This is a genomic window from Pseudomonas sp. Pseusp9 (assembly GCF_059491265.1).
The window spans coordinates 289655-404997 of the sequence record NZ_CP168500.1 but is presented as its reverse complement, the minus strand read 5'-3'; the positions used below and the strand labels follow the sequence as shown (position 1 = coordinate 404997).

Here is a 115343-nt window from a genome sequence, read left to right as displayed (position 1 = left end):
TGTTCGGCGTATCCAATGGATGCACCAGCAACTCCACCCGCAGCAACTTCGGCGCCCCGGTGCCAGCCAGGTCCTGATAGAAACGCCGCAGCGCGCGCTGATCCTTCACCGGGTACCAAATCGCCGCCACGGTCTGACGCATCCGGCCAATCGCTTCCTTCAACGACGCGGCACAACGCTGCATCTCGTCGAGCTTCTCGAACGGCGGATCGATCAACATCACCGCACGCTTCTCCGGCACCGGCAGCAAGGCCCGCGACACATGCCAGCCCTCGCCCAGGTGAACCTTGACCCGGCGATCACCGGCCATGTTGTCCTTGAGCAACACGCCGTCTTCCGGGTGCTTCTCATTGAGCAACACACGGTCTTGCGGGCGAGTCAGACGTCGTGCCAGCTCCGGCGACCCCGGGTAATAGCGCAACTGGCCATCCGGATTCATCTCGTGCAGCACCTGCATGTAATCGGCAGTCAGGAGCGGCAGATCCGGTTGATCCCACAAACGCGCGATGCCTTCCAGGTACTCACCGGTACGACTCGCCTGATCGCCCTGCAGGTCATACAGACCAATACCGGCGTGGGTGTCGAGATAGGCAAACGGCTGCTCCTTGCGCGACATCAGGGCGATGAGGCGGGTCAAGGTCAGGTGTTTGAACACATCGGCGTGATTGCCGGCGTGGAAGGCGTGACGATAATTCATGGCTGCTCCTGCGAAGGCCGGGAAGTTTACCTTTTACCGGCCGGCAAGTCAGGGGTTGGTGGCTGAGTGGATGTCCCGGAGGGAATACTGCAGTGAATATGCAAAAAAATGGCCCGCGTCCAAAAGGAAGCGGGCCATTTTTTCAAGTCATCGGGTCAGCGCATGCGCTAATCCCGGTTACTTGTTCAAGCGATAATCGGCCTCAGCAGCCGCAAAACGCTGGAACATACCGACTGTCGGCGTGCCCATTTTGCTGACGAGGTAGATCGCCAGGCTGGCGAAGATGAAACCAGGAATGATTTCGTACAGGCCCAGCAGTTCGAAGTGCTTCCACACGATCACGGTGATCGCGCCGACCAGGATGCCGGCCAGTGCGCCGTTGCGGGTCATGTCTTTCCAGATCACGGAGATCAGCACCACAGGACCGAATGCGGCACCGAAACCGGCCCAAGCGTAGCTGACCAGACCCAGTACGCGGTTTTCCGGGTTGGCGGCCATCGCGATGGCGATCAGGGCAACCAGCAGCACCATGGCGCGACCGATCCAGACCAGTTCCAGCTGGGAAGCCGATTTACGCAGGAAGGTTTTGTAGAAGTCTTCGGTCAGTGCGCTCGAGCACACCAGCAGCTGGCAGCTCAGGGTGCTCATGACGGCAGCCAGAATGGCCGACAGCAGGACACCGGCAATCCATGGGTTGAACAGGATCTTCGCCAGTTCGATGAACACACGCTCGTGGTTCTCGCTCACCGGCATGGCCACGGCCGGGTTGGCCGAGAAGTAGGCGATGCCGAAGAAACCTACAGCCACGGTGCCGCCCAGGCACAGGATCATCCAGGTCATGGAGATGCGACGGGCCTTGGCAATCGACTTGACCGAATCCGCCGCCATGAAACGCGCCAGGATGTGCGGTTGACCGAAGTAGCCCAGGCCCCAGCCCATCAGCGAGATGATGCCGACGAAGGTGGTGCCTTTGAGCATGTCGAAGTTGGCCGGATCTTGCGCTTCGATTGCCAGGAACGTGGTGTCGACGCCGCCGGTGGCCAGCAGCACGATGATCGGCGTAAGAATCAGGGCGAAGATCATCAGGGTGGCTTGTACGGTGTCAGTCCAGCTCACGGCCAGGAAACCGCCGACGAAGGTGTAGGCAATCGTCGCCGCAGCGCCGGCCCACAGCGCTGTCTCGTAGGACATGCCGAAGGTGCTTTCGAACAGACGGGCACCGGCCACGATGCCGGAGGCGCAGTAGATGGTGAAGAACACCAGGATCACGACGGCAGAGATGATCCGCAGCAGGCCGCTTTTGTCTTCGAAACGGCTGGAGAAGTAATCCGGTAGCGTCAGGGCATCACCGTTGTGCTCGGTCTGCACGCGCAGACGGCCGGCGACGAACAGCCAGTTCAGGTAGGCACCGACGATCAGGCCGATGGCGATCCAGCTTTCGGAAAGACCGGACATGTAGATGGCACCCGGCAGGCCCATCAACAACCAGCCGCTCATGTCGGACGCACCGGCAGACAGCGCGGTAACGACGCTGCCCAGGCTGCGACCGCCCAGAATGTAGTCGGAAAGGTTGTTGGTGGAGCGATAGGCCATGAAGCCGATCAGCACCATTGCCGCGATGTAGATCACAAATGTGATCAGGGTTGGATTCGTTACGCTCATTAAGTGACGCCCTGGCTTTGTTTTTATGTAGCAGCGGCTGTTGAACCGTTCGCAAACGCTGGCGTTTGACAGACGATTCGGGACGCCGCGCATTTATGACTGATGTTTCCCCAGGAAAGCCATCAGCCGGCCCAACCGCGTTCCAGACGGGTTGCACCTTGGGGTGCGGATGCTATTCAACAAAGCAAACAAGGTGCAACCCATTTTTTGAGAATCAGTTGCACCTGGCAGACATTGACGCAGAAGCCATTGTTCTTGCGCCCTTTTTTGCGCAGTAACAAAAGTTTTCTAGAAGTAAAAGCACCAAGCAGGTGCAGCACATTCGTACCAGAATTCATTTCCCGACGAGGCGCCGACTTTTCCTGCAAAAAAAGGGTTGCACCCGGTTGCACCTCGGCAGTTGCACGGCTAATCTTGCCGCCAGCTGATGCCGCGCAGTCGTGGCAAACATGAGGATAAAAACATGGCTACCACCACCCTTGGGGTCAAACTCGACGACCCGACCCGCGAACGCCTCAAGGCCGCCGCGACCTCGATTGATCGCACGCCGCACTGGCTGATCAAGCAGGCAATCTTCAATTACCTGGAAAAACTCGAGGGTGGTGCAACCCTGACCGAGCTGAGCGGTTTGACCAAAGATTCCGACGACGCCGTCGACGCGCCTCTGGATCACGCCCACCAGTGCTTCCTCGAATTCGCCGAAAGCATCCTGCCGCAATCGGTGCTGCGCGCCTCGATCACCGCCGCCTACCGTCGCCCGGAACCGGAAGTGGTGCCGATGCTGATCGAGCAGGCGCGCCTGCCGGCTCCAATGGCTGAAGCCACCAACAAGCTCGCCGCTTCGATTGCCGAAAAACTGCGCAACCAGAAGAGCGCTGGCGGCCGTGCCGGCATCGTTCAGGGCCTGTTGCAGGAGTTCTCCCTGTCGTCCCAGGAAGGCGTGGCACTGATGTGCCTGGCCGAAGCGCTGCTGCGCATCCCGGACAAAGGCACCCGCGACGCGCTGATCCGCGACAAGATCAGCACCGGCAACTGGCAGCCGCACCTGGGCAACAGCCCGTCGCTGTTCGTCAACGCTGCCACTTGGGGGCTGTTGCTTACCGGCAAGCTTGTGTCTACGCACAATGAAGCCGGCCTGACCTCGTCCCTGAGCCGCATCATCGGCAAGAGTGGCGAACCGATGATCCGCAAGGGCGTCGACATGGCCATGCGCCTGATGGGCGAGCAGTTCGTCACCGGCGAAACCATCGCCGAAGCCCTGGCCAACGCCAGCAAGTTCGAAGCCAAAGGCTTCCGCTATTCCTACGACATGCTCGGTGAAGCCGCACTCACCGAGCACGATGCGCAGAAGTACCTGGCCTCGTACGAACAAGCCATCCACTCGATCGGCAAAGCGTCCCACGGCCGCGGGATTTATGAAGGCCCGGGCATTTCGATCAAGCTGTCTGCCCTGCACCCGCGCTACAGCCGCGCCCAGTACGAGCGCGTGATGGATGAGCTGTACCCGCGCCTGCTGTCGCTGACCCTGCTGGCCAAGCAATACGACATCGGCCTGAACATCGACGCCGAAGAAGCCGACCGCCTCGAGCTGTCGCTGGATCTGCTGGAGCGCCTGTGCTTCGAGCCGCAACTGACCGGCTGGAATGGTATCGGTTTCGTCATCCAGGCTTACCAGAAGCGTTGCCCGTACGTGATCGACTACGTGATCGACCTGGCTCGCCGCAGCCGTCATCGCCTGATGATCCGCCTGGTGAAAGGTGCGTACTGGGACAGCGAAATCAAGCGCGCCCAGGTCGAAGGCCTGGAAGGCTACCCGGTCTACACCCGCAAGGTGTACACCGACGTGTCCTACATCGCTTGCGCGCGCAAACTGCTGTCGGTACCGGAAGTCATCTACCCGCAGTTCGCCACGCACAACGCCCACACCCTGTCGGCCATTTACCACATCGCCGGCCAGAACTATTACCCGGGCCAGTACGAGTTCCAGTGCCTGCACGGAATGGGTGAACCGCTGTACGAACAAGTTGTAGGCAAGGTTTCCGAAGGCAAGCTGAACCGTCCGTGCCGTGTGTACGCTCCAGTCGGCACCCACGAAACCCTACTGGCCTACCTGGTGCGTCGCCTGCTGGAAAACGGCGCGAACACTTCGTTCGTCAACCGTATCGCCGACCAGTCGATTTCGATTCAGGAACTGGTGGCCGACCCGGTGGCGAGCATCGAGCAGATGGCGACCGTGGAAGGTGGTTTCGGCCTGCCGCACCCGCGCATTCCGCTGCCGCGCGACCTGTATGGCGCCGAGCGCGCCAACTCCAGCGGCATCGACATGGCCAACGAACATCGTCTGGCGTCCCTGTCCTGCGCGCTTCTCGCTACCGCACACAACCACTGGAAAGCGGCGCCGATACTCGGCTGCGCATCCAGCAACGAAGCCCCGGCTCCAGTTTTGAACCCGTCCGACCTGCGTGACGTGGTCGGCCATGTACAGGAAGCGACCGTCGAAGACGTCGACAACGCGATCCAGTGCGCCCTGAACGCCGCGCCGATCTGGCAGGCCACGCCGCCGGCCGAACGCGCCGCGATCCTGGAGCGTGCCGCCGACCTGATGGAAGCCGAGATCCAGCCGCTGATGGGCCTGCTGGCTCGCGAAGCCGGCAAGACCTTCGCCAACGCCATCGCTGAAGTGCGCGAGGCCGTGGACTTCCTGCGTTACTACGCAGTGCAGGCACGCAACGATTTCACCAATGACGCCCACCGCCCGCTGGGCCCGGTGGTGTGCATCAGCCCATGGAACTTCCCGCTGGCGATCTTCAGTGGCCAGGTGGCTGCCGCACTGGCTGCCGGTAACCCGGTATTGGCCAAGCCTGCGGAACAAACCCCGCTGGTGGCCGCTCAAGCCGTACGCCTGCTGCTCGAAGCCGGGATTCCGCAAGGCGTGCTGCAACTGCTGCCGGGTCGTGGCGAAACCGTCGGTGCCGGTCTGGTCGGCGACGAACGCGTCAAAGGCGTGATGTTCACCGGTTCCACCGAAGTTGCGCGCCTGTTGCAACGTAACATCGCCGGTTGCCTCGACAACCAGGGCCGTCCGATCCCGCTGATCGCTGAAACCGGTGGCCAGAACGCGATGATCGTCGACTCTTCGGCTCTGACCGAACAGGTGGTGATCGACGTGGTGTCCTCGGCGTTCGACAGCGCCGGCCAGCGTTGCTCGGCCCTGCGCGTCTTGTGCCTGCAGGAAGATTCCGCCGACCGCGTCATCGAAATGCTCAAGGGCGCCATGGCCGAAAGCCGCCTCGGCAACCCGGAGCGCCTGTCCGTGGACATCGGTCCGGTGATCGACGCTGAAGCGAAGGCCGGCATCGAGAAACACATCCAGGCCATGCGTGACAAAGGTCGCAGCGTGTACCAGGTGGCCATCGCCGATGCCGAAGAAGTCAAACGCGGCACCTTCGTGATGCCGACGCTGATCGAACTGGAAAGCTTCGACGAGTTGCAGCGGGAGATCTTCGGCCCGGTGCTGCACGTGGTTCGCTACAAGCGCAAAGACATCGACCAGCTGATCGGCCAGATCAACGCTTCCGGCTACGGCCTGACCCTGGGCGTTCACACCCGCATCGACGAAACCATCGCCAAGGTGATCGACACCGTCAACGCCGGTAACGTCTACGTCAACCGCAACATCGTCGGTGCCGTGGTCGGCGTGCAGCCATTCGGCGGCGAAGGCCTGTCGGGGACCGGCCCGAAAGCCGGTGGCCCGCTGTACCTGTACCGCCTGCTGTCGACGCGCCCTGCGGATGCGATCGAACAATCCTTCGCTCGCGGCGATGCTGGCGCAGCTCCGGACGTGCGTCTGCGCGACGCCATGAGCAAGCCGTTGACCGCGCTGAAAGCCTGGGCCGACACCAACAAATTCGCCGATCTGAGCACCCTGTGCGCGCAGTTCGCCGCACAATCGCAAAGCGGCATCACCCGCGTTCTGGCTGGCCCGACCGGCGAGCGCAACAGCTACGCGATCCTGCCGCGGGAACACGTGCTGTGCCTGGCGGAAGTCGAAGGCGATCTGCTGACGCAACTGGCGGCAGTACTGGCTGTCGGTGGTTCGGCGGTCTGGCCGGAAACTGACCTGAGCAAGGCTTTGTTCGCACGCCTGCCGAAGGACATTCAGGCGCGCATCAAGCTGGTTTCCGACTGGAACAAGGACGAAGTGGTATTTGATGCGGTTGTGCATCACGGCCATTCCGACCAGTTGCGTGCGGTGTGCCAGCAGGTTGCCAAGCGTGCCGGTGCGATCGTTGGCGTGCAGGGCCTGTCGCAAGGCGAAACCGGCATTGCGCTGGAACGCCTGGTGATCGAGCGCGCGTTGAGCGTCAACACCGCTGCGGCGGGTGGTAATGCCAGCTTGATGACCATCGGTTAAGCCGCAACAAGACCGGGCAACCGCAACGGCTGCCCGGTTTGCAATACCTCCTGTGGGAGCGAGCCTGCTCGCGAAAGCGGTGTGTCATCCAACATTAACATTGGATGTGCCGGCCTCTTCGCGAGCAGGCTCGCTCCCACAATTGATTAGCGTTGCCCCCGCTCCTCCATCACTACCATCAATCATCCTGTTCAGCCTTTATTCCCCCGCCTAGACTCGGCCCATCCCAATAAAAGGTAGGCCGCCATGTCCGAGACGTTGCTCAGTTCCCGTAATCTGGCTTTCGAGCTGTATGAAGTCCTTGATGCCGAGGGCCTGACCCAGCGTGAGCGTTTCGCCGAGCACAACCGTGAAACCTTCGATGCGGCCATCGGTACCGCCCGCAGCATCGCCGAGAAGTTCTTCGCCCCGCACAACCGCAAGGGTGACGAGAACGAGCCGCGCTATGAAAACGGTCAGGCGATTCTGATTCCGGAAGTGAAACCGGCGGTAGATGCTTTCCTCGAAGCCGGCTTCCTCAATGCCGCGCGCAGTTTCGAGGCGGATGGCATGCAACTTCCTACACTGCTGTCCCAGGCCTGCTTTGCCCACTTTCAATCGGCCAACGCCGCATCGACGTCCTATCCGTTCCTGACCATGGGCGCGGCGAACCTGATCGAAAGCTTCGGCACCGATGAACAGAAACGCCGCTTCCTGCAACCGATGATCGACGGCCGTTTCTTCGGCACCATGGCCCTGACCGAACCCCACGCGGGCTCGTCGCTGTCGGATATTCGTACCCGCGCAGAGCCGGCGTCTGACGGCACTTATCGCCTCAAGGGCAACAAGATTTTCATTTCCGGCGGCGATCATCCGCTATCGGAAAACATCGTGCACATGGTGCTCGCCAAGCTGCCGGACGCACCGGCCGGGGTGAAGGGCATTTCGCTGTTCATCGTGCCCAAGTTCCTGGTCAACGACGACGGCAGCCTGGGCAAGCGCAATGACGTGCTGCTGGCCGGGCTGTTCCACAAGATGGGCTGGCGTGGCACCACGTCCACCGCGCTGAATTTCGGCGATAACGGTGAGTGCGTCGGCTATCTGGTGGGCAAGCCACACCACGGCTTGAGCTACATGTTCCAGATGATGAACGAGGCGCGCATTGGCGTCGGCATGGGCGCGGTGATGCTCGGTTACGCCGGCTACCTGTACTCGCTGGAATATGCCCGAGAGCGCCCGCAGGGTCGCGTGCCGGACAGCAAGGACCCGAACACCGCACCGGTGGCGATCATTCAGCACGCCGACGTCAAACGCATGCTGCTGACGCAAAAAGCCTACGTCGAAGGCTCGTTCGACCTCGGCCTGTACGCAGCGCGACTGTTCGATGACACCACGACGCTTGCGACCGAAGCCGAACGCAAACAGGCCCATGAACTGCTGGACCTGCTGACGCCGATCGTCAAATCCTGGCCGTCGGAGTTCTGCCTGAAGGCCAACGAACTGGCGATCCAGATCCTCGGCGGCCACGGCTACACTCGCGAGTACCCGGTGGAGCAGTACTACCGCGACAACCGCCTGAACCCGATCCACGAAGGCACCCACGGCATTCAGTCGCTGGACCTGCTGGGTCGCAAACTGGCGCAGAACGGTGGCGCGGGGCTCAAGCAACTGATCCGCCTGATCGCCGACACTGCCGAACGCGCCCAGGCATTCGAGTCGCTGACGCCACTGCGCGAACCGCTGGAGAAACTGGTGGCGCGCCTGCAAAGCGTAACCATCGGCCTGCTGACCGATCTGGCTCAGGGCAAGGTCAACGGCAGCCTGGCGAATTCGGCGCTGTACCTGAAGGTATTCGGGCACACCGTCATTGGCTGGCGCTGGTTGGAACAGGCGATTCGGGCCGAGGAAGGATTGGCCAAGGGCAATGCGGCGGATGTGAGCTTCTATAAAGGCAAGTTGCAGGCGGCGCGCTACTTCCTGACGTGGGAAGTGCCGGGTTGCCACCATGAGCTGGCGATTCTTGAAGCGCGGGATGATGTGTGCCTCGGCATGCAGGATGAGTGGTTCTAACCAAACTCTTGTGGCATAGCTGAAATCCAATCGCGAGCAGGCTCGCTCCCACAGTTGAACGCGAACCACTGTGGGAGCGAGCCTGCTCGCGAAGAGGCCCGCACAGACAACACATCAGCTCAGCTTGAACCCACCCATCTGCCGCGCCAGATCGTCCGCCAAACTCTGCAACGTGTGGCAATCATCCCGACAAGCCCTGACCTCCCCCGCCGTCGCCCGCGCGAGATCGGAAATGCCCTGCACGTTGCGGTTGATCTCCTCGGTCACCGCCGATTGCTCTTCGGTCGCCGTCGCCACCTGATGGTTCATGTCGCTGATGCGTTCCACCTGACCGGTAATCGCCGTCAACGACGCGCCAGTCCTCTGGCTCGACTCCACACCGGTACCTGTGGCCGCTTGCCCGGTATGCATCGACGAAACGGCGTTCTCCGCTCCCTGCTTGAGGCTGCCGATCATCTGCTGGATTTCATCGGTTGATGATTGCGTACGCCGCGCCAGGGTGCGCACTTCATCGGCCACTACGGCAAACCCGCGGCCCATGTCGCCGGCTCGCGCCGCTTCAATAGCGGCGTTGAGCGCCAGCAGGTTGGTCTGCTCGGAAATCCCGCGAATCACCGCCAGCACCTGATCGATGGACGCCACTTGATGGGCCAGCTCACCCACCGCCGTGGCCGCCACACCGATTTCCCGAGACATGCTCTCAATATGTCGGATCGAACCGCCCACCACTTCCCGCGCCTGCAGCGCTTCGTCACGGGCGGTTTGTGAAGCGAATGCCGCATTGCCGGCGTTCTGCGCGATGTCCTGCACGGTCAGGCCCATTTCGTGAACAGCAGTGGCGACCATGTCGGTCATTTCCTGCTGGCGTCCGGAACGTTCGGCGGTGTTATCCACCACACGCGCCACCTGCCCGACAGCAGTGCGCAGATGTTCGCTGGTGGTCAGCACTTCACCGATCATGTCGCGCTGGCTGTCGAGGAACCGATTGAAGCCACGCGCCAGATCGCCCAGCTCATCGGCGCGACTGGAATCTAACCGGTGAGTCAAATCTCCACCACCGCTACCAATGGCAACCAGTGCCGCTGTTACCTGACGAATCGGCCGTACCAGCCCACGGGCCAGCAGCACCACCAGCAACAGGCACACAATCGCCACCGCCAGACCGATACCACTACTCATCCACATGGCGCGGCGGGCTTCGGCGTAGATCTGCGATTGCGGCACTTCGGCCACCAGGGTCCAGCCGAGATCGCGCAAGGGCAGGCTCAATGCGAGGAAGTCTTCGCCATCGCGCTGGAAGCTGCTGTTGGTGGCAGTTTTTTGACCCATGACCGCTTGCGCGGCTGACTCGCCAATCTGCTCGGCCAAGGTGCGCTTGCCGCTGAATGGCGCCTCGGGATGGACCTGGATCAAACCGTCGGAACGCACGAGATAGACCTTGCCGCGCTCACCGAAGCTGAAGTTGTGGATCAACTCCGACAGCTCTTTCATGCTCAGGCCCAGCCCGGCAACGCCCACGACTTTACCGGCCTGCTCGACTTTGAGGTCGATGAACAGCGCCAATTCTCCGGTGGCCGTGTCGTTGTCGATATTGAGGGTGCGCGGCTGGTTGCTGTCGAGGAACGCATAGAACCAGGCATCCTTCGGGTTGGAACGGCTGAGGGTCCGGTCCAGGCCTTTTTCGGTGAAGTAATGGTTGGACGCGGTGCCGACAATCAGCGCGGTAAAGGCTTTGTGCTCGGCGCGGATGCCTTCGAGGTAGGTGGTGAACGTGCCGGTTCGGGCACTGTTTTCACCCTCGGCCAGCCAGTCGCGCACCATGCTATTGCTGGCGATGTCCTTGGCGGCCGTGAGCGGTTGAACAAGGATGCGCTCGATGTCGTTGCGCATCGCTTCGATGCTCGACGGCAAGGCTTGCTCGACCAGATAGTTCTGGGCCAGTCGATTGACCACCAGGGTATAGATGCCAACCACGATCAGAATACTGACCAGCAAGGCGCTGCCCATACTCAGGATCAACTGCCATTGAATACTGCGTCGCCAGAACTGCATGGAGCACCCCCAAAGAATAAGAGGCTGAAACACTGCAACAGCCGTGCCGATTGTATACAGCCAAACCGACAATCTATTCTTTGGTTGTGCGCAAGCCCGATCAGGCCTGATTGATCGTCTTGGAAATCACTTCAACCGTGGCGCTGACTTGCTCTTGGTAACGGTCGAGTTCGAGCTTGTGCTGCTTCTGCATTTCGATCTGCTGAGAACACAGGTTCATCGCGGCCAGCACCAGCAGTCGGTCACCGATCAGTGTCGGATACTTTCTTTTGGTGTCGGCCAGGGCAGCCTTCAACATCATTGCAGCGTCCAGCAGGGTTTGCTCTTCCCCGGCCGGAGCCTTGATTGAGTAGTCCTCCCCCAGGATCGAGACGACTTTTACCCCTGCGCCGTAACTCATGCGCTGACAGGGCCTGCGCTGACACGCTCAACCAGGGCCTGAATGCGAGCCGCCGTGGCGCCTTGCTTCTCTTCCTGCTCCATCAGGCTCAGTTGCAGGCTCTCGTTTTCATCCTTGGCCTGGGCCAGTTCTGCAGTCAGGGTCTGGTTGGTACCGAGCAACGTCTGGTTCTGTTGCACCAGGTCACTGACCAGTTGTTCCAATTGGCTTAGGGATGCTTCCAACATTTTGATTTTCCGGGCTTTTTCAAAGGGCGCGTACGATAAAGAAAAGTCACCGTGGATGCCAGGGTTATGCAGGCGCAAAGCCTTGATTCTGCTGACGAGTGACCTTCCTCGCGAGTTTTAAAGACTACGATTGGCCAATCTGGTTCCTGCACTTCGTCGCCCGCCTATTCCGCCTATGCAGGAGCGAGCTTGCTCGCGAAGGCATCAAGGACAACGCGTTGATCCGGACAGTACGCGTTATCGTTGACGTCCATCGCGAGCAAGCTCGCTCCTACAGGGGGGCGTGCGATACCCCAAAAGCTTTTTGACAGCATCACATTTCAACAGGTTAGAATCGCTGGCACGCGGACTGCATGGTCAGTTTGTGCCCGCCTTTCAGCTTTCTGGAGTACTGCCTTTGAATGCGACGACCATCAACAGCCTGTTCTTGATCGGCGCGTTGCTGGTAGGTGCAAGCATTCTGGTGAGCTCACTGTCATCGCGCCTCGGCATCCCGATTCTGGTGATTATCCTGGCCGTCGGCATGGCGGCCGGCGTCGATGGCGGCGGCATCATTTTCGACAACTACCCCACGGCTTATCTGGTCGGCAACCTCGCGCTGGCAGTCATCCTGCTCGACGGCGGCTTGCGCACCCGGGTGTCGAGTTTCCGCGTGGCGTTATGGCCGGCATTGTCTCTCGCCACCGTCGGGGTGCTGATTACCACCGGACTGACCGGCATGGCGGCCGCATGGCTATTCAACCTGAACCTGATCCAGGGCCTGCTGATCGGCGCCATCGTCGGTTCCACCGACGCCGCGGCGGTGTTCTCGCTGTTGGGCGGCAAAGGCCTGAACGAACGGGTGACCGCCAGCCTTGAAATCGAATCCGGCAGCAACGACCCGATGGCGGTGTTCCTGACCGTCACCCTGATCGACATGCTCGCCAGCGGCCAGACCGGCCTGCACTGGAGCCTGCTGACCCACCTGATCCGCGAGTTCGGCATCGGTAGTGTCATCGGCCTGGGCGGCGGCTGGCTGATGCTGCAACTGGTCAACCGCATCAACCTGGCCACCGGCCTGTATCCGATTCTGGTCATCGCCGGTGGCCTGGTGGTGTTTGCCCTGACCAACGCCCTGCACGGCAGCGGCTTCCTCGCCGTGTACCTCTGCGGCCTGGTGATCGGCAATCGTCCGGTGCGCAGCCGTCACGGCATTCTGCACATGCTCGACGGCATGGCCTGGCTGGCCCAGATCGGCATGTTCCTGGTGTTGGGGCTGCTGGTGACGCCTCATGACCTGCTGCCTATTGCCTTGCCGGCACTGGCACTGGCGCTGTGGATGATTCTGTTCGCCCGGCCGCTGTCGGTACTGGTTGGCCTGCTGCCGTTCAAAGCGTTCCATGGTCGCGAGAAAGCGTTCATTTCCTGGGTCGGCCTGCGCGGCGCGGTCCCGATCATTCTGGCGGTGTTCCCGCTGATGGCTGGCCTGCCCAACGCCCAGCTCTACTTCAACCTCGCATTCTTTATCGTGCTGGTGTCGCTGCTGGTTCAGGGCACGAGCCTGCCGTGGGTCGCCAAGCTGTTGAAGGTGACGGTGCCACCGGAGCCTGCTCCCATCTCCCGCTCGGCCCTGGAAGTGCACGTCACCAGCGAATGGGAGCTGTTCGTTTATCGCCTCGGCGCGGAAAAATGGTGCATCGGCTCGCACCTTCGTGAGCTGAAAATGCCCGAAGGCACCCGTATCGCGGCCCTGTTTCGTGGCGAGCAACTGCTCCATCCGTCGGGTAGTACAGTGCTGGAAGTCGATGATTTGCTGTGTGTCATCGGCCATGAACACAACCTGCCAGCCCTTGGAAAACTCTTCAGCCAGGCGCCGCAACGAGGCCTCGATCTGCGCTTCTTCGGCGACTTCGTACTGGAAGGAGACGCCCAGCTGGCGGCGGTTGCGGCACTGTATGGCCTGAAGGTCGAAGGCATCGATCCGGACATGTCCCTGGCCCGCTTCATTGCCCAGAAAGTCGGCGGCGCACCGGTGGTGGGTGACCAGGTGGAATGGAACAACACCATCTGGACCGTGGCGGTCATGGACGGGAACAAGATCGGCAAAGTGGGCGTCAGATTCCCCGAAGGAAGTCGCCCGGGTCCCGGCCTCTTCCTCTAAACTGCTTCCACTATCACTTGCTTGACCGGTCTCTATGCCTAACCTGCGCTCCATTTTCGCCATTGCCCTGCTGGGCTTGAGTCTCTCTGTCGGCCCCCTTGGTTTACCGCAAGCGGCGCAAGCGGCCGAACCGCCCTCCAGCGAAGCCGTGCAGGCGAACCTGGACAAGATCGCCGACCGTAAATTACCCGAAGCCGATCAGAAGGCCCTGCAAACGGTCCTGCAAAACACGCTGACCCAGCTCAACAACAAGCGTGACTACGAGCAGAAGCTGGCCGATCTCAAGCAAACGTTGAGTGCTGCCCCCAAGCAGACGCTCGAGAACCAGCGTGAGCTGACCCGCCTCAAGGCCAGCACCGTAGTACCGGTGGCGCAGCGTTTCGCCAAGGAACCGATCCAGCAGCTGGAGCAAATGCTGACCGAGCGCTCCACCCAGCAAAGCGATCTGCAAAAAGCCCTGGCCGATGCCAACAGCCTGATCATCACCGCCCAGACCCGCCCCGAGCGCGCCCAGGCGGAGATATCCAGCAGCCAGACGCGCATCCAGCAGATCAACAACATCCTCAAGACCGGCAAGGACGCCGGCAAGGCCTTGAGCGCCGAACAGCGCGACCAACTCAATGCCGAACTGGCAGCGCTGAACGCCCTGATCCCGCTGCGCCGCCAGGAACTGGCCGGCAATACCCAATTGCAAGACCTCGGCAACAGCCAGCATGACCTGCTTTCGGAGCGATCCGACCGCCTGGATCGGGAAATCCAGGAACTGCAAACCCTGATCAACCAGAAGCGTCTGGCGCTGTCCCAGGAAACGGTCACCCAACAATCCATCGAAGCGCAGAAGGCTGGCGGCAGCAGCCTGCTGGCCACCGAAAGCGCGGCCAACCTGAAGCTCTCGGACTACCTGCTCAAAAGTACCGACCGCCTCAATGAAGTCACCCAGCAAAACCTGCAGACCAAGCAACAGCTGGACAGCCTGACCCAGAGCGACTCGGCCCTGGACGAGCAAATCAACGTGCTCAAAGGCAGCCTGCTGCTCTCGAAGATTCTCTACAAGCAGAAGCAAGCGTTGCCGCGCCTGCGACTCGACCGCAACCTGGCCGACCAGATCGCCGACATTCGCCTGTATCAGTTCGAAGTCAGCCAGCAACGGGAGTTGCTGAGCAATCCGACCACCTACGTCGACAACCTGCTGTCGACCCAGCCGCCCGAACAAGTCACGCCGCAGTTGCGCAAAAGCCTGATGGAACTGGCCACCACCCGCGCCGACCTGCTGGAGCGGCTCAATCGCGAACTGAGCGCGGTGCTCAATGAATCCATCACCCTGCAACTGAACCAGAAGCAACTGCTCAGTACGGCGCAAAGCCTGCGGGCGACGCTCGATGAGCAAATGTTCTGGATTCCCAGCAACAAGCCGCTGGACCCGGAGTGGTTTCGCGGCATGCCGGATCGCCTTCAGCGTCAGCTCGACTCACTGCCGGTACTTTCAAGCCTGAGCGAACTGGCTGATGGCCTGACCCAGCGCCCGCTGCTGTTCCTGCCGCTGGCACTGCTGATCGGTGCGTTGCTGTGGCGCCGCAAAAGCCTGTACGCGCGCCTGAACAAGGTTCACCAGGACATCGGCCATTTCAAGCGTGATAGCCAGTGGCACACGCCGCAGGCGATTTTGATCAATATACTTTTGGCGATGCCGGTTTCCCTGGGCCTGGCACTGTGCGGGCTGGCCCTGCAGATCGACGCCCGTGGGCAGAACGCCAATATGGGCGCGGCGTTACTGCAGATGGCCGGGGCCTGGCTGGTGTTCTACACCGCCTACCGGATCCTCGCGCCGGGTGGTGTGGCGGAACTGCATTTCCGTTGGGAAAAGCCCCAGGTGGAATTCCTGCGCAGGTGGATCCGTCGCCTGGGCATGGTGGTCATGGCGCTGGTGACCGTGGTGGCGGTTGCCGAACTGCAACCGGCGGCGCTGGCCGATGACGTGATCGGCATGCCGGTGGTACTCACCTGCTACGCCTTGATGACCCTGCTGCTCAGCCGCTTGCTCATCAGCAGCCCGACCCACGAAAATGCCCCGCTGTTCCGCAAGGTCGTGGGGATCCTGTTTACCGCCCTGCCCGTCGCGCTGTTCGTGGCCGTGTGTTTCGGCTACTACTACACCGCGCTGAAACTCAGCGACCGCTTGATCAACACGCTGTACCTGCTGATGTTCTGGCTGGTGATCGAAGCCACGTTCGTGCGCGGCCTCAGCGTGGCGGCCCGCCGCCTGGCTTACCAGCGCGCCCTGAGCAAGCGGTTGGCCGCCAAGGAGGCCGGTGACGGCGAAGCGGTGATCGAAGAGCCGACCATGGACATCGAGAAGGTCAACGAACAGTCCCTGCGCCTGATCCGCCTGGCACTGCTCGGCGGCTTCATGGCAGCGCTGTATTGGGTCTGGGCCGACCTGATCACGGTGTTCTCGTACCTGGACAACATCACCCTCTACGAATACACCAGCGGCACCGGCGCCAACATGAGCATGGTGCCGATCAGCATCGGCGACATGCTCGGCGCGCTGATCATCATCGGCATCACCTTCGCCCTGGCGCGCAACTTGCCCGGCCTGCTAGAAGTGTTCGTGCTGTCGAAACTCAACCTGGCCCAGGGCAGCGCCTACGCGACCACCACGCTGCTCTCGTATGTGATTGCCGGCGTCGGTTTCGTCTCGACGCTGTCGACCCTCGGCGTCAGCTGGGACAAGTTGCAGTGGCTGGTGGCGGCACTGTCGGTCGGCCTCGGTTTCGGCATGCAGGAGATTTTCGCGAACTTCATCTCCGGCATCATGATCCTGTTCGAACGTCCGGTGCGGATCGGTGACACCATCACCATCGGCAACCTGTCGGGCACCGTGAGCAAGATTCGCATCCGCGCCACGACCATCACCGACTTCGACCGCAAGGACATCATCGTCCCGAACAAGACGTTCATTACCGGGCAGCTGATCAACTGGTCGCTGACCGACACCATCACCCGGGTGACCCTCAAGCTCGGCGTCGATTACGGCTCCGACCTGGACCTGGTGAAAGAGTTGTTGCTCAAGGCGGCCCGCGATAACCCGCGCGTCCTTAAAGACCCGGAGCCACATGTGTACTTCCTGAATTTCGGCGAAAGCACCCTGGACCACGAGTTGCGCATGCACGTGCGCGACCTCGGCGACCGCAACCCGGTACTCGATGAGGTCAACCGCTTCATCAACCGCGAGTTCAAGAAGCAGCACATCAATATCTCGTTCCGGCAGATGGAGGTTTACCTCAAGAACCTGCACGGCCAGGAATACAAGATGGTGCCAATCGAACCGGAAACGAAAACCATCGTGCCACTGGCGGACGGCAAGCAACCGCCGCAAATGCCGCCTGCCGCCAAACTCGACTAACCGGCCTTTCCCCAGCAGAATGCTCGGACATTCTGCTGGAGCCGGCCCTTGAAAGCCCTCGACGAACTGACCTTCGATAATCGCTACGATCGCCTGGGCGACGCGTTTTCCGCCCATGTGCTGCCCGAGCCCATCGACAACCCGCGCCTGGTCGTAGCCAGCCCCGCCGCCATGGCGCTGCTGGACCTCGACCCGGCCGTGGCCGAAACCCCGGAGTTCGCCGAACTGTTCAGCGGCCACAAGCTCTGGGCCGACGCGATCCCGAGGGCGATGGTCTATTCCGGGCATCAGTTCGGTTCCTACAACCCGCAACTGGGCGACGGTCGCGGCCTGCTGCTGGGCGAGGTGTACAACGAGGCCGGCGAGCACTGGGACCTGCACCTCAAGGGCGCCGGCCAGACGCCGTTTTCACGCATGGGCGATGGCCGGGCGGTACTGCGTTCATCGATCCGCGAATTCCTCGCTTCCGAAGCCCTGAACGCCCTGAACATCCCCACCACCCGCGCCCTGTGCGTGATCGGCTCGGACACTCCGGTGTGGCGCGAAAAACAGGAGCGCGCCGCCATGATCCTGCGTCTCTCTCCGAGCCATGTGCGCTTCGGCCACTTCGAATATTTCTACTACACCAAGCGCCCCGAGCAGCAGAAAGTACTGGGTGATCACGTACTGGCCATGCACTTCCCGGAGTGTCTGGAGCAGCCGGAACCGTACCTGGCGATGTTCCGCGAAGTGGTCGAGCGCAATGCCGAACTGATCGCCAAGTGGCAGGCCTATGGCTTCTGCCACGGGGTGATGAACACCGACAACATGTCGATCCTGGGCATCACCTTTGACTTCGGCCCGTTCGCTTTCCTCGACGACTTCGACGCCAACTTCATCTGCAATCACTCCGACGACCAGGGCCGTTACTCCTTCAGCAACCAGGTGCCGATTGGTCAGTGGAACCTCAGCGCATTGGCGCAGGCCCTGACGCCGTTCATCAGCGTCGAAGCCCTGCGCGAAACCCTCGGCCTGTACCTGCCATTGTTCCAGGCTCATTACCTGGACCTGATGCGCCGCCGCCTCGGCTTGACCACTGCCGAAGACGACGACCAGAAACTGCTGGAGAACCTGCTGCAACTGATGCAAAACAGCGGTGTCGACTACAGCCTGTTTTTCCGTCGCCTGGGCGATGAAGCACCGGAACAGGCCATCGCCCGCTTGCGTGATGACTTCGTCGACCTCAAGGGCTTTGACGCCTGGGGCGAGCGGTATGTCGCCCGGGTAGCCCGTGAAGGCGCGCTTGATCAAGAGCAGCGCCGCCAACGAATGCACGCCGTCAATCCACTGTACATCCTGCGCAACTACCTGGCACAAAAGGCCATCACTGCGGCGGAAAGCGGCGACTACTCGGAAGTCCGCCGACTGCACGCGGTGCTGAGCAATCCGTTCGAGGAACAACCTGGGATGGAAAGCTACGCAGAGAGGCCGCCGGAATGGGGCAAGCATCTGGAGATCAGTTGTTCGTCGTGAGGCGGGTCAGATGAAGACCTCTGCCGACACCGCAAAGCGCTCGGCCAGCCAGCGGATCTGACGCAGGTTGAGCTGGCGCTTGCCGCTCAGGATCTCGGAAACAACAGATTGAGGGCCGACGCCAGGCAGGTCACTCTGAGTCAGGCCGTGCTCACGCATCAAGTAGCCAAGAACCTCGACCCCGCTTGGCTTCGGCATCGGGTGATACTTATGATCCCACTCCTCAATCCAGTCACCGATGATATCCACCAGACTCATCAGCGGGTGGGACTCATCATCGCCGGTCATCTCGAGCAACTCGTCCAGCGCCTGCGCCAGCAAGTCATAGTCATCTTCGCTTTTCGGTTTTCGAAGCAGCGGTGAGACAAATTCCCAGTGCTCGGCAGCTCTTTTGATCAGGATACTCATGCTCCTCCCTCCTTCCATTTGCCGCGATCGTATTCGCGGTGGTCCAGCACATACTTGATATAAAGCTTTTGCGATCGATATCTGACAAAAGCGATCAGCCGCAATTTGTTGCCACCGATATCGAAAACATGAAACTCACCCACCTTGTCGACTGCAGGAAATGTGGTTCTCATCGCCGCAAAATCCGACGGTTTGCTTCCTTTGGCTAATTGATACCAATGATCCAGCGCGTTGGCTGCCATTGGCCATTTGGCCTTGGCTTCACGTACTCTTTTTTCGGTGAGAACATGCATGCAACATCCTTATCGCATTTTGCTATGGGAAGTTAATCTCAGATCAGAAATATCGCAAGTTGCGATAACTTTCAGCAGACAAGCGGTCTGGCTCGGCAAGACACAGCCTAGATTCACCACCCGCTGCTGCACGATTGAAAATATGAGCAAACGTCTCCAACTAGGTGTTATCAGCTTCCAATTGGATATCGCTCATGACCGACCCACTCCACATCCCCTGCCCCCACTGCAACGGCCTCAACCGCATTCCCGCCGAGCGCCTCAGCGATCACCCCAAATGCGGACGCTGCAAGGCCGAAGTCCTGCTGAACAAACCGTTTGAGTTGAAGCAAGGCGACTACGCCAGCCAGATCAAGGGTGATCTGCCATTGCTGGTGGACGTATGGGCGGACTGGTGCGGGCCGTGCAAGTCGTTTGCACCGGTGTTCGAGCAGGCGGCCGGGCAACTGGCGGGCAAGTGCCGGCTGGCCAAACTGGACAGCGAGGCGAACCAACAGCTGTCGGCACAGCTGGGGATTCGCTCGATTCCGAGCCTGATCCTGTTCAAGAACGGCCGGGAAGTTGCCCGGCAGAGCGGGGCGTTCCCGTTACCGCAACTGATGAGCTGGTTGCGTAGCCAGGGGATCTAAGGACATTCCGAATCCTCATGTGGGAGCGAGCCTGCTCGCGAAAGCGGTTTTTCAGACACTGTTGTGCTGAATCTGAAATCGTCTTCGCGAGCAGGCTCGCTCCCACAGGTCTTGCGTGCTTCCTGATAATCAGGCGTTTTCCAGCAGGTTGTGCAACTCGACAAACTGCTGGGTCAGCTTGTGCCGCGGGTCGAGGTGGATCAGCGGCGTATTGGCCTGATGGGATTCGCGCATGCGCACCGAACTGGCCAGGTACACCGGCAACACCGGCAGGCCTTCGGCGATCAGCTCGTCGAGAATTTGCTGGGGCAGGCTGGCGCGGGCCTGGAACTGGTTGACGACGATGCCTTCGACTTCCAGGCCTTCGTTGTGGTCTTCCTTCAACTCTTCGATTTCCGCCATCAGGCCGTACAGTGCCTGGCGTGAAAAACTGTCGCAGTCGAAGGGAATCAGCACACGATCAGCGGCGATCAATGCAGATACCGCATAGAAATTCAGCGCTGGCGGGGTATCGAGGTAAATCCGGTCGTAGTCTTCGCTCAACTCTTCAAGCAACTTACGCAGCTTGTTGATCTTGTGCTTGGCTTCAAGCTTTGGCTGCAAGTCCGCCAGCTCGGCGGTGGCGGTAATGACGTGGAGGTTATCGAACGGGGTTTCGTAGATGTCGACCTGATTCTTCTTGGAGAAGGGCCCGGAAGACAGCGTCTGCTTGAAGAAATCGGCGATGCCCATCGGGATGTCGTTACCGGTGAGCCCCGTCAGGTACTGAGTGGAGTTGGCCTGGGCATCGAGATCCACCAGCAAGGTGCGAAAACCCTCGCTGGCACTGACCGCCGCCAGATTGCAGGCAATGCTGGACTTGCCAACGCCACCTTTCTGATTGAACACCACGCGCCGCATGTCAAAACCTCCGTGTATCAAAGAATGACCGAGTGTAGTGGTCCGCCGCGTTGCTTCGCTACCTTCTCGGTAAAGGGACTACACAGTCAGTTGCCTTCTCCTGCATGAAAAGCGCTGAACGGCCCAATAGCTCGGCGCAGGAACCGACAGACGGAGCGATAACTTTGCGAATAATTACCAATTTTTCAATTTTTTCGAGCCCGCCGCTTCATCTTGCTGAGCAAAATGTAACCAGCATTTGCTACACGTTCCCGGCACCGGGATAATGCGCGCCACTCGGCGCCAAACGCCACGCAGGGCAAGTCTCGGCTCTTGGCCACTCCCCGCGTCAAGTAAGCCCGTGAGGGTGGGATGAATGTCTGTGATCAACTTCAACATCGCCCAATGGCGCGCCTGGGCCCCCGGGCTTGATAGCGTGGACGACTGGCAGGCCTGGTGCCGACAACCGGTCGTGTTGCCGCACAGCGATGCCGTTCCCGACGTTTCCTTTCTGCCGGCCATGCAGCGTCGTCGCCTCAGCCGCCTGGCGCGGATGGCCTTCAGTGTCGGCTGGCCATTGGCCGAAGGCCGGCAGGATCTGCCATTGGTCTTTGTTTCCCGTCACGGCGAAACGCCCCGCACCGTTGACATTCTCAGTGATCTGGCTGCCGACGAGCCGCTGTCTCCGACCCAGTTCAGCTTGTCCGTGCATAACGCGATTATTGGTTTGTGGTCGATCATGCGGGGTGAAACCAGCGAAATGACGGCCCTCGCTGCCGCAGGCGATGGTCTGGAACACGGCATGCTGGAAGCCGCTGCGCTATTGGCAGAAGGCGCTGGCGCGGTACTGCTGGTGGTCACCGAAGAACAGCCACCCGAGGCTTACTCGACCTGGATCGACGACGTGCCGTTCCCTTATGCCGTCGGCCTGCTGGTCACACCGGGTACCGACTGGCAGTTGTCCTTGAACAGCCCCCCGGATGTGTTGTCCAACCCCCGCTGGCCACACGCACTGAATCTGTTGCGTATGCTGCTCGACCAGCAAACCACCTGCCAACATGCCTGGAAAAATCGTGTATGGACCTGGCAACGCAATCCGTGACCGAGAAAAATCGCGACGCCTATTACTGGCGCCTGCTGGCCACCGCCGCAAGCTTTGCCCTGTTCGGGTTGGGCGGGCTGTGCCTGCGCCTGGTGATTTTCCCGTTGCTGAACTGCCTGCCGGGTGACGCCCGGACCCACCGGCTGCGAGCCCGGCAAACGGTCAGCCGCTGCTTCTGGATTTTTGTGCGTTTCATGGCCCGTACCGGGGTGCTGACCTATAACATTGAAGGCGCGGAAAAGCTCGGTCGTCCCGGGCAAATGATCGTTGCCAATCACCCATCGCTGATCGACGTGGTGTTTCTGATCGGCCTGGTGCGTCACGCCAACTGCGTGGTCAAGCAAAGCCTCTGGGAAAACCCTTTCACCCGCGGACCGCTGCGCTGCACCGAATACATCAGCAACGACGGCAGCATGGACATGCTCGACGCGGCTGCCGACGCGCTGAGAGACGGCCAGACCCTGATAATCTTCCCCGAAGGGACGCGCACCCGCCCCGGCCAGGCACCGGCCTTTCATCGGGGCGGTGCGGCAATCGCCGTGCGTGGTGCGAAAATCCTTACCCCGGTCATTATCAAGGTCAGCCCGACCACGTTGACCAAGGCCGAACCCTGGTATCGCATCCCCAAGCGGCGCGTGCACTTCAGTTTCCGGGTCGGGGCCGATATAGACCCACAGACTTTCGCCAAGCAGGGGCCGCCTCCGCAAGCCTCGCGCAAGCTCAACGAATATCTACATTCTTACTTTATTAAGGAGCTCGCCGAAGATGAGCGATCTGCACCGTGATATCAAAATGCTTATCATCGACGCCCTTGGCCTGGAAGACATCAGCGCCGAAGACATCGGCAACGAACAGACACTGTTCGGCGAAGGCCTGGGCCTGGATTCGGTGGACGCCCTGGAACTGGGCCTGGCCATCCAGAAAAAGTACGGCATCAAAATCGACGCCGATGCCAAAGACACGCGTAATCACTTCAGTAACGTGGCGAGCCTTGCGGCGTTCGTCACCGCAAAACAGGCAGCTTGAGACCGGACCATGCAAACTCGTGACGACATTTTCAACACCCTGCGCGATGCCCTGGTCGAGCTGTTCGAACTGGACCCCGAGCGTGTGAGCCTGGAATCCAACCTGTATCAGGACCTGGAAATCGACAGCATCGACGCGGTCGACCTGATTGATCACATCAAACGTCAGACCGGCAAGAAAATCGCCGCCGAAGAATTCAAATCGGTGCGTACCGTCAGTGACGTGGTCGAGGCGGTTTACCGTCTGGTTCAACCGGCCGCATGAGTCGACTGATCGGCCTCGGCCTGCTGCTGGCAGGCCTCTTGTATCCCTTTGCGGTGTATTTCGGCATGGAGCATTTCGCCCCCTGGCAGTTCGGCCTGCTGCTGGGCGGACTGTGGCTGGCCCGGGCGCTGACCGGCAAACGCCAGCCTGGCAGCCTGTGGATGGCGACGGTGGCCATTGTGTTCTGCCTGTTGCTTGCACTGTTCGACAGCCCGGCGCTGTTGCGCTGGTATCCGGTGTTGATCAGCGTATTCATGTTGGTGCTGTTCGGCTCGAGCCTGACATTCGGCCCGCCGATCGTTGAACGCCTGGCCCGGGTACGCGAGCCACAATTGCCGGCCGAGGGCATTCGCTATACCCGTCAGGTGACCATCGCCTGGAGCGTTTTTTTTCTATGCAACGGTTTGTGTGCCGCCGCCCTGACCCTCTGGGCGCCGCTGAGCTGGTGGACGTTGTACACCGGCCTGATTTCCTACGGATTGATAGGCCTGATGTTTGCCGTTGAATGGCTCATACGAATAAGGGTACGAGGCCACCCATGAATTGGATAAAACTTGAGCACCTGCTGCTCAAGGCCCAACCGGACCGTGCCGTAACAACCAGTCCGGCACTGGATCACGCCAGCCTGTGCGAACAGGCGCTGCGTCTGGCTGCCGGCCTGCAAGCCCGGGGCGTGCGGCAGATAGCCGTGCACCTTGAGGATGCGGCCGACCTGGCGATCGCGTTGCTTGGCGCCTGGCGTGCCGGGGTCAGTGTGCTGCTGCCGTCCGACCTGCAACCGCAGACCCGTCAACGCTGGTCAGGGGACGTTGATCTGTGGCTGAGCGATCAGCCCGACGATGCACACCTGAGCGACTTTCGTCATCCGCCGCTGAATGCGTCGGCGCTGGACCTCGATCTGTGCCAGATCAGCCTGTGCACATCGGGCTCCAGTGGCGAACCCAAGCGCATCGAAAAACACCTGCGCCAACTGACCAACGAAGTCGAAGCCCTGGAACAGCTGTGGGGCCCGGGCCTGGGCCCGGCGTGCATCATTGGCAGCGTCGCCACCCAGCACATCTACGGTCTGCTGTTCAGGGTGCTGTGGCCGCTGTGCGCCGGGCGCCCGTTCGTACGCCGGCAATTGGCCTTTCCGGAAGACCTGCAACGCGCCAGCCGCGAGTACCCGGCCTTCGCCTGGGTGGCCAGCCCGGCGCTGCTCAAGCGCATGGGCGACAACCTCGACTGGCCGGCCCTGAGCGCCGTGCGCCGGGTGTTTTCCTCCGGCGGAGCCTTGCCGGTCGAGGCCGCCAAGAGCCTGCATGAGCGCCTGGGACAATGGCCAACGGAAATTTTCGGCAGTTCGGAAACCGGTGGCATCGCCTGGCGTCAGGGCGATGAGCTCTGGCGGCCGTTTGCCGATGTCACGCTGACTCAGGACAGTGATGGTGCGCTGCTGATCGCTTCGCCCTACTTGCCTGGCGGCCATGTCGAACAGACTGCCGATTCAGCGCGCATCGCCGTCGATGGTCGCTTCGAGTTGCTCGGGCGACTGGACCGGATCGTCAAACTGGAAGAAAAACGCATTTCGCTACCGATGCTGGAACAGGCGCTGATGGCCCATGAATGGGTCGTCGAAGCGCGGCTCGGCGTGGTCCAGGAAAACCGCGCGTCCCTGGGGGCGTTATTGGTGCTGAGCGAGGCCGGTTTGCATGTTCTGCGCAATCAGGGCCGACGCAGCCTCACCGAGCCATTGCGCCAACACCTGAGCCAACACTGCGAAGCCCTGGCCCTGCCAAGACGCTGGCGCCTGCTGCGACAACTGCCGCTGAACGCCCAGGGCAAACTGCCCCAGGCCGACGTCGACGCCCTGCTGTTGGCGCCGCGCCCCAAAGCCCCGGAGGTGCTGGAGCAAGTCGAAAGCAATGGCGAGTGGAGCCTGCAACTGGCCGTGCCACCGGACCTGGCCTATTTCAGCGGTCACTTTCCCAGGGCGCCGGTATTGCCGGGCGTGGTGCAGGTGGAGTGGGCGATGAGCCTGGGCCAGCAACTGATGAACCTGCCGAAAAAGTTCGCCGGCATGGAAGTCTTGAAGTTCCAGCAACTGGTGCGCCCGGGAGATGAAATCCAGCTGCACCTGCGCTTCGACCCGACGCGCGGCAAATTGTACTTTGCCTACCGCAACGAAATCGCCACGTGCTCCAGCGGGCGGATCTTGCTGGAGGCAGCGCATGCATAAGCTGAGTGAGTGCTGCGCACTCAATCGCGAGCAGGCTCGCTCCCACATGAGGTCTGCGGTGCTCGCTAATCCAGTGTGGGAGCGAGCCTGCTCGCGAAGCAGACGCCTCGGTCTTTCAGGTGCACACCAACATGCATAGCCCCTGCGCCATCGTCCCGGTGTACAACCACGAAAGCGCCATCACCACGGTGGTCGACGCCCTGATCGCCAGTAACCTGCCGTGCATTCTGGTGGACGATGCCAGCAGTCCGCGCTGCGCCCGGGTGCTGGATCGCCTGGCCCAGCGGGAAATGGTTTACCTGATCCGGCTCGCCGAAAACCAGGGCAAGGGTGGTGCAGTCATGACCGGCATGCGCGAAGCGTCGCGCCTGGGTTTCAGCCATGTCTTGCAGGTGGATGCCGATGGCCAGCATGACTTGCAGGACATCACACGCTTCATCGAACAATCACGCCGCCACCCACGAGCGGTGATTTGCGGTTATCCGCTATATGACGCCAGCGTGCCGAAAGGCCGTTTGTATGCGCGCTACCTGACTCACGTCATGGTCTGGATCAACACCCTGTCGTTGCAGATTCGCGACTCCATGTGCGGTTTCCGGGTTTACCCGTTGCCACCGGTTCTGGCGTTGATCGAGTCAGCGAAAATCGGCAAGCGCATGGACTTCGACTCGGACATCCTGGTGCGCCTGGCCTGGCGCAATCAGCCAATGCAATGGCTGCAAACCAGAGTCCATTACCCGTTGGACGGCGTTTCACATTTTCGTATGCTCCACGACAACGTACTGATTTCCAGCATGCACACGCGGCTGTTCTTCGGCATGTTGCTGCGAGCGCCAGTGATCCTCTGGCGACGGTGGCGGGCATGAGCACCGACAAGCAACACTGGGCCGACCGCGAAGAGCGCGGCAGTTTCTGGCTGATGAAGCTCACCGCATTCGGCGCCAAAGTGCTGGGCCGGCGCCTGCTGAGCCCGCTGTTGTATGGCATCGTCCTGTACTTTTTCCTGTTCGGCCGCAGCGCTCGCAAAAGTGCCTGGCAATACCAGCAACGCCTCGCCGACTGGAGCGGTCGCAGCGAGCTGCGCCCGAACCACTGGCGCGTGTTCGGCCAGTTCATGGCCTTCGCCGATTCCATGCTCGACAAACTCGATGTCTGGAACGGCAGGCTGAGCATCGAACAGATCGAAATCGTCGACCCGGCGCTGCTGCGCGACCAGTTGCGCGGTGCCCGCGGGCAGATGCTGGTGGGCGCGCACCTGGGCAATCTGGAAGTCTGCCGTGCACTGGCGGAGCTCGGTGAGAAAGTCACGATGAACGTGCTGGTGCATACCAAGCACGCCGAACAGTTCAACCGTTTGCTGGGTGAAGCCGGGGCAACCAATTTACGCCTGATTCAGGTCAGCGAACTGGACCCCGGGATCATGCTACAACTGAGTGAACGCCTGGAGCGTGGCGAGTGGCTGGCGATTGCCGGCGACCGCGTACCGCTGCACGGCGGGCGCAGCGTGACCGTGGATTTCCTCGGTCATCCGGCCAGGTTCCCCCAGGGTCCCTGGCTGCTGGCCGGCCTGCTGAAATGCCCGATCAACCTGCTGTTGTGCCTGAAAAAGCCCGACGGCGACTATCGACTGACCATTGAACCGTTCGCTGACGCCATCACCTGGAAGCGCAGCGATCGCGAGCAGGTCATTCATCAGTGGGCCACCCGCTATGCGGAGCGCCTGAGTCACTATTGCCTCGAAGCGCCCCGACAATGGTTCAACTTTTACCCTTTCTGGAAGACCGATGACGACGCCAACGCTTGAGCCGGTAACCTTCGGCGAACTCCCTTTGCGCATCGAAGACGTGCTGGCCCTGGCCAACCGCCAGGCGCCGACGCAGTTGCAGAGCGACCCTGAGTACCGTGAACGCATCGCCAAGGGCGCGCGCTTTCTGGACTCTCTGCTGGACAAGGAAGGCGTGATCTACGGCGTGACCACCGGTTATGGCGACTCCTGCGTGGTCGCGGTACCGCTGCACCACGTCGAGGCGCTGCCCCGTCATCTGTTTACCTTCCACGGCTGCGGGCTGGGCAAACTGCTCGACGCCCAGGCCACCCGTGCGGTATTGGCCGCGCGTTTGCAGTCGTTGTGCCACGGTGTTTCCGGGGTGCGCGTGGAACTGCTGGAGCGCCTGCAGGCGTTCCTTGAACACGACATCCTGCCGCTGATCCCGGAGGAAGGTTCGGTGGGCGCCAGCGGTGACCTGACGCCGCTTTCGTACGTTGCCGCCACACTGTCCGGCGAACGCGAAGTGATGTTCCGCGGCGAACGCTGGCAGGCTGCCGACGTGCACCGCGAACTCGGTTGGCAGCCACTCGTGCTGCGCCCGAAAGAAGCCCTGGCATTGATGAACGGCACCGCCGTGATGACCGGTCTGGCGTGCCTGGCTTACGCCCGCGCCGATTACCTGCTGCAACTGGCCACGCGCATCACCGCGCTCAATGTCGTCGCCCTGCAAGGCAACCCGGAGCACTTCGACGAACGCCTGTTCGCCGCCAAGCCACATCCGGGGCAGATGCAGGTCGCCGCGTGGTTGCGCAAGGATCTGGCCATCGATGCGCCGACCGCGCCGTTGCATCGCCTGCAAGACCGTTATTCCCTGCGCTGCGCACCCCATGTGCTGGGCGTACTGGCCGACAGCCTGAACTGGCTGCGCTCGTTCATCGAGATCGAGCTCAACAGCGCCAACGATAACCCGATCATCGACGCCGAAGCCGAGCGCGTGCTGCACGGCGGGCACTTCTACGGCGGGCACATCGCGTTCGCCATGGACAGCCTGAAAAACCTCGTGGCCAACGTCGCCGACCTGCTGGATCGGCAACTCGCGCTGCTGGTGGATGAGCGCTACAACCATGGCTTGCCGAGCAACCTGTCCGGCGCCACGGCAGACCGCGCCATGCTCAACCATGGTTTCAAGGCCGTGCAGATCGGTACCAGCGCCTGGACCGCCGAAGCGCTGAAGAACACCATGCCGGCCAGCGTCTTTTCGCGTTCCACCGAATGCCACAACCAGGACAAAGTGAGCATGGGCACCATCGCCGCCCGGGATGCGATCCGCGTGCTGGAGCTCACCGAGCAGGTGGCGGCCGCCACGCTGCTGGCGGCCAATCAGGGCGTCTGGCTGCGCAGCCAGGCCGAAGATGCACGCCCACTGCCACCCGCTTTGGCCGCCATGCACGAAGCGCTGGCCAGGGATTTCCCGCCGGTCATCGAAGACCGCGCGCTGGAAGGCGAATTGCGCCTGTGCCTGCAACGCATCGCCGAACAACACTGGAGGTTGCATGCGTAGCAAGGGATTCCTGCACACCGACACGGAAATCGTCGTACCGTTCTTTGACGTCGACAGCATGCACGTGGTCTGGCACGGCCATTACGTCAAATACCTGGAAGTCGCCCGCTGTGCGCTGCTGGACAGGATCGGTCACAACTACACGGCAATGAACGAGTCAGGTTATGCGTGGCCGGTGATCGACCTGCAATTGCGCTACGTGCGCGGCGCGGTGTTCGGCCAGAAACTCAACGTGCGCGCCAACCTGGTGGAGTGGGAGAACCGATTGAAGATCAACTACCTGATCAGCGATCTGCAAACCGGTGAGCGCTTGACCCGGGCCATGTCGATACAGGTCGCCGTCGACCTCGCCAGCCGCGAGATGCAACTGGCCTCGCCGAAGGTCTTTACCAATGCTGTCGAAAGGGCCCTGCCATGATGTTCTGCCATCCCCGCTCCCCTGTAGGAGCGAGCTTGCTCGCGATGGTCGTTAACGATAACGCTGGGCACCTGACACCCCGCGCTGCTCTCAGGTTTTTCGCGAGCAAGCTCGCTCCTACAGTGTTTTGCGTGCTACTGGGTATTCCCGGGCTGGCCAACGCCTTCGACCTGCAACAACTCAGCAATCAACTGGCCAGGCCCGAAGTCATCCACGGCAATTTCATCCAGGAAAAACACCTGCGCGCCCTGCCCCAGCCGCTGGTCAGCAAGGGCACGTTCGTCCTGGCAAAAAACCACGGCTTGTTGTGGCTGCTGAAAACGCCACTGCAACAGGACTATCGCATCAACGCCAAAGGTATTGCCCGGCGTGACGGTATTGTCTGGCAAATGCTGCCGGGCAAAAGCGCCGGTGCCGAGCAGAACCGTTTGTTCCTGGCCGTGCTGCAAGGCGACAGCAGCGGCCTGCAACGGGATTTCGAGCTATCCCTGAGCGGCGATGCGCAGAACTGGAAGCTCACGCTGGTGCCGCGCTCGATGCTGCTCAAGCAGGTGTTCAACCAGATCAACATTGCTGGCGCAGAACTGGTGCACAGCATCGAACTGCTCGAAACCCAGGGCGACAGTACCTTGTTGCGCATGCAGGACAGCACCGCCACCCAACCATTGAGCGACTCGGAGCAACATGACTTTGCCGAGTGAACGGTTCCTGCCACGGCTGTTTCTGATCCTGCTGCTGGCAGTGCTCGCGCTCGCCGGTTGGCAATGGCGTGACGGCGCGCCGCTGTCGGCCAATCTGATGGAACTGGTGCCCGGCACGGCGCCCGATGCCCTGGAGCTGCGCGCCGAACAGCGCATGCAGGAACCACTGAATCGCGAAATGCTGGTGCTGGTCGGCCACACCGATCGCCAGCAGGCCGTCGCCATGGCGCAAACCCTCGGCGAGCAATGGCAGGCCAGCGGATTGTTCGAAAAGGTCCAGTGGACCCTGCAAGCCGACTTGCCGGCGTTGCGCACGCAATTGCTGCGAGGTCGTCTGGCGATGCTCTCGGCGGCGGACCGACAATTGCTGGTCGATCACCCTGATCTCTTTGTCCAGCAACGGGTGCAGGCCTTGTTCGACCCGTTCAATGGTTACAGCCTGGTGCCGAGCCAGGATGACTGGCTGGGCCTGACCGGGCGCATCCAGAACAGCCAGCCGCAACGCGGTTCGGTGCAACTGGACATCGGCAGCGGCGCCTTGATTGCCGATGCCGATGGCAAGAGCTGGGTGTTGCTGCGTGCGCGCACCACCGGCAACGCCTTCGACATGAGCCTGCCGCTGCAAGTGGCCGGCCTGCTCAAGCACAGCCGCGAAGAAGCCTCACGGCACGACGTGCAACTGCTCGCCGCCAGCGGCTTGCTGTACGCAGCCAACGGGCAGCAGCAGGCCACCCGGGAGATGACCTGGGTCGGTGGCGGTGCCACCCTCGGGATTCTGTTGTTGCTACTGCTGGCCTTCCGGCGCTGGCGCGTCTTGCTGGCATTCGTGCCGGTGCTGGTGGGCATGCTCTTCGGGGCGGTGGCCTGCGTGGCGTCGTTCGGCCATATGCACGTAATGACGCTGGTGCTGGGCTCGAGCCTGATCGGTGTCGCGGTCGATTACCCGTTGCATTACCTGTCCAAGAGCTGGAGCCTGAAACCCTGGCACAGCTGGCCCGCCCTGCGCCTGACCTTGCCCGGGTTGACTTTGAGCCTGATCACCAGCGGTATCGGCTACCTGGCCCTGGCCTGGACACCCTTCCCGGCGCTGACCCAGATCGCCGTGTTCTCTGCTGCCGGCTTGCTCGGCGCCTATCTGTCGGCCGTGTGCCTGCTGCCGGCCTTGCTCAAGGGCGTGGACCTGCGCCCGGCGCAATGGCCATTGCGTGTTTGCGAGCTTTTGCTTGGCTGTCGTGAAGCGCTGCTCAGACAGGCGAAAACACCGGTCCTGCTGGCGTTGCTCATCGCCTTTTGTGTGGGCGGCCTGTTACAGCTGAGCAGCAAAAACGACATCCGCCAGTGGATCGGCGCACCTCAACAATTGACCGACGAAGCCCGGACCATTGCCCGGATTACCGGCTATCAACCCACCAGCCAGTTCTTCCTGATACGTGCCGCCAATCAGCAGCAACTGCTCGAACGCCAGAACGCGCTGCGCGAACGACTGGATCAATTGATTGGCCTGGAAAAGCTCCAGGGTTATCTGTCGCTCAATCAACTGGTCAGCCCGCCGAACGAACAGCAACAGGTACGCGAAGCGTTGAACAGACTGCCGTCGTTCTGGCAACCGTTGCTCGACATCGGCATACCGGGCGAGGCGCTGCAAGCCGAGCTGGCGAAGTTACAGGCATTGCCGACCGTGGACATCGACGCCGCGCTCACCGGCCCGTTGGCAGAACCCTACCGGCCCCTGTGGCTGGGGCCGACCGAAGATGGCGTGGCGGCAATGGTCAGTCTGCAAGGCATCAACAACCCGGCCCTGTTGCGGCTCCAGGGTGAGGATCTGCCCGGCGTGACGCTGGTGGATCGGCTGGGTGAATTGAACGATGTCTTTGCGGCCACCCAAATCAGTGCCGCAGAACTGAAACTCGCCTCCTGCGTGCTGATCGTGCTGGTGCTGATCCTGCCCTTCGGCCTCGGCGGTGCGCTGCGCATCGTGTCGCTGCCGCTGCTGGCAGCGTTGTGCAGCCTGGCCAGCCTCGGCTGGCTGGGGCAGCCGTTGACCCTGTTCAGCCTGTTCGGCCTGCTGCTGGTGACGGCGATCAGTGTCGATTACGCGATCCTGATGCGCGAACAGGTCGGCGGCGCGGCCGTGAGCCTGTTGGGCGCCTTGCTGGCAGCGTTGACCACCTGGCTGTCGTTCGGCCTGCTGGCGGTGTCGAGTACCCCGGCTGTGAGCAACTTCGGACTGTCGGTGAGCCTGGGCCTGATCTTCAGCTTCCTGCTCGCGCCATGGGCCGGTCGACAGGTGCATGAACCCGCAGCCGTGGAGCGTGCAACGTGATGGTCGTGCTGTTCTGGGCGATGGCGCTGGCGTTGTTCGCTGTGGCGACCCGTGTCGGCCGCCATTTCGGTTTGATTCCCATCGTCAGCCAGTTGTTGCTGGCGACCCTCGGCTTGCCGCTGTTGATGTATTTCTGGATCGAGCCCCACTGGCAATTGAGCGGTGCGCAACTGGTGTCGCCGGGCTGGTTGAAGAACGCCTACAGCCTGAGCTTTGCCCTGTTGCTGGGCTACATCCTCAGCGATGTGATCGACCTGCAACTGGATCGCCAAAGCCTGAAAATCGCCCTGCCCAGCTTTTGCGTCCCGTTTGCCTGTGGCCTGGCCACGGCCGTCTTGTGGTTGCCACCGCAACCGTGGATCAGCTCGCTGGCCGTCGGCCTGTTGTTCGCCATCACCGCGATTCCGGTGTTGTATCTGTACCTGCGGCACATCGATTACCCACCTGCCGCCACCCGGCGCCTGGTGCAAACCGCAATCCTCATCGACCTCGCCTGCTGGACCCTGTTCGGCATTGCCCAGGGCAGCCTGCACCTGAGCAGCCTGTTGCTGCCACTGGCCGGCGCATGCCTTCCGGTACTGCTGCGGTTGCTGGGCCTGCGCCAGACGTGGCTCTACAGCCTGGGTTTTTTCGCCCTGCTGGTGGTCGCTGAACACTACAAGCTCAATGCGCTGATTTTCGGCATCGGTTATGTGTTGATCATGGCCGCACTGAAGGCGCCGCTGGTGCTGCCGTTGCCGGCCGTGTGGATGAGCCGTTTGCAGACGTACATCGCCATCCCGCTGATCCTCACGTTCGGCATCGTGCAGATCAACGTGCACAGCGCGATGGACAGCCTCGGCTGGATGCAATTGGCGGCCCTGCTGCTGTTGCCACTGCTTAGCAAACTGCTGGGCAACTGGCTCGGCCTCGGCTGGGCCGGGGCCTCGTTCAAAGGCGCCAGCCGCTGGCGGGAAAGTGTGCTGCTGAACATCCGCGGCTTGAGCGAGATCGTTTTTCTCAACCTGCTGCTGCAACAGCAACTCATCAGCCCGCCGCTGTACTTTGCACTGATGCTGATGGGCCTGATCGCAACGCTGCTACCGGCCCTGACCGGCATGCACCGAATCCCCCTGAAAACCGCAGTTCCGGCAAGGAGCCCCCATGCCAACCGTTGAAATGGAAATTCGCCAGGTCGTGGTCATCGGCGCCGGTCCTTCCGGGGCCATCGCCGCCGCATTGCTCAAGCGCAAGGGACACGATGTGCTGGTGATCGAGCGTCAGCATTTTCCACGGTTTTCCATCGGTGAAAGCCTGTTGGCCCATTGCCTGGATTTCGTCGAAGAAGCGGGCATGCTCGACGCCGTCAACGCCGCCGGCTTCCAGCTGAAAACCGGTGCCGCGTTTGCCTGGGGTGAACGTTACAGCGCGTTCGATTTCAGCGAGACGTTCAGCCACGGCAAATCGACGACATTTCAGGTCCAGCGCGCCGATTTCGACAAGCTGCTGGCCGATCAGGCCACGCTGCAAGGCGTGGAGATCCGCTATGGCGAGACCATCGTCAGCGTCGACATCGATCCGGAAAAACCGCAGCTCGGCGTGCGCCGCGAAGACGGCAGCGAGTACCGCATCGAGGCTGGTTTCCTGCTCGATGCGAGTGGCTATGGCCGCGTGCTGCCGCGTTTGCTCGACCTTGAGGCGCCGTCGAATTTCCCGGTGCGCCAGGCCGTGTTCACGCACGTTGAAGACCGTATCGACCACCCGGCCTTCGACCGCAGCAAGATCCTCGTGACCACTCATCCGACCCTGCGCGACGTGTGGTTCTGGACCATCCCGTTCAGCAACGGGCGCTGCTCGGTCGGCGTGGTTGCCGCCGAGGAACGTTTCGCCGGCCGCAGCGACAACCTGGACGAGTGCCTGCGCGGCTTTATCGCCGAAACGCCAAGCCTGGCCGGCGTGTTGCAAAATGCACAGTGGGACACCGCGGCCCGAACCATCGGCGGTTACTCGGCCAACGTCAAAACCCTGCACGGCCCGGGCTTCGCGCTGCTGGGCAATGCCGCGGAGTTCCTCGACCCGGTGTTTTCCTCCGGTGTGACGATCGCCATGCGTTCGGCGAGCATGGCCGCCGGCGTATTGCACCGCCAGTTGCAAGGCGAGGCCGTCGACTGGCAAGCCGAGTTCGCCGAACCGCTCAAACGCGGCGTCGACACGTTCCGTTGTTATGTCGAAGGCTGGTACGCCGGGACCTTCCAGGATGTGATTTTCCATGAGAGCAGTTCGCCGGAAATCCGTGGGATGATCAGTTCCATTCTTGCCGGATATGCCTGGGACTCACGCAACCCGTTCGTCAGCGAAGCCCGGCGGCGATTGAAGGTAATATCGGAATTCTGTGCAAGGGACGCGTCATGAACGACTTGAGCGACACCTACGTCGAGGAAACCCGTTTCGGCTTGTGGTTCCTGCGCAGCCGGATCTGGCAACACTATGTGCTGCGGGCGGCAATCAACGATTTGTGCAACCTGTTCAGCGAAGCGCTACCTGCCGGCCCGGTGCTGCTGGATGCCGGTTGTGGCCAGGGCAAGTCATTCCCGCTGCTGCGCCAGGCCTTTGCGCCTGCTCGTCTGATCGGTATTGATGCCGACCCGCAAAGCCTGGTCCAGAGCGCCGAAGAAGCGGCCCGCCAGGGCATGGAAGTGGAGTTGATCGGCAGTGACTGCGCCAGCCTCAAGCTGCCGGACGCCAGTATCGACCTGCTGTTCTGTCACCAGACCTTCCATCATCTGGTGGAGCAGGAACAGGCCCTGGCCGAGTTCTATCGCGTGCTCAAGCCCGGCGGTTATCTGCTGTTCGCCGAATCCACCGAGGCCTACATTGATACCTGGGTGATCCGCTGGTTGTTCCGCCACCCCATGCACGTGCAGAAAAGCGCTGCGCAGTATCTGCAAATGATTCGCCGGCAGGGTTTCGAATTTACCGAGCAAAACGTGTCTTATCCGTATCTGTGGTGGAGTCGTGCCACGGATTTCGGCCTGCTGGAACACTTGGGTGTGTGCAAGCCGAAACCCTTTGGCCAACGGGAAGAAACCCTGGTCAATGTGGTCGCGCGCAAACCTTTTGAAGGAATTGTGTGATGTTCATTGCCAGTCGCTCACAACGCTATCCCTGTGGGAGCGAGCCTGCTCGCGAAAGCGGTGTGTCAGTCAACATTGATGCTGCATGTGCCACCGCATTCGCGAGCAGGCTCGCTCCCACATGGCTCGCTGGCATTTTGCTACTCAGCATGACCCTGCTACTCAGCGCCTGCACCAGCCGGGCACCATTGCCCGGAAAAATTCCGGATCTGCCGTTGCCGATGCAACTGCACATCCAGCGCCTGCAGGACGACAAACGGCAGGACTGGGTGCTGGTGATCCAGCGCGAAGAGCCGGGTATTCGCTGGTCGATGATGGACCTGCTGGGCATTCCCCTGGCTCGCCAGAAACTGATCGACAAAACCTGGGAGTCCGATGGCTTTTTGCCGCCCAACCCGGAAGCCCGGGAGCTGTTCGCGGCGCTGTTGTTTGCGCTGACGCCGAAGGATGAACTGGCGACCAACTATCCCACTGCCTGGCAGCACGGCACACAACGCTCCCTGCCTGAGCGCTGGGACATACGCTACGCACAACTGCAGAATTTTGAATTGAAGCTTGCGAAAGGTCCGACCTATCAAGTCACGCCCCTGAGCGGTGAAGCGCCATGACGGCTTACCTCAATGCCCTCGGACTGGTCTGCGCGCTGGGCCGCGACAGGCAGGAGGTTGCCCGCAACCTGTTTGCCGGCGACTGTGGCGGCATGCACGAACAAGCCGGCTGGGTGCCGCAACGCACGCTGCCGGTTGGAGCGGTCCAGGGCGAACTGGCAACCGTTCCAGCCGACATGTCGCACCATCACAGCCGCAACAATCAGCTGCTGCTGGAAGCCACGCTGCAAATCCGCCCGGACATCGACAGCGCGATCCAGACCTACGGCCGCGATCGCATCGGTGTCGTGCTGGGCACCAGCACCTCGGGTATCGACGAGGCCAGCCAGGGCCTGGCGCATTACCTGCGCGAAAAGCAGTTCCCTGCCGAGTACGACTATCAGCAACAGGAACTCGGGGCGCCGGCCAATTTCCTCGCCGAGTGGCTGCAATTGAGCGGCCCGGCCTATGTCATCTCCACGGCTTGCACCTCCAGTGCCCGAGCCCTGATGAGCGCCCAGCGCCTGTTGGACCTGGGCATTTGCGACGCGGTGCTGTGCGGCGGCGTCGACACCTTGTGCAAACTGACCCTTAACGGCTTCTCGGCGCTGGAAGCGGTCTCGCAACAGCGTTGCAATCCGTTTTCGGTGAACCGCAATGGCATCAACATTGGCGAAGCCGCTGTGCTGTTCCTGATGACCAGACATGCAGGCGACAGCCAGCCGATTGCCTTGCTCGGCAGCGGCGCCAGTTCCGATGCGCATCATATTTCCGCTCCGGAGCCAACAGGGCGTGGCGCCTTGCAAGCCATGCGCAAGGCCCTGAGCCGCGCCAACCTGCAACCGCAGCAGATCGCTTATCTGAACCTGCACGGCACTGCCACCCAGCATAACGACGCCATGGAAAGCCAGGCCGTGGCAACGCTGTTCCCGGCCGGCGTGCCCTGTTCGTCGAGCAAACCCATGACCGGCCACACTCTCGGCGCAGCCGGGGCGCTGGAAGCGGCGTTTTGCTGGTTGAGCCTGAGCCCGGACAATCGCGAGCATGCCCTGCCGCCGCACGTCTGGGACGGGCAGCCCGACCCCGAACTGCCGCCGCTGCAATGGGTGACCCCGGCCACTCGCCTGACGTCCATTGCACCCCGCTACCTGATGAGCAATTCCTTCGCCTTCGGTGGCAACAACGTCAGCCTGATTATCGGAGACGCCCCATGATTGACTGGCCGCTCGCCGAACTGCTGCCCCACGCTGGCGACATGATCCTTATCGATCAGATCCTGGCGTTCGATGAGGAGCAGATTCACACCCGCCTGACCGTCAAGCCCGATGGCCTGTTCAATCTCCCCGACGGCAGCCTGCCGGCCTGGGTCGGCATCGAACTGATGGCCCAGAGCGTGGCCGCCTTCGCCGGCTGCCAGGCGCGTCAGCGCGGTGATGCGGTGGAATTGGGCTTCCTGCTCGGCAGCCGCAAATTCGAATGCAACGTGGAAAGCTTCCCGGCCGGCACCGAATTGACCATCCACGGGATCCGCTCGCTGGAAGACGATAACGGCATGGGCGTGTTCGAGTGCCACATCAATGCCCAGGGCATCCACGCCACCGCCCGTCTGAACGTGTATCGCCCACCCCAGGCCGCTCAATATCTCCATGAACCCGAAGGAGTCCAGTCATGACTGAATCCGTACTGGTCACCGGTTCCAGCCGTGGCATCGGCCGCGCCATCGCCTTGCGCCTGGCCCAGGCCGGGCACGACATCGTGCTGCATTGCCGCAGCGGCCTGGCCGACGCCGAAGCCGTCAAGGCCGAAATCGAGGCCTTGGGCCGTCGTGCGCGTATCCTGCAATTCGACGTGGCCGACCGCGCCCGCTGCAAAGAGATCCTCGAAGCCGACGTGGAAACCCACGGTGCCTATTACGGCGTGGTGCTCAACGCCGGCCTGACCCGCGACGGTGCTTTTCCGGCCTTGAGCGAAGACGACTGGGATGTGGTGATGCGCACCAATCTCGATGGTTTCTACAACGTGCTGCACCCGGTGATGATGCCGATGATTCGTCGTCGCGCCGCCGGGCGGATTGTCTGCATCACCTCGGTGTCGGGATTGATCGGCAACCGTGGCCAGGTCAACTACAGCGCCTCCAAGGCCGGGTTGATCGGCGCGGCCAAGGCATTGGCGATTGAGTTGGGCAAGCGCAAAATCACCGTCAACTGTGTCGCACCCGGCCTGATCGACACCACCATGCTCGACGAAAAAGTGCCGCTGGAAGAACTGATGAAAATGATCCCCGCACAACGCATGGGCACCCCTGAAGAGGTGGCCGGTGCGGTGAATTTCCTGATGTCGGCGGAAGCCTCGTACATCACCCGGCAGGTTCTGGCCGTCAACGGAGGCCTGTGTTGATGAAGCGCGTCGTCGTCACCGGCATGGCCGGCATCACCTCATTGGGCAGCGATTGGGAGACCATCGCCGGCAACTTCGCAGCCAACCGCAGTGGCATCCGCCGGATGGACGAGTGGGATCGTTTCACCGAACTCAACACGCGCCTGGCTGGCCCCATCGATGACTTCAAGGTGCCCAGCCACTGGACCCGCAAACAACTGCGCAGCATGGGCCGGGTTTCGCGGCTGGCTGTGGGTGCGGCGGAGATGGCGCTGGCCGACGCCGGCCTGCTGGGTGACGAGTCGATCAAGGACGGGCGCATGGGCGTTGCCTGCGGTTCCTCGACCGGCAGTACCGACGAGATCAAGGCGTTCGGCAACATGCTGCTCAACTCGGTGGCCGAAGGCCTGAACGCCAACTCCTACGTGCGCATGATGCCGCACACCACCGCGGCGAACATCAGCATCTTCTTCGGCCTCACCGGGCGCCTGATTCCCACCTCCAGCGCCTGCACCAGCGGCAGCCAGGGCATCGGCTACGCCTACGAAGCCATCAAGTTCGGGCGCCTGCCGCTGATGCTCGCCGGCGGTGCCGAAGAACTGTGCCCGACCGAAGCCATGGTCTTCGATGCGCTCTACGCCACCAGCCTGAAAAACGACACCCCGCAACGCAGCCCACGTCCCTACGACAGCGCACGCGACGGCCTGGTGATCGGCGAAGGCGGCGGCATGCTGGTGCTCGAAGAACTGGAACACGCCCTGGCCCGTGGCGCACGCATCCATGCCGAAATCGTCGGTTTCGGCAGCAACGCCGACGGCCAGCACACCACCCGCCCCGAACAAATCACCATGCGCCGCGCCATGGAACTGGCCCTGGAAGACGCCGGGCTGAAACCTTCGGACATCGGCTACGTCAACGGCCACGGCACCGCCACCGAACAGGGCGACATCGCCGAAACCCAGGCCACCAGCAGCCTGTTCGGCGAGCACATGCCGATCAGCTCGCAAAAAAGCTTCCTCGGCCACACCCTCGGCGCCTGCGGAGCGCTGGAATCCTGGTTCAGCATCGAAATGATGAACCGCGACCTCTACGTGCACACCTTCAACCTCGACGAAGTCGACCCGCACTGCGGCAAACTCGACTACCTGCGCGGCGAGTTCCGGCAGATGAGCAACCGGTACGTGATGAACAACAACTTTGCGTTTGGCGGGGTTAATACGTCACTGATTTTCAAGCGCTGGCCGTAACCTGAAATATTTCCCCTGTAGGAGCGAGCCTGCTCGCGATAGGCGTCAACGATAACGCGGGCAGCCTGAATGAACGCGTTGCCCGGACGTTTTTCGCGAGCAAGCTCGCTCCTACAGAGGATCACGGTGGATCAAGGTTATCCAACACCCGATTCACCGCCATTTCCCCCAACATGATCGACTGCTGAATCCCCAACAGTGTGTGCCCCTGCGATCCCGTCAGGTCTCTGGCGAAGTCACTGGCCATGACATTGGCTGATGCCAGCGACACGCAGGCGTATTCCAGCAGGGTGTGGTTGTCGATATCGGGGGCGATGAGGAAGATCGCGCCGGGCTGGCGTGGCGCATCCGGATCGGTATCCGGTGGCTTTGGCGTATGGGTCATGATTCAGCGTCCTGAAAGTGGCGGCCACACCGAATCGCTACTGATCAAAAGGGTGGCAGCTGTACGCAGGTTAGTAGACCGGGTCTTCGCCAAACCGGCGCGCCCGAAGGCGCCCTGCGCACAGCTACCGTCAAGGGCATGTATGGGCATACCTGCCTATCAGGAGCGCAAATGCGCTTGACGAAAACACGGGCTACTAAACCCGATCACTGACCATCAGTGACGCGAATCAAGTTAGCGATGGCCCTCGAAGCGCACAAGCCGGCGGATTCTGGAGTAGTTGTAGGCTGCGCCGCAAGGCGCTGTAGCCTGTCCGGGACAGTTCAGAAATGTCCCACAAACAGTGGTAAAGCTTCTGATCTTCTGTAGGAGCGAGCCTGCTCGCGATGGTCGTTAACGATGACGCGTGCTTCCTGGATGCACGCGGCGCTCTTTAATCCATCGCGAGCAAGCTCGCTCCTACAGGGAATACTGTGTTCACACCGCTGAACCCTGTGGGAGCGAGCCTGCTCGCGAATGGACGGCGCAAGTGTCACGCCTTCAGCGGCTCAACCTTCCTCGTCAACAACTCCACGAACGCCTTGGCCATCGCCGACTTCTGATCCCTGCGCTGCACCAACCAAACCGCCGACACCGCCGCCGGATCGAGCAGCGGTCGGTAGACCACGCCATCAATGCGCATCCGCTGGTAAGAAGCCGGCATCACCGAAACGCCAAGGCCCGCCGCCACCAATCCGATGATGGTCATCGCCTCGCCAGCCTCCTGGGCAAAATGCGGCGTGAAACCGGCATCCCGCGCCAGGCTGAGCAACTGGGCGTACAAGCCGCTGCCATAACTGCGTGGAAAAAACACAAAGGGCTCAAGCGCCAGGGCGGACAGGAACAAGCCCTCCTCGCTGCCCTCTACCAACGGGTGCTTGGAGCTGAGTACCGCGACCAGCGGTTCGCGCATCAGTTCGACCACGCTGAGGCAGTCCGGCAGCCCGAGCGGGCGCATGATCCCGACTTCAATCGACTCGTCCACCAGCGCATCGGCCACCTGGGTGCTGCTCATCTCGCGCAGGTTCAGGTGTACCGCCGGGAAACGCTGGCGAAACGAGAAGATCGCCTGCGGAATGGTCGAATTGAACGGTGCCGATGAGGTGAAGCCGATTTTCAGCTCGCCCAGCTCACCCAGTTGCGCCCGTCGCGCGACATCCGCCGCTTTGTCGACCTGCGCCAGCACCAGTCGCGCCTCTTCCAGGAACAGCCGACCGGCCTCGCTCAGCTCGACCCGACGATTGGTACGCTCGAACAGACGGGCGCCGACTTCCTGTTCCAGCGCCTGAATCTGCTGGCTCAGCGGTGGCTGGGAGATGCCCAGCACCTGTGCGGCGCGGCCGAAGTGCAGTTCTTCGGCGACGGCGATGAAGTAGCGCAGATGACGCAATTCCATGAAAACCTCATTAGGTCGTAGAAGCTATCAAACAGGTCGAACAATATATTGGATTGAATCATTAGCCAGCTATATGCTTTTTTCATTGCCTGACCGGCTGCGCTCCTGCGAGGTCCACCGTGAAAACTGCTGTCGCTCCACTCGCCCATGAAGTTCGTCCCGCCGCACCGGACGATGCCGTCGTCGGACTGAAAGAGATCTACATCGAAAAAGGCACGCCGGCGTTCATGCGCACGGTGTTGGCACTGTTCTGCGGCGGCTTTGCGACCTTCGCCCTGCTCTACTGCGTACAACCGATGATGCCGCTGTTGTCCCACGAATATTCAATCAACGCGGCACAAAGCAGCCTGATCCTGTCTATCGCCACCGGTATGCTTGCCATCGGCCTGCTGATCACTGGCCCGATTTCCGACCGTATCGGGCGTAAACCGGTGATGGTCACCGCACTGTTCGCCGCTGCGCTGTGCACCATGGCCAGTGCGATGATGCCGAGCTGGCACGGTGTACTGCTGATGCGTGCGCTGATTGGATTGTCGTTGAGCGGTCTGGCCGCGGTTGCGATGACTTACTTGAGCGAAGAGATCCACCCACAGCACATCGGCCTCGCCATGGGCTTGTACATCGGAGGCAACGCGATTGGCGGGATGAGCGGACGCTTGATCACCGGGGTATTGATCGACTTCGTCAGCTGGCACACGGCGATGCTGGTGATCGGCGGCCTGGCGCTGATTGCCGCGGCGGTGTTCTGGAAAATCCTCCCCGAGTCGCGCAACTTCCGCGCCCGCTCGCTGCACCCGCGCAGCCTGCTCGACGGTTTCACCATGCACTTTCGCGACGCCGGCCTGCCGCTGCTGTTTCTGGAAGCCTTTGTGCTGATGGGCGCGTTCGTCACGCTGTTCAACTACATCGGCTATCGCCTGCTGGCCGCGCCGTACCACATGGAACAGGCCTTCGTCGGGTTGCTGTCGGTGGTGTACCTGTCGGGCATCTACAGCTCAGCGAAAATCGGCTCGCTGGCCGACAAACTCGGTCGCCGCAAAGTGCTCTGGAGCACCATCGCGCTGATGATCGGTGGTCTCGCCCTGACGATGTTCACGCCATTGCCGCTGGTGATCATTGGCATGCTGATCTTTACCTTCGGCTTCTTTGGCGCCCACTCGGTTGCCAGCAGCTGGATCGGCCGCCGCGCCACCAGGGCCAAGGGCCAGGCATCGTCCTTGTACCTGTTCAGCTACTACGCCGGGGGGAGCATCGCCGGTACGGCGGGTGGCGTGTTCTGGCACCTGGGCGGCTGGAACGGCATCGGGTTGTTCATCGGCACGCTGCTGCTGATTGCGTTGCTGGTCGCGTTGAAGCTGGCGAAGTTGCCCTTGTTGCCGCAGAACACCTCGGCTACTTGAGCACCACCCGCGCCTCCAGGGCATCGTCGCGCTTCTCCAGTGTCAGGGTTTGCAGCGCGACGCCATCACGCTCGATCCCATCGAGCCACTGCATCAACGGCTGCGCGTTGCCATTGAGGGTCACGCGCAGCAGATCGCTATCGCTCTCCATCTGACGAATTTCCAACCCCGCCGCCGCGGCGCTTTCGCTGATGCGCAGCGATAGCGGTTTTTCGCTGTCGACAGGGACGTGGCTGCGCGGTAACGCCCGCTGCAGTTGCACAGCCAGCCCCGCCTGCTGTTGATACTGTCGTTCGACAGTTTCCAGCCGCTGCCGGGTCGGTTGCCAGATCAGGCTGAAAGCCACAACCGTCAGCAGGAAAGCCCCCAGCACCAGCAACAGCCGTTGTTCGCGCACAGACATGCGTCGCCATGCCTGCTTCATGCCTCGTCCTCCATGGTGAGGGTGGCGTGCACCCGGTTGGCGGCTTTACTCGCGCTCTCGAGCCGAACGGGCATGCCTTGCTGTCGCCCGCGCTCACGCAGCTGCTCCAGTTCGGCAAAGCCGCTGGCGGTCAGCTGGATTTTCCAGCCTTCGCCCGCTCGAAACTCGATGCGCCGGACCTCGACCGGGCTGGCACCGATCACCTGTTCAATCAACCGGACCAGCCCGGCAATGCGGGTGTTTTGCGAATCCACAGGCTGGTTTTGCAGAGCCTTGAGTTGTGCGGCCATATCGACGATGCGGCTTTGTTCCGGGTATAGCGTCTTGAATCGCAGCTCATTTTGGGTAGCCAGGCGGTGGGCCTCACTGTCGAGGAAGCGGATCCGCGTCTCGCTGGCACCCCAGGTCAACAGCGCCAGCATCAGCAACACCCACCCGCCGGTACGCCAGGGAAGACGCTTGCCACGCGGGGCGAATGCGCCTTGCAGCAGGTTGATGGCCAAGGTTGGACGGCGGCTCAGGCATTGGTCGATTGCAGTGGCGCCCTCACGTTCGTCCAGCCATTGCATGTCCTTGGGTAACAATGGGGCAAGCAGCGCCAGATCGTCTTGCGACAACGCCATGCGTGCCGACACGCCTCCACCCAACAGCCAACGACCGAAGCACCATGTGCCGCACGGCTGATCACCGGACAACACATCGGCATCGACGAACACGGCGCGTACTTCAATACCCGCCTCGCGCAGCAAGTCGAGCACGGCAACCAAGCGTTCCCGACCGATGACCATAACCGGGTAGCATCCGTCCCGATCACGAGTGCCAACACTCAGATGCACTACTTCCAGCGCTTCACTCAGCTGATCTTCCACGGCGAATGCTATGGCCTGGGTTTCGGGTTTACGCCGTGCCGGCCACGGCTCGCTACACACCCAACTGCACATTTCCATGGGCAGCAGCACATCGACCGACTTCCCCTGCAATGCCGAGGCCGCCTGACTCAGTGGCATCGACTGGCGTTGATCGGTTGGCGACCACAGGACGCAGGGCCAGAGGCTGGATGGCGCGTCCCGGCCCTCGGCGGTCAGGTAAAGCCAAGTGTTCATCGCGGTCTCTCGTGGCTACTGATGGGAAGAAAACGTCGTTGCAGCACGGTCAATTGTCGGGTCTTGGGGTCGTGCCCGACATCCGTGGCCAGGTGCAGTTCGCGCCCGTCCCGGGTCACCCGCACGCTGATCCGATACCAGCGGCTATGGGTGCCAAGTCCGTGACTGCTCAAGCCCTGCCCGGAGAGCAATGGGTCCTGCGTAAATGCCTGGACGCTCGCCCAAGGCGCTGTCGCTGCCTGAGCCGCCAACGCCTCTGCGGTCGCGGCGTCCAGCTCGCCAAGCGTTCTCAACAGCAGCGCCGGTGCGGTGTTGATGTTCAACGCGGTATCGGAGGGCAGCAGCGCCACCCAGGGTTCCAGCCGTTGCAGCAGGTGAGCGTCAATGCCGGGCAGCAAGCGCAGCTGGCTCAGCTCCCGCAGCGGCCCGACCTGGCTCAATTGCAGCGGCGGAAGATCGAGCAGCTCCAGCAGCCGCGCCCAACGGTTGAGGGTGACCTGATCCACCTGCCCCTGGCGTAACAGCGCATTGAGATTGAAGCGCCCGGCAAGGTCATCGATATCGATGCGGATCTGCGCATCTTCAACCTCGAAACCCGGCGCCATGGCCGTCCAGCCTTGAACCCGCTCGACGGGCTTTTCGGTGTTCTGTAGCGCGTCGCGCAACAGCAACATTGCCCAGCTTTCCCCGCCCGATGCGAGTTGGCGCAGGTGTAGTTGCTGCAACTGTTGCCCACTGCTTTGCAGCGACAGGTGATGGCTGCGCAACAAGCCACCGGTGATCAGCAGCGCCAGGCTCATGACCAGCAAGACACTGATCAACGCAATGCCGCGTTGGCGCCCGTTCATGGCAATGCACCCGGCATCGGCAACACCCGACGAATCGATTCGAAACGCCCGACCGAGACTTGCACCTCAAGCGCCAGGGGCGTCTTCGCGTCCTGCCCTGCCGGCCAACCAGCGACCCAGCCGGACTGGCTGTCGAACAGGCGCCAGTTCAACTCGCGTACACCTTCCAGCAGCTTTTGCCGCTGCACGAGCTCTGCGCCTTCGCCCTGGCTTTCGCGCCACAGCACGTCGCCGTCGAGTCGATAGGTCAGCCCCTGGCGCTCACTGCGGGCCTGGTCCAGTGGATTACGCCAGTGACTGCGCTGGAACTGCAAAAGCGCTGGTGCGAGCAGCATCGGCTGCTCAGTGACATGCAGCAGATCCCGCTCGATCACCGCCAGCGCTCGTTGCAGGCGCCTGAGTTCTCGCTCGTGAGCCGTCGCGCCCTGTTGCACCCGCACCACGCTATCGAACAAGCCCCAACTGGCCAGCCCCAGCACGGCGAAGATCGCCAGGGCGATGACCAGTTCCAGCAAGGTGAACCCGCACTGCTTATTCATGAACGACAGGCAGCCAGCCGCTGGCACGATACAAGCCGTGCGCACCGTTTGCAGGACTGACCTGAATGTCGACCTGGAGCAAGCGTGGATCACGGGTGGCGCTGATGTGCTGATGCAGCACCCAATTGCGCTGATCCATGGACACCACCTGTTGTTGCTGGCCGGCCGCCAACCCGGCTTGCAGGCGCAATTCGTTCAAGCGGTTGTCCGCCAGCCACGCCGCGAACAGCCGGTTTTCAACGGCGCCGCGCTGCTTCACCACGTATTGACTGGCTGACAACACGGCAGCCGCCAGCGTCGCGAAGACCGCCAGGGCCACCATGATTTCCAGCAGCGTGAAACCGCCCATGGCGGATCTGGATCGCGGGTTAGCCATCAATCACTGCCTCACCGATACCATCGCAGGACAGACTCAACCAGGTCCGGGAGCCGGACTCGAAGGTCAGCGTGAAGGCACTCGTTTCATCATTGCTGAGCATCAGCAACTGCGGCAGCCCTTCGTCAGCCCCCAGCGTTATCGAATAACCGTCCTCCTTCAAGCGTGCCTGCACACTCCGGGGCCAGCGCGAAAGCGCCGCCACCGGCTCCCACCCGCGAACACCCAGACGCATCACCCGGTAGCCATCGGCACTCAGCCGCAAGCCATACTCCTGGCCCTCGAACACCGCGCGCTCACGCAATTGATGAATCACCTGCACCATCGCCTCGGCTTCCTGCCTGACCTGACGCGCCGGGCTGCCCCCGCTGGCAAGGCTCACCATGCCCAGCAACACGCCAACCAGGACCAGCACGATCATCAGTTCCAGCAAGGTAAACCCCCGGCAGCGGTCACCCACGGATCAATGGCCCCAATTGCCGATTTCGGCGGCAAACCCTTCGCCGCCCGCTACGCCATCGGCGCCCAGGGAATACAGGTCGTAACTGCCATCCGCCGATCTCACACCCGGATTGAGGTACTGATAAGGCGTGTTCCACGGGTCGACCGGCATGCTCTTGAGGTAACCCTGAGGGTTCCAGCCACGCGCCACAGGCAGCCCCGAGGGACGCTTGACCAAGGCTTCCAGGCCTTGCTGGGTCGACGGGTAATGGGCGTTGTCGAGGCGATACATTTCCAGGGCGGTGGCGATGGCCTGGATATCGATTCTGGCAGCGGTGACCTTGGCCTGATCAGGGCGGCTCATGAACTGCGGTACCACAATGGCCCCCAGCACGCCGATGATGACCACCACCACCATGATTTCGATCAGGGTAAAACCGCGTTGTGTGCGGGAGAGGTTTTTGCGGACAGCGTGCATGAGTCAATTCACCAATTGGTTGAGGCTGAGAATCGGGAGCAGGATGGCCATGACGATCAGCAGCACGACGCCGCCCATCAATACCAGCATGGCCGGCTCGAACAGGCTCACCACCAGCGCGATGCGCGCGGCGAGGCTGCTTTCCTGTTGTTCGGCGGCCCGGGCCAGCATGCGGTCGAGCTCGCCGGCACGTTCGCCGCTGGCGATCATGTGCAGCATCATCGGCGGGATGTCGCCGCTCAGTTCCAGGCCGCGGGTCAGCGTTGCGCCTTCGCGCACGGAACGGGCGACATCGACCATCCGCGCACGAATGGTCAGGTTGCCGATGACCGCAGCGGCAATCTCCAGAGCGTCCACCAACGGCACGGCACTTTTGCCGAGGATCGCCAGGGTGCTGGCAAACCGCGCCGCCTCCATGGCTCGCAGCACTTCGCCGATGACTGGCGCATTCAGCACCCAACGATGCCAGCGCAAGCGCCACTGCGGCTGCTGCCAGCTCCAGCGCCACAGGCCGAACAGCGTCGCCAGCATGCCCATCAACAACAGGAAATGGTTGCGCAGGCCGTTGCTTACACCGATCAGCGCCTGGGTCAGCCAGGGCAACGGCTGACCGCTGTCGACGAAGATCTTCACCACATCCGGCACCACATAGCCGAGCAGAAAACCGACGATTGCTGCGCTGGCCAACATCAGGATCAACGGGTACACCAGGGCCATCTGGATCTTTTGTCGCGAGGCCTGGCGGGCCTGGGTGTAGGCCGCCAGTTGCTCCAGCACATGGCCCAGATGCCCCGAGCGTTCCCCGGCAGCCACGGTGGCGCGGAACAACTCAGGGAAGGCGTTGGGAAATTGCCCCAGCGCCGAGGCCAGCGCCTGGCCTTCCATCACACGATTCCTGACCGCCGAGAGCAGGCCTGCGACCTTGCGCTTCGAGCTCTGCTTTGCCACCGCATCGAGCGCTTCTTCCAGGGGCAGCCCGGCCTGAACCAGCGTTGACAGTTGCAACGTCAATAACGCCAGATCCGCCGCACTCAGACGACCGCCGCGGGGTTGCCTGCCGGCGCCGCTGCCAACCCGGACCTCGGTCAATTCACGCGGCCACACGCCGCGCTCACGCAACAACTGTCGCGCATGACGGGGTCCATCGGCCTCCAGTCGACCCTTGCAGGATCGTCCCCGGGCATCGTGGGCGCGGTAGTCGAAAGTTGGCATCGGTCAGTTCTCCTGGGTCACTCGCAGCAACTCATCGAGACTGGTCAATCCTTCCAGCACCCGCTGACAGCCGTCCTGGAACAGGCTGCGCGAGACCTTGCGCGTTTCGTCGACAAGGATTTGCTCGCTGGCACCCTGATGGATCAGCGCCGAGACGGCAGGTGTCACGCTGACCAGTTCGTAAATGCCGATGCGCCCGCGATAGCCGTGCTGGCACTGCACACAGCCCGAGGCTTTGAACAGGGTGTGCGGTCTGGCGGTGTCGAGCCCCAGGCGCTGGCAGGTTGCCGCGTCGGCGATATACGAAACCTTGCAATGGGCGCACAGGGTGCGCAGCAGTCGTTGGGCCAGAATGCCCACCAGCGAGGACGCCAACAGGTAGGCATCGACGCCCATGTCCACCAGCCGCGTGACGGCACCAACCGCACTGTTGGTGTGCAAGGTCGAAAGCACCAGATGCCCGGTCAAGGACGCCTGGACTGCGATCTCGGCGGTTTCGCGGTCGCGGATTTCGCCGACCATCACCACGTCCGGATCCTGGCGCAAAATCGCCCGCAGACCCCGGGCGAAAGTCATGTCGACTTTCGGATTGACCGGCATCTGGCCGACACCCGGTAGGTGATACTCAATCGGGTCTTCGACGGTGAGGATGTTGCGGGTCTGGTCATTCAGGCTGCTCAGCGCCGCATACAGGCTGGTGGTCTTGCCGGAGCCGGTCGGCCCGGTCACCAACAGGATGCCGTGGGGTTTGCCCAGCAACTGGCGCAGGGCCGCGAGGGTGTCGTCGGGCATGCCCAGCCGATGCAGGTCCAGGCGCCCGGCCTGTTTGTCGAGCAGGCGCAGTACCACCCGTTCACCGTGGGCCGAAGGCAGCGTCGAGACCCGCACATCGACTTCATGCCCGGCCAGACGCAAGGCCATCCGCCCGTCCTGGGGCACGCGTTTTTCCGCGATGTCCAGGCGTGCCATGACCTTGATCCGCGATACCAACAGCGTCGCCAGTTCGCGCTTTGGCCTGAGCATTTCACGCAACTGGCCATCGACCCGCATGCGCACCGACAGGTACTGCTCGAAGGTTTCCAGGTGCACATCCGAGGCATGCTCGCGCACCGCTTCACCGAGCAGCGCATTGATCAGGCGAATGATCGGCGCGTCGCCCTGTTGCTCCAGCAGGTCGGCGGTTTGCGGCACCTGATCGACCAGGCTGAGCAAGTCCAGTTCTTCGTCCAGCCCTTGGGCAACCTGCTCCACCGCGCTGTGCCCCTCGCGATAGGCCGCGGCCAGACGGGAGGCGTACTCATCGGCCCCGACAATCTGAAACGACAACGCCCGTCCGCACACCCGGCGCGCTTCCGCCAATGCGCTCAGCGGCGCGTCGCTACGCAAGGCAAGCCGCAGGTCGTCGCCGTCACGCTCCAGCAACACACCAAAGCGCCGGGCGAAGCCGAAGGGCAATTGCTCGCAGCGTTCGCTCATGGCTTTACTGCGCCTTGCCGCGCAGATCGAACACGGGGGCGTCGGTGGATGGCTCGAACAACCCACGCGCCTCGGACGGCAGCAACAACGAGTTGTTATCCCCCGCCCCTGATTTGCTCAAGTCACGCAGCGCGTTGTAACGCTGCTGGCTGACTTGGGACAGGTCTTCCTTGCTGCGCACGATAGTCGGGCGCAAGAACACCATCAGGTTGCTTTTGGTCTGGGTGTTGCGGCTCCAACGGAACAGCGCACCGAGGTAGGGAATGTCACGCAGCAACGGCACGCCGCTTTTCTGGGTGCGCACACTGTCTCTGATCAGGCCGCCGATCACGATGATTTCGCCATCGTCGGCGAGGATGGTGCTTTTGAGTGCGCGCTTGTTGGTGATCAGGTCCGAGGAATCAATTCCCGACACCGAGGGTGCGATGTCCGACACCTCCTGCTCGACCTCCAGGCGCAAGGTCGAGCCTTCATTGATGTAAGGCTTGATCTTCAGGCTGATGCCGACGTCCTTGCGCTCGACGGTGGTGAACGGATTTTCCGCGCCGTTGCTGTTGGTGGCGTAGGAGCCCGTCTTGAACGGCACGTTCTGGCCGACGATGATTTCGGCCTCCTGATTGTCCAAGGTCAACAGGCTCGGCGTGGACAGCAGGTTGCTGTGGGTGTTGCTGGCCAGGGCCGAAATCAGCGCACCGAAACGGTCACCGCCCAGCTGCAGGATCGCCCCTTCCGGCGCCGATCTTTTCTCGTCGAACTTCAGCCCGCCGACGATCGGAATGTCCGTGCCGGGAAAGTTGATGAAGCCCTTGGCATCGCCCGTGCCGAGATTCCACTGCACACCGACGGCGTCGGCGATATCGCCGGAGATTTCGACGATGGCGGCATGGATCAACACCTGGGCCCGCGGCTGGTCCAACTGACGCACGATGCTTTCGATGGTCCGCACCTGCGCGGGTTCGGCAATCAGCACCAGCGCGTTCTGGCTTTCGTCGGCCTTGATCATGAAGGCCGCACCACCCGACGTATCCTTGGCGCCGCCAATGGCGGGCGCCTGTTTTCGGCCCTGCCCCATCGACTCCAGGATCTCGGCCAACTGCTTGGCATCGCTGTGACGCAGGCGAATCACCCGGGCATTGTCGAGCGTCGTGGTGGCCGGCGTGTCCAGACCTCGGGCCAGTTCGATCAAGCGCTGGCGAACGACTGGCGGGCCAATGAAAATCAGCCGATTGGTCCTGGTGTCAGCCAGCACCTGTATGGCTGACTCGGCATTGCGCTTGCCCATGGAGGCCTCGATCACCGGCGCGACGTCTCCCGCCTGTGCATGCTTGAGCTGAACCACCGCATGCAGGTTGTTCTGGCCGGAATCCAGTTCGCGGATCACCCGGGCGACGCGCTTCACATTGGCAGCCGTATCGGTCAACACCAATGCGTTGGCCGATACCGAAGGACCGACATAACCATTGGCAGAGATCAACGGGCGCACCAAACCGGCAATATCGGAGGCGCTACCGGTGTTCAATGCGATGACTTCGGTTACGAACTGCGACGCCGTGGTGGTTTTTACCGTGCCCTGGCCGGCCCGGGTCCTGGCCTCGGCAACCGGGGTGATGAGGATCCGGTCGCCCTCATCGATCACCGTAAAGTTGTGAGCGTCGAGCACCGAATAGAACAACCGGCGCACCCCTTCACGATCGAGTGCCTGCCGGGACATGACGGTGATGCGACCGGAGACCTTGGGGTCCAGTACCACTGTGGTCCCCAGAATATTGGAGATTTCTTCGACGATGTCGCGCAGCTCTGCGTTGTTCATCGCCAGTTGCCATTTTTCTTCGGCGCCTCGAAGCGTGCCCGAGAAGGCGGCAGCCGCCAAAACGGCAAGCACAAGCATGGAGCGCAGCCAATGCGCGCCGACGAAGCTGTTCATTAAATTCATCACTCTGGTTGCCCGGGGAACGGGCGTAAAAAACGCGTGGTCGTGGTAACCGGTAAAGAATCGACAGATGATTCGATTTCCTTCAGAAAACGTGCGCCAGAGGGTGCGAGCGTCAGCAGTTCCTCTCGTCCCTTGTGCCACAGCACAACCTGACGGGGCTCGATACGACGCAGGACGCTACCACCAGGCAAGCGCTCACCCACCTGATAGAGACGAGAACCCTGAGCATTGCCCAGCAGTGCTTTGGATAATCCACTACTGACAAAGCTCGCTTGTAAAGTCAGCGGCTCGGCGCTGGGCCGCGGTGTGGCCTCCGTCGTCAGGCCGAATACAATGGCAATCGATGCTGTTTCGAGTGGTTCACGTACAAGCACCGTTTGCAGGGTTGCGATCTCGGGCGACGGTGAAGCCAGATGCTCGCGAAACTCCCGTTCCTGCCACGCCAGAAACAGCGCGCCGCTCACTGGTAACGCGAGCCAGCAAACGCTGCTCAGGCACGCCCGAATGCGGTGTCCGGAGAAATTCGAAACCTTCATTTTCAACTCGATACTCAGCAGAAGCGCCTGGCTTCAGACGACCTTTTTTCAGGTCGTCTGAAGCCAGTAGCGAGGACTTACAACTTGTCCCACGCCATGTGCCAGTGAGCACCGACACCCGGTTCGAAGCCGTGGGCGGAGGGGCTGTACTGCTTGCAGTAACCCGACTCGGGGAATGGCTTGCACTCAAAGACTTCATTGATCTTCGGATGCAGCACTTTGGTGCCGGCCTTGTAGTCGCTGAGGCCTTCCGGGAACACGAAGTCGTATTCGATGCCGGCGCCTTCACCGGTCAGTTGCGTAGTCTGGGTATCCTGACGGGTGGTGCGACCATCCAGGGTGGTACCGACCAGGGTCAGTGTGTGCGCGCCCGGGTTGCTGCGTACATCCATGGACAACGAAGTGGAGCCGCTGGCTACTTGTGCCGACGTGGTGCCTACCGGTTTGTTGCTCTGATCGAACAAGGTCACTTCGACGTTCATCGCACGGTTCGCAATCATGCCGAACTCGACCTTGGCCCGGCCTTTATCCAGAACGTATTCGGCTTGCTGCGAGGCCACCGACATGCGCGCTGCGGTGTCTTCCTTCATGTCCAGTTGCACTTCGTAGCGGGTTACACCGCTTTCTTTTTGTGCATACAGCGTGTTGTTGCCCCGGATCGGCTCGATGCTGCCGTTTTCATCACGAATACCGGCGCGGATGAGCTTGTGGGTCGCGTTGATTTTTTCCGCCAGCTTGAAGGACCAGTCTTGTGGCGAGCCGTCCTCAGCGTTGTCGATGCTGATTTCGACGCTGTAATCCGGATTCTCGCCATTGGCGGAGAATGCGCGGGCCTTGACCTTGTCACCGACCAGCAGCTCGGTCGAAGGCGCAATGCTACCCACGGAGGACCAGCCACCCGGCAACTCTGGTTCGGCAAGGATGTTTACGTCCGCTGCGTTGTAAAACGCTGCATCGGTATCACCGACGGTCCAGATCGCCAGGATGACGTGATGGCCGGATTTATCTGCCGGGATAGTACAGTTGTGCTTGTCGCTGTTAGACGGCATTTTATTGCCGCCATCGACGGTGCAGAACGGGGTACTTTCGAAGGTGGCGCGCTTGAGCGATTCGTTCGGGTTCCAACCGTTGCGGCTGATGAAATACTCGTGTTTGGTGGCTGGATGAATAGCCTTGTAATGCCATTGGAAATCAATCTTGCGATCCTTGATTTCCGTCAACTGCCAACGGCTGGCGGACTGGGCGTCCAGGGCAGAGAAACGGGCGTGACCACCGCTGGCAATCTTGCCGTCGACCGGCCCTTGCAACGGAGCACCACCGACGCCCGCCGGAAAGCCTTTGAAGGTTTCGCCAACGCTCTGTGGTTCGTACTGCGCGCCACCGCAGTTGGTATTGACCCCTTTCTGGCACAGCAGAGCACGGGACGGTGGGACATCCAGATAGCCATGGGCGGAAACGGTTTGAGAGGCCAGCATTGCCGATACCAGGATCATCGATGAAGTGCAGGCCGTTAAAGCACTTCTCTTATCAAATGTAATTTTCATGATGTATTCCAGACTGCTGATCGAAAACAAGGCGCCGTGCGGGCGGCGATGTTCGCTTCGTTTTTGTTCAGCACTGCGCTGAACAGGGGTCTGGAACCTTACGGGGATGACGAAGAATTCTATGTAGGAGTAATCATCTATCCAGGCGGGAATAGTCCGCGCATTCGATTTTCCGACAGGACATAAAAAAGCCTGTCCGGCACAAGGCGGGACAGGCTTCTGAAAACGGCGTTGATCGTTACTCGTGATACTGCGCCGACAATTCATGCACTGCACGCAGGAATGCACCGGCGTGCTCCGGATCGACTTCCGGCGTGATGCCATGACCAAGGTTGAACACGTGGCCGCTGCCCTTGCCGTAGCTGGCCAGAATACGCCCGACTTCAGTACGAATGGCTTCCGGTTTGGCGTAGAGCACGGTCGGGTCCATGTTGCCTTGCAAGGCAACCTTGTCGCCGACCCGGGCGCGGGCGTTGCCGATGTCGCACGTCCAGTCCAGGCCGAGGGCATCAGCGCCAGCCTCGGCAATGCTTTCCAGCCACAGGCCACCGTTCTTGGTGAACAGGATCACCGGCACCTTGCGGCCTTCGTGCTCGCGGATCAGGCCGCTGACGATTTTTTTCATGTAGGCCAGGGAGAACTCCTGGTACGCCGCCGCCGACAGGTTGCCGCCCCAGGTGTCGAAGATCTGCACCGCTTGCGCACCGGCCATGATCTGGCCATTGAGGTAGCTGGTGACCGACTGCGCGAGTTTGTCCAGCAGCAGGTGCATGGCTTGCGGGTTGTCGTAGAGCATGGCCTTGGTCTTGCGGAAGTCTTTCGACGAGCCGCCCTCGACCATGTAGGTGGCCAGAGTCCACGGGCTGCCGGAGAAACCGATCAACGGTACACGGCCGTTCAGTTCGCGGCGGATGGTGCTGACCGCGTCCATCACATAACCCAGGTCTTTCTGCGGGTCAGGAATCGGCAGGGCTTCGATATCGGCCAGGGTGCTGATGACTTTCCTGAAGCGCGGACCTTCGCCGGTTTCGAAGTACAGGCCCTGGCCCATGGCATCGGGGATGGTCAGGATGTCGGAAAAGAGGATCGCCGCGTCCAGTTGCGGATAGCGGTCGAGCGGCTGCATCGTGACTTCGCAAGCGAACGCCGGGTTCATGCACAGGCTCATGAAGTCGCCGGCCTTGGAGCGGCTGGCGCGGTATTCAGGCAGGTAGCGACCGGCCTGACGCATCATCCACACGGGGGTGACGTCTACGGGTTGCTTGAGCAGGGCGCGCAGGAAACGGTCGTTCTTCAGGGCAGTCATGTCGGCATCCGGAAAAAAAGTGAGGGCATTTTCTCAGAGCCGGGCGCAAAAGGCACGGATGCAGGTCAGCCTTTTGTCTATCGGGTCAATTTGTCGCAATGAATACACTGATTTCAGCAACACACAGAAACAACTGTGGGAGCGAGCCTGCTCGCGAAGAGGCCGGCATATCCAACAAAGATGTTGGCTGACAGTCCGCTTTCGCGAGCAAGCCCGCTCCCACAGGTTTACTGCATTTCAGCTCGGGATCGCGGTTAGACGCCCAGGTAATCCAGGATCCCTTCAGCCGCATTGCGGCCTTCGAAGATCGCCGTCACCACCAGGTCAGACCCGCGCACCATGTCGCCACCGGCGAAGATTTTCGGGTTGCTGGTCTGGTGCTTGTACTGACCTTGTTCCGGTGCCACCACTCGGCCCTGGCTGTCGGTCTGGATCTCGAACTGCTCGAACCACGGCGCCGGGCTCGGGCGGAAACCGAAAGCGATGACCACGGCGTCGGCCGGGATGATCTCTTCGGAGCCCGGGATCGGCTCGGGGCTGCGACGGCCACGGGCGTCCGGTTCGCCGAGACGGGTCTCGACCACCTTCACGCCTTCGACCTTGTCTTCACCGACAATGGCAATCGGCTGGCGGTTGTAGAGGAATTTAACGCCTTCTTCCTTGGCGTTCTTCACCTCTTTGCGCGAGCCCGGCATGTTCGCTTCGTCACGACGATAGGCGCAGGTCACCGACTTGGCACCCTGGCGAATCGACGTACGGTTGCAGTCCATCGCCGTGTCGCCACCGCCCAGTACCACGACCTTCTTGCCTTTCATGTCGACGAAATCTTCCGGCGACTTTTCAAAGCCCAGGTTGCGGTTGACGTTGGCGATCAGGAAGTCCAGGGCGTCGTACACGCCCGGCAGGTCTTCACCGGCGAAACCGCCCTTCATGTAGGTGTAGGTGCCCATGCCCATGAATACGGCATCGTATTCTTCGAGCAGTTGCTCCATGGTCACGTCCTTGCCCACCTCGGTGTTGAGGCGGAATTCGATGCCCATGCCGGTGAAGACTTCGCGGCGATTGCTCAGCACGGTCTTTTCCAGCTTGAACTCGGGGATGCCGAAGGTCAGCAGACCGCCGATTTCCGGGTTCTTGTCGAACACCACCGGGGTCACGCCGCCGCGCACCAGCACGTCGGCACAACCCAGGCCCGCAGGGCCTGCACCGATGATCGCGACACGCTTGCCGGTCGGCTTGACCTTGGACATGTCCGGGCGCCAGCCCATGGCGAACGCGGTGTCGGTGATGTACTTCTCCACCGAACCGATGGTCACCGCGCCGAAGCCGTCGTTGAGGGTGCAGGCACCCTCGCACAGACGGTCCTGCGGGCACACCCGGCCGCAGACTTCCGGCAGGGTGTTGGTCTGGTGCGACAGCTCGGCGGCCTGGAGGATGTTGCCCTCGGCCACCAGTTTCAGCCAGTTGGGAATGAAGTTGTGCACCGGGCACTTCCATTCGCAATACGGGTTGCCGCAACCCAGGCAGCGGTGGGCCTGGTCGGCCGACTGCTGGGGTTTGAACGGTTCGTAGATTTCCACGAACTCTTTCTTGCGTTGACGCAACAGTTTCTTCTTCGGATCCTTGCGCCCGACCTCGATGAACTGGAAGTCATTATTCAGACGTTCAGCCATTTTAAAACCTCATCAAACTCTTCAGGCGCATATCACTGCGGGTTGGCACGGGTGCTGGAAAGCAACGATTTCAGGGAGGCAGCCTTGGGCTTGACCAACCAGAAACGGCGCACGTAATCGTCGAGGTTTTCGGCGAGTTCACGACCCCACTCGCTGTCGGTTTCCTCGACGTACTCGTTCAGCACGCGTTGCAAATGGCTGCGGTAGGCTTCCATCGCCTCGCCGCTGATCCGCTGGATTTCCACCAGTTCGTGGTTGACCCGGTCAACGAAGGAGTTGTCCTGGTCGAGCACGTAGGCGAAACCGCCGGTCATGCCAGAGCCGAAGTTGTAACCGGTCTTGCCCAATACGCAGACGAAGCCACCGGTCATGTACTCGCAGCAGTGATCGCCAGTGCCTTCCACGACGGTGTGGGCACCGGAGTTACGCACGGCGAAGCGCTCACCCGCTGTGCCAGCGGCGAACAGCTTGCCGCCGGTGGCGCCGTACAGGCAGGTGTTACCGATGATCGCACTGTCCTGAGTGCGGTAGACGCTGCCCTTCGGCGGAACGATCACCAGCTTGCCGCCGGTCATGCCCTTGCCGACGTAGTCGTTGGCATCGCCTTCCAGGTACATGTTCAGGCCGCCGGCGTTCCACACGCCGAAGCTCTGCCCGGCCGTGCCTTTGAAGCGGAACGTGATCGGCGCGTTGGCCATGCCCTGGTTGCCGTGCTTGCGCGCGATTTCGCCGGAGATCCGCGCACCGATGGAACGGTCGCAGTTGCAGATGTCCAGGGCGAACTCGGCGCCGCTCAGGTCGTTGATCGCCGAGGTGGCCATGTCGACCATTTTCTCGGCCAGCAGGCCTTTGTCGAATGGCGGGTTGCGGTCTACGCCACAGAACTGCGGTTTGTCCGCCGGCACGTGGTCGCTGCCCAGCAACGGAGTCAGGTCCAGGTGATGCTGCTTGGCGGTCTGGCCTTCGAGGACTTCCAGCAGATCGGTTCGGCCGATCAGCTCTTCGAGGGAGCGCACGCCCAGCTTGGCCAGCCACTCACGGGTTTCTTCGGCGACGTAGGTGAAGAAGTTCACCACCATGTCGACGGTACCGATGTAGTGGTCCTTGCGCAGCTTCTCGTTCTGGGTCGCGACGCCGGTGGCGCAGTTGTTCAGGTGGCAGATGCGCAGGTATTTGCAGCCCAGGGCAATCATTGGCGCGGTGCCGAAGCCGAAGCTTTCAGCGCCGAGGATCGCAGCCTTGATCACGTCGAGGCCGGTTTTCAGGCCGCCGTCGGTCTGTACCCGGACTTTGCCGCGCAGGTCGTTACCGCGCAGGGTCTGGTGGGTTTCGGCCAGGCCGAGTTCCCACGGAGCGCCCGCGTATTTGATCGAGGTCAGCGGCGATGCACCGGTACCGCCGTCGTAGCCGGAGATGGTGATCAAGTCCGCGTAAGCCTTGGCCACGCCGGCGGCAATGGTGCCGACGCCTGCTTCCGCTACCAGCTTCACCGAGACCAGCGCCTGCGGGTTGACTTGTTTCAGGTCGAAGATCAGCTGCGACAGGTCTTCGATCGAGTAGATGTCGTGGTGCGGCGGTGGCGAAATCAGGGTCACGCCCGGTACTGCGTAGCGCAGCTTGGCGATCAGACCGTTGACCTTGCCGCCTGGCAGTTGACCGCCCTCGCCTGGCTTGGCGCCTTGGGCAACCTTGATCTGCAGCACTTCAGCGTTGACCAGGTATTCCGGGGTCACACCGAAACGGCCGGTGGCGACTTGCTTGATTTTCGAGCTCTTGATGGTGCCGTAGCGCGCCGGGTCTTCGCCGCCTTCGCCGGAGTTGGAACGCGCACCGAGGCGGTTCATGGCTTCGGCCAGGGCTTCGTGAGCTTCCGGCGACAGGGCGCCCAGCGAAATACCGGCGGAGTCGAAGCGCTTGAGCACCGATTCCAGCGGTTCGACTTCGCTCATATCCAATGGAGTGTCGAGGGTTTTGACTTTCAGCAGGTCGCGGATCATCGACACCGGACGGTTGTCCACCAGCGACGTGTATTCCTTGAACTTGCTGTAGTCGCCCTGCTGCACAGCGGCTTGCAGGGTGTTGACCACGTCCGGGTTGTAGGCGTGATATTCGCCACCGTGGACGAACTTCAGCAGACCGCCCTGCTGGATCGGCTTGCGCGGACTCCAGGCTTCGGTGGCCAGCGCTTTCTGCTCGGCTTCGATGTCGACGAAACGCGCACCCTTGATGCGGCTCGGCACACCCTTGAAGCTCAGGTTGCAGACTTCTTCCGACAGGCCGATGGCCTCGAACAACTGCGCACCACGGTACGAAGTAATGGTCGAGATACCCATCTTCGACAGGATCTTGAGCAAGCCCTTGGTAATGCCTTTACGGTAGTTCTTGAACACCTCGTAGAGGTCGCCCAGTACTTCACCGGTACGGATCAGGTCGCCCAGCACTTCATAAGCCAGGAACGGATAAACGGCAGAGGCACCGAAACCGATCAACACGGCGAAGTGATGCGGATCGCGCGCGGTTGCGGTTTCCACCAGGATGTTGGAGTCGCAGCGCAGGCCTTTTTCGGTCAGGCGGTGGTGCACCGCACCGGTTGCCAGGGAGGCGTGGATCGGCAACTTGCCCGGGGCGATGTGACGGTCACTCAGCACGACCTGGGTACGACCGGAGCGCACGGCTTCTTCAGCCTGATCGGCAACGTTGCGGATCGCCGCTTCCAGGCCGACGCTTTCGTCGTAGTTGAGGTCGATGATCGCGCGTTCGAAGCCCGGACGATCGAGGTTCATCAGCGAGCGCCACTTGGCCGGGGAAATGACCGGCGAGCTGAGGATCACGCGCGAGGCGTGTTCCGGCGACTCCTGGAAGATGTTGCGCTCGGCACCGAGGCAGATTTCCAGCGACATGACGATGGCTTCGCGCAGCGGGTCGATCGGCGGGTTGGTGACCTGCGCGAACTGCTGGCGGAAATAGTCGTACGGCGTGCGCACGCGCTGGGACAGCACGGCCATCGGCGTATCGTCGCCCATCGAGCCCACGGCTTCGTAGCCTTGCTCGCCGAGCGGACGCAGCACCTGGTCGCGCTCTTCGAACGTGACCTGGTACATCTTCATGTATTGCTTGAGCTGATCGACGTCGTAGAACGCCGAACCGTGGTCGTTGTCTTCCATGGTCGCCTGGATGCGCAGGGCATTCTTGCGCAGCCATTGCTTGTACGGATGACGGGACTTGAGACGGTTGTCGATGGCGTCGGTGTCGAGGATCTGTCCGGTTTCGGTGTCCACGGCAAAGATCTGGCCAGGACCCACACGGCCCTTGGCGATCACGTCTTCAGGCTGGTAGTTCCAGACACCGATTTCCGAGGCCAGGGTGATGAAACCGTTCTTGGTGGTGACCCAACGCGCCGGACGCAGACCGTTACGGTCGAGCAGGCACACCGCGTAGCGACCGTCGGTCATGACCACGCCGGCCGGGCCGTCCCACGGTTCCATGTGCATCGAGTTGTATTCGTAGAACGCACGCAGGTCCGGGTCCATGGTCTCGACGTTCTGCCACGCTGGCGGAATGATCATCCGCACGCCACGGAACAGGTCGATGCCGCCGGTGACCATCAGCTCGAGCATGTTGTCCATGCTCGAGGAGTCGGAACCAACGCGGTTGACCAGCGGGCCGAGTTCTTCCAGGTCCATCAGATCGTTGGTGAACTTGGTGCGACGGGCCACAGCCCAGTTGCGGTTGCCGGTGATGGTGTTGATCTCGCCGTTGTGCGCCAGGAAGCGGAACGGTTGGGCCAGCGGCCATTTCGGCAGGGTGTTGGTGGAGAAGCGCTGGTGGAACACGCAAATCGAGGTTTGCAGGCGCTCATCGCTCAGGTCCGGATAGAAGGCGGTCAAGTCCGCCGGCATCATCAGGCCTTTGTAAATGATGGTCTTGTGGGAAAAGCTGCACACGTAGTGATCGACGTCGGCGGCGTTGGCCACGGACGAGCGACGACGGGAGGTGAACAGCTTGACGGCCATGTCCTGATCGCTCAGGCCTTCACCGCCGATGAACACTTGCTCGATCTGCGGCAGGCGCTCAAGGGCCAGGCGGCCGAGGACGCTGGTGTCGATCGGCACTTTGCGCCAGCCGACCAGTTGCAGGCCGGCGGCCAGGATCTCGCGGTTCATGTTCTCGCGAGCGGCCTCGGCTTTCACCGGATCCTGGTTGAAGAAGACCATGCCCACAGCGTATTGCTTGGGCAATGCGACGCCGAAGGTTTCCTGGGCGATGGCTCGCAGGAACACGTCCGGCTTTTGAATCAGCAGACCGCAACCGTCACCGGTCTTGCCGTCGGCATTAATCCCACCGCGGTGGGTCATGCAGGTCAGGGCCTCGATGGCCGTTTGCAAAAGGGTATGACTGGGCTCGCCCTGCATATGGGCTATCAGGCCGAAACCGCAGTTATCCTTGAATTCATCTGGTTGGTACAGACCTGCTTTCATAGACACTTTCTCACCAGGCTGCCTCTGATCGAGGCAAATTTCTTTTCAATTCAACCACTTGCCATCCGCGCCGAACGTACGCCGGCTTTGCGGGGGCAAAAGGGAGGTCATTGTACACACCGACACTTGGCCTCACAAATTTGACGACGAAATGTCGCAAATTCATGTCGCATTTGTGAAAGGTTTAAAGCGATCTGCTGTGCTAGTCAAAACTTTTTTAATTTTGACCGCAACGACTCAAAGACTACTGTGACGCAGACACCACAAGGCACGCAGCCCGATGGGTTGCGCGCACTTGTAGAAATTTTGAGGTGCTTGGAGAGGCGGCCTGGGTAAGGCCGCCGAATCTTCAGCGAGTTGTTGCCAGTTCCTGTTGGACGCTGGCGACAGTGCGAGGCCAAGGTTTACCAGCCTGAACCTTCGCTGGCAAGGCCTTGATGGCGGAAACGGCTGCATCACGATTGGCGAAGTTGCCGTAGGTGATCACGTAAAGCGGCTTGCCATTGAGGACTTTCTTGAAATAACGGTACTCGCCGCCCTGCTCCTTGACGAAGTTTTGTGCGGTCGCTTCAGAGCTGGTGCCGAGGATCTGTACCACGTAGTTGTTCGGCGCCTGACCTGCGTACCAGGTGCCACCAGCAGCCTTGGCCGCCGGAGCCGGTTTCTCGGCAGGCTTGGCCGCCGCCGCAGCAGCAACGACTGGCTTGGCTGGCGCTGGTGCAGGCTTGGCCACTGGAGCAGGCGCTGGCTTGGCGGTGGCGACCTGAGTCGGCGCGGGGGTCGGCTTGGCGGCCGGCGTCGGCGCAGGGCCGGCAGGAACGCCCACAGGTGGTGCTGTGGTGGTAACGGTCGGCGGCGTAGCGCTGGAACCTTCGACCGGCACACCATCGTCACCCTCGGTGATGCCGCCCGCCGCTTCAGCCAGCGGACCGCGCATGACCGGTTGCGAGTTACCGACCAACGGCAACGGCATCGGTTGCGTGTTGCCGGCGAATTCGACGGCCGGAGCCCCGCCATTCGCTGTCGGCTGACCCTGGCCGAGCGGCAGTTGCGCCTGCTCGTTGGCCGGTGCACCCGTGGTCGGCGCCTTGTTGCGACCCGGCATCAACCAGGCGGCAGCTACCGCGACCACGACAACAGCGGAAATCGCCAATACGTGTTTCTTCGGCATATTGAACCCCATTTTTGGACGCTTGACCGCTGTGCGGCTGGCGATCATGGCTTCGATCATTGCATCGCGGGCCGCCTGGTTGATGCTGCCAGGCCAACCTTCGGAGCTTTCGTGAATATCAGAGATCTGATCTGCGGTGAAAAGTTCGATACCGCGACCGGCACCTTCAAGCCGCTGCTCCAGATATTCGCGGGTTTCTTCCTCGGTGTAGGGTTGCAGTTCGATGACATGGAAACGCTCTTCCTCGAGATGCAAAGCCTCAAGCTGAGCAATCATCGAGGATTCACCGAACAGGAACACATGCGGACGGCCTTCAGGCGCGCCGGCAGCCAGGCTCATCAGAGCCTCAAGGGCGGACTCGTCGAGTTGTTCGGCATCATCGACCAGCAGATAGACCTCTTGCCCGGTCAGCGCAAGCTGCACCACTTGCGCCAGAATGGCGTCGACATCAGCCTGGCCGACGTTCAGCGCCTGGGCCACCTGACGCAACACCCCGGCCGCATCGCCAGCGCCGCGGGCAGAAACCACCACACTTTGTACCGACTGCTTGTTGGTGCTGGCGACCAGGGCCTGCCGCAACAGGGTCTTGCCACTGCCCTCCGGGCCGGTGACCACCAGCAGCAACTGGCTGTAACGGGCCAGGTGATGCAATTGCCCCAGCACGGGCTTGCGCTGGGCCGGGAAAAATTTGAAGCCAGGCACCCGTGGAGCAAAAGGGTCATGACTCAACTGGTAATGGCCGAGGAAAGCCTCGTCGGCATGCAAACTAGTCATCGCGTTCTTATTAACCTTTAAGCTGGGCCAGGGCGCGGTAATCTGCCCCCAGCGTGGCCTGTAGAACCTCTTTCGGATAATCGTCGGTCACCACCGCTTCACCCATGTGGCGCAGCAGCACCAGGCGCAAACGACCGTCGATCACTTTTTTATCAATGGACATGTGTTCGAGGAAATCGGCTTCTGTCATTTCTTCCGGCGGAATGACCGGCAGCCCCGCTCGCTGGAACAGACGAATGCCGCGATCGCGCTCCTGCTCGCTGATCCAGCCCAGCCGCGTGGACATTTCCAGCGCCATTACGGTGCCGGCAGCCACAGCCTCACCATGAAGCCACACACCATAGCCCATGTGGGTTTCGATGGCGTGGCCAAAAGTGTGGCCCAGGTTCAGCGTGGCACGCACGCCCGTCTCTTTCTCATCGGCACCGACCACCGCCGCCTTGGCCGCGCAGGAGCGCTCGATGGCATAGGTCAGGGCTTGTTGATCCAGGTTGCGCAGACGGTCGACGTTGTCTTCGAGCCAGGTCAGGAACGGCTCATCACAGATCAGCCCGTACTTGATGACTTCGGCCAATCCGGCGGACAGCTCGCGCGCCGGCAGGGTATTGAGGCTGGCGGTATCGATCAGCACCACGTTCGGCTGATAGAAGGCGCCGACCATGTTCTTGCCCAGCGGATGGTTGATCCCGGTCTTGCCGCCCACCGAAGAGTCGACTTGCGACAGCAGTGTGGTCGGAACCTGGATGAAATCGACGCCACGCTGGTAGCAGGCGGCGGCAAAGCCGGCCATGTCACCGATAACACCGCCACCGAGGGCGATCACCGTGGTACGGCGATCATGCCGGGCGGTCAGCAGGCCGTCGAAAATCAGTTGAAGGGTTTCCCAGGTCTTGAAGGCTTCGCCGTCGGGCAGCACCACGGAAATCACCGAGAACTGCGCCAGGCTGCGGGTCAGACGCTCGAGATAGAGCGGCGCAACAGTCTCGTTGGAGATGATCGCTACTTGCCGTCCGCGAATGTGCGGGGCCAGCAGCTCAGGCTGATCCAACAAACCTTCGCCAATATGAATCGGGTAGCTGCGCTCGCCTAGATCGACCTTGAGTGTCTGCATGTGTCCCCACAGTGAAGATGAATCAGGCATCCTGCCCTGAGTTAACGAATATCCACGGCCTCTGCTGGTGTGACGCCGTTCGGTAGCCATCCGCCACAACCTTGAGCGGTCATGGCGGGACGCCGAGGATAGCGCATTTCGCGCGGCGCTTTAACGGGGTGGCAACTGCTGCAGGCGCTCCAGAATGTCGAGTACGACCATTCGTGGCGGCCGCTCATCGGTTTCGACCACCAGGTCGGCAATTTCCCGATACAGCGGATCGCGGATCGCCAACAGATCCCGAAGGGTCTTGGCCGGATCGGCAGTACGCAACAATGGCCGATTGCGGTCGCGGGCCGTGCGGCCGACCTGCTGCTCGACCGAGGCATGCAGATAAACCACCCGCCCACCGGCATGCAGTGCCCGACGATTGGCTTCGCGCATGACCGCGCCTCCACCTGTCGCCAGCACCACTCCGTCGTAATCGCACAGCTCGGCAATCATTGCCTGCTCGCGATCACGAAAGCCCGGTTCGCCTTCTTTATCGAAGATCCAAGGGATATTGGCGCCCGTGCGCAATTCAATTTCCTTATCGGAATCTTTGAATGGCAGGCGCAGCTCTTTGGCCAGCAACCGGCCGATGGTGCTTTTTCCAGCACCCATCGGTCCAACAAGAATCAAATTTCGCACAGAATCAATGACTCACAGCAATCGCCTGGTTATTCATGATACGCGGAGTGAGGAATACCAACAGCTCGGATTTTTTCTCCGAAACCACATCACGCCGGAAAAGGCGGCCAAGATACGGCACATCGCCAAGAAATGGCACCTTATCTACGACCTTGCTTTGAGTATTTGAGAAAACGCCGCCAATGACGATGGTCTCTCCATCGTTGACCAGGACCTTGGCGTTCACTTCGTTTTTCTTGATGGGCGGCACATCCTGGACCTTGTTCAGGTAGTCCGGCTCGTCCTTGGTCACCTTGACCTCCATGATGATCCGGTTGTCGGGGGTGATCTGCGGCGTCACTTCCAGCGACAGCGAAGCCTCCTTGAACGACACCGAAGTCGCGCCGCTGGAACTGGCTTCCTGATAGGGAATCTCGGTGCCCTTGAGGATTTTGGCGGTCTCCTTGTCGGACGTGACCACCTTGGGTTGCGAGACGACTTCCCCATTGCCGGTTTTTTCCATCGCCGTCAGTTCCAGGTCCAGCAAGACGTTATCGGTGATGAACGCGATGCCGATTCCCGAGGTGTTATTGACCGCACCCATGTCGACGAACGGTGAATTGGTACTGGTACTGCCGGGCGTGCCGATAGTCGACGAGCCGTTGACTCCGTTGCTGACGCCGGAGGTGTTCCAGTTGCCCCGGTTCTGAATCGAACCACCCCAGCGCACCCCGAGGCTTTTGTCGTAGTCGACGTTGGCTTCGACGATCCGCGCCTCGATCATTACCTGGCGCACAGGGACATCCAGCTGCGTGACGATCCTGCGCAGCTCGTCAAGCCGATCCTGGGTCTGATAGGCAATGATGTTGTTGGTGCGCTCATCGACAGTGATAGACCCCCGTTCGTCGGGTTTCGCTTCGGCACTGGTCACCGACTGGAAGAGCTTGGCGATGTCCGCCGCCTTGGCGTAATTCACCTGCAACAGCTCCCGACGCAACGGCGCCAGATCGGCAATCTGCTTCTGTGATTCCAGCTCCTGACGCTCACGGGCAGCAATTTCATCGGCCGGCGCAACCAGCAGGACATTGCCGGCCTTGCGCTTGTCCAGCCCCTTGGTTTTCAGCACCAGATCCAGCGCCTGATCCCAAGGCACGTTCTGCAAGCGCAACGTGATGCCACCCTGCACAGTGTCGCTGGCCACCAGATTGAGGTTGGTGAAATCGGCGATCAGTTGCAGCACCGAACGCACATCGATGTCCTGGAAATTTAGCGAAAGCTTCTCGCCGCTGTAGGCGTGCTGCCCGGCATTGCGCTTTTGCAGGTCGTCGACCGTCGCCGGACGAACGCTGACCGTCAGCTTGCTGTCGGTCTGATAGGTAGAGTAATCGAACGTGCCACCAGGCTCGATGCTGATGGTGGCTCGATCGCCGCTCACGCTGGCATTGACGAACTGCACTGGCGTGGCGAAATCCTTCACATCCAGACGCACGCGCAACGGCTCAGGTAATCGGGTTTTGGCAAATCCGACGATGATCTTGCCTTCGCGCTCTTGTATGTCGGGCGCCATCGATGGATCCGACAAGTCGATCACCACATTGCCCTCGCCCTGTGTGCCTCGCTGAAAATCCACCCCCCGAATGGACTTGCCTGCCGTTACAGCGGCTCGTGCCGGAACCGGCGTTGCCGTGGCCGTCGACCTGGACGCCGACGACTTGCCACCCTGCCCGACAACCACCAGCAAATTGTTGCCTTCAATTCGCGAGTCGTACGGGGCCGGCTGGGCCAGGTTGATGATCAATCGCGTACGGTCTCCCGCTTCCACCACCGTTGCACTACGGGCATTTCCACTGCCGAGATCGCGAGTCTTGCTGGCCAACCGACTGGCGACACCCGGCAAATCCAGCGCAATCCGCGCCGGTGACTCCGTCGTGTAACCGTGGGGCACCGGGGGCGGCTCATCGAACGACAACTTCAACTCGACGCGGTCTCCCGGCAGCGCAGCGACATCCAGCGCCTTGAGATTGGCCGCTTGTACCATCGGCGACAGCAACGCTATCCATAGCGAAAGGCCGAAGGCTGCGAAAATCCTGTTCATTGTTCGAGTTCCACTATGAGTGCTCTTTCAAAGGGATGGTCCGGGGACGCTCCAGCCACGCGCCCTGCCCATCAGGGACAATTTCAAGCACATCGACTTGCGAGCTGCTGATCGCAACGATCCGTCCGTCGTTACGCCCCAGGTAATCGCCGACTTTCAGCCGGTGCACCCCACCCGCTCCGCGCAGCAGGGCATAGGAACCCGCCGCATTGGAAAGGGTACCGACCATTTCAAACTGCTCGATGTTGAAACCTTCGAGGTATTGCTTGACCCGATCAGGGTCGGGCTTGACGTTGCTTGAACTGCGCCGCCGGGCTGTCGGATCAGTGCTGATCTGCGGTGAAAACGGGCTGCGCAGATTCGCCGCGTTGTAAGTGAATGTCGGGTAAGACCGGAATTGCGGCGTTGGTTCAATCCTGTCTGGCCCACGCTGGCGCATTTCGTTCATGTACGCGTCCAGATCGTTGTAGTCATCGCCTGCGCCACAACCGGCCAATGCAGACAGCAACACCACCGCCGAAAAACAACGTATCGGACTCATTGATGCGACCCCTTGTCGTTGTAGCGGTAGGTCCTGGCGAGGATGCTCAAGCGCAGTTTCGGACCGCCCTCTGGGCTGACCGGGGCAAGGTCGAAATCGTGCAAGGTGACGATTCGCGGCAACCCGGCCACACCACTGACAAAGGTGGCCAGAGCGTGGTAATCCCCGGTGACGGTGAGCTGGATCGGCAGTTCGATGTAGAACGGCTGGGCGACCTCCGGCAGTAGCTTGATTTCTTCGAACTCCAGGCCACTGCCCAGACCGGTACGCGTGATGTCTTCCAGCAAGCCGGGCACTTCGGTGTCGCTCGGCAGCTGCCGCAACAGCGCGCCAAAGGAGCTCTCCATCTCCTTTAACTGCTGGGTGTAGAGGTCCAGATTCGCTGCCATGCGGGCTTTGCCGGCGAACTGCTCCTTGAGTGTCGACTCTTCCTCGCGCTTGAGATCGAGTTGGCTCACAAGGTCGCGTGTGGAAAAGTTGTAGCCAAGAGCCAGCACCAGCAACATGAGCAAACCGGCCACCAGAAACTTGATCGCCGGCGGCCAGGAACCCATGTTGCCGGTATCCAGATCATTGATGTCGATCCTGCGCAGCCCTTCGAACCATTTGGATGGTGTCATTTGCCGTCCTCCGGTGCTGCGGGTCGAGTCTGGCGAACGGTCAACTGAAAGACGCTGGCCGGCTCCACCTGACCGGCAGCGCTGGCCTTGACTTCGGTCAGGCTCGGCGCATCGAACCAGTCTGATGCCTCAAGGTTGCGCATCAACTCTGAAACACGGCTGTTGGATTGCGCAGCACCGGTGATGGACAAGGTTTTCCCGGTCATTTTCACTTCGGTGAAATACACGCCGTCGGGCAGGGCTCGCGCCAACTGGTCAAACATTCGCCCGCTGATTTGGCGATTGCCTTGCAGGTCCCGGATGATGCGCATGCGCTCGACCAGCTGCTGACGACGCGCCTTGAGATCATTGATCTGTGTGACCCGCTCATCGACCACGGCGATTTGCTTGCCGATGTAATCGTTACGGGCAATTTGCCGGTCGATGGCGCCGCTGATGGCCTGGTTGGCGACCAGCACCGCGCCCATCGCGCCCACCATCACAGCCACCAGGACCAGCAGGAAGCGCTTGCGGCGCGCTTCACGCCGCTCCTCGCGCCAAGGCAGAAGATTGATCCGCGCCATCAGTCAAAGCTCCTGAGGGCAAGACCACAAGCGATCATCAACGCCGGGGCATCACTTACCAGGGCAGCACCATTGACCTTGCTGCCCAGAATCATTTCGGAAAAAGGATTTGCGACCTGGGTCGGCGTAGCCAATTGCTGCTCGATCAAACGGTCCAGCCCCGGGACCGACGCGGTACCGCCGGCCAGCAGGATATGGTCGACGGCGCTGTATTGGCCGGAAGCAAAGAAGAACTGCAACGAGCGCGACACCTGCTGCACCAGCGCCTCTCGAAATGGCTGCAAGACCTCACCGGCATAGTCATCCGGCAGACCGCCCTTCTTTTGCGCCAGCCCCGCCTGCTCCAGCGTCAGGCCATAACGACGCTGGATTTCCTCGGTCAACTGCCGACCGCCGAACAGTTGTTCACGAGTGTAGATAATCCGCCCGCTATGCAGCACGCTGAGGGTGGTCATGGTGGCGCCGATATCCACGACTGCGACCGTCAAACGCTCCCCGGCGACCGCGAGCCGGCTGGCCAGCAACCCGAATGAGCGCTCCAGCGCATAGGCCTCGACATCGACCACGCGGGCGGTCAGCCCCGCCAGCGTCAGGGCGGCCTCGCGGACTTCGACGTTTTCCTTGCGGCATGCGGCGAGCAGCACGTTGACGCGCTCCGGATTGCGCACGGAGGTGCCCTGGACTTCAAAGTCGATCGCAACTTCATCCAGGGCATAAGGAATGTACTGATCGGCCTCGATCTTCAGCTGGCTTTCCATCTCGTCTTCGCAAAGCCCGGCATCCATCTCGATGATCTTGGTGATCACCGCCGAGCCTGCCACGGCCACGGCCACGTTCTTGAGGCCGGTTCTGGACCTGGCCAGCGCGCGAGTGAGGGCCAGCCCCACGCCTTCGAGCTCAGCGATGTTTTTCTCGATCACAGCGCCGACCGGCAAGGGCTCGACCGCATAGGCTTCGACCCGGTAGCGCTCGCCCTGACGGCTCAATTCCAGAAGCTTCACCGAGGTGGAGCTGATGTCGATTCCCAGGAGCGTACTGGATTTTTTGTTGAAGAGTCCTGGCACGACCAATTCCCTATGACTTTCCGTGAGTTACGGACTCTGCAATGTCCATTGCGTTCAATCCGCCCGTCTTGACAGCAGCGCCAACCACGCTCCCGATCAGAAAAATGCTTATAATGCCCAGCGTTTTTTTCCGCATTTGCTCAAGCGCGGGTCGTTCTCATTTAGCCTGAACCCTGTTGCCCAATTCATTTTTGCCCTGGATATCCAAAAGCCTTGATTCGTCTGCTGAAGTTTTTCGGTTGGTCCATCGTCGCGGTTTTCTGCGGACTCCTTCTGGGTCTGAGCGGGGCGTACCTCTACCTTAGTCCCGGGCTGCCGTCCGTGGAGGCGCTGAGAAGCATCCAGTTGCAGATTCCTTTGCGGGTCTACAGCAGCGATAACAAGTTGATCGCAGAGTTTGGCGAAATGCGCCGTACACCGATCCGTTTCGCCGACATTCCCCCCAACTTCATCAATGCGTTACTAAGTGCTGAAGACGACAACTTCGCCAACCACTACGGCGTCGATCCGAGCAGCCTGATGCGTGCCGCGACCCAACTGGTCAAAAGCGGACACATCCAGTCCGGCGGCAGCACGATCACCATGCAGGTGGCGAAGAACTTCTTCCTGAGCAGTGAACGCAGCTTTTCGCGCAAGACCACCGAGATCCTGCTGGCCCTGCAGATCGAACGACAGCTGACCAAGGACGAGATCCTCGAGCTGTACGTCAACAAGATCTATCTGGGTAACCGTGCGTACGGCATCGAGGCGGCGGCGCAGGTCTATTACGGCAAATCGATCCGCGACGTCAGCCTGGCGCAGATGGCGATGATTGCCGGCCTGCCCAAGGCGCCGTCGCGCTTCAACCCGCTGGCCAACCCGGCGCGCAGCAAGGAGCGTCGCGACTGGATCCTGGGGCGCATGTACAAGCTCGGTAAAATCAGCGAAGCCGACTACACCGCTGCGGTCAACGAGCCGCTGAACGCCAGCTATCACGTACCAACTCCGGAAGTGAACGCCCCGTACATCGCTGAAATGGCCCGCGCCGAAATGGTCGGACGCTATGGCAGCGACGCGTATACCGAAGGCTTCCGCGTCACCACCACGGTGCCGAGCGACCTCCAGGAACTGGCCAACACCGCGGTCCACGAAGGCCTGATGACCTACGATCAGCGCCACGGCTATCGCGGCCCCGAGTCGCGGCTGCCGGGCAAGACTCGCGAAGCCTGGGCAACCGAGCTGACCAAACAACGCACCATCAGCAGCCTGGAACCGGCCATCGTGACCCAGGTCGACAAGAACGGCCTGCAAGTGCTGACCCGCACCGGCCAGGAACACGTGAGCTGGGACAGCATGAAATGGGCCCGGCCGTTCCTGAATACCAACAGCATGGGCGCCAACCCGAAACAACCGTCGGACGTGGCCCAGGTCGGCGATCTGATTCGCGTGCAGCGACAGCCGGACAATTCTCTGAAGTTCAGCCAGATCCCGCAGGCCCAGGGGGCGCTGGTGTCCCTGGACCCGCAAAACGGCGCCATTCGCTCGCTGGTCGGCGGTTTCGCCTTCGAGCAGAGCAACTACAACCGTGCATTGCAGGCCAAGCGCCAGCCGGGTTCGAGCTTCAAGCCGTTCGTCTACAGCGCTGCACTGGATAGCGGCTACACCGCCTCCAGTCTGGTGAACGACGCACCGATCGTGTTCGTCGACGAGTACCTGGACAAGGTCTGGCGTCCGAAGAACGACACCAACACCTTCCTCGGCCCGATTCGCCTGCGTGAAGCGCTGTACAAGTCGCGTAACCTGGTATCGATCCGCTTGCTGCAAGCCATGGGCGTCGGCAAGACCATCGACTACATCACTCGCTTCGGCTTCAACAAACAGGACCTGCCACCCAACCTGTCCCTGGCGCTGGGCACCGCGACCCTGACGCCTATGGAAATCGCCACCGGCTGGAGCGCCTTCGCCAACGGCGGCTACAAGATCACCCCGTACATCATCGACAAGATCGAAAGCCGCAACGGCGACACCCTGTTCGTCGCCAACCCGCCGAGCGTGCCTCAGGGCGGCGCTGCCAGCGATGGCATTGCTGCGCCAACCGCCCAGGCCTTCACGGTCAATGCAACGCCGGGCGAAGCTCCGGGCACTGCGTCAACACCACAGGCACCCGCCGTGGCCGAACGCATCATAGACGGGCGCACCACCTACATCCTCAACAGCATGCTCGAGGACGTGATCAAGCTCGGCACCGGTCGCCGTGCACTGGCCCTGGGCCGCCCCGACATCGCCGGCAAGACCGGTACGACCAACGAATCCAAGGACGCCTGGTTCTCCGGCTACAACGCCGATTACGTGACGACCGTGTGGACCGGCTTCGATCAACCGGAAAGCCTGGGTCGCAAGGAATTCGGCGGCACCGTCGCGCTGCCGATCTGGATGAACTACATGGGCCCGGCGCTCAAAGGCAAACCGCCGCATACGCAGCCTGAGCCGGAAGGCATCCTCAGCCTGCGAGTCGACCCGGTCAGCGGCCGCGCGGCCAGCCCTGGCACACCAGGTGCCTACTTCGAGCTGTTCAAGGCCGAAGATACGCCTCCTTCGGTCAACGAGATCGGCAATGGCACCGCACCGGGCAGTCCGTTGCCAGCGGATGAACAGGCGCCGATCGATTTGTTCTGATCACAGCATCAACTAAAAGCCCCGCTCTTCTTCTGGAAGGCGGGGCTTTTTTTGTATCCGGGTTTCCTGTCAGATCGCTTTCGCGAGCAGGCTCGCTCCCACAATGGAACGCGTACCCCTGTGGGAGCGAGCCTGCTCGCGATGGCGATCGGACAGACAACACAAAGGCAACAGGCAATAAAAAGCCCCGACTCTCACGAGCCGGGGCTTTTGGTTGAAGCGCTACAACGGCTTAGCCGTTGAACACGTCATCCACGCTTTTCAGCGGGTAGTTCTTCGGATACGGCAGGGTCGCCACACCGGTCTCGATCGCGGCTTTGGCCACGGCATCGGAGATCAGGGTGATCAGACGGGCATCCATTGGTTTCGGAATGATGTACTCACGACCGAATTCCAGCTTGATGCCGCCATAGGCGTCGCACACTTCCTGAGGCACTGGCAGCTTGGCCAGTTCACGCAGGGCGTTGGCCGCCGCCACTTTCATTTCTTCGTTGATGCGCTTGGCGCGAACGTCCAGGGCACCACGGAAGATGAACGGGAAGCCCAGTACGTTGTTGACCTGGTTCGGGTAGTCGGAACGACCGGTAGCCATGATCACGTCGCTACGGGTAGCGTGTGCCAGCTCCGGGGAGATTTCCGGATCCGGGTTGGAGCAGGCGAACACGATCGGGTTGGCCGCCATGGACAGCAGGCCTTCAGGGCTCAGCAGGTTCGGACCGGACAGGCCGACGAACACGTCAGCGCCTTGCAGGGCGTCAGCCAGGGTGCGCTTGTCGGTGGCGTGGGCGAACACGGCCTTGTACTGGTTCAGGTCGTCACGGCCGGAGTGGATCACACCGGTACGGTCGACCATGTAGATGTTTTCGATGTTGGCGCCCATGCTCACCAGCAACTTCATGCAGGAGATGGCGGCAGCGCCGGCACCCAGGCAGACGATCTTGGCTTGCGACAGGGTTTTGCCAGCGATTTCCAGGGCGTTGATCATGCCGGCGGCGGTCACGATAGCGGTGCCGTGCTGGTCATCGTGGAAGACCGGAATATCGCACTGCTCGATCAGGGCGCGTTCGATTTCAAAGCACTCTGGTGCCTTGATGTCTTCCAGGTTGATGCCACCGAAGGTGATGGAGATGCGCTTGACGGTGTCGATGAAGGCCTGCGGGCTTTCGGAGTCGACTTCGATGTCGAAAACGTCGATGCCGGCGAAGCGCTTGAACAGTACGCCCTTACCTTCCATCACTGGCTTGGAAGCCAATGGGCCGAGGTTACCCAGGCCGAGAATCGCGGTGCCATCGGAAATGACTGCAACCAGGTTGCCTTTGCCGGTGTACTTGTAGGCCAGCTCAGGATCGCGGGCGATCTCGCGTACTGGTTCGGCTACGCCCGGGCTGTAGGCCAGCGACAGGTCGCGAGCGGTAGCAGTGGCCTTGGTGAGCTCGACACTCAGCTTCCCTGGACGAGGATTGGCGTGATATTCGAGAGCGGCAGTTTTCAGATCAGACATTTTGGCATTCCGCTTTTACTGTTGGACAGACTGGTCAGCGAGGATACGCGCCTCGCAAAGTCCCCACAAGACTGACTGGTCACCCCTGTCAAGCGCCCTGCCCTACGACTTTGGGCCAAGAGCCACGGCACACAAGGGCTTGACTGTTCACAATCGGCAGAAAAAATGTCTACAATTTTTTATTACTGTTCCGCTTGAAGCATGGCCGGGTCGGTCAAGGGCAGCATCCAGCGAGCCTGGCCCTCCTTGAGACCGCCTTTGCGCGAGCGATCCAGCACCCAGCCACGCGCCTCGACCTGCTTGCCTTTGAGGCTTTCCAGCGAATTCACATCGAAACGCTCCAGCAGATTGGGTGCAATGCGCAATACAACCGAGTCCTGCAACTCGATCCAAACCCCGCCGCGATTGCGCTGCACCTTGCTCACGCGACCGCTGAGCACGGCAAAACCGGAAGCGCTGATCTGCTCCGCTTTCAGTACAGGTGACTGGCGCCAGACACCGAGCCCGGCCTGACGAGCGTTGCGCTCTGCGGCTTGCTGACAGTCGACCAGATCGACATTTGGTGCCACCGCCACCTGGAAGCCCAGGCCTTCAGCGAGCATTTGCGCTTCCAGGTTGACGCCGTCTGCACCGTAGACATGAGCCAGGGTGCGGCCGTAATGGTCCTTGCCTTCTTTGCCAGGCACCAACCCGACCCGCCCGTCGCTCGCCGTCACCAAGGCTTCGAGACGTTTGCGCGCGGCCACGGCGAACGGTTCGTCGGAACGGCCCTTTTTGCCCAGCTCCGGCGTGTTCAAGCCGATCATGCGCACATTGCGGCCATCGCTCAGGCGCAGGGTGTCGCCGTCCACCACCCGCTGCACCGCAACGGGCGTCAGGCCGCCTGGCGCCGGGCAAAAGGCCTGGGCGCCAGACAGCCAAATCGCAGACATAAAAAAGGCGCCCGCAAGGGACGCCTTCTTCATCAGCATGGAAAAACCGTAGCGGCTCTCCAAGTTGATCGGCCTTAGGCCTTTTTCGCGCCGAAAGCACCGAAACGGTCGGCGAACTTCTGTACGCGACCACCGGTGTCCAGAGTCTTCTGCTTGCCGGTGTAGAACGGGTGGCATTCGTTGCAAACGTCGATCGCCAGGGCTTTGCCGAAGGTCGAACGGGTTTCGAACTTGTTGCCGCAGCTGCAGGTAACAGCAACTGCTGGGTATTCTGGATGGATATCAGCTTTCATGGTGTCTTCCTCAGGCTAGCGTGCCGCCACCCAACACTATTGTTGAATACCGCACGTAATTAGGCCGCGGATTCTACCAGACAATCCTGATCACGCAAGCTGTCGCTTCTACCGACCGTCTGCTAGGCTCCCGCCCCTTGAGCACACTCCAATGTGGGAGCGAGCCTGCTCGCGAAAGCGGTGTGTCAGACAATGAATGCTGACTGATACTCCGTCTTCGCGAGCAGGCTCGCTCCCACAGGTCATGCATCACCCTTCTTTGTTTATCGAGATCCCCCGCGTGCCCGACGCCATTCTGCGCCTCGCCCTGCCTTCGCCACTGCGCCGCCTGTTCGACTACCGCGCTCCGGCCGGTGTCCTGCGCAGCCAGCTGCACCCAGGCATGCGCCTGCGGGTACCGTTCGGCCGGCGCGAGATGATCGGAATCCTGGTGGAAGTCACCAACACCAGCGAAGTGCCGGCCGAGAAACTCAAGCCGGCCCTGGCCCTGCTCGACGCTACCCCACCGCTGCCGCCCGCGCTGTTCAAGCTGTGCCTGTGGACCTCCCAGTATTACCAGCACAGCCTCGGCGACACCTTGAGCTGGGCGCTGCCGGTGCTGCTGCGCCAGGGCGAGCTGGCCGAAGCGCGCCAGGAACGTTTCTGGTCCGCCGCACCGGGCGCCAGCCTCGATGATCCGCGCATCGCCCGCGCCCCGCGTCAGCGCGAAGCCCTGGCCACACTCGCCCAGCATCCCCACGGCGTCGCCCATCAATTGCTGAGCAAGCTGATGCTGAGCAAGGACAGCCTGGATTTGCTGCTGGCCAAGGAGCTGGTGCAAGTCGAGATCCGCCGCCACGCTCCGGGCGCCCGCCACGAACACTGGCTGGCGCAGCCGGAACTCCCGCTGAATCCGGAGCAGCGCGCCGCCTATGAGGCGATCCGCGCCGGCTTCGACAGTTATCACGCATTTCTGCTGGCCGGCGTCACCGGCAGCGGCAAGACCGAAGTCTATCTGCAGCTGATCCGCGAAACGCTGGAGGCCGGCAAGCAGGCACTGGTGCTGATCCCGGAAATCAACCTGGGCCCGCAGACCCTGGCGCGCTTCGAACAACGTTTCAATGCCCGCATCGCGCTGATCCATTCGGCGGTGAATGACCGCGAACGCCTCGATGCCTGGCTGGCCGCACGGGACGGTGAGGCCGACATCATTATCGGCACCCGCTCGGCCCTGTTCACGCCAATGAAGAACCCCGGCCTGATCATCATCGACGAAGAGCACGACGGCTCCTATAAACAGCAGGAAGGTTTGCGCTACCACGCCCGCGATCTCGCACTGGTGCGGGCGCGACAGGAACGCATCCCGATCGTCCTCGGCTCCGCCACACCTTCGCTGGAAAGCCTGCACAACGCCTACACCGGTCGCTACGGACTCCTGCGCCTGAACGAGCGCGCTGGCGGTGCCAAGCAGCCGCGCTTCCTGCGTCTGGATGTCAAAAGCCGCCCGCTGGACAGCGGCATTTCCGGGCCGATGCAACAAGCCATCGGCCAGACCCTGGCCGCCGGGCAACAGGTCCTGGTATTCCTCAACCGCCGCGGTTTCGCCCCGACCCTGTTGTGCCATGACTGCGGCTGGATGTCCGAGTGCCAGCGCTGCGATGCGCGGATGACCGTGCATCAGCGTTACGGTGAGTTGCGCTGCCACCATTGCGGTTATGTTGAACGCGTGCCGCGCCAGTGCCCGAAGTGCAACAAAGTCGATCTGCGCCCGGTTGGCGCCGGTACCGAACGGGCCGAGGAGCGCCTGGCGATCCTGTTTCCGGACTATCCGGTGCTGCGGGTCGACCGCGACAGCACATCGCGCAAGGATGCGATGAACCAGCTGTTCGCAACCATTCAAAAAGGTCAGCCGTGCATCCTGATCGGCACGCAAATGCTTGCCAAAGGCCACCACTTTCCACGGGTGACGCTGGTGTCGATCCTCGACGCCGACGGCGGCCTGTTCTCCGGCGACTTCCGCGCCAGCGAGCGCATGGCACAGCTGATCGTCCAGGTCGCCGGCCGCGCAGGCCGTGCCGAAGAGCCAGGCAAAGTGATTATCCAGACGCACCTGGCCGACCATCCGCTGCTGGTGCAACTGACTGAGCAGGGCTACTTCGCCTTTGCCGAGCAAGCCTTGAGCGAACGTCGTGCGGCGGGTCTTCCGCCGTTCGCGCATTTGGCGCTGCTGCGGGCCGAGGCGCATAAGCCAGGGCAGGCCGAAGGTTTCCTTGATGAGGCGTGCAGCGAGGCCGAGCGTTTGCTGACCGAACAGAACCTGAGCGGCATCGAGCTGCTGGGGCCGGTACCGGCACCGATGGAGCGTCGGGCCGGACGTTACCGTGCTCAGCTACTCTTGCAGGCCACTGCCCGGGCGCCGTTGCATCGGTTGCTGGCCAGTTGGCTGCTGGTGCTGGAACAGATGCCGAGCGGGCGGGCGGTGCGTTGGTCGCTGGATGTCGATCCCGTCGATTTGTATTGATTTTTAAACCGCCATCGCGGGCAAGCCCGCTCCCACAAGGATCGAGGCGTACAAATATTCGGCGCTCTGCCATCAAACCTGTGGGAGCGAGCCTGCTCGCGATGACGGCCAATTTGTCACCACACATCCACATCCTGCCTGCTAAGGTTGGCAAGCCCGACTTCGCAACGGATAATGCCCAGTTTTTCCACCAGCGCATGATGCGCCGCCGCGCCTGCGGTCGAAAGAGAAGACCATGAAAGACACCATTCGCCAGCTGATCCAACAAGCCATCACCCAACTCGTCAACGAAGGTGTGTTGCCTGAAGGCCTGTCGCCGGCGATCCAGGTGGAAAACTCGCGCGACAAGAAAAACGGCGACTTCGCCAGCAACATCGCCATGATGCTGGCCAAGCCGGCCGGCATGAAGCCCCGCGACCTGGCGGAAAAAATCATTGCCGCGCTGCCGGCTGACGAAAACGTCTCCAAGACCGAAATCGCCGGCCCTGGCTTCCTGAACTTCTTCCAGAACACCGACGCCCTGGCCGCACGCCTGGACGCCGCCCTGGCCGACGCCAACATCGGCGTGCGCAAGGCCGGCCCGGTACAGCGCACCGTGGTCGACCTGTCGGCTCCGAACCTGGCCAAAGAGATGCACGTCGGCCACCTGCGCTCGACCATCATCGGCGACGGCGTGGCGCGTGTGCTGGAGTTCCTCGGCGACACCGTGATCCGTCAGAACCACGTCGGCGACTGGGGCACCCAGTTCGGCATGCTGATGGCTTACCTGCAGGAAAACCCGATCACCAGCGACGAACTGTCGGACCTGGAAAACTTCTACCGCGCCGCCAAGCAACGCTTCGACGAATCCGAAGAGTTCGCCGACCGCGCCCGTGGCCTCGTGGTCAAGCTGCAGGCCGGCGATGCCGATTGTCTGGCGCTATGGACCAAGTTCAAGGACATCTCGCTGTCGCACTGCCAGAAGATCTACGAACTGCTCAACGTCAAGCTGACCATGGCCGACGTGATGGGCGAAAGTGCCTACAACGACGACCTGATCAACGTGGTCAACGACCTCAAGGCCGCCGGCATGCTGGTCGAAAGCAACGGCGCCCAGTGCGTGTTCCTCGACGAATTCAAGAACGCCGACGGCGACCCGCTGCCGGTGATCATCGTCAAGGCTGACGGCGGCTATCTATACGCCACCACCGACCTGGCGGCCGTGCGCTACCGCAGCGGCACGCTCAAGGCCGATCGCGCGCTGTACTTCGTTGACCAGCGTCAGGCCCTGCACTTCCAGCAAGTGTTCGCCGTGGCACGCAAGGCCGGGTTCGTGACCCATCCGATGGAAATGGAACACATGGGCTTCGGCACCATGAACGGTGCTGACGGCCGTCCGTTCAAGACCCGTGATGGCGGCACCGTGAAGCTGATCGACCTGCTCACCGAAGCCCAGGAACGTGCCTACACCCTGGTCAAGGACAAGAACCCGGAGCTGGCCGAAGCCGAGTTGCGCAACATCGCCAAGGTCGTGGGCATCGGCGCAGTGAAATACGCCGACCTGTCCAAGCACCGCACCAGCGACTACAGCTTCAACTTCGACCTGATGCTCAACTTCGAAGGCAACACTGCGCCGTACCTGCTGTACGCCTACACCCGCGTGGCCGGTGTGTTCCGCAAACTCGGCAAGGACTTCAGCGAAGTCGAAGGCCAGATCGTTCTGGAAGCGGCGCACGAACACGAACTGGCGGCGAAACTCGCGCAGTTCGGTGAAGTGCTGAACAACGTGTCCGAAAAAGGCACCCCGCACATCCTCTGCACTTACCTGTACGACGTCGCCGGCCTGTTTTCGAGCTTCTACGAGAACTGCCCGATTCTCGCCGCCGATACCCCGGCACAAATGCAGAGCCGCCTGCGCCTCGCCGCGCTGACCGGACGCACCCTCAAGCAAGGCCTGGAACTCTTGGGCCTGGAAACTCTGGAGCGTATGTAAGTTGGCTGCCAAGAAAAAACCTGCACCCAAGCGTGGCGCCAGCCGTTACCAAGCTCCTGCAAAACAACCGATCCCGGGCTGGCTGTGGATGGCCATCGGCCTGACGGTCGGCGCGTTCATCGTGTTCCTGATGAAGCTGGAACCGGGCAAGGGCGGCGACACGGTCAAGCGTGAAAAGGTCGAGCAACAGCAACAGCAGAAAGCCACCAAGATCGCCGAGGCCAACAAGACCCCGCCGAGCCCGACACAGCCTGTGAAGCCGAAGTACGACTTCTACACCTTGCTGCCGGAATCGGAAGTCATCGTGCCGCCGGATGCCGTGCCGGAAAAAACCCTGCCGACGCCGCAAGTGCCAGCCATCCCGACAACGCCGGTCACCCCGGCCGAAGCGGCGAAAATCGACACGGCTCGCGCCCAGGCCGCCCTGGCCGGGATCACGCCGCCACCAGCGCCTCCGGTCAAGGCGGCGCCGGTGACCAAGTTCTTCCTGCAGGCCGGTTCGTTCCGCAAGGAGGCTGATGCGGACAAGGTTCGAGCGCAGATCATCCTGTTGGGCCAGGCTGTTTCGGTCGAGTCCGGCACAGTGAAGGACGAGACCTGGTATCGAGTTCTGGTCGGACCGTTCAGCAACCGCGAACAACTGACCACCGCTCAGAAACAACTGGCCGGCGCCGGCTTCAGTAATCTGTTGTTACAACAACGCCAGAGCCGCTGAGCCCGTCAGGACCACCGCGTCATCGTTCTTCGCGAGCAGGCTCGCTCCCACAGGGTTTATTCGGCCCCTGTGGGAGCGAGCCCTGCTCGCGAAGGCGTCAGCACTGCCTCCATACACAAGAACACCGCTCGTCCCCCGCCGCCGCTCACAGTTGAAATCCTTTCCACCACCCCCATATGTATCGGCATAAGGCATTTTCGCCCTGCTGCGTGGAGACTCTTCCCTTGACCACCATCGTTTCAGTTCGCCGCCACGGCAAAGTCGTCATGGGCGGCGACGGCCAGGTTTCCCTCGGCAATACCGTGATGAAAGGCAACGCGAAAAAAGTTCGTCGCCTGTACCACGGCCAGGTCATCGCCGGGTTTGCCGGCGCCACCGCGGACGCCTTTACCCTCTTCGAACGTTTCGAAGGCCAGCTGGAAAAACACCAGGGCCACCTGGTTCGCGCCGCCGTCGAACTTGCCAAGGAATGGCGCACCGACCGTTCCCTGAGCCGCCTTGAAGCCATGCTCGCGGTCGCCAACAAGGACGCCTCCCTGATCATCACCGGCAACGGCGACGTGGTCGAACCGGAAGACGGTCTGATCGCCATGGGCTCCGGTGGCGCCTACGCCCAGGCCGCCGCCAGCGCACTGCTGAAAAAAACCGACCTGTCGGCCCGGGAAATCGTCGAAACCGCCCTCGGTATCGCCGGCGACATCTGTGTATTCACCAACCACACCCAGACCATTGAGGAGCAGGACTGCGCCGAGTAAGCCCGTGCAGCCACCGCACCACGGCCCATTCTTGCTTGAGGTCCACTGAATATCATGCCCATGACTCCCCGTGAAATCGTCCACGAACTCAACCGCCACATCATCGGCCAGGACGATGCCAAGCGCGCCGTCGCCATTGCCCTGCGCAACCGCTGGCGCCGCATGCAGCTGCCTGAAGAGCTGCGTGTTGAAGTAACGCCAAAGAATATCCTGATGATCGGCCCGACCGGTGTCGGTAAAACCGAGATCGCCCGTCGCCTGGCAAAACTGGCCAACGCACCGTTCATCAAGGTCGAAGCAACCAAGTTCACTGAAGTCGGCTATGTCGGCCGCGACGTCGAATCGATCATTCGTGATCTGGCCGATGCCGCGATCAAGCTGCTGCGCGAACAGGAAATCGTCAAGGTACGCCATCGCGCCGAAGACGCTGCTGAAGAGCGCATCCTCGACGCCCTGCTGCCACCGGCACGCATGGGCTTCAGCAGCGACGATGCCCCGACCCAGGATTCCAACACCCGCCAGCTGTTCCGCAAGCGCCTGCGCGAAGGTCAGCTGGACGACAAGGAGATCGAAATCGAAGTCGCCGAAATGGCCGGCGTCGATATCTCCGCGCCACCGGGTATGGAAGAAATGACCAACCAGCTGCAAAGCCTGTTCGCCAACATGGGCAAGGGCAAGCGCAAGAGCCGCAAGCTCAAGGTCAAGGAAGCGCTCAAGCTGGTGCGCGACGAAGAAGCCAGCCGTCTGGTCAACGATGAAGAGTTGAAGGCCAAGGCCCTGGAAGCGGTCGAGCAGCACGGCATCGTGTTCATCGACGAAATCGACAAGGTCGCCAAGCGTGGCAATACCGGCGGCGTCGATGTTTCCCGCGAAGGCGTGCAGCGCGATTTGCTGCCGCTGATCGAGGGCTGCACCGTCAACACCAAGCTGGGCATGGTCAAGACCGACCACATCCTGTTCATTGCTTCCGGTGCGTTCCACTTGAGCAAGCCGAGCGATCTGGTGCCGGAACTGCAGGGGCGCCTGCCGATTCGCGTCGAACTCAAGGCTCTTTCGCCAGAAGACTTCGAACGCATCCTCAGCGAACCGCACGCCTCGCTCACCGAGCAATATTGCGCGCTGCTGAAAACCGAAGGCCTGGGCATCGAGTTCCAGCCGAGCGGCATCAAGCGCATCGCGGAAATTGCCTGGCAGGTCAACGAGAAAACCGAAAACATCGGTGCCCGTCGTCTGCACACCTTGCTCGAGCGCCTGCTCGAAGAGGTGTCGTTCAGCGCCGGCGACCTGGCCAGCGCCCATGACGACAAGGTGATCCAGATCGACGCCGACTACGTCAACAGCCACCTGGGCGAATTGGCGCAGAACGAAGACCTTTCCCGTTATATCCTGTAAGCAACTCTTACAGATGTAGCGGAACTGTGGGAGCGAGCCTGCTCGCGAAGGCGTAGTGTCAGTTGCTATCAACTTCGGCTGATGCACTGCTTTCGCGAGCAGGCTCGCTCCCACAAGGTTCCGCACAAGACGGACATCCGGTCATGATCCCCACCGACATCAAACTGCACAAAGCCTCGAAAACCCTGTCGCTGAAATACGCGTCCGGCGAGGAATACACCCTGCCCGCCGAATTCCTGCGCGTGCACTCTCCTTCCGCCGAGGTCCAGGGCCACGGCAAACCCATCCTGCAATTTGGCAAGATCAACGTAGGCCTGACCAAGGTAGAACCGGCCGGTCAGTACGCACTGAAACTGACTTTCGATGATGGTCACGACAGTGGTCTGTTTACCTGGGAATACCTCTACGAACTGGCGCGACGTTATGACGCACTCTGGGATGATTACCTGGCCGAACTGAAAGCGGCTGGAAAAACCCGCGATCCGAACGAATCCGTCGTCAAGCTGATGCTCTAGCCTGAGCCTCTTGCTCTTTAGAGGGCATTTTCTAATTTCATCTGTTTGAATGCTCCGTTCCAGGGCCGCCGATTGGCCTGCTTGCGAAAAAAATTAAAGTCGGGTAACCAATGGAACTGGCAAGTTCCCTGCAGTGCTCTCTGCATTCAAAAAGCAGCGATGCAGTATTAACGGTCACCCCCGAGCAGTAGTACCTGGCATTGGCTGTGTGACTACACAGCAGGACCCGGTACTCGTCTCAGGACAATGGAGCGTCGTAGATGAGTAACAAGAATAACGATGACTTGAAGAATCAAGCCTCGGAAAACACCTTGGGGCTGAATCCTGTCGTTGGACTGCGTGGAAAGGATCTACTGGCTTCTGCTCGCATGGTGCTCAGGCAGGCCATCAAACAACCGATTCACAGCGCCAGGCATGTTGCGCATTTCGGCCTTGAACTCAAGAACGTGCTGCTCGGCAAATCCGAACTGCAACCGACCAGCGATGACCGGCGCTTCGCGGATCCAGCCTGGAGCCAGAACCCGCTCTACAAACGTTATCTGCAAACCTACCTTGCGTGGCGCAAGGAACTCCACGACTGGATCGACGACAGCAGCCTGCCGGCCAAGGACGTCAGCCGCGGGCACTTCGTGATCAACCTCATGACTGAAGCCTTTGCCCCGACCAACACGGCGGCCAACCCGGCGGCGGTCAAACGCTTCTTCGAAACTGGTGGTAAAAGCCTGCTCGATGGCCTCTCGCATCTGGCCAAGGACCTGGTGCACAACGGCGGCATGCCGAGCCAGGTCAACATGGGCGCATTCGAGGTCGGCAAGACCCTTGGCGTTACCGAGGGCGCGGTGGTCTTTCGCAACGACGTGCTGGAGCTGATCCAGTACAAGCCGATCACCGAGCAGGTGCATGAACGCCCACTGCTGGTGGTACCGCCGCAGATCAACAAATTCTACGTTTTCGACCTGAGCCCGGAAAAAAGCCTGGCGCGGTTCTGCCTGCGCAACAACGTGCAGACCTTCATCGTCAGCTGGCGCAACCCGACCAAGGAGCAGCGCGAGTGGGGCTTGTCGACCTACATCGAAGCGCTCAAGGAAGCGGTTGACGTGGTCACCGCCATTACCGGCAGCAAAGACGTGAACATGCTCGGTGCCTGCTCCGGCGGCATTACCTGCACCGCACTGCTGGGCCACTACGCGGCAATCGGCGAGAACAAGGTCAACGCCCTGACCTTGCTGGTCAGCGTGCTCGACACCACCCTGGACAGCGACGTGGCCCTGTTCGTCGACGAGCAGACCCTTGAGGCCGCCAAGCGCCAGTCGTACCAGGCCGGCGTGCTGGAAGGCCGCGACATGGCCAAGGTCTTCGCCTGGATGCGCCCCAACGACCTGATCTGGAACTACTGGGTCAACAACTACCTGTTGGGCAACGAACCGCCGGTCTTCGACATTCTGTTCTGGAACAACGACACCACCCGCTTGCCTGCGGCGTTCCACGGCGACCTGATCGAGATGTTCAAAAGTAACCCGCTGACCCGTGCCGATGCACTGGAAGTGTGCGGCACGCCGATCGACCTGAAGAAGGTTACCGCCGACATCTTCTCGCTGGCCGGCACCAGCGACCACATCACGCCGTGGCGCTCCTGCTACAAGTCGGCGCAACTGTTCGGCGGCAATGTTGAATTCGTGCTGTCCAGCAGCGGGCACATCCAGAGCATTCTGAACCCGCCAGGCAATCCGAAATCGCGTTACATGACCAGCACCCAAATGCCTGCCGATGCCGATGACTGGCAGGAAGAGTCGACCAAGCACGCCGACTCCTGGTGGCTGCACTGGCAGGCATGGCAGGCACAGCGTTCGGGCAACCTGAAAAAAGCACCGACAAAACTGGGCAACAAGGCCTACCCGGAAGGGGAAGCCGCACCGGGCACTTACGTACATGAGCGGTAACTGACACACCTCGCCCCACTCTCCTGTGGGAGCGAGCCTGCTCGCGAAGGCGTCGGCTCAGTCGACGTCGATGTTGAATGGTCGATTGCTTTCGCGAGCAGGCTCGCTCCCACAAGGGATTGGGGATGAACTTGGAATTGCGACCCACAGGGCCCGAAGCATGCCGCAACCCTTCATTTTCCGTACCGTCGAGCTGGATGGCCAGACGCTCCGCACGGCGGTACGCCCCGGCAAGCCTCACTTGACGCCCCTGCTGATTTTCAACGGCATTGGCGCCAACCTGGAGCTGGTGTTCCCGTTCATCGCGGCGCTGGACCCGGACCTGGAAGTCATCGCTTTCGACGTACCCGGCGTCGGTGGTTCGTCGACACCGAACCGGCCGTATCGTTTTCCGGGGCTGGCCAAGCTCACGGCGCGGATGCTCGATTATCTCGACTACGGGCAGGTCAACGTCATCGGCGTGTCCTGGGGTGGCGCCCTGGCTCAACAGTTCGCTTACGACTATCCCGAGCGCTGCAAGAAACTCGTGCTGGCGGCAACGGCAGCGGGCGCGGTGATGGTGCCGGGCAAGCCGAAAGTGTTGTGGATGATGGCCAGCCCGCGACGTTACATCCAGCCGTCCCACGTGATCCGCATTGCGCCGATGATCTATGGTGGCTCGTTCCGTCGCGATCCGACGCTGGCCGCCAGCCATGCGGCCAAGGTGCGTTCGGCGGGCAAGCTCGGTTACTACTGGCAGCTGTTCGCCGGCTTCGGCTGGACAAGCATTCACTGGCTGCACAAGATCCGCCAGCCGACCCTGGTACTGGCCGGCGACGATGACCCACTGATCCCGTTGGTCAACATGCGCTTACTGGCCTGGCGGATTCCCAACGCCCAGTTGCACATCATCGATGACGGGCATTTGTTCCTGATTACCCGGGCCGAAGCGGTAGCCCCGATCATCATGAAATTCCTGGAAGAGGAGCGCCAGCGCGCGGTGATGCATCCGCGTCCGGCGCCATTGGGCAGCTAAAGCGCTGCACCAGCGGCCGGCAGGACGCCACGCCGCGCAACAACCCGTTACAGCGTCTATGGTGTTCTGGTTCAGTGTGTTTGTTTTTGGCCTGAAGACGAAGGAGTGTTGACTCATGCGCGAGAAACCAGCGAGGGATTCCTTACCGACTCCCGCCGCGTTCATCAATGCACAGAGTGCGATTACCGGCCTGCGCGGTCGGGACCTGTTATCGACCCTGCGCAGTGTGGCCGCCCATGGCTTGCGCAATCCGGTGCACAGTGCCCGGCATGCCCTCAAACTCGGCGGCCAGCTTGGTCGTGTGCTGCTGGGCGAAACCCTGCACCCGACCAACCCGCAGGACACTCGCTTCGCTGATCCGGCGTGGAGCCTCAACCCGTTTTATCGGCGCAGCCTGCAGGCCTACCTGAGCTGGCAGAAGCAGGTCAAAAGCTGGATCGACGAGAGCGACATGAGCCCGGACGACCGCGCCCGCGCCCACTTCGCTTTCGCCTTGCTCAACGATGCCGTATCGCCCTCCAACACCCTGCTCAATCCATTGGCGGTCAAGGAGATCTTCAATTCCGGCGGTAACAGCCTGGTGCGTGGCATCAGCCACCTGGTGGACGATCTGTTGCACAACGATGGCCTGCCCCGGCAAGTCACCAAGCAAGCGTTCGAGGTCGGCAAGACAGTCGCCACCACCACCGGTGCCGTGGTGTTTCGCAACGAACTGCTGGAGTTGATCCAGTACAAGCCGATGAGCGAAAAACAGTACTCCAAACCCCTGTTGGTGGTGCCGCCACAAATCAACAAGTACTACATTTTCGACCTGAGCCCCCACAACAGCTTCGTCCAGTACGCGCTGAAAAACGGCCTGCAAACCTTCATGATCAGCTGGCGCAATCCTGATGTGCGTCACCGTGAATGGGGGCTCTCGACCTACGTGGAAGCCGTGGAAGAGGCCATGAATGTCTGCCGGGCGATCACCGGCGCACGCGAGGTCAACCTGATGGGCGCCTGCGCCGGCGGGTTGACCATTGCCGCATTGCAAGGCCACTTGCAGGCCAAACGGCAACTGCGCAGGGTGTCCAGTGCGACGTATCTGGTGAGCCTGCTCGACAGCCAACTGGACAGCCCCGCCACGCTGTTCGCCGACGAGCAGACTCTGGAGGCGGCCAAGCGCCGCTCCTATCAGAAAGGTGTGCTGGACGGCCGCGACATGGCCAAGGTCTTCGCCTGGATGCGCCCCAACGATTTGATCTGGAGCTACTTCGTCAACAACTACCTGTTGGGCAAGGAGCCGCCTGCGTTCGACATCCTCTACTGGAACAACGACAGCACGCGCTTGCCTGCGGCCCTGCACGGCGACCTGCTGGACTTCTTCAAGCACAACCCGCTAACCCACCCGGGCGGCCTGGAAGTGTGCGGTACTCCGATCGATTTGCAGAAGGTCACTGTCGACAGCTTCAGCGTCGCCGGTATCAACGATCACATCACGCCGTGGGATGCGGTGTATCGCTCGACGCTGTTGCTTGGTGGCGAGCGGCGCTTCGTGCTGTCCAACAGCGGTCATGTGCAAAGCATCCTCAACCCGCCAGGCAACCCGAAAGCCAACTACGTCGAAAACGGCAAGCTGAGCAGTGACCCCCGCGCCTGGTACTACGACGCCAGACATGTCGACGGCAGTTGGTGGACCCAATGGCTGAGCTGGATTCAGGAACGCTCCGGCGCGCAGAAGGAAACCCACATGGCGCTCGGCAATCAGAACTATCCACCGATGGAGGCAGCACCCGGTACCTACGTACGTGTGCGCTGAACCTAAAAAAGGCCGCAGTCAGTCTCCGACCCGGTAGGAGCGAGCATGCTCGCGATGGATATCCAGACGCCGCGGGTAATCAGGTAGCCCGCGTAATCGTTAACGACCATCGCGAGCATGCTCGCTCCTACAGGACTGGAGGTTGGCTTGGCACGAACATTAAGAAGACTGGATGAAAACCCGCGACCGGATCCTCGAATGTGCCCTGCAGTTGTTCAATCAAAAGGGCGAACCGAATGTCTCCACCATGGAAGTTGCCAACGAAATGGGCATCAGCCCGGGCAACCTCTACTACCACTTCCACGGCAAGGAACCGCTGATTCTCGGGCTGTTCGAGCGTTTTCAGGGCGAGCTCGCCCCGTTGCTCGATCCGCCGGCCGATGTCGAACTGGCGCCTGATGACTACTGGCTGTTCCTGCACCTGATCGTCGAACGCCTGTCCCACTACCGATTTCTCTTCCAGGACCTGTCGAACCTCGCCGGGCGCCTGCCGAAACTGGCCAAGGGCATCCGCAATCTGCTCAATGCGCTCAAACGCACACTGGCGTCGTTGCTGGCACGTTTGCAGGCGCAAGGGCTGCTGGTCAGCGATACCCAGGCACTGGGGCAATTGGTGGAGCAGATCACCATGACCCTGCTGTTCTCACTGGATTACCAGCGGATTCTCGATCGCCAGGGCGAGGTGCGATTGGTGGTTTACCAGATCATGATGCTGGTCGCGCCACACCTGCTGGCACCGATCAAGGCAGCGACCGAGCAGATGGCGATGGAGTACCTCAAGGAACACGAATAACCCTGACCACAACCAACCCACCCTGTAGGAGCGAGCTTGCTCGCGAAAAAGGTACAGCCGACGCTGCACAGCGCCTGCAATACCATCGCGAGCAAGCTCGCTCCTACAGGGTGGGTCAGTGGTGCTCTCGAATTGCGCACAAACAAAAACGCCCGACCTTCAAAGGCCGGGCGTTTTCTTGAGCCCTGAAAATCAGGACTGACTGGTTGGCGTCGATGGAGCTGGCGCGGCAGTCGGGGTGACAGCAGGGGTTGGCGCGGCAGCGGAGTTCGATGCGCTGACCGGAGCGGCTGGAGCGGCTGGCGTTGCCGGCTTGGCAGCTGCCACTGCTGGTTTTGGCGCGGCGGCTTTTGGAGCTGCCGGCTTTTTCACTGCAGGTTTTTTCGCCGCAGCGGGTTTGGCCGCTGGCTTAGCCGCAGCAGTTTTTGCTGCTGGATTGGCTGCCGGTTTAGCCGCTGGTTTGGCGGCGGCTTTTGCGGCGACCGGCTTGGCTGCAGGCTTGGCCGCTGCAGGTTTGGCAGCAGCGGTTTTAGCCGCAGGCTTGGCTGCCGCTTTTGCCAGTGGCTTGGCAGCAGTCTTGGCTGCCGGCTTGGCGGCGGCAGTCTTGGCAGCAGGTTTGGCCGCCGCGGTTTTCGCCGCAACAGGCGCAACCTTGGCACCGGTCAGCTTTTCGATTTGCTTGGTCAGGGTATCGACCTTGCTGTGCAGTGCCTTGACTTCGTTGCGGCTCGGTACGCCCAGACGCGAAATGGCGCTGTTCAGACGCTTGTCAAAAGCGCCTTCCAGCTCATCCCACTTGCCCAGTGCGCGATCTTTCACGCCGCTGATGCGCGACTTGGCCGAAGAAGCGGAGTCCTTGGCGGCGTCGACAGTCTTGCCAACAGCGCTCTTGGTGAGCTTCTCGGCTTTCTCGCCGTCCTTGACCAATGCATCGAAGAGTTTGCTGCCGTCAGTGTCGATCTTCGAGTACACGCCTAAACCAGCCAGCCAGATTTTTCGGGAGTAATCTTCAACCTTCCCGATCCACGAGCTGCCTTCTTTTTCGGTTTTCTTTTTAACAGCCATCCCGTTCTCCTTAAGATTTACGCGCGACGCTTTCGAGCAATGCCGTCAGCTCATCGAGCTTAGCAGAGAGTGCCTCAACGTCATGTTTAGACGGAATGCCGATACGATTCAAGGTACTTGCGACACGCGTATCGAACGCCTTCTCGACCCTGTCGAGTTGAACTTCGACCTTGCCTTTGAAAGTGCTGACTTCACTCTTGGCTTCATCGATTTCGGCATTGGCCGCTTCAAGCTTTTCAGCGACTACCTTTTTACCTTTCTTTTCAACAACCTGACCTGCTTTGACCAGCTCTTGAAAGTACTCGCTGCCCTCTTGGCCGACCTTGGTGTAGGCACCCAGGCCTGCCAGCCAGATCTTGCGGGCATAGCTTTTGACGTCGCTCAGCGTACTGGTCGATGCGTCGGTTTTTTTCTTCAAAATAACTTTGGCCATGGTGCACCTCACGCGCAGAAGGTTTGAGGAACTGCCCGGACAAGTGTCGGGCTCTGGCACAAAGTAGGGAGAAAAATTAGAAACGGCACCCTAACAACTGACATAAACCGCAGAGACACCACAAAACAAATGTGGGAGCGAGCCTGCTCGCGAAGGCGATGTGTCATTCAACATCGTTGTCGACTGACAGGCCGTCTTCGCGAGCAGGCTCGCTCCCACAAGGGATGCGATTTCAATCGGAAATCAGGCCAGGGCCTTGTCGAGGGCCTTTTCGATTTCCGCCTTGATCATGCTGCTCATGGCCGACATCATCAGGCCCAGCTCCACGTCGACGCGAATCGAGTCCTCGGCGACATGCACCGCGCCCTTCACACCCGAGCGTTTGAGGTTCAGGGTGTCGCCGGACCACTGCGGCTGCAGGCCATACTGGTCGGAAAGTTTCTGCGCCAGCTTGTCGGCCTTCTCGCGCGCCGCTTCCTTACCCAGGCCATGGGCACGTTCAACACTAATACTGGCCATCAAATGACTCCTGCTTTATGGATGCTCATTCGGTGCATCCTGACCGCTGCTGCGGCAAAACGCCCCGAGGTTGAACCATCTTACCTTCAGCCTTGCCAAGACAAAGCATCCCTTGGGGATTAGAATGTCGCGCATTCTCTTTTGGTGACAGCGATATGACTGATCAGCGCAAAGGCAGCGATGCCGAACCCACCACTCACTTCGGCTTCAAAAACGTTCCGGAAAGCCAGAAAGCGGAAAAAGTCGCTGAGGTTTTCCACTCCGTAGCCGCCAAGTACGACCTGATGAACGACCTTCTGTCGGGCGGCATGCACCGTCTGTGGAAGCGTTTCGCGATCGAACTGTCGGGCGTTCGTGCCGGCAATCGCGTACTCGACATCGCTGGTGGCACCGGCGACCTGACCAGGAAGTTCTCGCACCTGGTAGGCCCGACCGGCCAGGTCGTGTTGGCCGACATCAACGAATCCATGCTCAAGGTCGGTCGTGACCGCCTGCTGGACCTCGGTGTGGCCGGCAACGTCGAATTCGTCCAGGCCGATGCGGAAAAACTGCCGTTCCCTGACAACCATTTTGACTGCGTGACCATCGCCTTCGGCCTGCGCAACGTAACCCACAAGGAAGATGCCCTGCGCTCGATGCTGCGCGTGCTCAAGCCTGGCGGCCGTCTGCTGGTGCTGGAGTTCTCCAAGCCGACCAACGCGCTGATGTCCAAGGCCTACGACGCCTACTCGTTCGCCTTCATGCCGCTGATGGGCAAGCTGATCACCAACGACTCGGAAAGCTATCGCTACCTGGCCGAATCGATCCGCATGCACCCGAATCAGGAAACCCTGAAGTCGATGATGGTCGAGGCCGGTTTCGACCGCGTGACCTATCACAACATGACCGCAGGCATCGTTGCCCTGCACCGCGGCATCAAGCCCTGATGCTGCTCGCCGGCCTGCTCGCCAGCGTTGAGCTCGGCCTCAACCGGGTGCTGCGTCTCGACAGCACGGCGCTGCCGCGGCTGGCGCATCTGACCGGCAAGGTGATTGCCGTCGACTGCCGCAGCCCGGCGCTGCAACTGTTCATCCTGCCCAGCGACGAAGGCCTGATGCTCGCCTCCCAGTGGGAAACCGGCGCCGACTGCACCCTGCGTGCACCGGCTTCGAGCCTGTTGAAGCTGGCCATGAGCAAGGACAAGACCGCGATCCTGCACAGCCCTGAAGTCGAACTCGACGGTGACAGCGGCGTGCTGCTGGAACTGGCGGCGATCCTCCAGGACCTTGAGCTGGACTGGGAGTACGAACTCTCGCGCTGGCTGGGGCCGGTGGCCACGCAACTGGTCGGCGGTCACCTGCGCAGCCGCGCCCGCTGGTATCAGCAAGGCTTTGCCAGCCTGGGCCAGAACCTGGGCGAATACCTGGCCGAAGAGTCGCGCACCCTGGTCGGTCAGCGCGAAGCCGAAGCCCGATTCAGTGAACTGGACCAGATCAAGCTCGATCTGGAACGTCTCGAGGCGCGTTTCGAGCGCCTTTCCCGATCCCTCGACCCAAGCGATAACGCATGAAGCTGCTTGCCGTCCGCCGTCTGTTGCGCATCCAGCGCGTCGTGATCCGCTACCGCCTCGATGACCTGCTGTTCGATCTGCCACTGCCCTGGTTTCTGATGGCGCTGCGCTATGCCTTGCCGTGGCGCTGGTTCCCGCGCAAGCCGCTGGACCTGAGCCGTGGCGCGCGCCTGCGCCTGGCGTTGCTGGACCTGGGGCCGATCTTCATCAAGTTCGGGCAGATCCTGTCCACTCGCCGCGACCTGTTGCCGGAAGACATCGCCGATGAACTGATGAAGCTGCAGGACCGGGTGCCGCCGTTCGATTCGCAGGTGTCGGTGAGGCTGATCGAAGAGCAACTGGGCAAGAAAATCAGCGACGTGTTCAGCCGTTTCGACGTTGAACCGCTGGCCTCGGCCTCGGTGGCGCAGGTGCATGCCGCGCAACTGAAAACCGGCGAAGAAGTGGTGGTCAAGGTGATCCGCCCCGGCCTCAAACCGGTCATCAAGCAGGATCTGGCGTGGCTGTTCATTCTCGCGCGCGCTGCCGAAAGAGTGTCTGCCGATGCGCGCCTGCTGCATCCGGTGGACGTGGTCAGCGATTACGAAAAAACCATCTACGACGAGCTCGACCTGTTGCGCGAGGCGGCCAACGCCAGCCAGTTGAAGCGTAACTTCGACGGCTCGCCGCTGCTGTACGTGCCGCAAGTCTACTGGGACTGGTGCCGGCCGAAAGTGCTGGTGATGGAGCGCATCTACGGCATCCAGGTCACTGATCTGGCGACCCTGGCCGACCAGCGCACCGACATGAAAATGCTCGCCGAGCGTGGCGTGGAGATTTTCTTCACCCAGGTGTTCCGCGACAGCTTCTTCCACGCCGACATGCACCCCGGCAACATTTTCGTCAGCACCGTGAATCCGTGGAGCCCGCAGTACATTGCCATCGACTGCGGCATCGTCGGCAGCCTGACCCCGGAAGACCAGGATTACCTGGCGCGCAACCTGTTCGCCTTCTTCAAGCGCGATTACCGCCGCGTGGCGCAATTGCACATCGATTCGGGCTGGGTGCCGGCAGAAACCAAACTCAACGAATTCGAAGCGGCGATCCGTACCGTGTGCGAGCCGATCTTCGAAAAACCGTTAAAGGATATTTCCTTCGGTCAGGTGCTGATGCGCCTGTTCCAGACCGCGCGGCGCTTCAACATGGAAGTGCAGCCGCAGTTGGTCCTGCTGCAAAAAACCCTGTTGAACATCGAAGGCCTGGGCCGCCAGCTGTACCCGGACCTCGACTTGTGGAACACCGCGCAGCCCTTCCTCGAACGCTGGATGCGTGAGCGCGTCAGCCCCAAAGCCCTGTTTGGCAACGTGCAGAGCCAGATCGAACAGATCCCGCACCTGGCCAACATGACGCGTGACCTGCTCGAACGCCTGTCCCAGCCCCATGCCAACGATCCGCCTCCAGCATGGCATCGACGCCGGGACGACTGGTTCCTGCGCCTGCTCGGCACGGCTCACCTGGCGGGTGGCGCCGTCCTTGCTGCCGGGGGGCCGCTGAACCAGTTGGCTTACTGGCCGGCTGGCATCATGATGGCGGTCGGTTTGTATCTGGTCGTTCGCCGATAGCCAGTCGTGCAACACGCTGGCACACTGTTTGGACGCTGCATTGAACGCAGGCCCCCGATTTTTGAAGTGCGGGCCCGTATCGGAGTCGTTGATGAAGAATTGGCTGGACGAGATCAAGTGGGACGCCGACGGCCTGGTGCCGGCAATTGCCCAGGATCACAAGACCGGGCGCGTCCTGATGATGGCCTGGATGAACCGCGAAGCACTGGAGCTGACCGCTGCCGAGAACCGCGCCATTTACTGGTCGCGTTCCCGTGGCAAGTTGTGGCGCAAGGGCGAAGAATCCGGCCATGTGCAGACCCTGCACGAGATGCGCCTGGACTGTGACGCCGACGTCATCATCCTGATGGTCGAGCAGATCGGTGATATCGCCTGCCATACCGGCCGCCAGAGCTGCTTCTACCGCGTTTTCGAGAACGGCGACTGGAAAACCGTCGATCCGGTCCTGAAAGATCCGCATGCCATCTATTCCGCAGGGCACACACATGAGTGACACTCTCACCCGTCTGGCACAGGTACTGGAAGAGCGCAAAGGCGCCGCCGCCGACAGCTCGTATGTCGCCAGCCTGTACCACAAGGGCTTGAACAAGATTCTGGAAAAAGTCGGCGAAGAGTCGGTCGAAACCATCATTGCCGCCAAGGATGCCGCCGTCAGCGGCGACTGCAGCGATGTGATCTACGAAACCGCCGATCTGTGGTTCCACAGCATGGTCATGCTCGCCCAATTGGGGCAGCATCCACAGGCTGTACTCGATGAACTGGACCGTCGTTTCGGTCTCTCCGGACACGCCGAGAAAGCCTCGCGCCCGTCCGCCTGAATAACTATTAGAGAGGAGCAGCAGCATGGGCATTTTTGACTGGAAACACTGGATCGTCATCCTGGTTGTCGTGGTACTGGTATTCGGCACCAAGAAACTGAAAAACCTTGGCACCGACGTCGGCGAATCGATCAAGGGCTTCAAGAAAGCCATGAACGACGACGAAAAACCGGCCGACCCGGCAGCGACTCCGACCCAACCGGTTCCACCTGCTCAGCCGCAGGCCTCGGTGAACCAGCCGCACACCATCGATGTGCAGGCCCAGAAAGTCGAAGAGCCGATCCGCAAAGACGTGTGAGTACTGACTAATGTTTGGTATCAGCTTCTCTGAACTGCTGCTCGTCGGCCTCGTTGCCCTGCTGGTGCTGGGTCCCGAGCGTTTGCCGGGCGCTGCGCGCACCGCTGGCCTGTGGGTCGGACGTCTGAAGCGCAGCTTCAACGCGATCAAACAGGAAGTTGAACGTGAAATCGGTGCCGACGAGATTCGTCGGCAACTGCACAACGAACACATCCTGTCGCTTGAGCAGGAGGCGCGGAAAATCTTCACGCCGACCCAGCAGGAGCCGACGCCGGTGGAGCATGTGGGAGAGCAGACGATTCAGGCTCCCGCCGCCAGCGCCGCAACACCTGCGGCAGCGGCAGAACCTGCACCCGTTGTTGCAGCCATACCGGTTGAACCTGTCACACCTGCGGCTGCGCCTGTTGCGCCAGCCCCTCATGACCCAACACTGCCGCCGCGAGCCCCATGAGCGATCTCCCTGAAAACGACCAGCACATGCCGCTGGTTTCGCACCTCACCGAGTTGCGTACCCGACTGCTGCGCTGCGTAGCGGCGATTTTCATCATCTTCGCCGGCCTGTTTGCTTTCACCCAGCAGATCTACACCTTCGTCTCCACGCCGCTGCGGGCATACCTGCCGGCTGGCGCGACGATGATTGCCACCGACGTGTCGTCGCCGTTCCTGACGCCACTGAAGCTGACCATGATGGTCTCGCTGTTCCTGGCGATTCCGGTGATCCTGCATCAGATTTGGGGTTTCATCGCCCCCGGCCTGTACAAGCATGAAAAGCGCATTGCCGTGCCACTGCTGATTTCCAGCATCGCGCTGTTCTACACCGGGATGGCGTTTGCCTATTACCTGGTGTTCCCGCTGATCTTCAAGTTCTTCGCCGCGGCCACCCCGGCCGGCGTAGAGATGATGACCGACATCACCAGCTACCTCGATTTCGTCATGACGCTGTTCTTCGCCTTTGGTGTGGCGTTCGAAATCCCGGTGGCCGTGGTGCTGCTGGTGTGGATCGGCGTGGTCGACGTCAAATACCTGAAGAAAATCCGCCCGTACGTGATCATCGGCTGCTTCGTGGTCGGCATGATCCTGACCCCGCCGGACATCTTCTCGCAGACCCTGCTGGCCGTGCCGATGTGGTTGCTGTTCGAGATCGGCATCCTGTTCGGCAGCCTGATCAGCAAGCGCAGCGACCATCAGGAAGACCAGCCGGCTGACGATCACAACGACCAGCCGCCAGCGACCCAAGCGTGAACCTGCTGCTCCTTGAAGAGGCCGACTTCATTGCGGCCGACCGGGTGGTCCTGCGTGATCGCCGGTTGACCCACATGCAGGAAGTCCACCGCTGCGAAGTCGGCGACAGCATGCGCGTCGGGCGGATCGGCGGGCTGATGGGCTCGGCCGAAGTGCTGCGCCTGGACGCCGACGAAGCAGAGTTGCGTGTCACCCTCGACCAACCGCCTCCTGCCAAGCTGCCATTGACCCTGGTTTTGGCCCTGCCAAGGCCCAAAATGCTGCGTAGGGTGTTTCAGACCGTGGCAGCCATGGGTGTGCCACGGGTCGTGCTGGTCAACAGCTATCGCGTCGAGAAGAGCTTCTGGCAGACCCCATTCCTGGAGCCCGAGGCGATTCGCGAGCAGTTGATCCTCGGCCTGGAACAGGCGCGGGACAGCGTGCTGCCGGAAGTCGTCATCGAGAAGCGCTTCAAGCCGTTCGTCGAAGATCGTTTGCCGGCGATCGCCGACGGTACCCTCGGCTTGGTGGGGCACCCGGGCAATTACCCGCCCTGCCCTCGCGCACTCAGCGAACCGGTGACCCTGGCCATCGGCCCCGAGGGCGGCTGGATTCCCTACGAGATCGACTTGCTGGGCAAGTCCGGCCTGCAACCGGTGCAACTGGGTGAACGCATTCTTCGCGTCGAAACCGCCGTGACCGCGCTGCTGGCACGCCTTTTCTAAACCCAGGCCACAATCCCCTGTGGGAGCGAGCCTGCTCGCGAATGCGGTATGTCATCCACCATAGGTATTGACTGACACGACCAATTCGCGAGCAGGCTCGCTCCCACAGGTTCGTTATCTGCCCCCAAAAACTCACTTGCCCGTATATCGGGCAGCGCCTACAGAACCTCGTACCCCTGCCGATATACCTCCCATAAAACCAAATTACGGTCCAGGGAGTTTCAGCATGTATCAATGGCTAGCCGAGAATCTGGGAAACGTCAGCGTCAAACGCAAGCTGGGGATCGGCTTCGGCCTGGTGCTGCTGCTGACCCTGCTGATCACCTTCACCGGCTGGAGCGGCCTGAGCGGCGTGACCAGCCGTGGCGATAAACTGGGGTTCATTGCCAGCCTCAATGACCTGACCCGGGACCTGCGCATCGCTCGTCTGGATTACGAGATGCGGCGCGGCGAACGAGGCCCCGGCGTCGTCAACGATCTGTTGGGCAAACTCGAAAGCGGGCTGCAGACCGCCCGTGGCCTGATCGAACAACCGGCCGATACGGCGATGGTCGAGCAACAACTGGCCGCCGTCGCCGAATACCGTCGTGCATTCGGCGACATGACCCAGGCCGGCGCCCAGCGTGAAGATGCCCGCAGCAAACTCGGCGCCACCGCCGATAACGCCGTGGCCCGCGTTGCCGAAGTGGAAAAATCCATGCTGCAAGGCGACAGCGTCGCAGCGTTCAACAGCGTGATAGACCTGAGCAAACTGATCCAGCAGGCACGCTTCCAGGTTCGCGGCTACACCTACAGCGGCAAGAGCGAAGCCGAACAGCCAGCTCTCGAAGCCATCGACAACGCCCTGAAGAACCTCGAGAGCCTCCCGGCCAGACTGCCAGAAGAACACATCGCCAACCTGCGACAGGCGACGGATTCGCTGAAGGCCTACCGCGCCGCCGTCAGCCAGTTCCGCGACTCCCAGGTGGCCAGCGCCAAGGCCCTGCTACGCATGGCCGCCCAAGGCGACATCCTGTTGGACATGAGCCAGAAGCTCACCGTCTCGCAAACCGTCGTGCGCGACACCGAAGCCGCCCACGCCAAGAACATGCTGACCCTCGCCACGGTGCTGGCCATCGCCTTCGGCCTGCTGGCCGCCTGGGCCATCACCCGGCAGATCATCATTCCATTGAACCAGACCCTGGCTGTCGCTGAACGCGTTGCCAGTGGCGACCTGACTCACAACCTGATCTCCTTGCGCCGCGATGAGCTCGGCCAGTTGCAGCGCGCCATGCAGAGCATGACCCAGGGCCTGCGTGAACTGATCGGCGGCATCAGCGATGGTGTCACGCAGATTGCCAGCGCCGCCGAAGAGCTGTCGGCCGTCACCGAGCAGACCAGCGCCGGGGTCAACAGCCAGAAGGTCGAGACCGATCAGGTCGCGACTGCCATGAACGAAATGGCCGCCACTGTGCAGGAAGTGGCGCGCAACGCCGAAGAGGCCTCCGAAGCCGCCGTTGCCGCCGATCAGCAGGCCCGCGAGGGCGACAAAGTGGTCGCTGAGGCCATCGCCCAGATCGAGCGCCTGGCCGCGGAAGTCGGTCACTCCACCGAGGCCATGGGCGACCTCAAGCGCGAAAGCGACAAGATCGGCAGCGTGCTCGACGTCATCAAGTCCGTGGCCCAGCAAACCAACCTGCTGGCGCTCAACGCGGCGATTGAAGCCGCCCGCGCCGGTGAAGCCGGGCGTGGTTTTGCCGTGGTGGCAGACGAAGTCCGCAGCCTGGCCCAGCGCACCCAGAAGTCCACCGAAGAGATCGAAGAGCTGATCGTCGGTCTGCAAAACGGCACGCAGCAAGTGGCGACCATCATGGACAACAGCCGCGCCCTGACCGACAGCAGCGTCGAACTGACCCGCCGCGCCGGTGGCTCACTGGAAAGCATCACCCGCACCGTTTCGGCGATCCAGGCGATGAACCAGCAGATCGCCGCTGCCGCCGAACAGCAAAGCGCCGTGGCCGAAGAGATCAACCGCAGCGTGTTGAACGTGCGCGATGTATCGGATCAGACCTCGGCGGCCAGTGAAGAGACCGCAGCCTCCAGCGTTGAGCTGGCGCGGTTGGGGACGCATTTGCAGATGCTGGTGGGCAAGTTCAGGGTTTGAGGTGATTCAATGACCTCGGTTCACCTCGGACCGAGGTGATACCTTCGCGAGCAGGCTCGCTCCCACAGGGTGCTGCCGTACATAGATCCAATGTGGGAGCGAGCCTGCTCGCGAAGGCGGTTCAACAGACGCTGAAGTTACAAAACCTGCCGCAAAAACGCCTGCGCCCGCGGATCCTTCGGCGAATCGAAGAACTCCGCTGGCGAGGCGTCTTCCAGCAACTTGCCGTGATCGAAGAACAGCACCCGGTCCGCCACTTCCCGGGCGAAGCCCATTTCGTGGGTGACGCAAACCATGGTCATGCCTTCCACGGCCAGGTTTTTCATCACATCCAGCACTTCGCCGACCATTTCCGGGTCGAGTGCCGAGGTCGGTTCGTCGAACAGCATGACCTTCGGCTCCATCGCCAGCGCCCGGGCAATGGCCACGCGCTGCTGCTGACCGCCGGACAGGCGTGACGGAAACTCGTGGGCCTTTTGCGCAATCCCGACCTTCTCCAGCAGCGCCATGGCCTTGGCCTCGCGCTCTTTCTTGCCGCGCTTGCGCACGACCTTCTGCGCCAGGCAGAGGTTTTCCAGCACGGTCATGTGCGGGAACAGGTTGAAGTGCTGGAACACCATGCCGACTTCGCGCCGGTAGGCGTTGACGTCGGTTTTCGGATCAGCCAGTTGCAGGCCGTCGATGCTCACCGAGCCGGAGTCGAACTCCTCCAGACCATTGAGGCAGCGCAAGAAGGTCGACTTACCGGAGCCGGACGGGCCGATCACCACCAGCACTTCGCCTTTGGCAACGATGGTGGAGACGTTATCCACCGCGCGCACCACCTGGCCGCGGGTGTCGAAGACTTTTACCAGATCGCGGACTTCAATCACTTTGCGCGAGCCTCCGCTCAAGCCGGCTGGCGATTTTCGACAGCGGCAGGTTGATCAACAGGTACAAACCGGCGACACAGAACAGAATCTCGAACGGCGAAAACGAAGTGGTGATGACTTCGCGCCCGCTCTTAAGCAGCTCGGTAATCGCGATCACCGACACCAGCGAGGTGTCCTTCACCAGGCTGATGAACTGCCCGGCCAGCGGCGGCAGCACACGCTTGAAGGCTTGCGGCAGCACCACATGACGCATCGACTGGCCTGCGCTCAAACCCAGGGAGCGCGCGGCTTCATTCTGGCCGCGGGCGATGGATTGCACGCCTGAGCGGATGATTTCCGCCACATAGGCACCGGTGAACAGCGACAGCGCGGCGATCCCGGCGAATTCCCGGGACAGGTTCATCACGGTGCCGATGAAGAAGTAGAAAATGAAGATCTGCACCAGCAGCGGCGTGCCGCGCACCAGCTCGACGTAAATGGTCGAGAGGTCGCGCAGGGTCGGGTTGTTCGACAGGCGGCACAGGCCGGTTGCCAGACCGATCAGCAGCCCGAGAACGCCGGACACCACAGACAGCCACAAGGTGGTCCAGAGGCCCCACATCAGTGGTCCTGCGGCCCAATGGCGGGTCACGCCAATGACGTCACCTTCGGCTACGTCATCGCCCTGGGCGACTTGCAGGCTGTTTTCGTCGACGGTCAGGCGCTGCTCATCACCCGCATCGTTGCGCAGGGTGACTTCAGCCTTGTCGCCCTTGCGCACCAGTTCGCTGACGGTGGAGATGTCGGCGGCACGCTGGGATTCTTCGGCGTGGTAAGCGAAGTATTGCGGCACACGGTTCCAGCGCCATTCGTAGGACATCAGCGAGGTGGCGTAATACAACGCGCCGGCCAGGCCGATCAGCACCAGCACAGTCAGGGCGTGCCAGGGCCATTGGGCTTTTTTCTGTTTCATTGCAGATTCCGGGATTTCTATTGCCTGGGAGGCCGTCATCGCGGGCAAGCCCGCTCCCACAGTGAGCTGTGTGAACCCATCATTTGTGTTCCACGTAAATCCTGTGGGAGCGGGCTTGCCCGCGAATGGGACGACTCGGTCTATCTGACCGAGTTATTCCATGTCCTTGAGCCATTCGCTGCTCTTGAACCACTTGTCATGGATGCGATCGTAGGTGCCGTCTTCGTGGATCTGGTGCAGGAAGTTGTTGATGAAGTTGATGCTGTCGTAGTCACCCTTCTTCAGGCCGAAGGCCAGCGGCTCGTAGGTGAACGGCTTGTCGAGGAACACCAGCTTGCCGTTGCCGACCTTGTTCACTGCCACGACGTTGTACGGCGCGTCGTAGATGAAGGCGTCAGCCTTGCCGTTGACCACGTCGAGTACGGCTTCCTGCTCGTTGTCGTAGCCGTGGTACTTGGCTTTGGCGATCAGCTTTTTGGCGACCATTTCGCCAGTGGTGCCGAGCTTGGAGGTGATGCGGTAGTCGGCAGTGTTCAGGTCTTTATAGGACTTGATGGTGCCTTCCAGCTCCTTGCGGATCAGCAGGGTCTGGCCGACCACGATGAACGGTTCGCTGAAGTTCAGGCGCAGGTTGCGCTCCTGGGTCAGGGTCATGCCACTGCCGATCATGTCGAACTTGTCGGTCAGCAGGGCCGGGATGATGCCGTCGTAACCGGTGGATACCAGTTCCAGCTTGACACCCATGGCCTTGGACATGGCTTTGAGGATGTCGACTTCGAAACCGATGATCTCGCCGCGCTTGTTGGTCATTTCGAACGGCATGTAGGTCGGGTCCATGCCGACTTTCAACGTGCCGCGCTTGACCGCGTCATCGATGGCACCGGCCTGCGCCGTGTTGACTGCAACCAGTGCCGTGACGCCGACCAGCAGCATCGACAGATACTTCTTCATCTTCAAGTCCCCAAAACCATTGCGTTGTGAGGCGCGCAAAAATGGCGGCTCCCCGGGAGGAAACGCACCAATACGGACAAAAATTATCCGGGCACACCAATTCGGGGACGGATCCTAAACTACTCGCCCGTTTGCACAAGGGTTTGGGAACGAACAGGCAAAAAAAAGCCCCGCTGGGTAGCGGGGCTTTTTTTCATCAGGCCACCTGAGGTTGCGCGCTCAACGGCTTGAGCGGCAACAGCGGTGCGTGGGGGTCGGCCTTGACCGACTTGCGCCATGCGTCCAGCCACTCGGCGTGACCTTCGCTCCAGACCTGCTCATGCAGGCGGGCCAATGCCACCGGGTCGCTCAACAACTGCACACGCTCGTTGTTGGTCAGCCCTTCAGGACCGACCTTCATCGCGTGCCGTACCCGCTCGATCCGCAGCCATTCGATCGGCTCGGCCTCACGGTGACGCGAGGTCGCCAGCGAGCACGCCAGGGCGTTCTGCTGTGGGTCGACCACCGAACGGACAAAGCCGTCGTTCAGCGCGTGCCAGCGGTTTTCGTGGGTGTACTGGTCGGTGGACAGCAAGGCCTGCGGCGGATTGTATTCCTCGGGGATCAGGAACAGGCTCTCGTCACGGGACTTCAGGCCAAGGCCGACACGGCTGGAAATCACCGACACCGGGATCGACAGCATCAACGAACCGACAATCGGCACCAGCCACCACAGGAAGCTCGGGTTCAGCCAGATCACCAGCAGGGCCCAGAAGAAGCCCAGCAGGGTTTGCGGACCGTGGCGCTTGACCGCTTCGCTCCACGGCGTGGAGTCGTCGTCACGTTGCGGCGAGTTCCAGGTCGCAGCCCAGCCGAGGAACGCGGCGAGGACGAAACGGGTGTGGAAAATCATCCGCACCGGCGCCAGCAGCATGGAGAACAGCATCTCCAGCAGCATCGACAGGGTCACCTTGAACTTGCCGCCAAACTCTTTCGCGCCCTTGGCCCAGATCAGGATGATGCTCAACAGTTTCGGCAGGAACAGCAGCACGATCGTGGTCGAGAACAGCGCGATGGCCTTGTCCGGGTGCCATTGCGGCCACAGCGGATAGAGCTGACGCGGTTCAAGGAAGTACTGCGGCTCCATCAGCGTGTTGACCGCCAGCAGCGCCGTCGACAACACCAGGAAGAAGAACCACAACGGTGCCGACAGGTACGACATCACGCCGGTCAGGAACACCGCGCGGTGCACCGGGTGCATGCCCTTGACCAGGAACAGGCGGAAGTTCATCAGGTTGCCGTGGCACCAGCGACGGTCGCGCTTGAGTTCGTCGAGCAGGTTTGGTGGCAGTTCTTCATAGCTGCCCGGCAAGTCGTAGGCAATCCACACGCCCCAGCCGGCACGGCGCATCAACGCGGCTTCAACGAAGTCGTGGGACAGGATCGCGCCGGAGAACGCGCCTTTACCGGGCAACGGCGCCAGGGCGCAGTGATCGATAAACGGCTTCATGCGGATGATCGCGTTGTGCCCCCAGTAGTGCGACTCGCCCAGTTGCCAGAAGTGCAGGCCGGCAGTGAACAGCGGGCCATACACACGGGTAGCGAACTGCTGCATGCGCGCATACAGGGTGTCCATGCCCGACGCACGTGGCGCGGTCTGGATGATCCCGGCGTCCGGCGTGGCTTCCATCAGGCGTACCAGACTGGTCAGGCACTCGCCGCTCATCACGGAGTCGGCGTCGAGTACGACCATGTACTTGTAGTCACCGCCCCAACGACGGCAGAAGTCGTCGAGGTTGCCGCTTTTACGTTTTACGCGACGGCGACGGCGGCGATAGAAGATCTTGCCGAAGCCCCCGGCTTCGCGGCAGACGTCCAGCCAGGCCTGTTGCTCGGCGACACAGATATCGGCGTCGTTACTGTCACTGAGGACGAAGAAGTCGAAGCGGTCCAGGTCACCCGTGGCCGCAACCGACTCGAAGGTCGCCCGCAGGCCGGCGAATACCCGTGGCACGTCTTCGTTGCAGATCGGCATCACCAGGGCGGTGCGCGCGTCCTTCGGAATTGGTTCATCGCCGGCGCTGGCACCGGAAATACGGTACTTGTCGTGACCGGTGAGCAATTCCAGAAAGCCCATCAGCGCCGTCCAGAAACCGGCCGACACCCAGCAGAACAGAATCCCGAACAGGATCAGGATGCTGGTCTGCAAGGCGTATGGCAGCACTTGCGTGGCGGTTTGCAGCAGCGGTTGGTGCAGCACTTCGTTGAGGTCGACAAACGACCAGCCCTGGTACGGCATGATGCCTTTCATGTACCAGCCGGCAACGATGGTCTGGCCGAGCATCAGCAGCAACAGAATGTAGCGACGGATCGAACCGACGGTGCGCCAGCGTGCGGCCGGCAGGACACGTTCGTCCTTCGGCGGCTTCGGCGGGTTGGTGCGGCCGGTCAGGCGGCGCCAGCCGCGCACCAGAATGTTGGTGCGCCACGGTTCCGGCACGACCTTGGTCCGCCGGATCGGCGGAGTCGCCTTGAGGCAAACCCGGCCGCTGGCGTCGAGCGCCAGCATTTCCGCGTCCTGCAGCTCTTCGGCAGTGCTCAGGGTCAGGCGTTTGCCGACGGAAGCCTGTGCGGCTTCGGTCGGGGCGTCGAACGTCGAAGACGACAGGCGTTCGTGCAATTCGCTGAAAGACTGGCAGCCCGCGAGTTCCGCGCGCTGCTCGTCGGTCATCGGCAGATGCGCCAGATACTCGGAGAGAGTTTCTGGCCGTACTTGAGAGTTACTCATCGGCAGGCAACTGATAGCTCCAGGTCTCGGTCAGGACTTCTTCAGTCGGGGCCGATTCCGGTGTGGCTGGGGCCGCGTCGGCAGCGGCAGGCTGCTTGGCGTCTTTATTGGCCTTTTCCTTGGCATCTGCAACAGGCTTCGCTTCAGCCTGCTTGGCCTCCGCTTGCTTGGCTTCCTTGTCCGCTTTCTCCTGCTGCTTGGCGGCAACCTTGTCGGCCTTGGCAACCGACGAGTTCGACGACGGGATCGAAGTCTTGGCCAGATCCGCCGGCACAATGTTCTGCACCAATGCGGCACGCATTTCAGTGGCCTTGCCCGGATCCTTGATCTTCATCCGCAGGGTCAGGCGCCAGCCATTGGTTTCAGGGTTGAAGCGCACGCTGTTTTCCACCAGCTCGGCGTTGTCGCCGACACTGACCTGGCTGCGAACCTCCGCATCGGCCGGCAATGCCGCCAGGGACGGGCCTTCGAAATCCACCAGGTAGGCCACGCTGCCGTCCGGTTGACGAATCAGGTTGGACTGCTTGACGTCACCGGTGGAACGCAGGGTCTGTTTGACCCAGGCGCTGTCCGGCGCGTGAATGGCCGATTCGTCCATTGTCCAGTGCATACGATAAGCGACATCGAGTGGCTGGCCAGGTTCCGGCAATTTTTCCGGGTTCCAGAAGGCAACGATGTTGTCGTTGGTTTCGTCGGCGGTTGGAATCTCGACCAGGTCAACGGTGCCCTTGCCCCACTCGCCTTTCGGTTCGATCCAGGCACTTGGGCGCTTGTCGTAGCGATCGTCGAGGTCTTCATAGTGGCTGAAGTCGCGGCCGCGTTGCAGCAGACCAAAGCCGCGCGGGTTTTCTACGCTGAAGTTGCTCACCGCCAAGTGTTTCGGGTTGTTCAGCGGACGCCAGATCCACTCGCCGTTGCCGGCATGGATCGCCAGACCGCTGGAGTCGTGCAGTTCGCGACGGTAGTTGAGCACTTTCGACGGCTGGTTGGCGCCGAACAGGTACATGCTGGTCAACGGGGCGATACCCAGTTTGCCGACCTTGTCACGCAGGAACATCTGCGCCTTGACGTCGACGATGGTGTCGCTGCCCGGACGCAGGATCAGACGGTAGGCACCCGTGGCACGAGGCGAGTCCAGCAGGGCGAAGATCACCAGGTGCTTGTCGCCTGGCTTGGGCTGTTGAACCCAGAACTCGCGGAAACGGGGGAATTCTTCGCCGGACGGCAAGGCGGTATCGATGGCCATGCCGCGAGCGGACAAACCATAGACGTGACCCTTGCCGACGACGCGGAAATAGCTCGCGCCGAGCATGGTCATGATTTCGTCTTGCTTGTCGGCCTTGTTGATCGGGTACAGCACACGGAAACCGGCATAACCCAGCTGTTCGGTGGCCTTGGGATCGAACTTCATATCGCCGAAGTCGAAACGACTCGGATCGTATTTGATCTCTTCGACGGTGTTCGCGGTGATTTCGTTGATTTTCACCGGCGTATCGAAATGCATGCCCTGGTGATAGAAAGACAGCTTGAACGGCGTCTTCTGATCAGCCCATTCGGCTTTTTCCGTCAGAAAACGAATTTTCTGATAGTCCGCGAACTTCATGTCGCGGAACTCGTTCGGCAGGTTACTGCGCGGCGCTTCGTATTTCTGCGCGGCCAGCTCTTTTGCCTTGGCCGATACATCATCCAGACTGAATGCCCAAAGCTGGCCGGCGCTGAGCAGGCAGAGCAGTGCAGAGCCCGCTACAAGGGCGCTGCGTAACCGTTTGGCAGACAATTTTGGTGCGTTACAGGGACTAACAATCACGAGCAACCCTCGCCGAAAACAGATCAAAAAACCAACGGCCAGTTAAAGGGTCTGCACGGTCTGCGGTATGAGAAAACCGCCCTTGCAAACCACTCTTGCCAAGTTGGCGAGCATTGTTCCGACTCCGCTGGGGCGAAATGATTCCCCAATCGGATCCGGACAAGTCTCTACCTAAGTCAAAATGGACCAACGAACGCTGATCCCCGTAGCGCGCGATTATCTAGTAGGCCGCGTTACAACGCATCAGGGGTAACAAAGTATTTATCGCGAAAAAACCCTGTTTTCAGTCGAAATGAGCTTAAAAACTTGTTTCAAACGCTTTCAGGTCTGTAACAGGAAGGTTACCGGGCCATCATTGACCAGATGTACCTGCATATCCGCGCCGAATCTACCTGATGCCACAGTGCCATGCACCTGTTTCGCTTTGCTTAATAGATAGTCGAATAATTCCTCGCCCAGCGCCGGAGGGGCTGCGGTCGAAAAACTCGGACGCAACCCGTTTTTGGTATCGGCAGCCAGGGTGAACTGAGAGACCAGCAGCAGCCCGCCGCCCACATCCGCCAAGGACAGATTCATCTTGCCCTCAGCGTCACTGAACACCCGATAGTTAAGCAGCTTATTGAGAAGTTTGTCGGCGCTGGCCCGCGTGTCGTCGGGCTCGACGGCCACCAGCACCAGCAATCCCTGATCGACGGCACCGACGATCTCGCCCGCGACCTCGACTCGTGCGCCACGTACCCGTTGCAGCAGAGCCTTCATGCTTCTTCAGGCGCCAGATCAAGCAGGCGACGGGCCATCTTGTCGGCAGCCCGCACCAAGGCATCGGTAATGCCCGGCTCGGCAGCGGCATGGCCTGCGTCACGGATAATTTGCAGTTCGCTGTTCGGCCAGGCCTGGTGCAACTCCCAGGCGTTATCCAGCGGACAGATCACGTCGTAGCGACCGTGGATGATCACGCCGGGCAAATGGGCAATCTTGCCCATGTCGCGGATCAACTGGTTCGGCTCCAGGAAAGCGCCGTTGGTGAAGTAATGGCATTCGATGCGGGCGATGGACAGTGCGCGCTGAGGCTCCGAGAAACGATCCACCACCAGTGGATTGGGGCGCAGGGTCGCTGTGCGGCCTTCCCAGACGGACCAGGCCTTGGCAGCGTGCATCTGGGCAATTTGATCGTTGCCGGTCAGGCGTTTGTGAAACGCTGTGAGCAAGTCGTCGCGCTCGTCCAGCGGGATCGGTGCGAGGTAGTCCTGCCAGTAATCGGGGAACAGGCGGCTGGCGCCGGCCTGGTAGAACCATTCGATTTCCTGCGGACGGCAGAGAAAGATCCCGCGCAGGATCAGGCCATGTACACGCTCAGGGTGGGTTTGCGCGTAGGCCAGCGCCAGGGTCGAACCCCAGGAGCCGCCAAACAGCACCCATTTGTCGATGCCAAGGTGCTGGCGAATCCGCTCGAGGTCGGCGACCAGATCCCAGGTCGTGTTGTTTTCCAGGCTGGCATGGGGCGTGGAGCGCCCGCAACCGCGCTGATCGAAAGTGACAATGCGAAAAAGGTTGGGATCGAAGAAGCAACGACTCTGGGCATCACATCCGGCACCGGGGCCGCCGTGGATGAACACCACCGGCAATCCTTCCGGTGAACCGCTTTCGTCGACATACAGCGTGTGAGTTTCGTCGACAGCCAGATCATGCCGGGCGTGGGGTTTGATCTGCGGGTACAAAGTCTGCATTGCGCACTCCGTAAGGGGTCGAGGTCATCCCTGGGGGGACTTCTATTATTCTGCCGTCCGGCATCATAAACCCGAATTACTTCAATGAGCATGCCCGTGGGGATTCAGAGTTTTACCGACAGATATCCGAACAGGGTTTCGTACAATGCATCGACCTCGACCGCCTGCCCACGGGCCCGTAAACAGCCATGAACCAGGCCCTCGCCGAGATAAAGTGTGGCAGCCACGCCCGCGGCATTCAGTCGCTCGGCATATAGCACGCCGTCATCGCGCAATGGATCGAATTGCGCCACGGCGATCCATGCCGGTGGCAGCCCGCTGAAATCCGTGGCGAGCAATGGCATGGCGTAGGCGTTCGGATGGTCGGTGCCACGCAGATAAAGCGTGTGATAGCAATCGACATCACTGCTGCTGAGCAGCGGCGCATCAATGCACTCACTGCGCGATGGCAGCCGGTGGTCGCCGCCCAACCCCGGATAGATCAGCACCTGCGCGCACGGTATCGGCTCGCCGGCATCGCGCAGCGCAAGGCACAACGCCGCCGCAAGGTTGCCGCCCGCGCTGTCGCCGGCTACCAGCATGCGCTCCGGGTCGAGTTGAAACGGCCCGGTGCGCAGTGCTCGCCAGACCCTCAGGCAATCATCGAACGCGGCGGGAAACGGATGCTCCGGTGCCCGGCGGTAATCGACGGCGATCACCAGTACGCCAAGTGTTGATGCCAATTCGGCGCAGATGAAGTCGTGGGAATCAAGATCCCCCACTACCCAGCCGCCGCCATGCAGATAAAGGATGCACGACGCGCCACTGGTCGGTGGCTGATAGGAACGAACAGCAACACCGGCCAACTCGAAATCGACCACATACAACCCGGCCGGGCGCGCCGGGGTAAACGCCCGGCACATCTCGCTGTAGGCCTGGCGCAGAGCGTCGGGGCTGCTGTCGGTGCTGTTGAAACTGACGGTTTTCTCGACGAAAGCCGTCATCTGTTCGGAAAGCGGGTATGGAGCCATGAGCCTGGTGCCCGTTCAGGGGAATATATGGCCCCTGTAGGAGCGAGCTTGCTCGCGATGATCGTGAACGATAACGCGGGGAGCCTGATACCCCGCGGCGTTCTCGGGTTTATCGCGAGCCAGCTCGCTCCTACAGGGTTTTGATGTCAGTTTTTCAGGCTGGCCTGAACCGTCGCCACGCCATCCTTGCCCTCGAAACTGCTGACACCCGCCAGCCAACGCTGCAAATCCTCGGGATGCTCACGCAGCCATTTTTTCGCGACATCCTGAGCCGTCTGGCGCTCCATGATCGGCACCATCAACTGGCTTTCCTGAGCGGCGGTGAACGTCAGGTTTTCCAGCAGCCGATTGACGTTCGGGCAGCGCTCGGCGTAATCCGGGGCCGTCACGCTGGAGACGGTTGCGGCGCCCTCATTCGGACCATAGACATCTTCGCTGCCGGTCAGGTAAGTGATTTTCATATTGATGTTCATCGGGTGCGGGGTCCAGCCGACGAACACCACGAACTCCTTGCGATTGACCGCGCGCTGCACAGCGGCCAGCATTCCTGCCTCGCCGGACTCGATCAGCTTGAAGTCCTTCAGGCCGAAGTGATTGGTCTCGATCATGGTCTTGATGGTGGTGTTGGCGCCGCTGCCTGGCTCGATGCCGTAGATCTTGCCGCCGAGCTGATCCTTGAAGCGGGCGATGTCCGCGAAGGTTTTCAGCCCGGCCGCTGCCACATAGTCCGGGACCGCGAGGGTGGCCTGGGCATCGGCCAAGCTCGGTTTATCCATGACCTTCACCTGATTGGCAGCCACGAACGGTGCGATGTTTTTATCCATCGCCGGTTTCCAGTAACCGAGGAAAATATCCAGACGCTTGTCGCGGATGCCGGCGAAGATGATTTGCTGCACAGCACTGGTTTGCTTGCTTTCGTAGCCCAGACCGCTGAGCAGTACATCGGCCATGCCACTGGTGGCGATCACGTCGGTCCAGTTGACCACACCCATGCGCACGGTTTTGCAGGAGGCGTCGTCCGCGGCCATGGCGCCGGCGCTCAACAGAGCGGTACCGCAGAAGATTGAGAGACAGCGGGTGAACAGTCTTTTCATCGGGATGATCTCGTGCGGCAGCGGATTATTGTCGGGCCGGTGTCTTTGTGCACCGTGGCCGAAACATTACGCAGCAGACGAGCGGTAAAAGCGAACTGAGGCGACCGTGTTTTGCACGGTGGCGACTGTTCAATGGGGTGACGCATTTCACCTGTGGGAGCGAGCCTGCTCGCGAAGGCCTCTTCGCGAGCAAGCTCGCTCCTACAGGGGTTAGGCGTTGTAGTGCTTTTCGCCCCAGGCCAGCAAGCCTTGCAGCAGTTCCTTCAATACGACTTGAGTCGGCTGCGCCAGATCCGCCCGATAACGGAACGGCTCGAACTCTTCCATGTAGGTGCACTGGCCCAGTTCCAGCTGCACGGCATGGATGTTCTCGGCCGGGTTGCCGTAATGGCGGGTGATGTGGCCGCCCTTGAAGCGCCCGTTCAGCACGTGGGTGTAACTGTCATGACGCGCGCAGATCGCTTCGAGTTGCGTGGCCAATTGAGGATCGCAACTGGCGCCGTTGAAGGTGCCGAGGTTGAAGTCCGGCAGCTTGCCGTCGAACAGGTGCGGGATGATCGAACGGATCGAATGCGCATCGAACAACAGCGCGTAGCCGAATTCGGCCTTCAGCCGCGCCAATTCTTCCTGCAAGGTGCGGTGGTACGGCGTCCAGATCTGCTCCAGATACGTCGCGCGCTCCTCTTTCGACGGCTCCAGACCCTCCTTGAACAACGGAATGCCATCGAACAGCGTCGCCGGGTATAACCCGGTGGTAGCGCCAGCGTACAGCGGTTTGTCGTCGGACGGCCGGTTCAGATCGATAACGAAGCGCGAGTACTCGGCCGCCAGCGTGCTGGCGCCCAGCTCAGCGGCGAAATCGTAGAGCTGCGGAATGTGCCAGTCGGTGTCCGGCAGGCTTTTCGCGTCCGGGATCAACCCGGCCTCGACCACCGGAGTCAGGCGCACACCGGCGTGGGGCATGCTGATCAGCAGCGGTACGCGGCCTTGTTTGAAGTTCAGAACCTTATCCACAGCTGCTCTCCTACAGACTTGTCTCGACGCCGTGACGCACGACGCGTTTTTCCAGGTCGCCGCCCAGCCAGTACGACAGGTCGGCCGGACGTTCGATTTGCCAGGCGACGAAATCCGCGACCTTGCCGGCTTCCAGCGAACCATGGGTGTCGGCCATGCCCAGCGCGGTAGCGGCGTGAATCGTTGCACCGGCCAGGGCTTCCTCCGGGGTCATGCGGAAACAGGTGCAGGCCATGTTCAGCATCAGGCGCAATGACAGCGCCGGCGAGGTACCCGGATTGAGGTCGCTGGCGATGGCGATTTTCACGCCGTGCTTGCGCAGGGCTTCCATTGGCGGCAATTGGGTTTCGCGCAGGAAGTAGAAGGCTCCCGGCAGCAATACCGCGACGGTGCCGGACTCGGCCATGGCGATGGCGTCGTCTTCGGTCATGAATTCCAGATGATCGGCGGACAGTGCGTGGTAACGCGCCGCCAGGCTGGAACCGTGCAGCGACGACAATTGCTCGGCGTGCAGTTTCACCGGCAAGCCCAGTTTCTGAGCGGTGATGAATACGCGCTCAACCTGCGCCGGGGAAAACGCCAGGTACTCACAGAATGCATCAACCGCGTCGACCAGCCCTTCGGCGGCGAGAGCCGGGAGCATGTCAGCGCAGATGTGATCGATGTAGTCGTCGGCGCGATCCTTGTATTCCGGCGGCAATGCGTGAGCGGCCAGGCAGGTGCTGCGCACGCTGATCGGCAGTTCGGCACCGAGACGTCGGGCGACGCGAAGCATCTTGCGTTCGTTGGCCAGGTCGAGGCCGTAGCCGGACTTGATTTCGATGCTGGTGACGCCATCGCGCATCAGGCTTTTCAGACGCTTGGCGGCGCTGGCGAACAACTCGTCTTCGCTGGCCGCGCGGGTGGCACGCACGGTGCTGGCGATGCCGCCACCGCTGGCGGCGATTTCCGCATAGCTGACGCCTTGCAGGCGCTGCTCGAATTCGCCGCTGCGGTTACCGCCGAACACCGTGTGGGTGTGGCAGTCGATCAGGCCCGGCGTGACCCAGGCCCCGTTCAAATCATTGACCGCCGGGTACTCGCCCGCCGGCAGGTCAGCGCGCGGCCCGATCCACTCAATGAGCGCACCGGACGTCACGATGGCCGCGTCTTCGATAATCGAGTACACGCCTTGCGCCATGGTTGCGACGTGGCAGTGTTGCCAGAGGGTTTTCATCCCTTAGTCTCCACAAATTTCTAAATCGATTCGCGAGCAGGCTCGCTCCCACAGGGTTTACGCAATCCACTGTAGGAGCGAGCTCGCTCGCGATGGTCGTCAACGATAACGCGCCCGGCCTGAACGCCCGTGTTGCCCAGGCGTTTCTCGCGAGCAAGCTCGCTCCTACAGGAAGAGCCTGTTACAGGCTCGGCAGCAACTTCGCCGAAACCAGCTCATTCAGGCAACGCGACGCCAGCAACTCGGTCGCCGCGTTGATGTCCGGCGCAAAGAAGCGGTCCTTCTCATAGAACGGCACTTCGTTACGCAGGATGGCGCGGGCCTGTTCCAGTTTCGGCGAGGTCTTCAGGCCATTGCGCAGGTCCAGGCCCTGGGCGGCGGCCAGCCATTCCACGGCGAGAATCCCGCGGGTGTTCTCGGCCATTTCCCACAGGCGCTTGCCGGCCGCCGGGGCCATCGAGACGTGGTCTTCCTGGTTGGCCGAGGTCGGCAGGCTGTCCACCGAATGCGGATGGGACAGCGCCTTGTTCTCGCTGGCCAGGGCCGCCGCGGTGACCTGGGCGATCATGAAGCCGGAGTTCACGCCGCCGTTGGCCACCAGGAACGGCGGCAGTTGCGACATGTGCTTGTCCATCATCAGCGAGATGCGGCGTTCGCTCAGCGAACCGATTTCGGCGATGGCCAGGGCCATGTTGTCGGCGGCCATGGCCACCGGCTCGGCGTGGAAGTTGCCGCCGGAGATCACGTCGCCTTCGGCGGCGAACACCAGCGGGTTGTCGGAGACGGCGTTGGCTTCGATGGCCAGCACTTCGGCGGCCTGGCGGAACTGGGTCAGGCAGGCGCCCATGACTTGCGGCTGGCAGCGCAGGGAGTACGGGTCCTGGACCTTTTCGCAATTCTCGTGGGAGTCGGAGACTTCGCTGCGCTCGCCCAGCAGGTCGCGGTAAGCGGCGGCGGCGTCGATCTGGCCTTTCTGGCCACGGGCGGCGTGGATGCGCGCGTCGAACGGCGAACGCGAACCCAGCACCGCTTCAACGGTCAGGCCGCCCAGGGCCAGGGCGCCGGCGAACAGGTCTTCACCTTCGAACAGGCCGCGCAGGGCGAACGCGGTGGACACCTGGGTGCCGTTGAGCAGGGCCAGGCCTTCTTTCGCGGCCAGGGTCAGCGGGGTCAGGCCGGCGACTTTCAGCGCTTCGGTGGCTTCCATCCACTCGCCCTTGTAGCGCGCCTTGCCTTCGCCCAGCAGCACCAGCGACATGTGCGCCAACGGCGCGAGGTCACCGGAGGCACCGACCGAGCCTTTCAATGGAATGTGCGGGTACACCTCGGCGTTGATCAGGGCGATCAGCGCATCGATCACCACGCGGCGGATGCCGGAGAAACCACGGCTCAGGCTGTTGACCTTGAGCACCATGATCAGGCGCACCAGCTCGTCGCTGATCGGCTGGCCGACACCGGCGGCGTGGGACAGCACCAGCGAGCGCTGCAGGTTTTCCAGGTCTTCGCTGGCGATGCGGGTCGAGGCCAGCAGGCCGAAACCGGTGTTGATGCCGTAGGCGGTGCGGTTCTCGGCGAGGATCTGTTCCACGCAGGCCACACTGGCTTCGATCTGGGCCGCGGCGCTGTGGTCGAGGGTCAGCTTCACCGGCTGCTGATAGACGGCACGCAGTTGGGCGAGGCTCAGTTGGCCGGGGATCAGGTTTAGCGCAGTCATTTTGTGCTCCTTTTGAGAGTGGTCATTAACTCACCAGACGCTCCGGAGATGTCCGTTGTCCGTCGCGTCTGCCTTTTGAGGAGCCGCGCCTTGGCACGTTGGTGTTGTGTGGAAATCAGTTCAGGTTCGGCAAAGCTTTCTGCAGCAAGGCCGGGTCTTTCAAAACGCCCGCCGCAGCGGCAATGTCCGGTGCCAGCCAGCGGTCCTGGTCGTAGGCCGGAACGCGCTCGCGCAGCAGACGCCACGCCGCATCGGTGCCGGCGCCAAAACGTTGCTCCTTGAGGAATTCGAACGCCTGGGCCGCCAGCAGGTACTCGATGGCGAGAATCTGCGTGCAGTTTTCCAGTGCGCGATGCAGCTTCAGCGCCGCGTTGGTGCCCAGGCTCAGGTGATCTTCCTGCAGACCCGAAGTCACGTAGTTATCCAGCACTGCCGGTTGCGCCAGTTGACGGTTCTCCGCGCACAGCGAAGCAGCCACGTATTGCACGATCATCATCCCGGAGTTTACCCCCGGGTTGGCCACCAGGAAGGCCGGCAGACCACTGACGTGCGGGTTGATCAAACGGTCCAGGCGACGCTCGGCGATGGAGCCGATTTCCGCCATGGCAATCGCCAGCAGGTCTGCCGCCATTGCCACGGACTGGCCATGAGGGTTGGCCTGGGACACCACGCGGTAATTGTCCGCGGTGCCCAGCACCAGCGGGTTGTCGGTGGCGCCGTTGAGTTCGGTTTCGATTTGCTTGATCGCGTGCACCAATTGGTCGCGAGCGGCGCCGTGCACCTGCGGGATCGAGCGAATGCTCAGGGCATCCTGCGTGCGAATGCCTTTGCTCTGGGCGATCACTTCGCTGCCGTCGAGCAAGGCCCGCAGATTGATTCCGACCTGTTGCATGCCCGGGTGCGGTTTGAGCGCAATGATCTCGGCGTCGAAGGCGTCAATCTGACCGCGCTGGGCTTCGAAGCTCATGGCGCCAATCACGTCAGCCCATTCCAGCAGGCGCGTGGCATCGGCAATGGCCAGGCAGCTCAGGCCGGTCATGCAGGGCGTACCGTTGACCAGGCACAAACCATCCTTGGCGCCGAGGCGAACCGGTTGCAGGCCTTCTTCAGCGAGGGCTTGCTGCGCGGAAATGACCTGACCGCGATAGCTGACATTGCCAACACCCAGCAGGGCGATGCCGATGTGCGCCATGTGGGTCAGGTAGCCCACGGAACCCTGGGACGGCACTTGCGGGGTGATGCCACGGTTGAGCAGTGCCAGCAGTGCTTCGACGACCTGACGGTGCAGGCCGGATTTACCGTGGCTGTAGTTGACGATGGCTGCGCACATGATCGAACGGGTCTGCTCGTCGCTCAATGGCGCGCCAACGCCACAGGCGTGGCTGAGCAGGGTATTGCGCGACAACTGGCTGAGTTGTTCGTCCT

100 protein-coding genes and 2 pseudogenes (2 of these 102 running past the window's edge) are annotated in these 115343 nt (G+C 61.4%); 49 read left to right on the top strand and 53 right to left on the bottom strand.

All coding sequences use genetic code 11. The annotated features are described in order from the left end of the window. Together ACEN8E_RS01740 and putP are read right to left on the bottom strand one after the other, a co-directional pair. A protein-coding gene (locus ACEN8E_RS01740) for a 23S rRNA (adenine(2030)-N(6))-methyltransferase RlmJ (RefSeq protein WP_413703685.1) crosses the window boundary here: on the bottom strand, positions 1-697 show its 5' portion. Its footprint begins 143 nt before the window's first position; 697 of the gene's 840 nt are visible here — the first part of the coding sequence; the start codon lies at positions 695-697; its stop codon lies beyond the left edge, outside the window. Positions 698-874: 177 nt separating this feature from the next. Further along, positions 875-2359, bottom strand: a complete 1485-nt coding sequence (gene putP, locus ACEN8E_RS01735; RefSeq protein ID WP_495591187.1) for a sodium/proline symporter PutP — start codon at positions 2357-2359, stop codon at positions 875-877. Between the two features lie 463 nt (positions 2360-2822). Here putP and putA point away from each other — a divergent pair, with 463 nt between their 5' ends. Further along, positions 2823-6773, top strand: coding sequence for a trifunctional transcriptional regulator/proline dehydrogenase/L-glutamate gamma-semialdehyde dehydrogenase (gene putA / locus ACEN8E_RS01730; protein WP_495591186.1), 3951 nt, complete (start codon positions 2823-2825; stop codon positions 6771-6773). 246 nt (positions 6774-7019) lie between these two features. Beyond that, on the top strand, positions 7020-8822 hold the full coding sequence (locus ACEN8E_RS01725; protein ID WP_495591185.1) for an acyl-CoA dehydrogenase: 1803 nt from the start codon (positions 7020-7022) through the stop codon (positions 8820-8822). A 114-nt stretch (positions 8823-8936) separates the two neighbouring features. On the opposite strand, the gene ACEN8E_RS01720 is transcribed toward ACEN8E_RS01725, so the two are convergent. From ACEN8E_RS01720 to ACEN8E_RS01705, 4 genes and pseudogenes are all read right to left on the bottom strand, one after another. Next, positions 8937-9668 (bottom strand): methyl-accepting chemotaxis protein, encoded by a 732-nt coding sequence (locus tag ACEN8E_RS01720; protein WP_495593262.1) that lies wholly within the window; start codon positions 9666-9668, stop codon positions 8937-8939. Between the two features lie 132 nt (positions 9669-9800). Then, positions 9801-10829 (bottom strand): annotated as a pseudogene (locus tag ACEN8E_RS01715) (HAMP domain-containing protein); the annotation flags it as partial. 145 nt (positions 10830-10974) lie between these two features. Then, a complete protein-coding gene (locus tag ACEN8E_RS01710; RefSeq protein WP_057399678.1) occupies positions 10975-11274 on the bottom strand; it encodes a cell division protein ZapA in 300 nt (99 codons plus the stop codon). Next, on the bottom strand, positions 11271-11501 hold the full coding sequence (locus tag ACEN8E_RS01705; RefSeq protein WP_007971835.1) for a hypothetical protein: 231 nt from the start codon (positions 11499-11501) through the stop codon (positions 11271-11273). The genes ACEN8E_RS01710 and ACEN8E_RS01705 overlap by 4 nt, the downstream gene beginning before the upstream one ends. Before the next feature lie 397 nt (positions 11502-11898). Between ACEN8E_RS01705 and ACEN8E_RS01700 the strand changes: the two genes are divergently transcribed. From ACEN8E_RS01700 to selO, 3 genes are read left to right on the top strand one after another with little or no spacing between them, the layout of a single operon-like run. Further along, positions 11899-13641, top strand: a complete 1743-nt coding sequence (locus ACEN8E_RS01700) for a potassium/proton antiporter (RefSeq protein ID WP_495591184.1) — start codon at positions 11899-11901, stop codon at positions 13639-13641. A 34-nt stretch (positions 13642-13675) separates the two neighbouring features. Further along, positions 13676-17047: a mechanosensitive channel MscK gene (gene mscK / locus ACEN8E_RS01695; protein WP_495591183.1), complete on the top strand. Its 3372-nt coding sequence runs from the start codon at positions 13676-13678 to the stop codon at positions 17045-17047. Positions 17048-17095: 48 nt separating this feature from the next. Continuing rightward, positions 17096-18559: a protein adenylyltransferase SelO gene (selO, locus tag ACEN8E_RS01690; protein ID WP_495591182.1), complete on the top strand. Its 1464-nt coding sequence runs from the start codon at positions 17096-17098 to the stop codon at positions 18557-18559. Between the two features lie 6 nt (positions 18560-18565). On the opposite strand, the gene ACEN8E_RS01685 is transcribed toward selO, so the two are convergent. Together ACEN8E_RS01685 and ACEN8E_RS01680 are read right to left on the bottom strand one after the other, a co-directional pair. Beyond that, a complete protein-coding gene (locus ACEN8E_RS01685; protein WP_495591181.1) occupies positions 18566-18967 on the bottom strand; it encodes a helix-turn-helix domain-containing protein in 402 nt (133 codons plus the stop codon). Continuing rightward, positions 18964-19260, bottom strand: coding sequence for a type II toxin-antitoxin system HigB family toxin (locus ACEN8E_RS01680; RefSeq protein WP_495591180.1), 297 nt, complete (start codon positions 19258-19260; stop codon positions 18964-18966). Before ACEN8E_RS01680 ends, ACEN8E_RS01685 begins: the two co-directional genes overlap by 4 nt. Before the next feature lie 194 nt (positions 19261-19454). Between ACEN8E_RS01680 and trxC the strand changes: the two genes are divergently transcribed. Beyond that, on the top strand, positions 19455-19889 hold the full coding sequence (trxC, locus tag ACEN8E_RS01675; protein WP_495591179.1) for a thioredoxin TrxC: 435 nt from the start codon (positions 19455-19457) through the stop codon (positions 19887-19889). 129 nt (positions 19890-20018) lie between these two features. Here the strand turns inward: trxC and ACEN8E_RS01670 are convergent, their stop codons facing one another. Next, on the bottom strand, positions 20019-20789 hold the full coding sequence (locus ACEN8E_RS01670; protein ID WP_495591178.1) for a ParA family protein: 771 nt from the start codon (positions 20787-20789) through the stop codon (positions 20019-20021). A gap of 355 nt (positions 20790-21144) precedes the next feature. On the opposite strand from ACEN8E_RS01670, the gene ACEN8E_RS01665 reads away from it, so the two are divergent. The 20 genes from ACEN8E_RS01665 (at position 21145) to ACEN8E_RS01570 (ending at position 39472) form a co-directional block, all read left to right on the top strand. Next, the gene (locus tag ACEN8E_RS01665; protein ID WP_495591177.1) at positions 21145-21870 is read left to right on the top strand and encodes a beta-ketoacyl synthase chain length factor; all 726 of its coding nucleotides are present in this window, start codon (positions 21145-21147) and stop codon (positions 21868-21870) included. Beyond that, complete coding sequence (locus ACEN8E_RS01660) at positions 21846-22655, top strand: lysophospholipid acyltransferase family protein (protein ID WP_495591176.1); 810 nt, start codon at positions 21846-21848, stop codon at positions 22653-22655. The genes ACEN8E_RS01665 and ACEN8E_RS01660 overlap by 25 nt, the downstream gene beginning before the upstream one ends. Beyond that, on the top strand, positions 22636-22896 hold the full coding sequence (locus ACEN8E_RS01655) for a phosphopantetheine-binding protein (protein WP_095943238.1): 261 nt from the start codon (positions 22636-22638) through the stop codon (positions 22894-22896). The genes ACEN8E_RS01660 and ACEN8E_RS01655 overlap by 20 nt, the downstream gene beginning before the upstream one ends. Positions 22897-22905: 9 nt before the next feature. Next, the gene (locus ACEN8E_RS01650; RefSeq protein ID WP_007992314.1) at positions 22906-23160 is read left to right on the top strand and encodes an acyl carrier protein; all 255 of its coding nucleotides are present in this window, start codon (positions 22906-22908) and stop codon (positions 23158-23160) included. Continuing rightward, positions 23157-23702 (top strand): COG4648 family protein, encoded by a 546-nt coding sequence (locus tag ACEN8E_RS01645; RefSeq protein WP_495591175.1) that lies wholly within the window; start codon positions 23157-23159, stop codon positions 23700-23702. Before ACEN8E_RS01650 ends, ACEN8E_RS01645 begins: the two co-directional genes overlap by 4 nt. Continuing rightward, the gene (locus ACEN8E_RS01640) at positions 23699-25378 is read left to right on the top strand and encodes an ApeI family dehydratase (protein WP_495591174.1); all 1680 of its coding nucleotides are present in this window, start codon (positions 23699-23701) and stop codon (positions 25376-25378) included. Before ACEN8E_RS01645 ends, ACEN8E_RS01640 begins: the two co-directional genes overlap by 4 nt. Positions 25379-25509: 131 nt before the next feature. Further along, positions 25510-26244, top strand: coding sequence for a glycosyltransferase family 2 protein (locus ACEN8E_RS01635; protein WP_495591173.1), 735 nt, complete (start codon positions 25510-25512; stop codon positions 26242-26244). Then, entirely contained in the window at positions 26241-27182 is a 942-nt protein-coding gene (locus ACEN8E_RS01630) for a lysophospholipid acyltransferase family protein (protein ID WP_495591172.1), read from the top strand. Before ACEN8E_RS01635 ends, ACEN8E_RS01630 begins: the two co-directional genes overlap by 4 nt. Then, positions 27163-28707: an HAL/PAL/TAL family ammonia-lyase gene (locus ACEN8E_RS01625; RefSeq protein ID WP_495591171.1), complete on the top strand. Its 1545-nt coding sequence runs from the start codon at positions 27163-27165 to the stop codon at positions 28705-28707. Before ACEN8E_RS01630 ends, ACEN8E_RS01625 begins: the two co-directional genes overlap by 20 nt. After that, complete coding sequence (locus ACEN8E_RS01620; RefSeq protein WP_495591170.1) at positions 28700-29125, top strand: acyl-CoA thioesterase; 426 nt, start codon at positions 28700-28702, stop codon at positions 29123-29125. Before ACEN8E_RS01625 ends, ACEN8E_RS01620 begins: the two co-directional genes overlap by 8 nt. After that, positions 29122-29826 carry an outer membrane lipoprotein carrier protein LolA gene (locus ACEN8E_RS01615; protein WP_495591169.1) on the top strand — a complete coding sequence of 235 codons (705 nt, stop codon included), beginning with the start codon at positions 29122-29124 and terminating at the stop codon, positions 29824-29826. Before ACEN8E_RS01620 ends, ACEN8E_RS01615 begins: the two co-directional genes overlap by 4 nt. Then, entirely contained in the window at positions 29810-32149 is a 2340-nt protein-coding gene (locus tag ACEN8E_RS01610; protein ID WP_495591168.1) for an MMPL family transporter, read from the top strand. The genes ACEN8E_RS01615 and ACEN8E_RS01610 overlap by 17 nt, the downstream gene beginning before the upstream one ends. Continuing rightward, positions 32149-33306 carry a sodium:proton antiporter gene (locus ACEN8E_RS01605; RefSeq protein WP_495593261.1) on the top strand — a complete coding sequence of 386 codons (1158 nt, stop codon included), beginning with the start codon at positions 32149-32151 and terminating at the stop codon, positions 33304-33306. Before ACEN8E_RS01610 ends, ACEN8E_RS01605 begins: the two co-directional genes overlap by 1 nt. After that, positions 33293-34540, top strand: a complete 1248-nt coding sequence (locus tag ACEN8E_RS01600) for an NAD(P)/FAD-dependent oxidoreductase (RefSeq protein WP_495591167.1) — start codon at positions 33293-33295, stop codon at positions 34538-34540. The genes ACEN8E_RS01605 and ACEN8E_RS01600 overlap by 14 nt, the downstream gene beginning before the upstream one ends. Further along, on the top strand, positions 34537-35262 hold the full coding sequence (locus ACEN8E_RS01595) for a class I SAM-dependent methyltransferase (RefSeq protein ID WP_495591166.1): 726 nt from the start codon (positions 34537-34539) through the stop codon (positions 35260-35262). Before ACEN8E_RS01600 ends, ACEN8E_RS01595 begins: the two co-directional genes overlap by 4 nt. Beyond that, positions 35262-35870 (top strand): hypothetical protein, encoded by a 609-nt coding sequence (locus ACEN8E_RS01590; protein WP_495591165.1) that lies wholly within the window; start codon positions 35262-35264, stop codon positions 35868-35870. Before ACEN8E_RS01595 ends, ACEN8E_RS01590 begins: the two co-directional genes overlap by 1 nt. Beyond that, entirely contained in the window at positions 35867-37063 is a 1197-nt protein-coding gene (locus ACEN8E_RS01585) for a beta-ketoacyl-[acyl-carrier-protein] synthase family protein (RefSeq protein ID WP_495591164.1), read from the top strand. Before ACEN8E_RS01590 ends, ACEN8E_RS01585 begins: the two co-directional genes overlap by 4 nt. After that, positions 37060-37521: a hotdog family protein gene (locus ACEN8E_RS01580; protein WP_495591163.1), complete on the top strand. Its 462-nt coding sequence runs from the start codon at positions 37060-37062 to the stop codon at positions 37519-37521. The genes ACEN8E_RS01585 and ACEN8E_RS01580 overlap by 4 nt, the downstream gene beginning before the upstream one ends. Then, a complete protein-coding gene (gene fabG, locus ACEN8E_RS01575) occupies positions 37518-38246 on the top strand; it encodes a 3-oxoacyl-ACP reductase FabG (protein ID WP_495591162.1) in 729 nt (242 codons plus the stop codon). The genes ACEN8E_RS01580 and fabG overlap by 4 nt, the downstream gene beginning before the upstream one ends. Continuing rightward, positions 38246-39472 (top strand): beta-ketoacyl-ACP synthase, encoded by a 1227-nt coding sequence (locus ACEN8E_RS01570; protein WP_495591161.1) that lies wholly within the window; start codon positions 38246-38248, stop codon positions 39470-39472. The genes fabG and ACEN8E_RS01570 overlap by 1 nt, the downstream gene beginning before the upstream one ends. A 121-nt stretch (positions 39473-39593) precedes the next feature. Here the strand turns inward: ACEN8E_RS01570 and ACEN8E_RS01565 are convergent, their stop codons facing one another. Together ACEN8E_RS01565 and ACEN8E_RS01560 are read right to left on the bottom strand one after the other, a co-directional pair. Beyond that, positions 39594-39857 (bottom strand): DUF6124 family protein, encoded by a 264-nt coding sequence (locus tag ACEN8E_RS01565; protein ID WP_495591160.1) that lies wholly within the window; start codon positions 39855-39857, stop codon positions 39594-39596. Between the two features lie 532 nt (positions 39858-40389). Continuing rightward, the gene (locus ACEN8E_RS01560) at positions 40390-41292 is read right to left on the bottom strand and encodes a LysR family transcriptional regulator (RefSeq protein ID WP_495591159.1); all 903 of its coding nucleotides are present in this window, start codon (positions 41290-41292) and stop codon (positions 40390-40392) included. A gap of 119 nt (positions 41293-41411) precedes the next feature. Between ACEN8E_RS01560 and ACEN8E_RS01555 the strand changes: the two genes are divergently transcribed. Continuing rightward, positions 41412-42692, top strand: a complete 1281-nt coding sequence (locus ACEN8E_RS01555) for an MFS transporter (protein WP_495591158.1) — start codon at positions 41412-41414, stop codon at positions 42690-42692. Here the strand turns inward: ACEN8E_RS01555 and ACEN8E_RS01550 are convergent. The 23 genes from ACEN8E_RS01550 to ACEN8E_RS01440 all read right to left on the bottom strand — a co-directional run bounded on the left by ACEN8E_RS01550 (position 42685) and on the right by ACEN8E_RS01440 (position 69646). Next, a complete protein-coding gene (locus ACEN8E_RS01550) occupies positions 42685-43116 on the bottom strand; it encodes a type II secretion system protein M (RefSeq protein WP_495591157.1) in 432 nt (143 codons plus the stop codon). The genes ACEN8E_RS01555 and ACEN8E_RS01550 overlap by 8 nt on opposite strands. Then, entirely contained in the window at positions 43113-44219 is a 1107-nt protein-coding gene (gspL, locus tag ACEN8E_RS01545) for a type II secretion system protein GspL (protein ID WP_495591156.1), read from the bottom strand. The genes ACEN8E_RS01550 and gspL overlap by 4 nt, the downstream gene beginning before the upstream one ends. Further along, on the bottom strand, positions 44216-45067 hold the full coding sequence (locus ACEN8E_RS01540) for a type II secretion system protein GspK (protein ID WP_495591155.1): 852 nt from the start codon (positions 45065-45067) through the stop codon (positions 44216-44218). The genes gspL and ACEN8E_RS01540 overlap by 4 nt, the downstream gene beginning before the upstream one ends. After that, entirely contained in the window at positions 45064-45606 is a 543-nt protein-coding gene (locus ACEN8E_RS01535; RefSeq protein WP_495591154.1) for a type II secretion system protein GspJ, read from the bottom strand. The genes ACEN8E_RS01540 and ACEN8E_RS01535 overlap by 4 nt, the downstream gene beginning before the upstream one ends. Then, entirely contained in the window at positions 45599-45982 is a 384-nt protein-coding gene (gspI, locus tag ACEN8E_RS01530) for a type II secretion system minor pseudopilin GspI (protein ID WP_495591153.1), read from the bottom strand. The genes ACEN8E_RS01535 and gspI overlap by 8 nt, the downstream gene beginning before the upstream one ends. Next, entirely contained in the window at positions 45975-46442 is a 468-nt protein-coding gene (gene gspH, locus ACEN8E_RS01525; protein ID WP_495591152.1) for a type II secretion system minor pseudopilin GspH, read from the bottom strand. Before gspH ends, gspI begins: the two co-directional genes overlap by 8 nt. Before the next feature lie 3 nt (positions 46443-46445). After that, a complete protein-coding gene (gene gspG, locus ACEN8E_RS01520; protein ID WP_495591151.1) occupies positions 46446-46901 on the bottom strand; it encodes a type II secretion system major pseudopilin GspG in 456 nt (151 codons plus the stop codon). Between the two features lie 3 nt (positions 46902-46904). Beyond that, the gene (gspF, locus tag ACEN8E_RS01515) at positions 46905-48113 is read right to left on the bottom strand and encodes a type II secretion system inner membrane protein GspF (protein WP_495591150.1); all 1209 of its coding nucleotides are present in this window, start codon (positions 48111-48113) and stop codon (positions 46905-46907) included. Between the two features lie 3 nt (positions 48114-48116). Beyond that, positions 48117-49589 carry a type II secretion system ATPase GspE gene (gspE, locus tag ACEN8E_RS01510; RefSeq protein WP_495591149.1) on the bottom strand — a complete coding sequence of 491 codons (1473 nt, stop codon included), beginning with the start codon at positions 49587-49589 and terminating at the stop codon, positions 48117-48119. A gap of 4 nt (positions 49590-49593) precedes the next feature. Next, a complete protein-coding gene (gene gspD, locus ACEN8E_RS01505) occupies positions 49594-51513 on the bottom strand; it encodes a type II secretion system secretin GspD (RefSeq protein ID WP_495591148.1) in 1920 nt (639 codons plus the stop codon). A gap of 8 nt (positions 51514-51521) precedes the next feature. After that, positions 51522-52058, bottom strand: a complete 537-nt coding sequence (locus tag ACEN8E_RS01500) for a type II secretion system protein N (RefSeq protein ID WP_495591147.1) — start codon at positions 52056-52058, stop codon at positions 51522-51524. Positions 52059-52135: 77 nt separating this feature from the next. Next, positions 52136-53602, bottom strand: a complete 1467-nt coding sequence (gbpA, locus tag ACEN8E_RS01495; RefSeq protein ID WP_495591146.1) for an N-acetylglucosamine-binding protein GbpA — start codon at positions 53600-53602, stop codon at positions 52136-52138. A 238-nt stretch (positions 53603-53840) separates the two neighbouring features. Beyond that, a complete protein-coding gene (gene hemE / locus ACEN8E_RS01490; RefSeq protein ID WP_495591145.1) occupies positions 53841-54908 on the bottom strand; it encodes a uroporphyrinogen decarboxylase in 1068 nt (355 codons plus the stop codon). Positions 54909-55162: 254 nt separating this feature from the next. Next, entirely contained in the window at positions 55163-56581 is a 1419-nt protein-coding gene (locus ACEN8E_RS01485) for an FAD-dependent oxidoreductase (protein ID WP_007975602.1), read from the bottom strand. A 32-nt stretch (positions 56582-56613) separates the two neighbouring features. Next, complete coding sequence (gene gltB, locus ACEN8E_RS01480; RefSeq protein ID WP_495591144.1) at positions 56614-61059, bottom strand: glutamate synthase large subunit; 4446 nt, start codon at positions 61057-61059, stop codon at positions 56614-56616. Positions 61060-61408: 349 nt separating this feature from the next. Further along, positions 61409-63004, bottom strand: a complete 1596-nt coding sequence (locus ACEN8E_RS01475; protein WP_495591143.1) for an ExeA family protein — start codon at positions 63002-63004, stop codon at positions 61409-61411. Between the two features lie 10 nt (positions 63005-63014). Then, entirely contained in the window at positions 63015-64115 is a 1101-nt protein-coding gene (aroB, locus tag ACEN8E_RS01470) for a 3-dehydroquinate synthase (protein WP_007999227.1), read from the bottom strand. Between the two features lie 150 nt (positions 64116-64265). Then, on the bottom strand, positions 64266-64784 hold the full coding sequence (aroK, locus tag ACEN8E_RS01465) for a shikimate kinase AroK (RefSeq protein WP_015093141.1): 519 nt from the start codon (positions 64782-64784) through the stop codon (positions 64266-64268). Positions 64785-64788: 4 nt separating this feature from the next. Further along, positions 64789-66858: a type IV pilus secretin PilQ gene (locus ACEN8E_RS01460; protein ID WP_495591142.1), complete on the bottom strand. Its 2070-nt coding sequence runs from the start codon at positions 66856-66858 to the stop codon at positions 64789-64791. A 13-nt stretch (positions 66859-66871) separates the two neighbouring features. After that, complete coding sequence (locus tag ACEN8E_RS01455) at positions 66872-67399, bottom strand: pilus assembly protein PilP (protein WP_495591141.1); 528 nt, start codon at positions 67397-67399, stop codon at positions 66872-66874. Beyond that, a complete protein-coding gene (gene pilO / locus ACEN8E_RS01450) occupies positions 67396-68019 on the bottom strand; it encodes a type 4a pilus biogenesis protein PilO (RefSeq protein WP_495591140.1) in 624 nt (207 codons plus the stop codon). Before pilO ends, ACEN8E_RS01455 begins: the two co-directional genes overlap by 4 nt. Then, entirely contained in the window at positions 68016-68582 is a 567-nt protein-coding gene (locus tag ACEN8E_RS01445; RefSeq protein WP_495591139.1) for a PilN domain-containing protein, read from the bottom strand. Before ACEN8E_RS01445 ends, pilO begins: the two co-directional genes overlap by 4 nt. Further along, on the bottom strand, positions 68582-69646 hold the full coding sequence (locus ACEN8E_RS01440) for a pilus assembly protein PilM (protein WP_495591138.1): 1065 nt from the start codon (positions 69644-69646) through the stop codon (positions 68582-68584). Before ACEN8E_RS01440 ends, ACEN8E_RS01445 begins: the two co-directional genes overlap by 1 nt. 216 nt (positions 69647-69862) lie before the next feature. Here ACEN8E_RS01440 and ACEN8E_RS01435 point away from each other — a divergent pair, with 216 nt between their 5' ends. Further along, positions 69863-72301 (top strand): penicillin-binding protein 1A, encoded by a 2439-nt coding sequence (locus ACEN8E_RS01435; RefSeq protein ID WP_495593260.1) that lies wholly within the window; start codon positions 69863-69865, stop codon positions 72299-72301. 232 nt (positions 72302-72533) lie between these two features. Here the strand turns inward: ACEN8E_RS01435 and ACEN8E_RS01430 are convergent, their stop codons facing one another. The 3 genes from ACEN8E_RS01430 to rpmE all read right to left on the bottom strand — a co-directional run bounded on the left by ACEN8E_RS01430 (position 72534) and on the right by rpmE (position 75027). Further along, complete coding sequence (locus tag ACEN8E_RS01430; RefSeq protein ID WP_429366431.1) at positions 72534-73802, bottom strand: malic enzyme-like NAD(P)-binding protein; 1269 nt, start codon at positions 73800-73802, stop codon at positions 72534-72536. Between the two features lie 182 nt (positions 73803-73984). Beyond that, complete coding sequence (locus ACEN8E_RS01425; protein WP_495591137.1) at positions 73985-74773, bottom strand: thermonuclease family protein; 789 nt, start codon at positions 74771-74773, stop codon at positions 73985-73987. 35 nt (positions 74774-74808) lie between these two features. Continuing rightward, a complete protein-coding gene (gene rpmE / locus ACEN8E_RS01420; protein WP_007975586.1) occupies positions 74809-75027 on the bottom strand; it encodes a 50S ribosomal protein L31 in 219 nt (72 codons plus the stop codon). A gap of 280 nt (positions 75028-75307) precedes the next feature. Here rpmE and ACEN8E_RS01415 point away from each other — a divergent pair, with 280 nt between their 5' ends. From ACEN8E_RS01415 to ACEN8E_RS01370, 10 genes are all read left to right on the top strand, one after another. Next, positions 75308-77527 carry a primosomal protein N' gene (locus tag ACEN8E_RS01415; protein ID WP_495591136.1) on the top strand — a complete coding sequence of 740 codons (2220 nt, stop codon included), beginning with the start codon at positions 75308-75310 and terminating at the stop codon, positions 77525-77527. Positions 77528-77762: 235 nt separating this feature from the next. Further along, positions 77763-79499, top strand: coding sequence for an arginine--tRNA ligase (gene argS / locus ACEN8E_RS01410; protein ID WP_495591135.1), 1737 nt, complete (start codon positions 77763-77765; stop codon positions 79497-79499). A 1-nt stretch (position 79500) separates the two neighbouring features. Then, positions 79501-80214: an SPOR domain-containing protein gene (locus ACEN8E_RS01405; RefSeq protein WP_495591134.1), complete on the top strand. Its 714-nt coding sequence runs from the start codon at positions 79501-79503 to the stop codon at positions 80212-80214. Positions 80215-80438: 224 nt separating this feature from the next. After that, complete coding sequence (gene hslV, locus ACEN8E_RS01400) at positions 80439-80969, top strand: ATP-dependent protease subunit HslV (RefSeq protein ID WP_007975582.1); 531 nt, start codon at positions 80439-80441, stop codon at positions 80967-80969. Positions 80970-81023: 54 nt separating this feature from the next. Beyond that, entirely contained in the window at positions 81024-82361 is a 1338-nt protein-coding gene (hslU, locus tag ACEN8E_RS01395) for an ATP-dependent protease ATPase subunit HslU (RefSeq protein ID WP_413428504.1), read from the top strand. A gap of 143 nt (positions 82362-82504) precedes the next feature. Beyond that, positions 82505-82876 (top strand): gamma-butyrobetaine hydroxylase family protein, encoded by a 372-nt coding sequence (locus ACEN8E_RS01390; protein ID WP_085717310.1) that lies wholly within the window; start codon positions 82505-82507, stop codon positions 82874-82876. Positions 82877-83136: 260 nt separating this feature from the next. Next, positions 83137-84816, top strand: coding sequence for a class II poly(R)-hydroxyalkanoic acid synthase (gene phaC / locus ACEN8E_RS01385; protein WP_495591133.1), 1680 nt, complete (start codon positions 83137-83139; stop codon positions 84814-84816). Positions 84817-84976: 160 nt separating this feature from the next. Beyond that, positions 84977-85831, top strand: coding sequence for a poly(3-hydroxyalkanoate) depolymerase (gene phaZ / locus ACEN8E_RS01380; protein WP_495591132.1), 855 nt, complete (start codon positions 84977-84979; stop codon positions 85829-85831). Between the two features lie 115 nt (positions 85832-85946). Further along, positions 85947-87629 (top strand): class II poly(R)-hydroxyalkanoic acid synthase, encoded by a 1683-nt coding sequence (phaC, locus tag ACEN8E_RS01375; RefSeq protein WP_495591131.1) that lies wholly within the window; start codon positions 85947-85949, stop codon positions 87627-87629. Between the two features lie 172 nt (positions 87630-87801). Next, positions 87802-88422, top strand: a complete 621-nt coding sequence (locus ACEN8E_RS01370; protein ID WP_495591130.1) for a TetR/AcrR family transcriptional regulator — start codon at positions 87802-87804, stop codon at positions 88420-88422. A gap of 192 nt (positions 88423-88614) precedes the next feature. Here ACEN8E_RS01370 and ACEN8E_RS01365 read toward each other — a convergent pair whose 3' ends face one another. From ACEN8E_RS01365 to ACEN8E_RS01355, 3 genes are all read right to left on the bottom strand, one after another. Continuing rightward, positions 88615-89487 (bottom strand): phasin family protein, encoded by an 873-nt coding sequence (locus ACEN8E_RS01365; protein WP_495591129.1) that lies wholly within the window; start codon positions 89485-89487, stop codon positions 88615-88617. Between the two features lie 10 nt (positions 89488-89497). Further along, complete coding sequence (locus ACEN8E_RS01360) at positions 89498-89920, bottom strand: phasin family protein (RefSeq protein ID WP_495591128.1); 423 nt, start codon at positions 89918-89920, stop codon at positions 89498-89500. 243 nt (positions 89921-90163) lie between these two features. Beyond that, entirely contained in the window at positions 90164-90439 is a 276-nt protein-coding gene (locus ACEN8E_RS01355; RefSeq protein WP_495591127.1) for a polyhydroxyalkanoic acid system family protein, read from the bottom strand. Positions 90440-90594: 155 nt separating this feature from the next. Between ACEN8E_RS01355 and ubiE the strand changes: the two genes are divergently transcribed. The 11 genes and pseudogenes from ubiE to ACEN8E_RS01300 all read left to right on the top strand — a co-directional run bounded on the left by ubiE (position 90595) and on the right by ACEN8E_RS01300 (position 98794). Further along, entirely contained in the window at positions 90595-91365 is a 771-nt protein-coding gene (ubiE, locus tag ACEN8E_RS01350; RefSeq protein WP_007975568.1) for a bifunctional demethylmenaquinone methyltransferase/2-methoxy-6-polyprenyl-1,4-benzoquinol methylase UbiE, read from the top strand. Continuing rightward, complete coding sequence (locus ACEN8E_RS01345) at positions 91365-91988, top strand: ubiquinone biosynthesis accessory factor UbiJ (protein ID WP_429366442.1); 624 nt, start codon at positions 91365-91367, stop codon at positions 91986-91988. The genes ubiE and ACEN8E_RS01345 overlap by 1 nt, the downstream gene beginning before the upstream one ends. Continuing rightward, the gene (gene ubiB / locus ACEN8E_RS01340) at positions 91985-93589 is read left to right on the top strand and encodes a ubiquinone biosynthesis regulatory protein kinase UbiB (RefSeq protein WP_495591126.1); all 1605 of its coding nucleotides are present in this window, start codon (positions 91985-91987) and stop codon (positions 93587-93589) included. Before ACEN8E_RS01345 ends, ubiB begins: the two co-directional genes overlap by 4 nt. 91 nt (positions 93590-93680) lie before the next feature. Then, entirely contained in the window at positions 93681-94082 is a 402-nt protein-coding gene (gene hisI, locus ACEN8E_RS01335) for a phosphoribosyl-AMP cyclohydrolase (RefSeq protein ID WP_007899278.1), read from the top strand. After that, on the top strand, positions 94075-94407 hold the full coding sequence (locus tag ACEN8E_RS01330; protein WP_046816939.1) for a phosphoribosyl-ATP diphosphatase: 333 nt from the start codon (positions 94075-94077) through the stop codon (positions 94405-94407). The genes hisI and ACEN8E_RS01330 overlap by 8 nt, the downstream gene beginning before the upstream one ends. Before the next feature lie 25 nt (positions 94408-94432). After that, positions 94433-94705: a twin-arginine translocase TatA/TatE family subunit gene (locus ACEN8E_RS01325; RefSeq protein WP_429366444.1), complete on the top strand. Its 273-nt coding sequence runs from the start codon at positions 94433-94435 to the stop codon at positions 94703-94705. A gap of 10 nt (positions 94706-94715) precedes the next feature. Next, on the top strand, positions 94716-95156 hold the full coding sequence (gene tatB, locus ACEN8E_RS01320) for a Sec-independent protein translocase protein TatB (protein ID WP_495591125.1): 441 nt from the start codon (positions 94716-94718) through the stop codon (positions 95154-95156). After that, positions 95153-95947 carry a twin-arginine translocase subunit TatC gene (tatC, locus tag ACEN8E_RS01315; protein ID WP_413703711.1) on the top strand — a complete coding sequence of 265 codons (795 nt, stop codon included), beginning with the start codon at positions 95153-95155 and terminating at the stop codon, positions 95945-95947. The genes tatB and tatC overlap by 4 nt, the downstream gene beginning before the upstream one ends. Continuing rightward, the gene (locus ACEN8E_RS01310) at positions 95944-96651 is read left to right on the top strand and encodes a 16S rRNA (uracil(1498)-N(3))-methyltransferase (protein ID WP_495591124.1); all 708 of its coding nucleotides are present in this window, start codon (positions 95944-95946) and stop codon (positions 96649-96651) included. The genes tatC and ACEN8E_RS01310 overlap by 4 nt, the downstream gene beginning before the upstream one ends. Before the next feature lie 226 nt (positions 96652-96877). After that, a pseudogene (locus tag ACEN8E_RS01305) lies at positions 96878-97939 on the top strand (methyl-accepting chemotaxis protein); the annotation flags it as partial. Further along, positions 97922-98794 carry a methyl-accepting chemotaxis protein gene (locus ACEN8E_RS01300; protein ID WP_495593259.1) on the top strand — a complete coding sequence of 291 codons (873 nt, stop codon included), beginning with the start codon at positions 97922-97924 and terminating at the stop codon, positions 98792-98794. The pseudogene ACEN8E_RS01305 and the gene ACEN8E_RS01300, both read left to right, overlap by 18 nt. 137 nt (positions 98795-98931) lie before the next feature. Here ACEN8E_RS01300 and ACEN8E_RS01295 read toward each other — a convergent pair whose 3' ends face one another. The 13 genes from ACEN8E_RS01295 to hutH (ACEN8E_RS01235) all read right to left on the bottom strand — a co-directional run. Then, positions 98932-99666 carry an amino acid ABC transporter ATP-binding protein gene (locus ACEN8E_RS01295; protein WP_495591123.1) on the bottom strand — a complete coding sequence of 245 codons (735 nt, stop codon included), beginning with the start codon at positions 99664-99666 and terminating at the stop codon, positions 98932-98934. Further along, on the bottom strand, positions 99659-100618 hold the full coding sequence (locus tag ACEN8E_RS01290; RefSeq protein WP_495591122.1) for an amino acid ABC transporter permease: 960 nt from the start codon (positions 100616-100618) through the stop codon (positions 99659-99661). Before ACEN8E_RS01290 ends, ACEN8E_RS01295 begins: the two co-directional genes overlap by 8 nt. Before the next feature lie 153 nt (positions 100619-100771). Next, positions 100772-101569, bottom strand: coding sequence for a transporter substrate-binding domain-containing protein (locus ACEN8E_RS01285; protein ID WP_495591121.1), 798 nt, complete (start codon positions 101567-101569; stop codon positions 100772-100774). Positions 101570-101765: 196 nt separating this feature from the next. Next, positions 101766-104336, bottom strand: coding sequence for a glucans biosynthesis glucosyltransferase MdoH (gene mdoH / locus ACEN8E_RS01280; protein WP_495591120.1), 2571 nt, complete (start codon positions 104334-104336; stop codon positions 101766-101768). Then, positions 104329-106143: a glucan biosynthesis protein G gene (locus tag ACEN8E_RS01275; protein ID WP_413428245.1), complete on the bottom strand. Its 1815-nt coding sequence runs from the start codon at positions 106141-106143 to the stop codon at positions 104329-104331. Before ACEN8E_RS01275 ends, mdoH begins: the two co-directional genes overlap by 8 nt. A gap of 321 nt (positions 106144-106464) precedes the next feature. Then, positions 106465-106902: a D-aminoacyl-tRNA deacylase gene (gene dtd, locus ACEN8E_RS01270; protein ID WP_413428246.1), complete on the bottom strand. Its 438-nt coding sequence runs from the start codon at positions 106900-106902 to the stop codon at positions 106465-106467. Continuing rightward, positions 106899-107870, bottom strand: coding sequence for a prolyl aminopeptidase (gene pip, locus ACEN8E_RS01265; protein WP_495591119.1), 972 nt, complete (start codon positions 107868-107870; stop codon positions 106899-106901). The genes dtd and pip overlap by 4 nt, the downstream gene beginning before the upstream one ends. A 104-nt stretch (positions 107871-107974) precedes the next feature. After that, a complete protein-coding gene (locus ACEN8E_RS01260; protein ID WP_495591118.1) occupies positions 107975-108880 on the bottom strand; it encodes an alpha/beta hydrolase in 906 nt (301 codons plus the stop codon). 146 nt (positions 108881-109026) lie between these two features. Next, positions 109027-109974, bottom strand: a complete 948-nt coding sequence (locus ACEN8E_RS01255) for a choline ABC transporter substrate-binding protein (RefSeq protein ID WP_495591117.1) — start codon at positions 109972-109974, stop codon at positions 109027-109029. A 210-nt stretch (positions 109975-110184) separates the two neighbouring features. Continuing rightward, complete coding sequence (hutG, locus tag ACEN8E_RS01250; protein ID WP_495591116.1) at positions 110185-110988, bottom strand: N-formylglutamate deformylase; 804 nt, start codon at positions 110986-110988, stop codon at positions 110185-110187. A 10-nt stretch (positions 110989-110998) separates the two neighbouring features. Then, positions 110999-112204, bottom strand: coding sequence for an imidazolonepropionase (hutI, locus tag ACEN8E_RS01245; RefSeq protein ID WP_495591115.1), 1206 nt, complete (start codon positions 112202-112204; stop codon positions 110999-111001). A gap of 181 nt (positions 112205-112385) precedes the next feature. Further along, entirely contained in the window at positions 112386-113918 is a 1533-nt protein-coding gene (gene hutH, locus ACEN8E_RS01240; protein ID WP_495591114.1) for a histidine ammonia-lyase, read from the bottom strand. Positions 113919-114033: 115 nt separating this feature from the next. Then, positions 114034-115343: the 3' portion of a histidine ammonia-lyase gene (gene hutH / locus ACEN8E_RS01235; protein WP_495591113.1), read on the bottom strand. The gene runs 214 nt beyond the window's last position; only the last 1310 of its 1524 coding nucleotides appear in the window; its start codon lies beyond the right edge, outside the window; it ends in the stop codon at positions 114034-114036.

Bases quoted from the DNA above. Each gene is read 5' to 3' on its own strand.
- ACEN8E_RS01565 (WP_495591160.1), bottom strand. From the start codon at position 39,857: ATGACCCATACGCCAAAGCCACCGGATACCGATCCGGATGCGCCACGC.
- ACEN8E_RS01685 (WP_495591181.1), bottom strand. From the start codon at position 18,967: ATGAGTATCCTGATCAAAAGAGCTGCCGAGCACTGGGAATTTGTCTCA.
- ACEN8E_RS01390 (WP_085717310.1), top strand. From the start codon at position 82,505: ATGATCCCCACCGACATCAAACTGCACAAAGCCTCGAAAACCCTGTCG.
- ACEN8E_RS01660 (WP_495591176.1), top strand. From the start codon at position 21,846: ATGGACCTGGCAACGCAATCCGTGACCGAGAAAAATCGCGACGCCTAT.
- ACEN8E_RS01365 (WP_495591129.1), bottom strand. From the start codon at position 89,487: ATGGCTGTTAAAAAGAAAACCGAAAAAGAAGGCAGCTCGTGGATCGGG.
- ACEN8E_RS01500 (WP_495591147.1), bottom strand. From the start codon at position 52,058: ATGAAGGTTTCGAATTTCTCCGGACACCGCATTCGGGCGTGCCTGAGC.
- ubiB (WP_495591126.1), top strand. From the start codon at position 91,985: ATGAAGCTGCTTGCCGTCCGCCGTCTGTTGCGCATCCAGCGCGTCGTG.
- ACEN8E_RS01705 (WP_007971835.1), bottom strand. From the start codon at position 11,501: ATGTTGGAAGCATCCCTAAGCCAATTGGAACAACTGGTCAGTGACCTG.
- ACEN8E_RS01645 (WP_495591175.1), top strand. From the start codon at position 23,157: ATGAGTCGACTGATCGGCCTCGGCCTGCTGCTGGCAGGCCTCTTGTAT.
- rpmE (WP_007975586.1), bottom strand. From the start codon at position 75,027: ATGAAAGCTGATATCCATCCAGAATACCCAGCAGTTGCTGTTACCTGC.
- ACEN8E_RS01720 (WP_495593262.1), bottom strand. From the start codon at position 9,668: ATGGTCGCCACTGCTGTTCACGAAATGGGCCTGACCGTGCAGGACATC.
- ACEN8E_RS01345 (WP_429366442.1), top strand. From the start codon at position 91,365: ATGCTGCTCGCCGGCCTGCTCGCCAGCGTTGAGCTCGGCCTCAACCGG.
- ACEN8E_RS01610 (WP_495591168.1), top strand. From the start codon at position 29,810: ATGACTTTGCCGAGTGAACGGTTCCTGCCACGGCTGTTTCTGATCCTG.
- ACEN8E_RS01615 (WP_495591169.1), top strand. From the start codon at position 29,122: ATGATGTTCTGCCATCCCCGCTCCCCTGTAGGAGCGAGCTTGCTCGCG.
- ACEN8E_RS01560 (WP_495591159.1), bottom strand. From the start codon at position 41,292: ATGGAATTGCGTCATCTGCGCTACTTCATCGCCGTCGCCGAAGAACTG.
- ACEN8E_RS01455 (WP_495591141.1), bottom strand. From the start codon at position 67,399: ATGAGTCCGATACGTTGTTTTTCGGCGGTGGTGTTGCTGTCTGCATTG.
- hslU (WP_413428504.1), top strand. From the start codon at position 81,024: ATGCCCATGACTCCCCGTGAAATCGTCCACGAACTCAACCGCCACATC.
- putP (WP_495591187.1), bottom strand. From the start codon at position 2,359: ATGAGCGTAACGAATCCAACCCTGATCACATTTGTGATCTACATCGCG.
- ACEN8E_RS01650 (WP_007992314.1), top strand. From the start codon at position 22,906: ATGCAAACTCGTGACGACATTTTCAACACCCTGCGCGATGCCCTGGTC.
- phaC (WP_495591131.1), top strand. From the start codon at position 85,947: ATGCGCGAGAAACCAGCGAGGGATTCCTTACCGACTCCCGCCGCGTTC.
- ACEN8E_RS01605 (WP_495593261.1), top strand. From the start codon at position 32,149: ATGGTCGTGCTGTTCTGGGCGATGGCGCTGGCGTTGTTCGCTGTGGCG.
- ACEN8E_RS01355 (WP_495591127.1), bottom strand. From the start codon at position 90,439: ATGGCCAGTATTAGTGTTGAACGTGCCCATGGCCTGGGTAAGGAAGCG.
- ACEN8E_RS01590 (WP_495591165.1), top strand. From the start codon at position 35,262: ATGTTCATTGCCAGTCGCTCACAACGCTATCCCTGTGGGAGCGAGCCT.
- ACEN8E_RS01655 (WP_095943238.1), top strand. From the start codon at position 22,636: ATGAGCGATCTGCACCGTGATATCAAAATGCTTATCATCGACGCCCTT.
- tatC (WP_413703711.1), top strand. From the start codon at position 95,153: ATGAGCGATCTCCCTGAAAACGACCAGCACATGCCGCTGGTTTCGCAC.
- ACEN8E_RS01285 (WP_495591121.1), bottom strand. From the start codon at position 101,569: ATGAAGAAGTATCTGTCGATGCTGCTGGTCGGCGTCACGGCACTGGTT.
- phaZ (WP_495591132.1), top strand. From the start codon at position 84,977: ATGCCGCAACCCTTCATTTTCCGTACCGTCGAGCTGGATGGCCAGACG.
- ACEN8E_RS01670 (WP_495591178.1), bottom strand. From the start codon at position 20,789: ATGCGGCGCGTGGTGTTCAATCAGAAAGGTGGCGTTGGCAAGTCCAGC.
- ACEN8E_RS01625 (WP_495591171.1), top strand. From the start codon at position 27,163: ATGACGACGCCAACGCTTGAGCCGGTAACCTTCGGCGAACTCCCTTTG.
- ACEN8E_RS01360 (WP_495591128.1), bottom strand. From the start codon at position 89,920: ATGGCCAAAGTTATTTTGAAGAAAAAAACCGACGCATCGACCAGTACG.
- ACEN8E_RS01540 (WP_495591155.1), bottom strand. From the start codon at position 45,067: ATGAACGGGCGCCAACGCGGCATTGCGTTGATCAGTGTCTTGCTGGTC.
- mscK (WP_495591183.1), top strand. From the start codon at position 13,676: ATGCCTAACCTGCGCTCCATTTTCGCCATTGCCCTGCTGGGCTTGAGT.
- gltB (WP_495591144.1), bottom strand. From the start codon at position 61,059: ATGAAAGCAGGTCTGTACCAACCAGATGAATTCAAGGATAACTGCGGT.
- putA (WP_495591186.1), top strand. From the start codon at position 2,823: ATGGCTACCACCACCCTTGGGGTCAAACTCGACGACCCGACCCGCGAA.
- ACEN8E_RS01300 (WP_495593259.1), top strand. From the start codon at position 97,922: ATGCAGAGCATGACCCAGGGCCTGCGTGAACTGATCGGCGGCATCAGC.
- hutI (WP_495591115.1), bottom strand. From the start codon at position 112,204: ATGAAAACCCTCTGGCAACACTGCCACGTCGCAACCATGGCGCAAGGC.
- hisI (WP_007899278.1), top strand. From the start codon at position 93,681: ATGAAGAATTGGCTGGACGAGATCAAGTGGGACGCCGACGGCCTGGTG.
- ACEN8E_RS01725 (WP_495591185.1), top strand. From the start codon at position 7,020: ATGTCCGAGACGTTGCTCAGTTCCCGTAATCTGGCTTTCGAGCTGTAT.
- gspF (WP_495591150.1), bottom strand. From the start codon at position 48,113: ATGCCAACTTTCGACTACCGCGCCCACGATGCCCGGGGACGATCCTGC.
- ACEN8E_RS01635 (WP_495591173.1), top strand. From the start codon at position 25,510: ATGCATAGCCCCTGCGCCATCGTCCCGGTGTACAACCACGAAAGCGCC.
- phaC (WP_495591133.1), top strand. From the start codon at position 83,137: ATGAGTAACAAGAATAACGATGACTTGAAGAATCAAGCCTCGGAAAAC.
- ACEN8E_RS01260 (WP_495591118.1), bottom strand. From the start codon at position 108,880: ATGGCTCCATACCCGCTTTCCGAACAGATGACGGCTTTCGTCGAGAAA.
- hemE (WP_495591145.1), bottom strand. From the start codon at position 54,908: ATGACTGCCCTGAAGAACGACCGTTTCCTGCGCGCCCTGCTCAAGCAA.
- ACEN8E_RS01580 (WP_495591163.1), top strand. From the start codon at position 37,060: ATGATTGACTGGCCGCTCGCCGAACTGCTGCCCCACGCTGGCGACATG.
- argS (WP_495591135.1), top strand. From the start codon at position 77,763: ATGAAAGACACCATTCGCCAGCTGATCCAACAAGCCATCACCCAACTC.
- ACEN8E_RS01595 (WP_495591166.1), top strand. From the start codon at position 34,537: ATGAACGACTTGAGCGACACCTACGTCGAGGAAACCCGTTTCGGCTTG.
- ACEN8E_RS01425 (WP_495591137.1), bottom strand. From the start codon at position 74,773: ATGCTGATGAAGAAGGCGTCCCTTGCGGGCGCCTTTTTTATGTCTGCG.
- gbpA (WP_495591146.1), bottom strand. From the start codon at position 53,602: ATGAAAATTACATTTGATAAGAGAAGTGCTTTAACGGCCTGCACTTCA.
- gspD (WP_495591148.1), bottom strand. From the start codon at position 51,513: ATGAACAGCTTCGTCGGCGCGCATTGGCTGCGCTCCATGCTTGTGCTT.
- ACEN8E_RS01460 (WP_495591142.1), bottom strand. From the start codon at position 66,858: ATGAACAGGATTTTCGCAGCCTTCGGCCTTTCGCTATGGATAGCGTTG.
- trxC (WP_495591179.1), top strand. From the start codon at position 19,455: ATGACCGACCCACTCCACATCCCCTGCCCCCACTGCAACGGCCTCAAC.
- ACEN8E_RS01430 (WP_429366431.1), bottom strand. From the start codon at position 73,802: ATGTCTGATCTGAAAACTGCCGCTCTCGAATATCACGCCAATCCTCGT.
- ACEN8E_RS01585 (WP_495591164.1), top strand. From the start codon at position 35,867: ATGACGGCTTACCTCAATGCCCTCGGACTGGTCTGCGCGCTGGGCCGC.
- ACEN8E_RS01370 (WP_495591130.1), top strand. From the start codon at position 87,802: ATGAAAACCCGCGACCGGATCCTCGAATGTGCCCTGCAGTTGTTCAAT.
- ACEN8E_RS01290 (WP_495591122.1), bottom strand. From the start codon at position 100,618: ATGAAACAGAAAAAAGCCCAATGGCCCTGGCACGCCCTGACTGTGCTG.
- ACEN8E_RS01680 (WP_495591180.1), bottom strand. From the start codon at position 19,260: ATGCATGTTCTCACCGAAAAAAGAGTACGTGAAGCCAAGGCCAAATGG.
- ACEN8E_RS01330 (WP_046816939.1), top strand. From the start codon at position 94,075: ATGAGTGACACTCTCACCCGTCTGGCACAGGTACTGGAAGAGCGCAAA.
- pip (WP_495591119.1), bottom strand. From the start codon at position 107,870: ATGCAGACTTTGTACCCGCAGATCAAACCCCACGCCCGGCATGATCTG.
- dtd (WP_413428246.1), bottom strand. From the start codon at position 106,902: ATGAAGGCTCTGCTGCAACGGGTACGTGGCGCACGAGTCGAGGTCGCG.
- ACEN8E_RS01640 (WP_495591174.1), top strand. From the start codon at position 23,699: ATGAATTGGATAAAACTTGAGCACCTGCTGCTCAAGGCCCAACCGGAC.
- ubiE (WP_007975568.1), top strand. From the start codon at position 90,595: ATGACTGATCAGCGCAAAGGCAGCGATGCCGAACCCACCACTCACTTC.
- hutH (WP_495591114.1), bottom strand. From the start codon at position 113,918: ATGACTGCGCTAAACCTGATCCCCGGCCAACTGAGCCTCGCCCAACTG.
- ACEN8E_RS01600 (WP_495591167.1), top strand. From the start codon at position 33,293: ATGCCAACCGTTGAAATGGAAATTCGCCAGGTCGTGGTCATCGGCGCC.
- ACEN8E_RS01620 (WP_495591170.1), top strand. From the start codon at position 28,700: ATGCGTAGCAAGGGATTCCTGCACACCGACACGGAAATCGTCGTACCG.
- ACEN8E_RS01665 (WP_495591177.1), top strand. From the start codon at position 21,145: ATGTCTGTGATCAACTTCAACATCGCCCAATGGCGCGCCTGGGCCCCC.
- ACEN8E_RS01535 (WP_495591154.1), bottom strand. From the start codon at position 45,606: ATGAATAAGCAGTGCGGGTTCACCTTGCTGGAACTGGTCATCGCCCTG.
- mdoH (WP_495591120.1), bottom strand. From the start codon at position 104,336: ATGAGTAACTCTCAAGTACGGCCAGAAACTCTCTCCGAGTATCTGGCG.
- pilO (WP_495591140.1), bottom strand. From the start codon at position 68,019: ATGACACCATCCAAATGGTTCGAAGGGCTGCGCAGGATCGACATCAAT.
- ACEN8E_RS01445 (WP_495591139.1), bottom strand. From the start codon at position 68,582: ATGGCGCGGATCAATCTTCTGCCTTGGCGCGAGGAGCGGCGTGAAGCG.
- ACEN8E_RS01485 (WP_007975602.1), bottom strand. From the start codon at position 56,581: ATGGCTGAACGTCTGAATAATGACTTCCAGTTCATCGAGGTCGGGCGC.
- fabG (WP_495591162.1), top strand. From the start codon at position 37,518: ATGACTGAATCCGTACTGGTCACCGGTTCCAGCCGTGGCATCGGCCGC.
- gspI (WP_495591153.1), bottom strand. From the start codon at position 45,982: ATGGCTAACCCGCGATCCAGATCCGCCATGGGCGGTTTCACGCTGCTG.
- ACEN8E_RS01325 (WP_429366444.1), top strand. From the start codon at position 94,433: ATGGGCATTTTTGACTGGAAACACTGGATCGTCATCCTGGTTGTCGTG.
- gspG (WP_495591151.1), bottom strand. From the start codon at position 46,901: ATGCACGCTGTCCGCAAAAACCTCTCCCGCACACAACGCGGTTTTACC.
- ACEN8E_RS01630 (WP_495591172.1), top strand. From the start codon at position 26,241: ATGAGCACCGACAAGCAACACTGGGCCGACCGCGAAGAGCGCGGCAGT.
- ACEN8E_RS01570 (WP_495591161.1), top strand. From the start codon at position 38,246: ATGAAGCGCGTCGTCGTCACCGGCATGGCCGGCATCACCTCATTGGGC.
- ACEN8E_RS01710 (WP_057399678.1), bottom strand. From the start codon at position 11,274: ATGAGTTACGGCGCAGGGGTAAAAGTCGTCTCGATCCTGGGGGAGGAC.
- gspL (WP_495591156.1), bottom strand. From the start codon at position 44,219: ATGAACACTTGGCTTTACCTGACCGCCGAGGGCCGGGACGCGCCATCC.
- tatB (WP_495591125.1), top strand. From the start codon at position 94,716: ATGTTTGGTATCAGCTTCTCTGAACTGCTGCTCGTCGGCCTCGTTGCC.
- aroB (WP_007999227.1), bottom strand. From the start codon at position 64,115: ATGCAGACACTCAAGGTCGATCTAGGCGAGCGCAGCTACCCGATTCAT.
- ACEN8E_RS01255 (WP_495591117.1), bottom strand. From the start codon at position 109,974: ATGAAAAGACTGTTCACCCGCTGTCTCTCAATCTTCTGCGGTACCGCT.
- ACEN8E_RS01550 (WP_495591157.1), bottom strand. From the start codon at position 43,116: ATGAAGCAGGCATGGCGACGCATGTCTGTGCGCGAACAACGGCTGTTG.
- ACEN8E_RS01475 (WP_495591143.1), bottom strand. From the start codon at position 63,004: ATGACTAGTTTGCATGCCGACGAGGCTTTCCTCGGCCATTACCAGTTG.
- gspE (WP_495591149.1), bottom strand. From the start codon at position 49,589: ATGAGCGAACGCTGCGAGCAATTGCCCTTCGGCTTCGCCCGGCGCTTT.